General features: G+C 69.0%; 111 protein-coding genes and 1 pseudogene (1 of these 112 cut by a window edge). 58 read left to right on the plus strand and 54 right to left on the minus strand.

Going from position 1 to position 108,370, the window contains the following annotated elements; genetic code table 11:
- Both Q0Q47_RS06150 and Q0Q47_RS06155 read left to right on the plus strand, forming a co-directional pair.
- A pseudogene (locus Q0Q47_RS06150) lies at positions 1 to 287 on the plus strand (methyl-accepting chemotaxis protein); the annotation flags it as partial.
- 153 nt (positions 288 to 440) lie between these two features.
- On the plus strand, positions 441 to 905 hold the full coding sequence (locus Q0Q47_RS06155) for a chemotaxis protein CheW (RefSeq protein WP_293855991.1): 465 nt from the start codon (positions 441 to 443) through the stop codon (positions 903 to 905).
- A 15-nt stretch (positions 906 to 920) separates the two neighbouring features.
- Here Q0Q47_RS06155 and Q0Q47_RS06160 read toward each other — a convergent pair whose 3' ends face one another.
- A complete protein-coding gene (locus Q0Q47_RS06160) occupies positions 921 to 1,886 on the minus strand; it encodes a helix-turn-helix domain-containing protein (RefSeq protein WP_293855994.1) in 966 nt (321 codons plus the stop codon).
- Between Q0Q47_RS06160 and Q0Q47_RS06165 the strand changes: the two genes are divergently transcribed.
- Positions 1,873 to 2,220 (plus strand): hypothetical protein, encoded by a 348-nt coding sequence (locus tag Q0Q47_RS06165; RefSeq protein WP_293855997.1) that lies wholly within the window; start codon positions 1,873 to 1,875, stop codon positions 2,218 to 2,220. The genes Q0Q47_RS06160 and Q0Q47_RS06165 overlap by 14 nt on opposite strands.
- Positions 2,221 to 2,333: 113 nt before the next feature.
- Entirely contained in the window at positions 2,334 to 2,540 is a 207-nt protein-coding gene (locus Q0Q47_RS06170) for a hypothetical protein (protein ID WP_293856000.1), read from the plus strand.
- A 49-nt stretch (positions 2,541 to 2,589) separates the two neighbouring features.
- Here Q0Q47_RS06170 and Q0Q47_RS06175 read toward each other — a convergent pair whose 3' ends face one another.
- Genes Q0Q47_RS06175 through Q0Q47_RS06185 form a run of 3 tightly spaced genes read right to left on the minus strand, consistent with a single transcriptional unit; the run spans position 2,590 to position 4,869 of the window.
- A complete protein-coding gene (locus Q0Q47_RS06175; RefSeq protein WP_293856003.1) occupies positions 2,590 to 3,774 on the minus strand; it encodes a multidrug effflux MFS transporter in 1,185 nt (394 codons plus the stop codon).
- 10 nt (positions 3,775 to 3,784) lie between these two features.
- Positions 3,785 to 4,309 carry a chromate transporter gene (locus tag Q0Q47_RS06180; RefSeq protein ID WP_293856006.1) on the minus strand — a complete coding sequence of 175 codons (525 nt, stop codon included), beginning with the start codon at positions 4,307 to 4,309 and terminating at the stop codon, positions 3,785 to 3,787.
- The gene (locus Q0Q47_RS06185) at positions 4,306 to 4,869 is read right to left on the minus strand and encodes a chromate transporter (RefSeq protein ID WP_293856009.1); all 564 of its coding nucleotides are present in this window, start codon (positions 4,867 to 4,869) and stop codon (positions 4,306 to 4,308) included. Before Q0Q47_RS06185 ends, Q0Q47_RS06180 begins: the two co-directional genes overlap by 4 nt.
- A gap of 188 nt (positions 4,870 to 5,057) precedes the next feature.
- Between Q0Q47_RS06185 and Q0Q47_RS06190 the strand changes: the two genes are divergently transcribed.
- The 3 genes from Q0Q47_RS06190 to Q0Q47_RS06200 all read left to right on the plus strand — a co-directional run bounded on the left by Q0Q47_RS06190 (position 5,058) and on the right by Q0Q47_RS06200 (position 8,958).
- Positions 5,058 to 6,395: an MFS transporter gene (locus Q0Q47_RS06190; RefSeq protein WP_293856012.1), complete on the plus strand. Its 1,338-nt coding sequence runs from the start codon at positions 5,058 to 5,060 to the stop codon at positions 6,393 to 6,395.
- A gap of 101 nt (positions 6,396 to 6,496) precedes the next feature.
- Positions 6,497 to 8,134: a PEP-utilizing enzyme gene (locus tag Q0Q47_RS06195; RefSeq protein ID WP_293856015.1), complete on the plus strand. Its 1,638-nt coding sequence runs from the start codon at positions 6,497 to 6,499 to the stop codon at positions 8,132 to 8,134.
- Positions 8,134 to 8,958 (plus strand): PEP/pyruvate-binding domain-containing protein, encoded by an 825-nt coding sequence (locus Q0Q47_RS06200; RefSeq protein WP_293856018.1) that lies wholly within the window; start codon positions 8,134 to 8,136, stop codon positions 8,956 to 8,958. The genes Q0Q47_RS06195 and Q0Q47_RS06200 overlap by 1 nt, the downstream gene beginning before the upstream one ends.
- 24 nt (positions 8,959 to 8,982) lie before the next feature.
- On the opposite strand, the gene Q0Q47_RS06205 is transcribed toward Q0Q47_RS06200, so the two are convergent.
- The 7 genes from Q0Q47_RS06205 to Q0Q47_RS06235 form a co-directional block, all read right to left on the minus strand.
- Positions 8,983 to 9,750 (minus strand): ABC transporter ATP-binding protein, encoded by a 768-nt coding sequence (locus Q0Q47_RS06205; protein WP_293856021.1) that lies wholly within the window; start codon positions 9,748 to 9,750, stop codon positions 8,983 to 8,985.
- Between the two features lie 4 nt (positions 9,751 to 9,754).
- Positions 9,755 to 10,585, minus strand: a complete 831-nt coding sequence (locus Q0Q47_RS06210) for an ABC transporter ATP-binding protein (RefSeq protein ID WP_293856024.1) — start codon at positions 10,583 to 10,585, stop codon at positions 9,755 to 9,757.
- Positions 10,586 to 10,588: 3 nt separating this feature from the next.
- A complete protein-coding gene (locus tag Q0Q47_RS06215) occupies positions 10,589 to 11,485 on the minus strand; it encodes an ABC transporter permease (protein ID WP_293856027.1) in 897 nt (298 codons plus the stop codon).
- Positions 11,482 to 12,549, minus strand: a complete 1,068-nt coding sequence (locus tag Q0Q47_RS06220; protein WP_293856030.1) for an ABC transporter permease — start codon at positions 12,547 to 12,549, stop codon at positions 11,482 to 11,484. Before Q0Q47_RS06220 ends, Q0Q47_RS06215 begins: the two co-directional genes overlap by 4 nt.
- A gap of 3 nt (positions 12,550 to 12,552) precedes the next feature.
- Complete coding sequence (locus Q0Q47_RS06225) at positions 12,553 to 14,115, minus strand: ABC transporter substrate-binding protein (RefSeq protein ID WP_293856033.1); 1,563 nt, start codon at positions 14,113 to 14,115, stop codon at positions 12,553 to 12,555.
- A 129-nt stretch (positions 14,116 to 14,244) separates the two neighbouring features.
- Positions 14,245 to 15,240, minus strand: a complete 996-nt coding sequence (locus Q0Q47_RS06230; protein WP_293856036.1) for a hypothetical protein — start codon at positions 15,238 to 15,240, stop codon at positions 14,245 to 14,247.
- The gene (locus Q0Q47_RS06235) at positions 15,237 to 16,529 is read right to left on the minus strand and encodes a sensor histidine kinase KdpD (protein WP_293856038.1); all 1,293 of its coding nucleotides are present in this window, start codon (positions 16,527 to 16,529) and stop codon (positions 15,237 to 15,239) included. Before Q0Q47_RS06235 ends, Q0Q47_RS06230 begins: the two co-directional genes overlap by 4 nt.
- A 31-nt stretch (positions 16,530 to 16,560) precedes the next feature.
- Here Q0Q47_RS06235 and Q0Q47_RS06240 point away from each other — a divergent pair, with 31 nt between their 5' ends.
- Positions 16,561 to 17,835 carry an aminotransferase class I/II-fold pyridoxal phosphate-dependent enzyme gene (locus Q0Q47_RS06240; RefSeq protein WP_293856041.1) on the plus strand — a complete coding sequence of 425 codons (1,275 nt, stop codon included), beginning with the start codon at positions 16,561 to 16,563 and terminating at the stop codon, positions 17,833 to 17,835.
- Between the two features lie 79 nt (positions 17,836 to 17,914).
- Here Q0Q47_RS06240 and Q0Q47_RS06245 read toward each other — a convergent pair whose 3' ends face one another.
- From Q0Q47_RS06245 to Q0Q47_RS06260, 4 genes are read right to left on the minus strand one after another with little or no spacing between them, the layout of a single operon-like run.
- A complete protein-coding gene (locus tag Q0Q47_RS06245; protein ID WP_293856044.1) occupies positions 17,915 to 19,081 on the minus strand; it encodes an ABC transporter substrate-binding protein in 1,167 nt (388 codons plus the stop codon).
- Between the two features lie 54 nt (positions 19,082 to 19,135).
- The gene (locus tag Q0Q47_RS06250) at positions 19,136 to 19,453 is read right to left on the minus strand and encodes a YciI family protein (protein ID WP_293856047.1); all 318 of its coding nucleotides are present in this window, start codon (positions 19,451 to 19,453) and stop codon (positions 19,136 to 19,138) included.
- 1 nt (position 19,454) lies between these two features.
- Positions 19,455 to 20,321: a class III extradiol dioxygenase family protein gene (locus Q0Q47_RS06255; RefSeq protein ID WP_293856050.1), complete on the minus strand. Its 867-nt coding sequence runs from the start codon at positions 20,319 to 20,321 to the stop codon at positions 19,455 to 19,457.
- Complete coding sequence (locus tag Q0Q47_RS06260) at positions 20,321 to 21,355, minus strand: alpha/beta fold hydrolase (RefSeq protein WP_293856053.1); 1,035 nt, start codon at positions 21,353 to 21,355, stop codon at positions 20,321 to 20,323. Before Q0Q47_RS06260 ends, Q0Q47_RS06255 begins: the two co-directional genes overlap by 1 nt.
- A 215-nt stretch (positions 21,356 to 21,570) precedes the next feature.
- Between Q0Q47_RS06260 and Q0Q47_RS06265 the strand changes: the two genes are divergently transcribed.
- On the plus strand, positions 21,571 to 22,485 hold the full coding sequence (locus Q0Q47_RS06265) for a dihydrodipicolinate synthase family protein (protein WP_293856056.1): 915 nt from the start codon (positions 21,571 to 21,573) through the stop codon (positions 22,483 to 22,485).
- Positions 22,486 to 22,672: 187 nt separating this feature from the next.
- Here the strand turns inward: Q0Q47_RS06265 and Q0Q47_RS06270 are convergent, their stop codons facing one another.
- The 7 genes from Q0Q47_RS06270 to Q0Q47_RS06300 form a co-directional block, all read right to left on the minus strand.
- Positions 22,673 to 23,638: an ABC transporter ATP-binding protein gene (locus tag Q0Q47_RS06270; protein ID WP_293856059.1), complete on the minus strand. Its 966-nt coding sequence runs from the start codon at positions 23,636 to 23,638 to the stop codon at positions 22,673 to 22,675.
- Positions 23,635 to 24,645 carry an ABC transporter ATP-binding protein gene (locus Q0Q47_RS06275; RefSeq protein ID WP_293856062.1) on the minus strand — a complete coding sequence of 337 codons (1,011 nt, stop codon included), beginning with the start codon at positions 24,643 to 24,645 and terminating at the stop codon, positions 23,635 to 23,637. The genes Q0Q47_RS06270 and Q0Q47_RS06275 overlap by 4 nt, the downstream gene beginning before the upstream one ends.
- Positions 24,646 to 24,652: 7 nt before the next feature.
- Positions 24,653 to 25,576, minus strand: a complete 924-nt coding sequence (locus Q0Q47_RS06280) for a dihydrodipicolinate synthase family protein (RefSeq protein WP_293856065.1) — start codon at positions 25,574 to 25,576, stop codon at positions 24,653 to 24,655.
- A gap of 19 nt (positions 25,577 to 25,595) precedes the next feature.
- A complete protein-coding gene (locus Q0Q47_RS06285) occupies positions 25,596 to 26,483 on the minus strand; it encodes an ABC transporter permease (protein WP_293856068.1) in 888 nt (295 codons plus the stop codon).
- Positions 26,480 to 27,439 carry an ABC transporter permease gene (locus tag Q0Q47_RS06290; protein ID WP_293856071.1) on the minus strand — a complete coding sequence of 320 codons (960 nt, stop codon included), beginning with the start codon at positions 27,437 to 27,439 and terminating at the stop codon, positions 26,480 to 26,482. The genes Q0Q47_RS06285 and Q0Q47_RS06290 overlap by 4 nt, the downstream gene beginning before the upstream one ends.
- Before the next feature lie 173 nt (positions 27,440 to 27,612).
- The gene (locus Q0Q47_RS06295; protein ID WP_293856552.1) at positions 27,613 to 29,193 is read right to left on the minus strand and encodes an ABC transporter substrate-binding protein; all 1,581 of its coding nucleotides are present in this window, start codon (positions 29,191 to 29,193) and stop codon (positions 27,613 to 27,615) included.
- A 26-nt stretch (positions 29,194 to 29,219) separates the two neighbouring features.
- The gene (locus Q0Q47_RS06300; RefSeq protein WP_293856074.1) at positions 29,220 to 29,948 is read right to left on the minus strand and encodes a FadR/GntR family transcriptional regulator; all 729 of its coding nucleotides are present in this window, start codon (positions 29,946 to 29,948) and stop codon (positions 29,220 to 29,222) included.
- 132 nt (positions 29,949 to 30,080) lie between these two features.
- On the opposite strand from Q0Q47_RS06300, the gene Q0Q47_RS06305 reads away from it, so the two are divergent.
- The 8 genes from Q0Q47_RS06305 to Q0Q47_RS06340 all read left to right on the plus strand — a co-directional run bounded on the left by Q0Q47_RS06305 (position 30,081) and on the right by Q0Q47_RS06340 (position 36,706).
- Positions 30,081 to 31,013, plus strand: a complete 933-nt coding sequence (locus Q0Q47_RS06305; protein WP_293856077.1) for a Gfo/Idh/MocA family oxidoreductase — start codon at positions 30,081 to 30,083, stop codon at positions 31,011 to 31,013.
- On the plus strand, positions 31,010 to 32,005 hold the full coding sequence (locus Q0Q47_RS06310) for a Gfo/Idh/MocA family oxidoreductase (protein ID WP_293856080.1): 996 nt from the start codon (positions 31,010 to 31,012) through the stop codon (positions 32,003 to 32,005). The genes Q0Q47_RS06305 and Q0Q47_RS06310 overlap by 4 nt, the downstream gene beginning before the upstream one ends.
- Positions 32,006 to 32,113: 108 nt before the next feature.
- A complete protein-coding gene (locus tag Q0Q47_RS06315; protein WP_293856083.1) occupies positions 32,114 to 32,272 on the plus strand; it encodes a periplasmic nitrate reductase, NapE protein in 159 nt (52 codons plus the stop codon).
- Positions 32,273 to 32,279: 7 nt separating this feature from the next.
- Positions 32,280 to 32,597: a chaperone NapD gene (locus Q0Q47_RS06320; RefSeq protein ID WP_293856086.1), complete on the plus strand. Its 318-nt coding sequence runs from the start codon at positions 32,280 to 32,282 to the stop codon at positions 32,595 to 32,597.
- A gap of 9 nt (positions 32,598 to 32,606) precedes the next feature.
- Positions 32,607 to 35,135: a periplasmic nitrate reductase subunit alpha gene (napA, locus tag Q0Q47_RS06325; protein WP_293856089.1), complete on the plus strand. Its 2,529-nt coding sequence runs from the start codon at positions 32,607 to 32,609 to the stop codon at positions 35,133 to 35,135.
- Positions 35,132 to 35,593 (plus strand): nitrate reductase cytochrome c-type subunit, encoded by a 462-nt coding sequence (locus Q0Q47_RS06330; protein WP_293856092.1) that lies wholly within the window; start codon positions 35,132 to 35,134, stop codon positions 35,591 to 35,593. Before napA ends, Q0Q47_RS06330 begins: the two co-directional genes overlap by 4 nt.
- Position 35,594: 1 nt before the next feature.
- A complete protein-coding gene (locus tag Q0Q47_RS06335) occupies positions 35,595 to 36,209 on the plus strand; it encodes a NapC/NirT family cytochrome c (RefSeq protein WP_293856095.1) in 615 nt (204 codons plus the stop codon).
- Positions 36,200 to 36,706: a DUF4142 domain-containing protein gene (locus Q0Q47_RS06340; protein WP_293856098.1), complete on the plus strand. Its 507-nt coding sequence runs from the start codon at positions 36,200 to 36,202 to the stop codon at positions 36,704 to 36,706. Before Q0Q47_RS06335 ends, Q0Q47_RS06340 begins: the two co-directional genes overlap by 10 nt.
- Positions 36,707 to 36,733: 27 nt before the next feature.
- On the opposite strand, the gene Q0Q47_RS06345 is transcribed toward Q0Q47_RS06340, so the two are convergent.
- From Q0Q47_RS06345 to Q0Q47_RS06375, 7 genes are all read right to left on the minus strand, one after another.
- The gene (locus Q0Q47_RS06345; protein ID WP_293856101.1) at positions 36,734 to 37,930 is read right to left on the minus strand and encodes a mandelate racemase/muconate lactonizing enzyme family protein; all 1,197 of its coding nucleotides are present in this window, start codon (positions 37,928 to 37,930) and stop codon (positions 36,734 to 36,736) included.
- 165 nt (positions 37,931 to 38,095) lie between these two features.
- Positions 38,096 to 38,833, minus strand: a complete 738-nt coding sequence (locus Q0Q47_RS06350; protein WP_293856104.1) for a ribonuclease activity regulator RraA — start codon at positions 38,831 to 38,833, stop codon at positions 38,096 to 38,098.
- A 35-nt stretch (positions 38,834 to 38,868) separates the two neighbouring features.
- Entirely contained in the window at positions 38,869 to 39,966 is a 1,098-nt protein-coding gene (locus Q0Q47_RS06355; RefSeq protein WP_293856107.1) for an ABC transporter ATP-binding protein, read from the minus strand.
- A 42-nt stretch (positions 39,967 to 40,008) separates the two neighbouring features.
- On the minus strand, positions 40,009 to 40,914 hold the full coding sequence (locus Q0Q47_RS06360) for a carbohydrate ABC transporter permease (protein WP_293856110.1): 906 nt from the start codon (positions 40,912 to 40,914) through the stop codon (positions 40,009 to 40,011).
- Complete coding sequence (locus Q0Q47_RS06365; protein WP_293856555.1) at positions 40,911 to 41,855, minus strand: carbohydrate ABC transporter permease; 945 nt, start codon at positions 41,853 to 41,855, stop codon at positions 40,911 to 40,913. The genes Q0Q47_RS06360 and Q0Q47_RS06365 overlap by 4 nt, the downstream gene beginning before the upstream one ends.
- A 106-nt stretch (positions 41,856 to 41,961) precedes the next feature.
- The gene (locus Q0Q47_RS06370; RefSeq protein WP_293856113.1) at positions 41,962 to 43,470 is read right to left on the minus strand and encodes a sugar ABC transporter substrate-binding protein; all 1,509 of its coding nucleotides are present in this window, start codon (positions 43,468 to 43,470) and stop codon (positions 41,962 to 41,964) included.
- An 89-nt stretch (positions 43,471 to 43,559) separates the two neighbouring features.
- Positions 43,560 to 44,756 carry a mandelate racemase/muconate lactonizing enzyme family protein gene (locus tag Q0Q47_RS06375; RefSeq protein WP_293856115.1) on the minus strand — a complete coding sequence of 399 codons (1,197 nt, stop codon included), beginning with the start codon at positions 44,754 to 44,756 and terminating at the stop codon, positions 43,560 to 43,562.
- 189 nt (positions 44,757 to 44,945) lie between these two features.
- Between Q0Q47_RS06375 and Q0Q47_RS06380 the strand changes: the two genes are divergently transcribed.
- Positions 44,946 to 45,719 (plus strand): FadR/GntR family transcriptional regulator, encoded by a 774-nt coding sequence (locus Q0Q47_RS06380; RefSeq protein ID WP_293856118.1) that lies wholly within the window; start codon positions 44,946 to 44,948, stop codon positions 45,717 to 45,719.
- Positions 45,720 to 45,864: 145 nt separating this feature from the next.
- Here Q0Q47_RS06380 and Q0Q47_RS06385 read toward each other — a convergent pair whose 3' ends face one another.
- On the minus strand, positions 45,865 to 47,046 hold the full coding sequence (locus Q0Q47_RS06385) for a mandelate racemase/muconate lactonizing enzyme family protein (protein ID WP_293856121.1): 1,182 nt from the start codon (positions 47,044 to 47,046) through the stop codon (positions 45,865 to 45,867).
- Positions 47,047 to 47,383: 337 nt separating this feature from the next.
- On the opposite strand from Q0Q47_RS06385, the gene Q0Q47_RS06390 reads away from it, so the two are divergent.
- The 10 genes from Q0Q47_RS06390 (at position 47,384) to Q0Q47_RS06435 (ending at position 56,791) form a co-directional block, all read left to right on the plus strand.
- Positions 47,384 to 48,460, plus strand: coding sequence for an aromatic ring-hydroxylating dioxygenase subunit alpha (locus Q0Q47_RS06390; RefSeq protein ID WP_293856124.1), 1,077 nt, complete (start codon positions 47,384 to 47,386; stop codon positions 48,458 to 48,460).
- 4 nt (positions 48,461 to 48,464) lie between these two features.
- The gene (locus tag Q0Q47_RS06395) at positions 48,465 to 49,439 is read left to right on the plus strand and encodes a PDR/VanB family oxidoreductase (RefSeq protein WP_293856127.1); all 975 of its coding nucleotides are present in this window, start codon (positions 48,465 to 48,467) and stop codon (positions 49,437 to 49,439) included.
- Positions 49,439 to 50,203, plus strand: coding sequence for a GntR family transcriptional regulator (locus Q0Q47_RS06400; protein ID WP_293856130.1), 765 nt, complete (start codon positions 49,439 to 49,441; stop codon positions 50,201 to 50,203). Before Q0Q47_RS06395 ends, Q0Q47_RS06400 begins: the two co-directional genes overlap by 1 nt.
- Before the next feature lie 87 nt (positions 50,204 to 50,290).
- On the plus strand, positions 50,291 to 51,145 hold the full coding sequence (locus Q0Q47_RS06405; RefSeq protein ID WP_293856133.1) for a branched-chain amino acid ABC transporter permease: 855 nt from the start codon (positions 50,291 to 50,293) through the stop codon (positions 51,143 to 51,145).
- 7 nt (positions 51,146 to 51,152) lie between these two features.
- Entirely contained in the window at positions 51,153 to 52,193 is a 1,041-nt protein-coding gene (locus tag Q0Q47_RS06410; protein ID WP_293856136.1) for a branched-chain amino acid ABC transporter permease, read from the plus strand.
- A gap of 1 nt (position 52,194) precedes the next feature.
- Positions 52,195 to 52,947, plus strand: a complete 753-nt coding sequence (locus tag Q0Q47_RS06415; RefSeq protein WP_293856139.1) for an ABC transporter ATP-binding protein — start codon at positions 52,195 to 52,197, stop codon at positions 52,945 to 52,947.
- Positions 52,940 to 53,671, plus strand: coding sequence for an ABC transporter ATP-binding protein (locus tag Q0Q47_RS06420; protein WP_293856142.1), 732 nt, complete (start codon positions 52,940 to 52,942; stop codon positions 53,669 to 53,671). The genes Q0Q47_RS06415 and Q0Q47_RS06420 overlap by 8 nt, the downstream gene beginning before the upstream one ends.
- 22 nt (positions 53,672 to 53,693) lie before the next feature.
- A complete protein-coding gene (locus Q0Q47_RS06425; protein WP_293856145.1) occupies positions 53,694 to 54,794 on the plus strand; it encodes a 5-methyltetrahydropteroyltriglutamate--homocysteine S-methyltransferase in 1,101 nt (366 codons plus the stop codon).
- Between the two features lie 147 nt (positions 54,795 to 54,941).
- On the plus strand, positions 54,942 to 56,171 hold the full coding sequence (locus tag Q0Q47_RS06430) for a DUF262 domain-containing protein (RefSeq protein ID WP_293856148.1): 1,230 nt from the start codon (positions 54,942 to 54,944) through the stop codon (positions 56,169 to 56,171).
- Between the two features lie 65 nt (positions 56,172 to 56,236).
- Positions 56,237 to 56,791, plus strand: a complete 555-nt coding sequence (locus Q0Q47_RS06435; RefSeq protein ID WP_293856558.1) for a HEPN domain-containing protein — start codon at positions 56,237 to 56,239, stop codon at positions 56,789 to 56,791.
- 36 nt (positions 56,792 to 56,827) lie between these two features.
- Here Q0Q47_RS06435 and Q0Q47_RS06440 read toward each other — a convergent pair whose 3' ends face one another.
- From Q0Q47_RS06440 to Q0Q47_RS06455, 4 genes are all read right to left on the minus strand, one after another.
- Positions 56,828 to 58,111, minus strand: coding sequence for a cystathionine gamma-synthase family protein (locus Q0Q47_RS06440; protein WP_293856150.1), 1,284 nt, complete (start codon positions 58,109 to 58,111; stop codon positions 56,828 to 56,830).
- Between the two features lie 179 nt (positions 58,112 to 58,290).
- The gene (locus tag Q0Q47_RS06445) at positions 58,291 to 58,941 is read right to left on the minus strand and encodes an RraA family protein (RefSeq protein WP_293856153.1); all 651 of its coding nucleotides are present in this window, start codon (positions 58,939 to 58,941) and stop codon (positions 58,291 to 58,293) included.
- A gap of 11 nt (positions 58,942 to 58,952) precedes the next feature.
- Positions 58,953 to 60,164: a UxaA family hydrolase gene (locus Q0Q47_RS06450; protein WP_293856156.1), complete on the minus strand. Its 1,212-nt coding sequence runs from the start codon at positions 60,162 to 60,164 to the stop codon at positions 58,953 to 58,955.
- Positions 60,161 to 60,487: a UxaA family hydrolase gene (locus Q0Q47_RS06455; protein WP_293856159.1), complete on the minus strand. Its 327-nt coding sequence runs from the start codon at positions 60,485 to 60,487 to the stop codon at positions 60,161 to 60,163. Before Q0Q47_RS06455 ends, Q0Q47_RS06450 begins: the two co-directional genes overlap by 4 nt.
- A gap of 167 nt (positions 60,488 to 60,654) precedes the next feature.
- On the opposite strand from Q0Q47_RS06455, the gene modB reads away from it, so the two are divergent.
- On the plus strand, positions 60,655 to 61,341 hold the full coding sequence (gene modB, locus Q0Q47_RS06460; RefSeq protein WP_293856561.1) for a molybdate ABC transporter permease subunit: 687 nt from the start codon (positions 60,655 to 60,657) through the stop codon (positions 61,339 to 61,341).
- A complete protein-coding gene (gene modC / locus Q0Q47_RS06465; protein ID WP_293856162.1) occupies positions 61,338 to 62,447 on the plus strand; it encodes a molybdenum ABC transporter ATP-binding protein in 1,110 nt (369 codons plus the stop codon). The genes modB and modC overlap by 4 nt, the downstream gene beginning before the upstream one ends.
- Positions 62,448 to 62,558: 111 nt before the next feature.
- Here modC and Q0Q47_RS06470 read toward each other — a convergent pair whose 3' ends face one another.
- The gene (locus Q0Q47_RS06470) at positions 62,559 to 63,377 is read right to left on the minus strand and encodes an NAD(P)-dependent oxidoreductase (RefSeq protein ID WP_293856165.1); all 819 of its coding nucleotides are present in this window, start codon (positions 63,375 to 63,377) and stop codon (positions 62,559 to 62,561) included.
- A 176-nt stretch (positions 63,378 to 63,553) separates the two neighbouring features.
- Between Q0Q47_RS06470 and Q0Q47_RS06475 the strand changes: the two genes are divergently transcribed.
- The gene (locus tag Q0Q47_RS06475; protein ID WP_293856168.1) at positions 63,554 to 64,966 is read left to right on the plus strand and encodes an amidase; all 1,413 of its coding nucleotides are present in this window, start codon (positions 63,554 to 63,556) and stop codon (positions 64,964 to 64,966) included.
- Positions 64,967 to 65,150: 184 nt separating this feature from the next.
- Here Q0Q47_RS06475 and mmsB read toward each other — a convergent pair whose 3' ends face one another.
- From mmsB to chvE, 3 genes are all read right to left on the minus strand, one after another.
- Positions 65,151 to 66,371, minus strand: a complete 1,221-nt coding sequence (mmsB, locus tag Q0Q47_RS06480) for a multiple monosaccharide ABC transporter permease (protein ID WP_293856171.1) — start codon at positions 66,369 to 66,371, stop codon at positions 65,151 to 65,153.
- A gap of 1 nt (position 66,372) precedes the next feature.
- Entirely contained in the window at positions 66,373 to 67,902 is a 1,530-nt protein-coding gene (gene mmsA / locus Q0Q47_RS06485) for a multiple monosaccharide ABC transporter ATP-binding protein (RefSeq protein WP_293856174.1), read from the minus strand.
- Positions 67,903 to 68,065: 163 nt separating this feature from the next.
- Positions 68,066 to 69,133 (minus strand): multiple monosaccharide ABC transporter substrate-binding protein, encoded by a 1,068-nt coding sequence (gene chvE, locus Q0Q47_RS06490; RefSeq protein ID WP_293856177.1) that lies wholly within the window; start codon positions 69,131 to 69,133, stop codon positions 68,066 to 68,068.
- A gap of 225 nt (positions 69,134 to 69,358) precedes the next feature.
- Here chvE and Q0Q47_RS06495 point away from each other — a divergent pair, with 225 nt between their 5' ends.
- The gene (locus tag Q0Q47_RS06495) at positions 69,359 to 70,348 is read left to right on the plus strand and encodes a LysR family transcriptional regulator (RefSeq protein WP_293856180.1); all 990 of its coding nucleotides are present in this window, start codon (positions 69,359 to 69,361) and stop codon (positions 70,346 to 70,348) included.
- Positions 70,349 to 70,490: 142 nt separating this feature from the next.
- On the opposite strand, the gene Q0Q47_RS06500 is transcribed toward Q0Q47_RS06495, so the two are convergent.
- From Q0Q47_RS06500 to Q0Q47_RS06535, 8 genes are read right to left on the minus strand one after another with little or no spacing between them, the layout of a single operon-like run.
- The gene (locus Q0Q47_RS06500) at positions 70,491 to 72,800 is read right to left on the minus strand and encodes a penicillin acylase family protein (RefSeq protein WP_293856183.1); all 2,310 of its coding nucleotides are present in this window, start codon (positions 72,798 to 72,800) and stop codon (positions 70,491 to 70,493) included.
- 13 nt (positions 72,801 to 72,813) lie between these two features.
- Positions 72,814 to 73,788, minus strand: a complete 975-nt coding sequence (locus Q0Q47_RS06505) for an ABC transporter ATP-binding protein (protein WP_293856186.1) — start codon at positions 73,786 to 73,788, stop codon at positions 72,814 to 72,816.
- Positions 73,785 to 74,774 (minus strand): ABC transporter ATP-binding protein, encoded by a 990-nt coding sequence (locus Q0Q47_RS06510; protein WP_293856189.1) that lies wholly within the window; start codon positions 74,772 to 74,774, stop codon positions 73,785 to 73,787. Before Q0Q47_RS06510 ends, Q0Q47_RS06505 begins: the two co-directional genes overlap by 4 nt.
- On the minus strand, positions 74,774 to 75,589 hold the full coding sequence (locus Q0Q47_RS06515; RefSeq protein ID WP_293856192.1) for an SDR family NAD(P)-dependent oxidoreductase: 816 nt from the start codon (positions 75,587 to 75,589) through the stop codon (positions 74,774 to 74,776). The genes Q0Q47_RS06510 and Q0Q47_RS06515 overlap by 1 nt, the downstream gene beginning before the upstream one ends.
- A gap of 7 nt (positions 75,590 to 75,596) precedes the next feature.
- Positions 75,597 to 76,460 (minus strand): ABC transporter permease, encoded by an 864-nt coding sequence (locus Q0Q47_RS06520; protein WP_293856195.1) that lies wholly within the window; start codon positions 76,458 to 76,460, stop codon positions 75,597 to 75,599.
- Positions 76,457 to 77,380 carry an ABC transporter permease gene (locus Q0Q47_RS06525; protein WP_293856198.1) on the minus strand — a complete coding sequence of 308 codons (924 nt, stop codon included), beginning with the start codon at positions 77,378 to 77,380 and terminating at the stop codon, positions 76,457 to 76,459. The genes Q0Q47_RS06520 and Q0Q47_RS06525 overlap by 4 nt, the downstream gene beginning before the upstream one ends.
- Positions 77,381 to 77,412: 32 nt before the next feature.
- Positions 77,413 to 78,918, minus strand: coding sequence for an ABC transporter substrate-binding protein (locus tag Q0Q47_RS06530; RefSeq protein ID WP_293856201.1), 1,506 nt, complete (start codon positions 78,916 to 78,918; stop codon positions 77,413 to 77,415).
- Positions 78,919 to 78,929: 11 nt separating this feature from the next.
- The gene (locus Q0Q47_RS06535; RefSeq protein WP_293856204.1) at positions 78,930 to 79,850 is read right to left on the minus strand and encodes a polysaccharide deacetylase; all 921 of its coding nucleotides are present in this window, start codon (positions 79,848 to 79,850) and stop codon (positions 78,930 to 78,932) included.
- Between the two features lie 167 nt (positions 79,851 to 80,017).
- Between Q0Q47_RS06535 and Q0Q47_RS06540 the strand changes: the two genes are divergently transcribed.
- A complete protein-coding gene (locus tag Q0Q47_RS06540) occupies positions 80,018 to 80,914 on the plus strand; it encodes a LysR family transcriptional regulator (RefSeq protein ID WP_293856207.1) in 897 nt (298 codons plus the stop codon).
- 31 nt (positions 80,915 to 80,945) lie between these two features.
- On the opposite strand, the gene Q0Q47_RS06545 is transcribed toward Q0Q47_RS06540, so the two are convergent.
- Positions 80,946 to 81,335, minus strand: coding sequence for a response regulator (locus Q0Q47_RS06545; protein WP_293856210.1), 390 nt, complete (start codon positions 81,333 to 81,335; stop codon positions 80,946 to 80,948).
- A 391-nt stretch (positions 81,336 to 81,726) separates the two neighbouring features.
- Positions 81,727 to 82,224: a VOC family protein gene (locus Q0Q47_RS06550; protein WP_293856213.1), complete on the minus strand. Its 498-nt coding sequence runs from the start codon at positions 82,222 to 82,224 to the stop codon at positions 81,727 to 81,729.
- Between the two features lie 180 nt (positions 82,225 to 82,404).
- Here Q0Q47_RS06550 and nirK point away from each other — a divergent pair, with 180 nt between their 5' ends.
- The 4 genes from nirK to Q0Q47_RS06570 all read left to right on the plus strand — a co-directional run bounded on the left by nirK (position 82,405) and on the right by Q0Q47_RS06570 (position 86,574).
- The gene (nirK, locus tag Q0Q47_RS06555) at positions 82,405 to 83,535 is read left to right on the plus strand and encodes a copper-containing nitrite reductase (protein ID WP_293856216.1); all 1,131 of its coding nucleotides are present in this window, start codon (positions 82,405 to 82,407) and stop codon (positions 83,533 to 83,535) included.
- A gap of 52 nt (positions 83,536 to 83,587) precedes the next feature.
- Positions 83,588 to 84,574 (plus strand): SUMF1/EgtB/PvdO family nonheme iron enzyme, encoded by a 987-nt coding sequence (locus Q0Q47_RS06560; RefSeq protein ID WP_293856219.1) that lies wholly within the window; start codon positions 83,588 to 83,590, stop codon positions 84,572 to 84,574.
- A gap of 26 nt (positions 84,575 to 84,600) precedes the next feature.
- Positions 84,601 to 85,782 carry an NnrS family protein gene (locus tag Q0Q47_RS06565; RefSeq protein WP_293856223.1) on the plus strand — a complete coding sequence of 394 codons (1,182 nt, stop codon included), beginning with the start codon at positions 84,601 to 84,603 and terminating at the stop codon, positions 85,780 to 85,782.
- A 90-nt stretch (positions 85,783 to 85,872) separates the two neighbouring features.
- On the plus strand, positions 85,873 to 86,574 hold the full coding sequence (locus Q0Q47_RS06570) for a Crp/Fnr family transcriptional regulator (protein ID WP_293856226.1): 702 nt from the start codon (positions 85,873 to 85,875) through the stop codon (positions 86,572 to 86,574).
- 97 nt (positions 86,575 to 86,671) lie between these two features.
- Here the strand turns inward: Q0Q47_RS06570 and Q0Q47_RS06575 are convergent, their stop codons facing one another.
- Complete coding sequence (locus Q0Q47_RS06575) at positions 86,672 to 86,893, minus strand: DUF1858 domain-containing protein (protein ID WP_293856229.1); 222 nt, start codon at positions 86,891 to 86,893, stop codon at positions 86,672 to 86,674.
- Positions 86,894 to 87,016: 123 nt separating this feature from the next.
- On the opposite strand from Q0Q47_RS06575, the gene Q0Q47_RS06580 reads away from it, so the two are divergent.
- The 3 genes from Q0Q47_RS06580 to Q0Q47_RS06590 all read left to right on the plus strand — a co-directional run bounded on the left by Q0Q47_RS06580 (position 87,017) and on the right by Q0Q47_RS06590 (position 89,332).
- Positions 87,017 to 87,688, plus strand: coding sequence for an NnrU family protein (locus tag Q0Q47_RS06580; protein WP_293856232.1), 672 nt, complete (start codon positions 87,017 to 87,019; stop codon positions 87,686 to 87,688).
- Positions 87,689 to 87,792: 104 nt separating this feature from the next.
- Entirely contained in the window at positions 87,793 to 88,587 is a 795-nt protein-coding gene (locus Q0Q47_RS06585; protein WP_293856235.1) for an SDR family NAD(P)-dependent oxidoreductase, read from the plus strand.
- Positions 88,588 to 88,615: 28 nt separating this feature from the next.
- Positions 88,616 to 89,332, plus strand: a complete 717-nt coding sequence (locus Q0Q47_RS06590) for an NAD(P)H-dependent oxidoreductase (RefSeq protein ID WP_293856238.1) — start codon at positions 88,616 to 88,618, stop codon at positions 89,330 to 89,332.
- A gap of 31 nt (positions 89,333 to 89,363) precedes the next feature.
- Here the strand turns inward: Q0Q47_RS06590 and Q0Q47_RS06595 are convergent, their stop codons facing one another.
- Together Q0Q47_RS06595 and Q0Q47_RS06600 are read right to left on the minus strand one after the other, a co-directional pair.
- Entirely contained in the window at positions 89,364 to 90,566 is a 1,203-nt protein-coding gene (locus Q0Q47_RS06595) for an amidase (protein WP_293856241.1), read from the minus strand.
- Positions 90,567 to 90,633: 67 nt separating this feature from the next.
- Positions 90,634 to 92,229 carry a gamma-glutamyltransferase family protein gene (locus tag Q0Q47_RS06600; protein WP_293856244.1) on the minus strand — a complete coding sequence of 532 codons (1,596 nt, stop codon included), beginning with the start codon at positions 92,227 to 92,229 and terminating at the stop codon, positions 90,634 to 90,636.
- A 152-nt stretch (positions 92,230 to 92,381) separates the two neighbouring features.
- Between Q0Q47_RS06600 and Q0Q47_RS06605 the strand changes: the two genes are divergently transcribed.
- The 15 genes from Q0Q47_RS06605 (at position 92,382) to Q0Q47_RS06675 (ending at position 102,629) form a co-directional block, all read left to right on the plus strand.
- Positions 92,382 to 92,630 (plus strand): hypothetical protein, encoded by a 249-nt coding sequence (locus Q0Q47_RS06605; protein ID WP_293856247.1) that lies wholly within the window; start codon positions 92,382 to 92,384, stop codon positions 92,628 to 92,630.
- A 95-nt stretch (positions 92,631 to 92,725) separates the two neighbouring features.
- On the plus strand, positions 92,726 to 94,312 hold the full coding sequence (locus tag Q0Q47_RS06610; RefSeq protein ID WP_293856249.1) for a glucan biosynthesis protein: 1,587 nt from the start codon (positions 92,726 to 92,728) through the stop codon (positions 94,310 to 94,312).
- Positions 94,313 to 94,412: 100 nt separating this feature from the next.
- A complete protein-coding gene (locus Q0Q47_RS06615; RefSeq protein ID WP_293856252.1) occupies positions 94,413 to 94,595 on the plus strand; it encodes a hypothetical protein in 183 nt (60 codons plus the stop codon).
- On the plus strand, positions 94,595 to 95,335 hold the full coding sequence (gene aztA, locus Q0Q47_RS06620; RefSeq protein WP_293856255.1) for a zinc ABC transporter ATP-binding protein AztA: 741 nt from the start codon (positions 94,595 to 94,597) through the stop codon (positions 95,333 to 95,335). The genes Q0Q47_RS06615 and aztA overlap by 1 nt, the downstream gene beginning before the upstream one ends.
- Before the next feature lie 58 nt (positions 95,336 to 95,393).
- On the plus strand, positions 95,394 to 96,263 hold the full coding sequence (locus Q0Q47_RS06625; protein WP_293856258.1) for a metal ABC transporter permease: 870 nt from the start codon (positions 95,394 to 95,396) through the stop codon (positions 96,261 to 96,263).
- 1 nt (position 96,264) lies between these two features.
- The gene (locus Q0Q47_RS06630; RefSeq protein WP_293856261.1) at positions 96,265 to 97,200 is read left to right on the plus strand and encodes a metal ABC transporter substrate-binding protein; all 936 of its coding nucleotides are present in this window, start codon (positions 96,265 to 96,267) and stop codon (positions 97,198 to 97,200) included.
- Positions 97,201 to 97,253: 53 nt separating this feature from the next.
- On the plus strand, positions 97,254 to 98,270 hold the full coding sequence (locus Q0Q47_RS06635) for a GTP-binding protein (protein WP_293856264.1): 1,017 nt from the start codon (positions 97,254 to 97,256) through the stop codon (positions 98,268 to 98,270).
- Positions 98,271 to 98,303: 33 nt separating this feature from the next.
- Entirely contained in the window at positions 98,304 to 99,314 is a 1,011-nt protein-coding gene (locus Q0Q47_RS06640) for a WD40 repeat domain-containing protein (protein ID WP_293856267.1), read from the plus strand.
- 3 nt (positions 99,315 to 99,317) lie between these two features.
- Positions 99,318 to 99,599, plus strand: coding sequence for a hypothetical protein (locus tag Q0Q47_RS06645; RefSeq protein WP_293856270.1), 282 nt, complete (start codon positions 99,318 to 99,320; stop codon positions 99,597 to 99,599).
- Between the two features lie 2 nt (positions 99,600 to 99,601).
- A complete protein-coding gene (locus Q0Q47_RS06650) occupies positions 99,602 to 100,108 on the plus strand; it encodes a DUF2937 family protein (RefSeq protein ID WP_293856273.1) in 507 nt (168 codons plus the stop codon).
- 114 nt (positions 100,109 to 100,222) lie between these two features.
- Positions 100,223 to 100,354 carry a hypothetical protein gene (locus tag Q0Q47_RS06655; protein ID WP_293856276.1) on the plus strand — a complete coding sequence of 44 codons (132 nt, stop codon included), beginning with the start codon at positions 100,223 to 100,225 and terminating at the stop codon, positions 100,352 to 100,354.
- 72 nt (positions 100,355 to 100,426) lie between these two features.
- Positions 100,427 to 101,077, plus strand: a complete 651-nt coding sequence (gene nthA / locus Q0Q47_RS06660; protein ID WP_293856278.1) for a nitrile hydratase subunit alpha — start codon at positions 100,427 to 100,429, stop codon at positions 101,075 to 101,077.
- On the plus strand, positions 101,074 to 101,748 hold the full coding sequence (gene nthB / locus Q0Q47_RS06665; protein WP_293856281.1) for a nitrile hydratase subunit beta: 675 nt from the start codon (positions 101,074 to 101,076) through the stop codon (positions 101,746 to 101,748). Before nthA ends, nthB begins: the two co-directional genes overlap by 4 nt.
- Positions 101,748 to 102,122, plus strand: a complete 375-nt coding sequence (locus Q0Q47_RS06670) for a nitrile hydratase accessory protein (protein WP_293856286.1) — start codon at positions 101,748 to 101,750, stop codon at positions 102,120 to 102,122. Before nthB ends, Q0Q47_RS06670 begins: the two co-directional genes overlap by 1 nt.
- Positions 102,123 to 102,125: 3 nt before the next feature.
- Complete coding sequence (locus Q0Q47_RS06675) at positions 102,126 to 102,629, plus strand: GNAT family N-acetyltransferase (protein ID WP_293856289.1); 504 nt, start codon at positions 102,126 to 102,128, stop codon at positions 102,627 to 102,629.
- A 16-nt stretch (positions 102,630 to 102,645) separates the two neighbouring features.
- Here Q0Q47_RS06675 and Q0Q47_RS06680 read toward each other — a convergent pair whose 3' ends face one another.
- On the minus strand, positions 102,646 to 103,698 hold the full coding sequence (locus Q0Q47_RS06680) for a nickel/cobalt transporter (RefSeq protein ID WP_367278215.1): 1,053 nt from the start codon (positions 103,696 to 103,698) through the stop codon (positions 102,646 to 102,648).
- Positions 103,689 to 104,306: a DUF1007 family protein gene (locus Q0Q47_RS06685; protein ID WP_293856292.1), complete on the minus strand. Its 618-nt coding sequence runs from the start codon at positions 104,304 to 104,306 to the stop codon at positions 103,689 to 103,691. Before Q0Q47_RS06685 ends, Q0Q47_RS06680 begins: the two co-directional genes overlap by 10 nt.
- A gap of 278 nt (positions 104,307 to 104,584) precedes the next feature.
- On the opposite strand from Q0Q47_RS06685, the gene hemH reads away from it, so the two are divergent.
- From hemH to Q0Q47_RS06700, 3 genes are all read left to right on the plus strand, one after another.
- Positions 104,585 to 105,655, plus strand: coding sequence for a ferrochelatase (gene hemH / locus Q0Q47_RS06690; RefSeq protein WP_293856295.1), 1,071 nt, complete (start codon positions 104,585 to 104,587; stop codon positions 105,653 to 105,655).
- A 119-nt stretch (positions 105,656 to 105,774) separates the two neighbouring features.
- Positions 105,775 to 106,755 (plus strand): SPFH domain-containing protein, encoded by a 981-nt coding sequence (locus Q0Q47_RS06695; RefSeq protein ID WP_293856566.1) that lies wholly within the window; start codon positions 105,775 to 105,777, stop codon positions 106,753 to 106,755.
- Between the two features lie 11 nt (positions 106,756 to 106,766).
- Entirely contained in the window at positions 106,767 to 107,204 is a 438-nt protein-coding gene (locus tag Q0Q47_RS06700) for an NfeD family protein (protein ID WP_293856298.1), read from the plus strand.
- Between the two features lie 80 nt (positions 107,205 to 107,284).
- On the opposite strand, the gene Q0Q47_RS06705 is transcribed toward Q0Q47_RS06700, so the two are convergent.
- On the minus strand, positions 107,285 to 108,370 hold the 3' portion of the coding sequence (locus Q0Q47_RS06705) for a homospermidine synthase (protein ID WP_293856569.1). The gene runs 303 nt beyond the window's last position; only the last 1,086 of its 1,389 coding nucleotides appear in the window; the start codon falls outside the window, past its right edge; its stop codon occupies positions 107,285 to 107,287.

Here is a 108,370-nt window from a genome sequence, read left to right on the forward strand (position 1 = left end):
TGGACGAGATGACCCAGCAGAACGCGGCCCTGGCCGAGGAGAGCGCGGCTTCCGCCTCGTCGCTGTCGGACCAGATCACGCGCCTCAACGACCTCGTCGCGGCCTTCAAGGTCTCCGGAGCGGGCACGGGCACGTTCGGGACGCCCACGATCCCGCATGCGCTGCGCGAACGCGCCCAGCAGGCCTTCGCCGGGGCCAAGCCGCGTGCGGCGGCCAAGGCGCCTGCGAAGGCGGCTCCCGCCGCCGCCAAGGCTGCGTCCCGGACCGGCACCTGGGACGAGTTCTAGAGCGCAACGGCCTTTCGATCGAAACTGGGCACGATCCGGTAGGACTTTTGTGCGCACGCTGCGGAAGGCCGAAGGCCCGCCTTCCGCAGCAGGGTCCGCCTGGTCCCGCCGCGCGATGCGATCCCATCGGTCGGAGCCACACCGGAGACCACGATGAGCGCCGCTCTCAGGGACGACCTTTTCGCCGATCAGAATGCATGGGTGTCCCGCCAGGTCGTGACCTTCATGGTCGACAACCAGGTCTTCGCCACACCCATCGGGACCGTCCGGGAAATCCGGGGCTGGCAAGCCACCACCCCGCTGCCGAACGCCGAGCCGGGCGTGGTCGGCGTCCTGAACCTGCGCGGCGCGATCATTCCGATCTACGATCTGCGGCGTTGCCTCGGCCTGCAGCCGCATGACCGCCCGTCAACCTCGGTGACCATCGTCGTGGACACCGGTGAAAAGCTGGTCGGGATCCTGGCCGACAGCGTGTCGGACATCCTGGACGTGGCGCCGGAAGAGATGCGCGAGCCGCCGCTTCGTTCGTCGGGCGAAGGCTCGCCCCTGATCGTGAAGTTCATCGTCAAGGGCGAAACCGTCATCGCCCTCCTGGACCTCTCGGTCGTCGTTTCCTGACGCCGCGGCCGGCCGCTAGGCCGTGGCGCCGGTTCGGACGCCGGTGGCCGAGGGCCATCGCCCGTGGCGCGTCCGTTTTCGCAAATCCCGCGGCGCTTCTCCGAAGGTCTGCCTGAACAGGCTGGCGAAGCGGCCCATGTGCAGAAAGCCCCACGCCATGGCGATGTCGGCCAGCGGGATATCCGGGCTGTGCACGATGTCGTCCCGCGCGGCAGCCAGGCGGAAGCCGATCAGCGCCTGGACGGGCGTTCGGCCGCGATGCCGCTGAAAAGCGTATTGCAGGGACCGCACCGACACGCCGACATGCTCCGCCACCTCCGTGACCCCGATGGGCAGGTGGCAGTTGTGGCGCATGAAGTCTTCCGCCTCCCGCACGTAGCGCAAGGTCAGCAGCCCGTCGCGCTGGGTCAGTTGCTGGATCTGCGTCGTCCCGAGGGCGCCGATCGTGAGGTCGATGAAGCCGTCCCGGCAGCGGCGCATGGCGATGTCGCTCACGTCGAAGACGGGCGTGTGCTTCATCGACTCCACGATGATCGCGCCGAAATTGGCCATCGCCGATCCGAGGGCCGTGTTCCGGTCGACGGTCAGGGTCGCATCGCCGACGAGCTTCACGTTTCGCCCGGTGGCTCTGCCCAGATGCTGCTCGAGGGCCGGCGTTGAGATCATCAGGCTGATCTGCTGGCGCAGCGGTGACACGTTGAAGCGGCGAATGGCCCTGCCGCTCATGACGTGGATGGTGCTGTCCGCGCTCGTCACCACCTCGTCATGGGTCTCGATGTGCGTGGTGCCGGCCATCGGGATGAAGCACATCATCATGTCCGGCTCGGTCAGCATGTCGATCCTGAAGCCGGTCGACGTGGACTGCTGGCCGATCACGAAGTCCTGCCAGGCCAGGTAGTCGTACCGGGAGTCGAACAGGGCGCCGTCGTGAGCGGCCTGGACACGGACCGGCGCCGCGACCGCGCTGATGAGGTCCGACAACGCTTCCGGATCCTGTGAAATAAGGTGGTGGCGTCCGGTCAACCGCCTTGCAGTGGAAATACGCATCGTCTCTGGCAACCTGAACGTTGAAAAGGCGAAACATGCGGTCAAACGGCAAACGCCGCATATCCGCATTCAACAAGTTAAATTTATCCTAGATTGCGGTATGACAAGGTTCGGCAGCAAGATATTTTTCCGGTACAATTTCGCATTTGTGCTGGTTTTCGTGTTCGATCGATTTACGTCGAATAGTTTGAATATCTCAGGTCCGCGCTATTCCCCGGTGGACAATGCAGGCATGCATCACGCGGCCCGGTTGTTAAGCTGCTGGTGACAAGGCCATCATTCTGCGAACGGGATCACTGCTGCGTAACGATCCGGAGCGGATCGGCTTGCGGCGCGGTCATCCGCGCGGGATAGCGAAGGGAACGAACGGGAATTTTCTGCATGCTCAAGACTGCGTCAGCCCTGCTGGCCGCGGTGGCGATGGTGTGTGGTGTCAGCGCTCTGGCGCTCGGCCCCACCACCCGCGTCGGCCTCGTGCTCTTGGCGGGAGCTCTCTTTTTTGGATGGTTTTCCTTTGCCGCCCGGCCGCTGCGCCGGGAGATCGAAGACGCCGTTGCGGTGACCCTTCGGGAGCCGCTTCAGCGGTGAACATGTCCTGTCGGGGCCGGCTCGCTTTTGTGCCGGCCCCGACGCTCCATCACAGCTTGCGATAGGCGATCGCGGCCGCCGCCGCGCACGAGGCCATGCCGATGGCGGTCGCCAGCGGTGTTCCGTCGTGCATGAGCGGGACGATCACTCCGACGATCGCGCCGAACCCCAGGGAGCTCGCCGAGATCACCGACGAGGTGAGGCCGGCGATGTCGCCCATGGGTTCCAGGGCGAGCTGCACGGCATTGCCGCTGATGAGCCCGAACGACACCGTCGTCAGCACGACCAGGGTTAGGAAGACGGCGAGCGGCAGGTGCCCCGCCGCAGCCAGCAGCACGAGCAGCGCCGTGGTCGTGAAGCCCATGGCGAGGCCGAAGGTGAGCGGCCGCCTGGGATCGATGCCGCGCGCGTTCAGGCGCCCGTTCACGAAGCTGCCGGTCACGATGCCCGAGGCGGTGAGCGCGAAGGTCGCCCCGTACAAAGAGGGCGAGAGCCCGTAGACGCCCATCGCCACCAGGGGCGATCCGCTGACATAGGAGAACAGGCAGCCGAACATGAGCGTCTGCACCATGAGGAAGCGCCGGCTCTGGCGCGTGGTGAGCACCCGGGCGTAGTTGCGGGCGAGCTGGCGCGGCGACAGCGCATTCTGCGTGCCGGGCTTGAACGTCTCGACGTAGAACAGCGCCATCAGCAGGAAGGCGAGGGCCCCCGTGCCGGCCAGGAAGAGATAGCTGCTGCGCCAGGTTCCTGTGAGCAGGAGCAGGGTCGCGCCGATGGTGGGGGCCGTCAGCGGTGCCAGGAGCTGCATGACCGACACATAGGACTGCTTGGCGCGGGCCATGGGGCCGGTGAAGAGATCGCGGATGATCGCCGAGGCGACCGCGCGGCTCGCGCCCGCCCCCCAGCCCTGGATGAAGCGCCAGGCGACGAGCGTCTCGAAATCGCCCGCGAGCGCGCAGGCGACGCCGCCGATGGCGTAGATCGCCGTGGCGACGAGGATGATGGGGCGACGGCCGAACCGGTCGCTCAGGGGGCCGTAGACCAGCGGGGAGATGGCGAAGCCGGCCATGAAGGCGCTCAGCGTGAGCCCGATCTTGCCTTCCGGCACGCCGAGGCCAGCCGCGATCTGCGGCACGCCGGGCAGCGCGATGTCGGTGCCGAGTGCCGGGAGCCCGGCGAAGAGGGCGATCAGCGCGAGATAGCGGATGCTGTCCTGGGGCAGGGGCCTCGGCACGGGGCGGTCCTCAGAACGGCGACACGAGGCCGGCGACGGCACCGGCCGCGAGCAAGGCCAGTGGATGCAGCCGCGTGGCGAACGCGGCGACGCTCACGATCACGATGATCGCCACGTGCATCGCATCGGCGGCGGCGGCCTGGGACAGGATGAGCGCCGAGGCGGCCACGAGCCCGGCGGTGACGGGCAACAGTCCGGCCTGGATGATCGGCCGGAAGGGATGCGTCTTGAACCGCTCCCAGGCATGGACGCCGACGAGGGTGATGGCGGAGGAGGGGAGGAACAGGCCCCCGGCCGCGGCCAGGGCGCCCTTGAGACCCGCGACGTGCCAGCCGATGAGCGGACCGACCATCATGTTGGGGCCGGGGGCTGCCTGGGCCAGCGCGAACAGGGCGCCGAACTCCTGGGCCGTCAGCCAGCCTCTCTGGTCGACGAGCTGGCGCTGCATTTCCGGCAGGATGGTCGCCCCTCCTCCGAACGCCAGCACGGACAACTCGGCGAAGATCAGGAACACGACCCAGGTGGACACGGTCATCGGCGCATTCTCCAGGCCAGCGCGATGCTCACGGGGGCAATCACCAGCAGGGTCGGGAGCAGCGGCAGGCGCAGGATGGCGATGGCGCCGAAACACACGCCGGCGACCGCGATGGCCACCGGCTTGCCCTTGAGCGGAAGAGCGATCTTGGCGGCCGTCGCGACGATCAGGCCGGCGGCTGCCGAGGCGAGGCCCGCGAAGGCGTGCTGGACCGCCGGATCCTCGCCGTATCGCGCATAGACCGAGCCGAGCGCGATGGCGATGGCGGTCGGCGCGGCGATGAGCCCGATGAGGGCCGCAGCGGCCCCGGCCGGGCCGCGAAACCGCATGCCGATCGCGACGGCGACGTTGATCACGTTGCCGCCCGGCAGGAACTGGCACAGGCCGAGAAGGTCGCTGAACTCGGCGCCCGTCAACCATCTCCGCTTCTCGACGACCATGTGGCGGGCCATGGGCAGGACGCCGCCGAAGCCCGTGAGCCCCAGCATCAGGAAGCTCGTGAACAGCGAGGCCACGCCCGGGGCCTCGGGCGCAGGCTCTGTGGGGGACGCTGCGGTCATGGACGGCACTCGTGGCAGGTCTGCCGGGACTAGTGCATGGGGGCGTCCGCGACAAGACGGCGCGTCGCGATGCAGGGTCCAGCCGGGCGCGACACTGCGCAGCGTCGCCGCTTGACCGCTCCCGTGCCACGCCACACCCTGACGCCCCGCCCTCGTCCAGCCCTCGTCCCCTGCCGGTCCCGCTTCCCGTGAATCCCGTTCTTCTCGCCGCGCTGCTGCTGGCCAGTTCCCAGGCCCCGCTGGGCTCCACCCTGATCGCCGTGGCCCTGCCCAGCCTGTCGAGCAGCCTCGGCGCGGACGCCGTGCAGGCCTCCACCCTTCTGGTCGCCAGCTATCTCGTCGTGACCGTCCTGTTCCAGGGGCCGGGCGGCCGCCTCAGCGACGCGCTGGGCCATGCCCGTGCGCTGTGGATCGGCATGGGGCTGTTCGCCCTCGGTTCGCTGGGCGGCCTCGTCAGTCCCACGCTCTGGCTGCTCGCCCTGTCGCGCTCCGTGGCGGCGGTGGGAGGGGCGCTGGTCGTGCCTTCCACCATGGCGCTCATGCGCCTTGCCGTGCCGCCGGAGCGCCGCGGCCGCGTGTTCGGCACCTTCGGGGCCGTCATGGCGCTCGCCGCCGCCGTGGGGCCGGTCCTGGGCGGCGAGATCGTCAGCCTTTTCGGATGGCGCGCCGTGTTCCTGGCCAGCCTGCCCTTCCTCGCGCTCGCGGCGCTGCTCTTCCGGCTCTTTCCGCTGCCCCGGTCCACGCCCTCCGGCAGCGCCGTCGCGGGTCTCGACTGGATCGGGCTCGCCCTGCTCGCCGTCAGCTTGATCGCGCTCGTGGGCAGCGGCCGTTCCTCCGGCCCGCTGCGCTATCCGCTGCTCGCGGTCGGGCTCGTCGCCGGCGCGGTCTTCGTCCACCGCCAGTGGCGTACGGCCCGACCCGTCCTGGACGTGCGGCTCCTGTCCAACCCGGTCATGGCGGGCGCATCGGCCATCATGGGCCTCCAGAACTTCGCCATGTACGGGCTCATGTTCCAGCTGCCGCTGTTCTTCGAGCACCTGCGTGGCGTGCCGCCGCGCGAAGTCGGCTACGGCCTCTTCGCGATGATGATCGGCATGGTCGCGGCCTCGCCGATCGGAGGGCGCCTCACCGACAGGTTCGGTCCGCGGACGACCGGGCTGGCCGGTGCGGCCGTGATGGCCGTCGGATGCGTGGGGATGATCAACGTCGGCTGGTTCCAGGTGCCCCGCGACGCGATGCCCTGGCTGTTCCTCGCCGGTGCCGGACTGGGGCTCAGCTCGGCGCCAGCCCAGTCGAGCGCGATGGCCTCCATTCCCGGCGAGCGCGCCGGAATGGCCGCCGGCCTCAGCTCCACGATCCGTTACCTGGGCGGGATCTCCACCATCATCGTGCAGGCGATCGTCCTGGGCGGGGGAGACGCGACGGTCACCCTCGGCGAGCATCGGGCCATGATCGTCCTCTACGCGCTCTCGGTGCTGCTGTCGCTCGCCGCGGCGACGCTGCTGCCGCGCCGCAGCCAGGCCTGATTCCTCGTATTCACAGACATGTGTTGTGCGTTACCGCACATCCAAATGACACCCGCACGCTGTCATGAAACCGTCATGGAAATGAAACGGGAGGTTTCGTGATGGCTGGTGCGTCGACGACGGGTCTTGCTGACTTTGCTCCACCCGGCCCGGGGACGTGGCTCCTCGACGCGGTCCACATGCCGCGGCCGTTCACCCGGTTCCAGCAGGCGATCCATCCGCCCGCGCTCGACGCGGGCTTCCGCGAGACGATGGCCCGCTACGGCGTGCTCGTGGCGACCCTCGACTACAAGTTCATCAACGGGCTCGGCTACTTCCAGCCCGTCCCCGCGCCTCCCGAGGAAATCCCGGCCCGGATCGCGGCGGCGCAGGCCGCCGTCGAGAAGCGGATCTGGCGGGCCGACCTCGACCGCTGGCTCCACGAGGTGAAGCCGGCGTCGATCGTCAGCAGCATGGCGCTGCAGCGGATCGACCCCGCCGCGCTGGGCGACGCCGCGCTCCACGAGCACATCGGCGCCTGCATCGCCCACCTCTCGCGGATGGTGCGCCAGCATCACTCGTTCAACGGGGCGGCGATCCTGCCCGTGGGTGACTTCATCGCCTCCGTCGTGGAGTGGAGCGGCCAGCCCGCAGGTCAGTTCCTGAGCCTGCTGCGAGGCGCCGCTCCGGAATCGGCCGGGTCCTTCCCCGAGCTCGACTCGCTCGTCGAAGCTCTCCGGTCTTCCGCGTCCGGCCGCGAGATCCTGTTCTCGGGCGATGCCGGCGCGGCACTGTCCAGGCTTCGGGCCGCGCCCGGCGACGTCGGCGCGGCGGCGACCGCCTATCTGGACCTCGTCTCGTGGCGGCTGCTCGACAGCCTCGACGCGGGGGACCCGACGGCGATCGAGATGCCGGAGGTCCTGGCGAGCGGGATCCGGCGTGCCGTGGAGGACGGCGCCCCGGCCGCGGCCCATGCCGGCAAGGGCGAGGAGGCTCGGCTGCGCGACCTCATTCCCGATGGGCACAAGGCCGCCTATGACGACCTGCTGGCCGAGACGCGGATGCTGTCGCGCCTGCGCGACGAGCGCGGCCTCTACAGCGACGTGTGGGCCGCGGGTCTCGCGCGACGCGCGCTGCTCGAGGCGGGCCGCCGGCTCGTCGAGGCCGGCCGTCTGCACGAGCCGGCCCATCTCATCGAGGGCGATCCCGCCGAGATCGACGGCCTCATCCGCGGCCGTGGCGGTCCGGATGCGGACGAACTGGCGGAGCGCTGCGACGTCCGCATGTCCCTGCGCGCCACCGACGGCCCGCCCTTCCTGGGCGAACCGCCGCATCCTCCGCCCCCGCTGGACGGCCTGCCGCCGGCAACGGTGCGCATGATGCGGGCGCTCGGCACGGCCATCGACGCGATCTTCGCGCCCTCGCACGCCGCCAGCGAGGACGGCATCGTCCGCGGGACCGCCGCCAGCCCCGGGACCTACAAGGGCACGGCCCGGCTGATCGCAGGGCCGCACGAGTTCACGCGCATCCAGCGCGGCGACGTGCTGGTGACGGCCACCACGACGGAGGCGTTCAACATCGTGCTGCCGTTGCTCGGCGCCATGGTGACGGATGCGGGCGGACTGCTGTCGCACGCCGCCATCGTCAGCCGCGAATACGGCATCCCGGGCGTGGTCGGCTGCCTCGACGCGACGGCCCGCATCCCGGACGGCGCGACCGTGTCGGTCGACGGCACGACCGGAGAGGTTCGGGTGCTCTGATGGCGGTCGTCGCGCTGCGCGAGGCCGTGGACGTCAGCGTCTTCGGCGGCAAGGCCGTCCAGCTCGGCACCGCGCTGCGGGCCGACCTGCCGGTGCCCGACGGCCATGCGATCGCGGCTCCCGCGGTCGAGGCTATCGTGAGAGGGGACCGGTCGCTCGAGGACCGGTTCCTGCAGGTGGCCTGCGCCATGGACGGCCCGGTCGCGGTGCGATCCTCGGCCATCGGCGAGGATTCCGCCGAGGCGAGCTTTGCCGGCCAGCACGCGACGAAGCTCGCCGTCCGCGGTGCCGAGGCGGCACTCGCCGCGCTGCGCGAGGTGTGGGAATCGGGGCGCACCGAGTCCGCGCTCGCCTATCGCCGCCGCATCGGGGCCGGGGAGGAACCGCAGGTCGCGGTCGTGCTGCAGCGGCTGGTGCCCGCCGACGTCTCCGGCGTGCTCTTCACCTGCGATCCCGTCACGGGGGCCGATGAGATCGTCATCGAGGCGGGATGGGGCTTGGGCGAGGGCGTCGTGCAGGGGCTGGTCGTTCCCGATCGTTTCCGCATGTCCCTGGACGGTCAGGTCAAGGAACGCACGCCCGGCATGAAACCCACGGCCGTGCGCATGGCCGAGGACGGCGGCACGACGACCGAGACCCTGCCGGCGCCCCTCGCGCGGCGCCTCTGCCTTGGGTATCCCGAACTGCGCAAGCTCCACGCGCTCGCGATGCGGTGCGATGCGGTCTACGGCGCCGGCCCGCACGACATCGAGTGGGCGATCCAGGACGGCACGCTGTTCCTGCTGCAGCGCCGCCCGGTCACGCGGCGCGGTGGAGTGGGGTAGGGGCATAACCGTGCCGACGCTCTCCTAGCCCGGCCGGTCTTCCCCGTAGGCGTCGCTCGCCTGCAGGAGCTTCGCCGTATAGGGGTGCCGCGCGATGCCGGCCGCGAGGTCGTCGGTGGCGATCTCCTCCACCAGGACGCCACCGGCCATCACGGCCGAGCGGGCGCACATGTGGGCGATGACTCCGAGGTCGTGGCTGACCAGCAGGAAGGTGAGCCCGCGCCGGTCGCGCAGGTCGCTGAGCAGGTTCAGGATTTCGGCCTGCACGGAGACGTCGAGGGCCGAGGTCGGCTCGTCGAGGAGAAGGATCTCCGGGTCGAGCATCAGGGCGCGGGCGATGGCCACGCGCTGGCGCTGGCCGCCGGAGAGCTGGTGCGGATAGCGCCAGCGGTGGACGGCGCCGAGCCCCACGGCCTCCAGTGCCCTGGTGGCCCGCGCCTCGCCGTCGGCCAGACGGTGGATGCGGGCGGGCTCCATGAGCTGCGACCAGATGGTCTGGCGCGGGTGCAGCGAGCCGTAGGGATCCTGGAACACCATCTGGCAGCGCCGGCAGAAGGCGGCGTCGCGCGTCGTGCCGAGGGGCACGCCGCCGAGGTGCACGGTCCCGGCGGAGATCGGCGCGAGCCCCGCGATGGCGCGCAGGATGGTGGACTTGCCCGAGCCGGACTCGCCGACGAGCCCGAAGGTTTCGCCGGGCTGCACCGAAAAGCTCACATCGTCCACGGCGCGGCGGGCATCGGCGTCCTCGCCGTAGCGCACCACCAGTCCCTCGACCTCGATCAGCGCGGCCATGGGCTCACCAGTTCGGATCGCGCTGCATCGTGGGCAGGCGCGGGCGGCGGGCGTGGATGCGCGGCAGCGCCTCCAGCAGGCCGCGGGTGTAGGGATGCGTCGCCTGGCCGAGATCGCCGGCGGCGAGTTCCTCGACGACGCGGCCGCGATACATGATCAGCACCCGGTCGCAGAACCTGCGGACGAGGTTGAGGTCGTGGCTGATGAAGATGAGGCCGAGACCGCGCGTGGCGACGAGGTCGTCGAGCAGGGCCAGGATCTCGAGGCGCACGGTAACATCGAGGGCCGAGGTGGGCTCGTCGGCGATGAGGGCCTGCGGCTCGGCGACGAGCATCATGGCGATCATGATGCGCTGGCCCATGCCGCCCGACATCTCGTGCGGGTACATCCCGAAGACGCGCTCGGGATCGCGGATCTGCACGGTGCGCAGCATGGCGATGGCCCGCTCGCGCGCCGTCGCGGCGCTCGCCTTCACGTGCAGGCGATAGGCCTCGGCGATCTGCTCGCCCACGGTGACGACCGGGTTCAGCGAGTATTTCGGATCCTGCATGATGAAGCCGATGCCGCGACCGCGGATCTCCTCCATGCGGCGCTCGGAGGCTTTCTGCAGGTCTTCGCCGGCGAAGGCGATGCGGCTCGCCGACAGGCGCGCGCCGGCCGGCAGGAGCCGCATGATCGAGCGCCCGGTGAGGCTCTTGCCCGAACCCGACTCGCCGACGATGCCGAGCTTCTCGCGGCCGAGGTCGAAGGAGATGCCGCGCACCACCTCGATCGGTCCCGACGCGCCGCCGAAGGCGACGCGCAGGTCCTTCACGCTGATGAGGGGCTCGGCCATCGCTCAGCCCTGCCGCGGGTCGAGGGCGTCGCGCAGCGCGTCGCCGACGAGGTTGAAGGCGAGGCTGACGACGAGGATCGCGACGCCCGGGAAGGTGACGACCCACCAGCTGTCCAGCATGAAGCGGCGGCCGGTCGAGACCATGGCGCCCCATTCCGGTGTCGGCGGCTGGGCGCCGAGGCCGAGGAAGCCGAGGCCCGCGGCGGTGAGGATGATGCTCGCCATGTTGAGCGTCACGCGCACCACGACCGAGGGCAGGCACAGCGGCGTGACGTGGCGCAGCACGATCCGGGCGGGCGAGGCGCCCAGCAGGCGCACCGCGGCGATGTAGTCGCTGTTGCGCAGGCTCAGCGTCTCGGCCCGCGCCAGGCGCGCGATGGGCGGCCACTGGGTGAGCGCGATGGCGAGGATGGCGTTCTCCAGGCTGGGGCCCAGCGCCGCGACGAAGGCGAGCGCCAGGATGAGGCTGGGGAAGGCGAGGAAGAGATCGGTGACGCGCATGAGCACCGCGTCCGCCCAGCCGCCGGCGTAGCCAGCCACGCAGCCGACCGCGAGCCCGATGGGGGCCACGACGATGCTGACGATGGCGATGATCGACAGCGTGATGCGGCTGCCCCAGACGAGCCGGCTCCAGATGTCCCGGCCGAGTTCGTCGGTGCCGAGCCAGTGGGCGGCGGACGGCGCCATCAGGCGCGCGGCGAGATTCTGGTCGTTCGGCGGATGCGTCGCGATCCAGGGCGCGAAAAGCGCCGTGCCCACGAGCAGGAGGACGACCGCGAGCCCGATGAGCCCGAGCGGGTTGGAGGCGAAGCGGCGCCAGGCCCGCCAGGCGTTCTGCGCCACGGCCTGGCCGCGCGTGGCCGCGACGTCGTCATTGAGCCAGGCGGCGAGCGCGCTCATCGCGTCCTCGGGTCGAGCAGGCGGTAGAGCATGTCCGAGAGCAGGTTCAGGCCGATGAACAGGCAGCCGATGATGAGGGTGCAGGCGACGACGACGTTCATGTCGCCGATGACCAGCGCGCTGGTGAGGTATTGCCCGAACCCCGGCCAGCCGAACACCGTCTCGGTGAGGACCGCGCCCTCCAGGAGGCCGCCATAGGACAGCGCGACGATGGTGACGACCTGCACGCGGATGTTCTTGAAGGCGTGGCCCCAGATCACGCGGCTGCGCGGCGCGCCCTTGGCGCGGGCCGCGACCACGTATTCCTGCGACAGCTGCTCCAGCATGAAGCTGCGGGTCATGCGGCTGATGTAAGCGATCGAGGAATAGGCCAGCACGGAGGCCGGCAGCACGATGTGGCGGAAGGCGCTCCAGAACACGTCCATGTCGCCGGCCAGAAGCGAGTCGACCAGGAGCAGCCCCGTCACGTTGGGCACCATGTCGACGTAGAACAGCTCGACGCGGCCCGAGCCGCCCACCCAGTCGAGCTTGGCGTAGAAGATGATGAGCCCGACCATGCCGAGCCAGAAGATCGGCGTCGAATGACCCATCAGCGACAGGATGCGCACGACGTGGTCGGCGAGACGGCCGCGGTTCACCGCCGCGAAGACGCCGAGCGGCACTCCGATGCCTGCCCCCAGCACGATGGTGACCGTGGCGAGCTCGATGGTGGCGGGCAGCACGCGGCCGATGTCCTCGACCACGGGACGGCCGGTCAGCAGCGTCTTGCCGAAATTGCCGTGGGCCAGCTGGGTGAGGAAGATCCAGAACTGCTCGAGGATCGGCTTGTCGAGGCCGAGCTCGGCCTTCACCTTCATGTAGGTGGCGTTGTCGGCGTCGGCGCCGACGACCGCGAGGACGGGATCGACCGGCAGCAGCCGGCCGATGACGAAGGTCAGCAGCACGAGCAGGAACAGCGTGACCAGCGCGCTGCCGACCGTGCCAGCGCCCCGGCGCAGGCGGCGCCAGGGCAGCAGGGTCGGCGAAGGGGCGCGGGCGGTCCCGGCAGGGGCGTCGACGGCCATGCCTCAGTCGGTCTTGTCCACGACGTCCCAGCGCACCATCCAGGTGGCGTCGCCGACGTAGTTCTGGACGCGCTTCAGCTTGGCGTAGGGATCGACGCGCTGCGACACCGGGATGACGGAGGGCACCGCCTCCTCGCTCTTCTTGACCACCTCGGCATAGAGCTTGGCGCGCTTGGCCTCGTCGGTGATCGAGGCGGCCTCGTCCATGAGCTTGGTCACCTCCGGCACGTACCAGCTGCTGCGCCAGGCGAGCAGGTTGGAGAGCTTGGCGGCGTCCGTGTTGTCGGGGTTGTAGACGTGCGTGCGCAGCCAGCCGTCGGGGTCCGCCTGCACCGCGGACGAGGACCGGCCGAGGCCCGACTCGAACTGCCGGTTGCGCATCGGCCCGTAGGTCTGGTCGCCGTTGCCGGCGCGGATGTCGAGCTGGATGCCGGCCTTGGCGAGGCTCGCCTGGATGGCGGTCGAGATCTCGGCGTAGGGCGGCGAGGACAGCGTCAGGAAGGTCTTCTTGAAGCCGTTCGGGTAGCCCGCGGCGGCGAGGCCCGCCTTGCACTTGTCGAGGTTGTACTCGTTGCCGACGCCCTCGACATAGCCGGGGATGCCCTTGGGGATGTAGCTCACGGCGGGCAGGCCGTAGTTCTGCATCAGGTTCTTGTTGACGCCGTCATAGTCGATGCAATAGCGGATCGCCTTGCGCACCTCCGGCTTGGCGAAGTCCGGGTCCTTCAGGCTCATGATGACGAAGTAGTAGCCCGCGCCCGGGATCTTATCGATCGCGATGTTCGGGTTCGAGGCCAGCCCGTCGATGTCGGCCGAGGAGAGCTGGATGCCGACGTCGAGGTCGCCCTTCTCCAGCTGCAGGCGCTGCGTCTGCGACTCGGGCAGATGGCGCACGACGACGCGCTTCATCTTCGCCGCGCCGTGCCAGTAACCGTCGAAGCGGTCCATCAGCACGATGTCATTGGGGTTCCAGCGCACCAGCGAGAAGGGACCCGATCCGGCCGAGTTCGACGCGAGCCAGCCGCGACCCATGTCGCCGTCCTTCTCGTTCTTGAGGACGGTCTCCTTGTCGAGCACCGCGCCGACGGCGCGCGCGATCGTGTAGAGCTTCAGCTTCGGCGCGATCGGCATGGCCGGGTCCATGACGAAGGTGTCGGTGCCCTCCGCCCGGAACTTCTCGTCGACGTTCTTGGCCGTGTAGCCCCACTCGGTGAAATAGGCGGCGCCCAGGAGACCGAGCTTCACGGCACGGCGGAACGACCACACCACGTCCTCGATGGTGACCGCGCGGCCGGAATGGAACTTCGCACCCTGCTTCAGCTTGAACTTGATGGTCCCGTCGGGAAGCTCCTCCCAGGAGGTCGCGAGCCACGGCAGGATCTTGGCCGGGTCCTTCGGGTCGGTGCTGATCAGCGTGTCGTAGACGTTGGCCAGGATGTGGTGGGACTCGTAGGAGTTCATGTTGTGGGGATCGAGGCTCGTGAGGTTGGCCATGTTCATGCCAACGATGAGCTGATCCTTGGGGGTCTTGGCCTGGACCGGTGTCCAGACCAGGGCTGCCGCCATCGCCGCGCCTGCCGACGCGGCAAGCCAACCATGTCCTCGTCTCGCCATTCCAGACGTCCTCCGCTTCGTTTGTCGCTTTGACTTGTACGATAAGCGGACGAATGGTCGCTGGCAATGTGGGCGGGCTCGCTAGGTCAGGAACGAGCGCACGAGCCCCCTGTAGCTGCTCCAGGAGCCCTGTGGGACGAGGCCGGCCGAAGGGACGAGGTCAGGAGCGATGAGGGCCCACACGAGCGATCCGTGTCGGTTCGCAGGGAAGACGAAGCGCGCCAGGTCGATCTCGTCGCGCTCGATCTGCTGGATGGCGTCGGCGAGATTCCAGACCAGCATCCGTCCTTCCGCGAGCCCCAGTCGCTCCGGCTCGAGGGTCCCGACGTCCGTGAGGATCTGCGCCGAGCGGATCTGCTCGTCCGCGTCGTCGACGAGCAGGAAGCGATAGTCTCCCTGGTCGTTGATGAGCAGGAACCCCGGCGCCGCAGCATCGAAGTAGTGCTCGCAGAACGGGAATATCCGCGAGATCTGGCCCAACAGAGACCAGAGATCGTGACGCTCGAACAGGCCGCGGCTGGCGGGCTTCAGGATGGCTTCGAAGCGGGCCGTGCGCTCGAGCGCCTGAGACGTGCCCAGGTCCTCGATCATGCGGGCGAGCTTCGCGATCACGTCGGGGTCGTTCTTTTCGACGTAGCGGTCGATCGTCCCGTCGTTGAAGGCGGCCACGGCTTCGCCGTCGTTCATGCGCCCGCTCAGAAGGATCGTCTTGACGCCCATCGCGCGGGCCTGGGCGCAGAAGGTCGTGCCCGGCATCGCCGGCATGACCTGGTCGACGATCGCGACCGTCACCATGGCGAAGCGCGACGCCGTCCGGACGAACCGCTCCAGCGGATCCCTGCGAAGCGCCACGGCTTCCGCGATGCCGGCATCCTCGGTCGTTCCGACGGCCACGGGGCCACTGCCGACGGCTTCGGCCACCGTATGCAGATGGCGCAGCGCGGGCCCGGGCGCGGTGAACGCCACGACCGCGCTCGGCTCCAGCGCTTCCGCCAGCGAGCGGACAAACGTCTCGTCGTCGTCGAGGAGGAGGACGGTGCCCGGCAGGTTCCAGGCGGCGCGGGCGGTCACGCTCATGCCGACACCCTCGGCGGCGGCAGGGTGATCGTGAACTCCGCGAGGGCGCCCGGGCGCGACCGGCAGGCGATGTTGCCCCCGAAGGCCCGCGCCACGCGCCGGCAGAACAGCAGGCCGAGGCCCGCCCCGCCCGACGTCTGGCTGGCGAACTCGGTGAACAGCCGTCCCGCCATCCGGGGATCGATGCCGCCGCCGGAGTCGCGCACGACGATCTGGTTCGCCTGGCCATCGTTGACGAGCCTGATCTCGACCGTGCCGCGCTGGACGGCTGAAACGGACGTCAGGGCGTTCTTGACGAGGTTCATGAGCGCGTGCACCAGGAGCACGTCGTCCCCCCAGTAGTGGAAGTCGCTCTCGACGTCGGCCGTGACGAGCGCCCGTTCCTTCGGCGAGAAGGGATAGCGCGCCAGCGCTTCCTCGACGGCCGCACGGGCGGAGTGCCTGTCGAACCGGCCCGGATCGATGCGCTCGCTGGTCACATTGCGCAGCAGCGTGTCGATCACGTGGGTCGCCTTGAGGAGATGATGATCGATCCGCGCGAAGACCTGCCGGAGATCCTGCTCGGCTTGTCCAAGGCCGACAATTCGACGGCTGGCTGTGGCGACGTCGAGCCGCGTGCCCAGCAGGGGCGTGCGCAACTCATGCGCGATGCAACTGGCCAGCGCGACCGAGCGCACGCGGTTGCTCGCGATGGTTCGGGTCTCGGCCGTCCGGAACAGCAGTCCTCCCGCCACGGCGAACGCCATCACAGGCACGGACGAGACCCATTCATGGGCCTGTGCGCCCTGGGCCGGATCGAAGGCGTGCAGGCCGAAGGCGGCCGAGACGCCGACGACCAGCATGACGAGATAGTTTCGCAGCTCGCAAATCCACGCGAGGTAAAGCAATGCACAAACGCAGGATTGTATCCACACTGGCGCTGCGCCGTTTTGCAGCATCATGTAGAAGAAGAAGAATGGCAAATTGAAAACGATGCAAACATACGTCACATAATAGAAGAATTCACTTCGTTCTTGTCTCTTTTCCAGAAAAAGACACGTGGCCACGAGTGCTGCGCACATGATGCGCAGGGGTGCGGATTCGTATGATTGCGGAAATACATCCGACCATATGAAATAATAGGCGAGGTGGCCAAATATGGCGAATACGCCAATGGTTCTCAATTTGGTGATCGTGTCGTCTATACTTTCCTTGAATTGCAGCCAGAACGCAAATTTCTGTGCATTCCAAAGATGACGGGGCGCGCCGCTCCAGTTTTCCGCGGCTAGTATCGAGGTCGTAGGAAGCATTTTGGCTTCTGATCTACCGAGGAACATTGCCATGACCAATCAATTGCAAAAAAAGGCTTTGTCTTATGACCTTGCGCCAACGCCGCAGGATCCCGCCCACATCCGCGCGCTGACCGACGAAAAAGTCGACCTCCACACCAACACACATTGGGGTCGCGACGCCATCACAAATCGCACGAGCCGCGGCTGGAGGGTCATCCTGAACACGAACGACTATCTCGGCCTGGCCCGCCATCCCCGCGTCGCGATTGCCAAGGCTGCCGCGTTGCTGGAGACGGGACACGGCGAAGCGGTCTCGCGAGTGTTCATCCAGGATCGCGACGACGCCCATCGCACCTTCGAACGGCGTTTCGCGGCGCTGATCGGGGCACAGGACGCGGTGCTCGTGATGTCGGGATACAATGCGAACACGAGCATCGTGCAGGTGTTCGCCCGGCCAGGCTCACCGGTCTACCTCGACATGCGGGCCCATGCTTCCCTGTGGGAGGGTGTGCTGTGCGCCCGGGCGAGGGCCATACCCTTTCGCCACAACGACCCGGCCGATCTGCGGCGCAAGATCGCCCTCGGCGGCCCGGGCCTCGTGATCGTCGATTCCCTGTACAGCACCGACGGGAGCGTCTGCCCGCTGATCGAGATCGTGGAGCAATGCGAAAGGGGGGGCTGTGCCATCGTCGTCGACGAGACTCATGCCTTCGGATGCCATGGTCACGAGGGCGGGGGTATGGTGTCCGCGCTCGGCCTGACGGACCGCGTGCACTTCCGCACGATCGGCCTCTCCAAGGCCGTGGCCGCCCGTGGTGGAATCGTCGCGGGCTCCGCGCGGAACATGGAGCTGTTTCGCTATGAAGCGAGGCCGCTGATCTTCTCGACCACCGTTCTGGGATACGAGATCGCCGGCTTCAACGCGGTGCTCGACCTGGTGCGGGACGAGCCCTGGCGGGCCGCGCGGCTCCACCGCAACCACGCCCGCATGAAGGAAGACCTTCAGGCCTGTGGGTTCGACGTCGCGGCGAGCGAAAGCCAGATCCTCGCCATCGTGACCGGTGCCCCCGACAACACGATCGCGTTCAGACGGCATCTCGATGCCCGGGGCATTCGCGCCGCGGTGTTCGGCCCACCCGCGACGCCACCGCAAGGATGCCTGCTGCGGATGTCGCTCAGCGCCATGCTGACGGATGACGACATCGCTGCCACGGTCGAAGCCTGTCGCGATGCCCTGTCGGCCCTCGACATGCGGGGCTGGCCGTGCGTTCGCCAGCAGGATGGCGCGGCGTCGGGGCGGCGCCTGCGTGGGGCTGCGTCCTGACGCAGCCTCGTAAAACGCGTTCGGCCTGTGACCGGTTCGCCAACCCGTCACAGGCCGAAGTTTCGAGTCAATCGTACGATCAGCGGCCGGCCTTCGCCGGATCCTTCATCGCCTCGCTCTTGTCGAACTCGATGTTGTAGAGTTCGCCGTTCACGCGCTCGACCTTGCGGATGTAGACGTTCTGCACGAACTCGCGGGTGGCGGGGTCGATGGAGACCGGACCGCGCGGGCTCGTCCAGGAGAGGCCCTTCATGGCGTTGACGAGGGCTTCCCCACCCTGGCCGTTGGTCTTCTTCAGGCCCTCGTAGATGGCGGTCATGCCATCATAGCCGCCGACCGCCATGAAGTTGGGGCGCATGTTGTTGTTGGCCTTCTTGAAGGCCTCGACGAACGCCTTGTTCTCGGGGCTGTCGTGGGCCGCCGAGTAATGGTGCGAGGAAATCACGCCCAGCGCCACGTCGCCGACCGAGTTGATGAGGTCGTCGTCCGTGACGCTGCCTTCGGCGATCAGCTTCACGCCCGACTTGTCGAGGCCGCGCTCGACGAACTGCTTCATGAACTGGGAGCCGACGCCGGACGGCACGAAGGCGAGGAGGACGTCGGGCTTCGCGTCCGCGACCTTCTGCAGGAAGGGCGAGAAGTCCGGGTTGGCGAGGGGCACGCGCATGTTCTCGACCGTGCCGCCAGCCTTGGTGAAGGTCTCGGTGAAGGCCTTCTCGACGTCGATGCCCGGGCCATAGTCGGAGACGATGGTCATCGCCTTCTTGAAGTTCTGCTTCACGGCCCAGTTGGCGAGCGGCACCGTCGCCTGGAACGAGGTGAAGCTCGTGCGCACGATGAAGGGCGACTGGTCGGTGATGATCGAGGTCGCGGCGGCCATGACCACCTGCGGCGTCTTCGACTGGGTGGCGAGCGGCGCGCTGGCGAGCGCCAGCGGGGTCAGGCCGAAGCCGGCGATGACGCCGACGCGGTCGTTGACGATGAGCTCCTGCGCGATGCGCTTGGAGACGTCCGGCACGCCGGTGTCGTCCTTGACGATGAGCTGGATCTTCTTGCCGGCGACGGTGTCGCCGTTCTGCGCCATGTAGAGCTTGGCCGCGGCCTCGATCTGCCGGCCGGTCGAGGCGAAGGGCCCCGTGAGCGGCAGGATGAGGCCGATCTTGAACGCCTCCTGCGCGGAGGCGCCGGTGATGCTGCCCGCCACCATGGCGGCGCCGGCGAGGCCGATGAAGGTCCTGCGAAGCATGTGTCTTTCTCCTCCCAAGGGCCATTCGGCCCGATTGAACGAATGCGCCCGCTATCAGCGGGTCAGCGGATCGATGCGTTGCGCCTGGAAGCGCGCGGCGATGGGCGTGATCTCGATGGCCTCCACGAGGCCGGCCTTGGCGAACGGGTCGGCCTCGGCGAAGGCCTGCACGGCGGCGCGGTCCGGCGCGTCCATGACGCCGAAATTGCCGACCGGCGTCTCGCCGTCCTCCAGCGTCAGCGCGCCGCCCGTGAGCACCCGCGCGACACCGCCGCCGCCGGTGGCCACGTGCTCGCGGTGCGCGTCGCGGTGGCGGGCGCGGAGCTCTTCCATGCCGGCCCGGTGGCGGCAGACCATCAGCCAGTACGCCATGTCAGGCCGCCGCCCGGCCGGTTGCGCCGGCCTCGTTCTCGAGCACGATCATGCCCGCCCCGGTCATGGAGGCGGGCACGAAGTAGTGCGTGTGCAGGACCTTCACGGCCTCATCCATGCAACCGCGCATGACGAGCCACATCATCAGCTCGGCGCCTTCGCTGCCGAAGAGCTCGACGTAGCGCTCGCGCGATAGGCTGGCGAGCTTGCCGGGGTCGGCCGCGATGTCGCGCAGGAAGGCGCGGTCGGCTTCCGGATTGACGAAGCCGGCGCGCGCGCCCTGCAGCTGGTGCGAGAGGCCGCCGGTGCCGACGACGACGAAGCGCTCGTCGCTGTCGTAGCTCTCGATCGCCTTGCGCAGCACCTGGCCCAGCTCCCAGCAGCGGGAGGGCAGCGGGATCGGGTACTGGATGACGTTGACGAAGATCGGGACGACCTTCACCGGCCAGGCCGCGGGGCGGCCCCAGAACAGCTCCATCGGCACCTGGATGCCGTGGTCGACGTCGATCTCCTGGCAGATCATCGGGTCGAAGCGGTTCTCGACCAGGGTGTCGACGAGATGCCACGAGAAATCGACCGCGCCCTGGAAGGGCGGGATGGGGCGCGGGCCCCAGCCTTCGTCGACGGGTTTGTACTCCTCGGCGCAGCCCACCGCGAAGGTCGGCACGCGGTCGAGGAAGAACGAGTTGCCGTGGTCGTTGAAGATGACGACGGCGACGTCGGGCTTTGCCTCTTTCACCCAGTCCTGGCCCGGGATGTAGCCGTCGAAGAACGGCTTCCAGTCCGGCGTGTCGCGCAGGCCCTTGTCGAGGGCGGCGGCGATGGAGGGGACGTGCGACGTCCCGAGGCCTCCGATGAGCTTCGCCATTACTTCTTCCCCAAGCGGTCGCGCAGGAATGCGTCGTGGGCCATGCCGGCCTGGTGCGCGCCGATCTCGGTGATGCGCACCGGGTCGACGGCCGAGATCTTCAGGATGAAGAACAGGTTGCCGCCGAGCCGCACCATCTCGCGCCAGTCGCGGGACATGACGGCCTTCTTCTCGTCGGCGGTCAGGCTGAAGCGGTCGAGATAGGCTTCCTCGTCGGCCTTGAAGGCCTCCCGGTTCTCCGGCTTCGACAGGCCCATCGCCATCTTGTTGATGCGGTAGCCGCGGCGCTGGCGCTCGCGGTCGAACAGCGGCGTGTCGGGAATGCGGTCGGCGGTCATGGGGCTCTCCATGTCGAGCCAAGCGAGGAGGGCCGCGGTCACCTGGTCCGGCTGCTCGACCGGCGACATGTGGCCGCTGTCCTCGATGATGACGAGCCGCGCGCCGGGGATCGCCGCGGCGATCTCCTCGTGCTGGGCGAGCGGGCTCCAGCGATCCTGGCGTCCGACGGCGACGAGGGTGGGGCAGGCGATCGCAGACAGGTGCTCGCGGGCGTTGGGCCGCCCGAGCAGCGCCCTGATCTGGCGGTCGTGCTGGTCCGCGGTGGCACGCTTCACCATCTCCCGCAGCGGCTCCATGAGCGCGGCGTCGCCCGTGCGGGCCTCGTGCACCATGGGCGGCAGCCAGCGGTCGGCCAGGGCCGCCATGCCCTCGCGCCGGGCGAGGTCGACGAGGACCTGCCGGGTGGCCTCCTCGCCGTCGCGCCTGGGGTGGGCGCCGGTGTCGAGGAGCGCCAGCCGCTCGATACGCTCGGGGGCGAGGCGAACCATCTCCAACGCGACGCGGGCGCCCATCGAGTGTCCCACGACGGCGAGCGGTCCCTGCGCCAGTGCCAGCGTGTCGCGGGCCATGGCGGTGATCGAATCCTGCGTCGAAAGGTCGGCCACGACGACGGGGGCGCGCTGCGACAGGGCCGCCACCTGGCTCGTCCAGATGCTGGCGTCGCACAACAGGCCCGGAATCAGGACGATCGTCACCGTGGTTTCCACCCTCTTGGGCCTCGGGCGGCGCGTTTCGCCACCGAAGCCTGCTCTATGTGGGGCGGCTCACTCGTGAAGCAAATGGTTTGTTTTTCCGAATTGATGAACAGGATTCAGGCGAGCGACGGCGCGACCCCTTTCGTTTGCCAAGCGGCGGCGCCTGTCGGACAAAGGGCGCAGCCGCGACGAGACGGCATCGGGACGGACGATCCATGCGATTGAAGGGCAACTGGGCGACGCTGCTGCTCCCCATCCAGGCCGACGAAGCCATCGACTTCGCCGCGCTCGCCGAGGAGATCGACATCCTGGCTTCGGCCCGGGTCGACGGCATCTATTCCAACGGTACGGCCGGCGAGTTCCACAACCAGACCGAGGACGAGTATCGCCGCATCCAGGACCTCCTGGCCTCGCGCTGCGCCCAGGCGGGGACCCCCTTCGTCATCGGCGCCTGCCACTCCGATCCGCAGGTGTCGCGCCAGCGCGTCCGCGACGCGACGGCGCTGAAGCCCGCCGGCATCCAGGTGATCCTGCCGGACTGGTGGCCGCTCACCAATGCCGAGGCAGCCGACTTCCTCGCCATGATGGCGGAAGCCGCCGGCGGCGTGCCGCTGATCCTGTACAACCCGCCTCATGCGAAGCGCGTGTTGGCCCCCGCCGACATCGCCGCGGTCACCGCGGGCGTGCCGACGGTCACCGGCGTGAAGCTCGGGGACGGCGATGCCGCGTGGTACGCGCAGGCACGCCAGCATCTCTCCCACCTCAGCCTGTTCGTGCCGGGGCACCACCTCGCTACCGGCATGAAGGAGGGCGTCGCCTCGGGAGCATTCTCCAACGTCGCCTGCCTCAGCCCCTCGGGCGCCCAGCGCTGGACCGACCTCCTGCGGCGCGATCCCGACGCCGGCATGGATCTGGAACGCCGGCTCTGCGCCTTCATGGACGAGCACATCGTGCCGTTCCGGCGGGACCACGGCCACGCCAACGCGGCACTCGACAAGCTGCTGGCGGCGATCGGTGGCTGGGGGCCGGTGGGGACGCGGTTGCGGCGGCCTTACCGGTGGATCGCGATGGCCGAGGCGGAGAGGCTCCGGCCGGTGGCCCGGGCCATGCTGCCGGAGCTGTTCGTCTAGCTCGGACATCGCCCTGGGACTTGGTTGGCGTTAGCCGCGATCTTCCAGCCTCGTCATGCCCGGGCTTGGCCCGGGCACCCACGACTTCGGGATGGCCCCTGCAAAGTCGTGGATGGCCGGGCCAGGCCCGGCCAGGACGGCTGAGAGGGAGCGGCAAGACCGATTGCCACTGCTTACAGATTGTTGCTCAAAGCTTCAGGCACGCCGCCTGGTGGTCCGTCCCCACGCCCTGTAGCGCCGGCACCGTCCCGGCGCACTCCGCCGTCGCAATCGGACACCGCGTCCGGAACACGCATCCCGACGGCGGTGAGAGCGGGCTCGGGATGTCGCCCTTGAGCACGGTGCGCTGGCGCTTCTCGCCGGGCACCGTGGAGGGCACGGCGGAGAGCAGGGCCTGGGTGTAGGGGTGGCGGGGGGCGGTGTAGACCGCTTCGCTCGGGCCTGCCTCCATGACGCGGCCGAGATAGAGCACGACCACCGTGTCGGCGAGGAACTCGATGACCGAGAGGTCGTGCGAGATGAGCAGCATCGTCTGGCCGGTCCGCGCCTGCAGGTCGCGCAGCAGGTTGACGATCTGGGCCTGGATGGAGACGTCGAGCGCCGACACGGGCTCGTCGGCGACGATGAACTCGGGCTCCAGCGTCAGGGCGCGGGCGATGCCGATGCGCTGGCGCTGGCCGCCGGAGAACTCGTGCGGATAGCGGGCCAGCGCCTCGCGCGGCAGCTCGACCGCGTCGAGCGCCATTGCGGCGCGGTCCAGCCGCTCGGCGCGGGTGCCGACGCCCTGGATGTCGAGGCCCTCGGAGAGGATGTCGCCCACCGTCATGCGCTGCGACAGGCTCGCATAGGGGTCCTGGAAAATGTACTGCATGCGCTTGCGCCAGGGACGCAACGCGGAGGCCGACAGGCCGGCGATGTCGGTGCCGTCGTAGACGACCTTGCCGCCGGTGGGGTCGATGAGCCGCAGGATCGTGCGGCCGACCGTGGTCTTGCCGGACCCGGACTCGCCGACGAGGCCGACCACCTGGCCGCGCCGGATGGTGAACGTCACATCGTCGACCGCGCGCACCACCTTGCTGCCGCCGAACAGGCCGCCACCGCCGAAATGCTTGGTGAGGCCGCGGACCTCGACGAGGGGCGAGGGGGCGCTCATGCTGCGGCGTCCCAGCGGTGGCAGCGCACCGAACGCGCCGGCGAGGGGACAGTCGGGCCCGGCGCCTCGGTGCGGCACCGGTCCACGGCGAGCGGGCAGCGGCCGGCGAAGGCGCAGCCGGTGGGCAACGCCATGAGGCTCGGAACCTGGCCGGGGATGGCCGCGAGCTTCTGGCCGGCGCGGCGCAGCCGAAGCGCCTCGCCGGGGCGCGGCACGGAGGCGAGGAGGCCGCGCGTGTAGGGATGGCGCGGCGCGGTGAACACCTCCGCCACCGGGCCTTCCTCGACGATGCGGCCCGCATACATGATGGCCACGCGGTGGGCCATGTCGGCGACGACGCCCAGATTGTGGGTGACGAACAGGATGCCCATGCGAAGGCTCTCCTGCAGGCCCGTCATCAGCTCGACGATCTGCGCCTGGACGGTGACGTCGAGCGCGGTCGTCGGCTCGTCGGCGATGAGCAGGCCGGGCCGGCAGACGAGCGCCATCGCGATCATGGCGCGCTGGCGCATGCCGCCGGAGAGTTCGTGCGGGTAGGAGGCGAGCCGCCGGGCGGGATCGGGAATGCCGACCGAGTCGAGCATGGCGATGGCGCGCTCGCGCGCCTCGGCGCGGGTGGCGAGGCCGTGCACCAGCAAGGGCTCGGTGATCTGGTCGCCGATGGTGAGCACGGGGTTGAGGCTCGTCATGGGCTCCTGGAACACCATGCCGATGCGCGAGCCCCGGATGGTGCGCAGCGCCTCGGGGTCGAGCCGCGCCAGGTCGATCGCGCCGCCCTCGCCATGCAGCCGCACGCTGCCCGCGGCGATGCGGGCGACGCGCGGCAGGAGGCCCAGCACGGACAGCGCCGTGACCGACTTGCCCGAGCCGGACTCGCCCACGAGCGCCACCGTCTCGCCCGCGCCGATGGCGAGGTCGATGCCGTTGACCGGCGCGATCTCGGTCCCGCGCACCGTGAAGACGGTGCGCAGGCCCTCGATCTCGAGCAGGGGCGGGCGGCCGCTCATGGGCGCGTCAGACCAGTCCGACGCGCTTCAGAACGGCCTCGACGCCACGCGCTTCCTCGTCGTTGAGCGTGCGCTGCGGGCGGGCCATGACGTTCGTCTCGATGATGCCGAGCCGCTTCATCGCGGTCTTGAAGCCGCCGACGCCGGTGGAGCCGGCGCTGGTGCGCGCGGCGCCGCAGCGGATGATCTCGAAGAGGTCGCAGAGGCGCTTCTGCTCCTTGGCCGCCGTGGCCCAGTCGCCCTTGCGGGCGGCGTCGTAGAGGCGGACATAGCCGTGCGGGTCGACGTTGCCGAGGCCCGGCACGACGCCGTGCGCGCCGCCGAGCAGGACGCCATCCACGGTGAGCTCGGCGCCGGTCATCAGGAAGATCTCCGGGCGGTCGGCGAGATCGGAGACGAGGTAGCGGAAGTTGCCCTCGTCGCCGCTCGAATCCTTCACGCCGACGATGGCGCCCTCGCGCGCCAGCGTGTTGATGCTGGAGCGGTCGAGCTTGATGTGCACGCAGACGGGGATGTCGTAGGCGACGACCGGCAGCTCCGAGCCGTCCTTGACGTAGCGGAAGTGGTCGACCGTCTCGGCCTGGTTGGTGCGGGTGTAGAAGGGCGCGGTCACGACGACGGCGTCGGCGCCGGCCGCCTTGGCCGCCTTGCAGTGGCCGATCACGCGGTCGGTGGTCGGGTCGATGACGCCGGCGAGCAGCGGCACGCGGCCGTTGTTGACCTTGGCGGCATGGTCGAGGATCGCCCGGCGGGTCGCCTCGTCGTGGAAGATCACCTCGCTGGTCGAGCCCAGCACGAAGAGGCCGTGCACGCCGCCGGCGATGAGGTGCTCGAGCACGCGGGTGAAGGACGGATAGTCGACCTTGTGGTCGGACGTCAGCGGCGTGACGACCGGCGGTACGACACCATGGAAGTTCTTGGGGAGCGGCATGGGCAGGGTCCTGTCTTTGTCAGCCGATGTCTGAACGGGGATCGAAGGCGTCGCGCAGGCCGTCGCCGACGAAATTGGTGGCCATGACGGTGACGACGAGCGCGGCGCCCGGCGTCAGCCATTGCCAGGGGAACTGCTCGAGCACGAGCACGCTGCGGGCGCCGTTGAGCATGTTGCCCCAGCTCGCGTCCGGCGGTGGCACGCCGAGGCCGAGGAAGGAGAGGCCGGCTTCCAGGAGCACGGCGTTGGCGATCTGGAGCGTGGCGTAGACGACGAGCACGTCGAGCGTGTTGGGAAGGCCGTGGCGCAGCACGAGGTGCCAGGTGCCGGCACCCATGTTGCGGGCCGCGAGCACGAAGTCGCGCTCGCGCAACTCCAGCAGGCGGGCCCGGGCGAGGCGGGCGAGGATCGGCCAGGAGAGGAGCGCGATGACGAGGATCGTCGGGCCGATGCCGGGGCCCGTGATCGAAGCCAGCACCAGCAGCAGCACGATCGGCGGCAGCGTCATGGCGAGGTCGACGATGCGCATGATCACGGCGTCGACGAGCTTGCCGCCGAAGGCGGCGAGCGCGCCCATCAGGAAGCCGATGACGAGGGAAATCGACACCGCGCCGATCGCCACGGAGAGCGAGATTCGCCCGCCTTCGAGAAGCCGCGCGAAAACGTCGCGGCCGACGCCGTCGGTGCCGAGCCAGTGCTTGGCGCTGGGCGGCTTGTTGAGGGCGAGGAGATCGATGGCGTTGGGCGAGAGCCCCAGCAGGGTTGGCCCCAGCAGGATGGTGCCGACGAGGACCGCCAGCACGACGAATCCGGCCACGGCCGGCCTGTTGCCCAGGAAGCGACCGAGCGCGCGCCCGGTGGGCGTTTCGCGGAAGGCCGGGGCCCGGCTGTGCAGCGCCACGCTCATGCGATCTTGATCCTGGGATCGACGACCGCGTAGGCGAGGTCGGTGAGGATGTTGGCCGCCAGCACGCAGGCGCCGACGACGAGCGTCGAGGCCATGATCACCGGATAGTCGCGGTTCTCGACGGCGTTGATGAGCATGAGGCCCATGCCCGGCCAGTTGAACACGCTCTCGATGAAGATCGCGCCGCCGACGGCCGCGCCGAGCGTCGAGCCGATGAGGGTCACGACGGGCAGCAGCGCGTTGCGCACGGCGTGCTTCACGATCACCCAGCGCTCGCGCACGCCCTTGGAGCGGGCGGTGCGGACGTAATCCTGGTTCAGCACCTCGATCAGCGAGGCGCGCATGTAGCGCATGATCAGCGCCGCGTGGCCGATGGACAGGAGAAGCGCGGGCAGCGCGAGGTGGCGCAAGAGGTCGCCCGTGGTCGGCGCGAGCCCGGGCGTGCGCATGCCGCCGGAGGGCGCCCAGCCGAGGTTGACCGAGAACACGAAGAGCCCGACGAGCGCGGTCAGGAAGGCCGGACTGGAGATGCCGACGAAGGCCGGCAGCGACAGGCCGACATCGATCACGCGGCCGCGGTTCACACCCGCGAGAATTCCCGCGGATACACCGATGACGATGGCCACCAGCAGGCCCGAGCCCATCAGCAGCAGTGTCGGTCCGACGCGCTCCGCGATCAGGCGCGCCACGGGCTCGTGGTTGCGCTGCAGGGAGTAGCCGAGGTCGCCGGCCAGCACCTGCTTCATCCAGGCGAGGTACTGGACCGGGATCGGCTGGTCGAGGCCGAGGCGCGCGCGCGTGGCGGCGAGTTCGGCCGGCGACATCGGCGCCGACGGGTCGATATAGGCATCCACCGGATCGCCGGGGGCGAGCCGCAGCAGTGCGAACACGAGCATGCTCAGCGCGACGAGCATCACGCAGCCCATGCCGATGCGGCGGAGGATGTAGAGGCCCATGGGTGTGTTCGGGAGCCCGTTGGGATCAGGTGGCCATCTCTCCACCCGTCCTGCCCGGGCTTGGCCCGGGCATCCACGACTTGGCCGGGGCAGGGTGGCGTGTCCCCGCCGAAGTCGTGGGTGGCCGGGCCAAGCCCGGCCATGACGGTGAAAAGGGGGGAGCGGAACTCAGATCAGGGCGTCACCGACCAGTTCTGGGCCTTCTGGTCGTAGGGGCCGCCGGCGGGGGCCGGGAGCCAGACGAGGTCCTTGGCCTTGGTCGAGACGACGCCGTAGCGCTTGGCCACCCACATCGTGCCCCACGGGACCGACTTGTTCATCGCCTTGCAGACGTCCTGGTAGCGGGACGCGAGCTTGTTGTCGTCGGTCTCGGCGAGCGCCGCGTCGAGGGCCGACGTCACGCCGGCATCGCGCACGCGGGCGACGTTGCCGCCGGCCGGCGGGATCTGCTTCTCGTTGATGGCGACGTTGATGCCCGACGGGTCGGGGCCGATCTGGATGCCGGCATAGACGACCGGGTACTGCGTCCAGTCCGGCGTCGCCGCGTAGACGGTGCCGTTGTAGGTGGCGACGTCGACGGCCTTCGGCACGATGTTGATGCCGACCTGGGCGAGCATGGCCTGCATGGCGGCCATGATGTTCACCTGCTGAGGCGCCGTGTAGTAGCTGAGCAGCGTGATCGGCTTGGCGCCGTTGATCTGGTCCCAGCCGGCTTCCTTCAGGAGCGCCTTGGCCTTGTCGGGGCTGTAGGCGTAGGGCTCGATGCCCGAGGGCACCAGATGGTCGGCCACGTAGCCGCAGTTGGCGGGCTTGGCGGCGCCGCCGAAGAGGCTGGCGATGATCGCGTTGCGGTCGATGGCGTACAGCACCGCCTTGCGCACGCGCTCGTCCTTCCACAGCGGGGCGTCGCCGTTGAAGCCGAGATAGTTCACGACGTAGCTGTCGCCCTCGACGACGCGGAAGGCATTGTTGCCGGCGAAGGTCTTGGCGTCGTCCGCCTCGACGTAGCTCACCTGGATCTCGCCGGACTTCAGGGCGGCCGCCGCGGTGGCGGTGGTCTTGAAGTAGCGGTTCACCAGTCCGTCCACCTTCGGCTTGCCGCCGCGGTAGTCGGCGTTGGCGGCGAGCTCGACATACTGGTCGGTCTCGTACTTCACCCACTTGAACGGGCCGGTGCCGACCGGGGTCTTCGACCACCACTCGTGCTTGGCGAGCGCGTCGACCGGGATGGCCGAGAGCTGGTGGGCGGGCAGCATCATCAGCTTGGTGAGCGTGTCCATCAGGCCGGCGTTGGGCGCCGAGAGCTTGATGACGGCGGTCTGCGCGTCGGGCGTCTCGACGTCTTTCACGGCGTTCAGGCGGGCGCCGAACACCGAGCCGGACTTCGCGTCCTTGGCGAGGCCGAGGGTGAACTTCACGTCGGCGGAGGTGAAGGGCTTGCCGTCATGCCACTTGGCGTCGGCGGCCAGCTTGAAGGTGTAGGTCAGCTTGTCCGGGCTCACCTGCCAGGAGGTGGCGAGTGCCGGCGCGATCTTCTCGAGCTTCGCGTCGTAGACGATCAGCGGCTCGTAGTAGGTCGACAGCCAGGTGAAGCCGGCGCTCGCCGACATCGGGTTGAAGTTGCCCTGGAAGCCGCCCGGGCCGACGTCGAAGCCGCCGGAGATGACGGTCTTGGTCTGAGCGAAGGTCGGTGCGGCGGCGAGGCTCGCCAGCGCCGTGCCGAGCGCGAGGGCGAGGAGACGAGTGCGATGCAGTCCAGCCATGAGTGCTTCCCCCTGTGTCACGTTCTGTCGGCCTCAGCGGCCCTTGCGTTGGCGATGACGGCGGATATGCCGTGGTAGTGCCGGGCGAGGCGCAGGCGCGCCTCGTCCACATCCTTGCGGGCCACGGCCTCCACGATCGCGTCGTGGTCGCGCCAGGTCTGCATGGGGTCTGGGTTGTCGGTGTTGAAGAAGTCCGCGGCGCGGTCGAAGGCGCGCCAGAAGACGTCGATCAGCCGGATCAGCATCCGGTTGTCGAGGCCGCGGAACAGCACCGCGTGGAAGGCGCGGTCCTCGTCGGCGAAGCTTTCGCCCTGCTCGGCGCGCCGGCGCATGGCCAGCGTGATGCCGCGCAGTTCCATGAGATCCTGCGCGGGCATGCGCTCGATGGCCTGGCCGATCATCGCCGTCTCCAGCGTGCGCCGGATCTCGATGATCTCCTCGATGTCGCGCAGCGACCGCCCGAGCCCATAGGGCAGGTTGTCGATCAGCGCATCGAGGGAGAAGGCGCGGACGAAGACGCCAATGCCGCGGCGCGTCTCAAGCATGCCGAGCGACTCCAGCGCCTTGATCGCCTCGCGCACGGAGTTGCGGCCGACGCCGAGGCTGCGGGCGAGGTCGGATTCGGCCGGGAGCGGATCGCCGGCCTTGAGCGTGTTGTCGGCGATGAACTGCTTCAGGCTCTCCTGCACGCTGACGTGCAGCAGGGGCGGGCGGGGCAGCGGCTTGAGGGCACGGGACGGTGTCACGGCCTTGGCGTCCTCCTCGCGGCCCGAGGCGTGTCCCGGGCCCTCGCTGCGCGTATCGGCAGCTTGTCAGACGACGGTATCGACTTGTAGGATATCCGTCAACGGGGCCGCTGACCCCGGCGGGAGGACACGATGCCTTCGATCGTCTTCATCGGCCTCGCCCACTGGCACGTCGGGATGCATCTCGCCGGCGCGCGGCGGGCAGGCCTCGACGTGCTCGGGGGATGGGATCCCGATCCGGCCAGGGCCGCCTCGCACGGCGTGCCGGGCTTCCCCAGCCTCGAGGCTGCCCTGCAGGCCGGGGCGACGCTCGCCTGTGTCACCGGGACGCCTCTCGAAATGCCAGAGCGCCTGACCCGGACCGCCCAGGCCGGCGTTCCCGCCCTCGTCGAGAAACCCATCGCTCCGACCGGGGCGGCGCTGCGGCAGCTCGCCGAAGAGCTGGCGGCCACGGGCGCCTGGGTCGCCGTGGCGCTCCCCCACCATGCCGGCCCTCTCTCGACCGTCGATTGCGGCGACGTGCGCCATCTCTCCGTGCGCCTGGTGAACGGCCGCCCCGCCCGGTATCGGGACTGGGGCGTGCCCTGGGTGCTCGATCCGGCCGTGGGCGGAGGCGGCGCCCTGCGCAATCTGGGTGTGCACGGCCTGGATCTCGCCCGGCTGCTGCTGGGTCCGCAGGTCCGCGTGACCGGGGCCAGCCTGCGGCGCTGGCACGGCGAGGCGGTGGAGGACCACGCCGTCGTTCACCTCGCCGCGCCGGGCGGAGCCACGGCGACGGTGGAAGCGGGCTACCTGCATCCCGACGACGGAGGCAGTGACTTCGAGGCACGCCTCATGGGCACGGGCGCGGTGGCCGTCGACACCGGCCATGCCCTCGTCGTGCACGCCTCGTCCGGAGCGATCGAGCATCGACCGGTGACGCCGCAGCCCTCGCGCTACGACGACCTGATGGCCGACGTCGCGCGGCGGGCCGCGGGAGGGCATCCGCCGGCGGCCTCGCTCCTCGACCTCGCCGGCGCCATGGACCTGATCGACGACGCGTACCGGAAGGCGGACACGGCATGAGCAGCATCGGGGTCGGACTGATCGGCGCGGGATCCTTCGGCGCCCAGCACGCGATGGCGCTGGCCCTGGCCGGCGGCTTCCATCTGGTGGGGGCCTGTCGCGAGAGCCCGCAGGGCCTGGAGGACTTCATCGCCCGCCATGGAGGGCGCGCCTACAGCGGCACGGCGGACCTCCTCGCCGATCCGGCGGTCGATGCGGTCGTCATCGCCACGCCGCACGACCGGCACGAGGAGGCGGCGGTCGCCGCGGCGCGGGCCGGCAAGGCGATCCTCCTGGAGAAGCCGCTGGCCCCGACGCTGGAGGCCTGCGACCGCATTGCCGCGGCGGCGAAGGCCGCCTCCGTGCCGCTGATGATCGGACACGTGCAGCGCTTCGCGGCGCCCCTGGTTGCGGCCAAGGCCGCACTCGACGCCGGTCGCCTGGGCGCGGTGCGCTTCGGCATGTCGGCGATGGTCAAGCTCTGGATGGAGGCCAACCGCCAGCCCTGGCACATGCGCAACGCGAGCGGCGGCGGCATGCTCATGACGGCGGGCATCCACGCGCTGGACCGGCTCCTGTGGCTGGTGGGCTCGCCGGTGCACAGCGTCACTGCGGTGGCGCAGGCCGCCTTCCACGACCAGGAATCGGACGATTCCGCCCTGCTCCTGCTGCGCTTCGCCAGCGGCGCGGCGGCGACCGTGGCGAGCATCGCCTACCGGGACGGAGCACCCTTCGGCGGCACCGAGCTCGTCTGCGAGAACGGCGTGATGCTCATCGATCCGGGTGGTGCGGTGAGGATCGGCAAAGGCGCGGCCTGGACCGCGCTGGACGTGCCGGAATCGTCCAACACCATGTTCGACGCGCTGGTGTCGGAGTGGCGGGCCTTCGGCCGGCTGATCCGCGAGGGCGGTCCCAACCCGGTGGACGCGGCGTCCGCGCGCGCGACCATCGCCTGCATCCTGGCCGCGCTGGAGTCGTCCAAACTGTGCCGAGAGGTGGTGCTGGCTCCCTAGCCCGCAGGATCGCCGCTGGATGCAGTTCCACGCATCCGTCGTCGCTGCTCAAATGTGATGGAACCCCCGCGCCGGGCCCGCGTTGCCGGCGAAGGGGAGGCGCAGGTCATGAACGCAGAGCCACGGTCTGCGGCGACACGCGAACGCCTGATGTTCGTCGTGCTCGCCGTCGTCATCTGGCCCTTCATCGCCATCGGCGTGGTTGCCGGCTGGGGCTTCCTGGTCTGGATGTACTATTCCCTCAGCGGCCCGCCGGGACCGGTGTGAGGCCGGCATGCCAGGCGACGTTCCGACCCGCCGCGACCTGATCACCGGCCGCCTTGCCCAGGCGCCGTCCGACACTCCCGAACTTCACGTGTCGAGCCTGCTCGTCCACGCCCGTCCGGCGGACGTGGATGCGATCTCCGCCGCGCTGCAGGCCATGGCGGGCGTCGAGATCCACGGGTCCTCCGCAGGCAAGATCGTCGTGACGCTGGAGACGGCGTCCGAGCACGAGGTCGTGCAGCGCCTGGGAGCGATCTCCGAGCTTCCGGGCGTGCTCTCGGCCACCCTCGTCTACCACCATTTCGAGCCCGACCGCGACGCTGGCTAGGAGGCCGCCATGGACCTGTCCCGCCGTTCGTTCCTCAAGGCCCAGGCGGCTGCCGCGGCCGCCTCGGTCGCCGGTGTCGACCTGCCGGCGCAGGCCCAGAATCTCTCGGCGGGCGACGCCATCCAGCTCAAGTGGTCGAAGGCGCCGTGTCGCTTCTGCGGCACCGGCTGCGGCGTGATGGTGGGCGTGAAGGACGGTCGTGTGGTCGCGACCCATGGCGACATGCAGGCGGAGGTCAATCGCGGCCTCAACTGCGTGAAGGGCTATTTCCTCTCCAAGATCATGTACGGGGCCGACCGGCTCACCACGCCGCTGATGCGGGTGCGCGACGGGCGCTTCGACAAGTCCGCGGACCTGCAGCCCGTGACATGGGACGCGGCCTTCGACGAGATGGCGCGGCAGTGGAAGCGCGTGCTGAAGGACAAGGGTCCGAAGGCCGTCGGCATGTTCGGCTCGGGTCAGTGGACGATCTTCGAGGGCTACGCCGCGACCAAGCTGATGCGGGCGGGCTTCCGCTCCAACAACCTCGATCCGAACGCCCGCCACTGCATGGCCTCGGCGGCCGTCGCCTTCATCCGCACCTTCGGCATGGACGAGCCGATGGGCTGCTACGACGACTTCGACAACGCCGACGCCTTCGTGCTCTGGGGCTCGAACATGGCGGAGATGCACCCGATCCTTTGGACCCGGATCATCGACCGCAGGCTCAGCCACGCGAAGGCGCGCATCGCGACGCTCTCCACCTACGAGCACCGCACCACGGACCTCTCCGACGACGCCCTGATCTTCAAGCCGGGGACCGATCTCGCGATCCTCAACTTCATCGCCAACCACATCATCCGCACCGGGGCGGTGAACCGCGCCTTCGTCGACGCCCACGTGAACTTCAGGATGGCCAACACCGACATCGGCTACGGGCTCAGGCCCGAGCACGTGCTGGAGCAACGCGCCTCGCACGCGGCGGAAGCGGCGGCCTCGCAGCCGTCGAACTTCGACGCTTATGCGCGCATGGTCGCCGACTACACGGTGGAGAAGGCCGCGGCCCTGAGCGGCGTGCCGCAGGAGCGGCTCATGGCGCTGGCCCGCATGTATGCCGATCCGGGCACGCGGGTGATGTCGCTGTGGACCATGGGGTTCAACCAGCACGTCCGCGGCGTCTGGGCCAACCACCTCGTCTACAACCTGCATCTTCTCACGGGCAAGATCTCGGAGCCGGGCAACGGGCCGTTCTCGCTCACCGGCCAGCCCTCCGCCTGCGGCACGGCCCGCGAGGTCGGCACCTTCGCTCATCGGCTGCCGGCCGACATGCAGGTCAACAATCCCGAGCACCGGCACCATGCCGAGGAGATCTGGAAACTGCCGGCCGGGCTGCTCAACGGCGAGATCGGCTACCACGCCGTGCAGCAGGACCGCATGCTGAAGGACGGCAAGCTCAACGCCTACTGGATCCTATGCAACAACAACCTCCAGACGGCGCCGAACACAACGCAGGAGACCTATCCCGGCTACCGCAACCCGGCGAATTTCGTGGTCTGCTCCGACCCCTATCCGACGGTCACCGCGCTCGCCGCCGACGTGGTGCTGCCGACCGCGATGTGGGTCGAGAAGGAGGGCGCCTACGGCAATGCCGAACGGCGCACGCACATGTGGCGCCAGCTCGTGTCGGCGCCCGGCCAGGCGCGCTCCGATCTCTGGCAGCTGATGGAATTCTCCAAGCGCTTCACGACGGAGGAGGTCTGGCCCGAAGACGTTCTGGCGGCCAACCCGGCCTACAAAGGCAAGACCCTGTTCGACGTGCTGTGGCGCAATGGGAGCGTCGATGCGTTCCCGGTCTCGCAGACCGCGGCCGACTACGACAACGCCGAGTCGAAGGCCTTCGGCTTCTACGTCCAGAAGGGGCTGTTCGAGGAGTATGCGAGCTTCGGGCGCGGCCACGGCCACGACCTCGCGCCCTTCGACCGCTACCACGAGGTCCGTGGACTGCGCTGGCCCGTCGTCGACGGCAAGGAGACGCGCTGGCGCTACCGCGAGGGCCACGACCCCTATGTGGAGAAGGGCAGCGGCTGGCAGTTCTACGGCAACGGCGACAAGCGGGCGATCGTCATGGCCGCGCCCTACGAGCCGCCCGCCGAGCCTCCGGACCAGGACTTCGACCTCTGGCTCGTGACGGGGCGCGTGCTCGAGCACTGGCATTCCGGCTCCATGACCATGCGCGTGCCCGAGCTCTACCGGGCCTTCACCGGCGCGGTCATGTTCATGCACCCCGACGACGCGCAGAAGCGGGGTCTCAGGCGCGGGCAGGAGGTGCGCATCGTGTCGCGGCGCGGCGAGATCCGGTCGCGGCTCGAGACCCGCGGCCGCAACAAGATGCCGCCGGGACTCGTCTTCGTGCCGTTCTTCGACGCGAGTCAGTTGATCAACAAGGTGACGCTCGACGCGACCGATCCGATCTCCAAGCAGACCGATTTCAAGAAGTGCGCGGTCAAGGTGATCGGCGTCGCCACGGCCCAGGGTGGTCCCGCGGGGAACGAGCCATGACGGCCCTCGCGCGCTGCTTGTCGCTCGCCACCGTCGCGACGCTCCTGGCCGGCGCGCTCGCCGCGCAGGAAGCGCCGCGCCTTACCGGGCCGACGCCCTTCACGCGGGAGACGCCGGCGCCGCCCATGCAGCGCCAACTCACCGACGACGTGCGCCGCAAGCGCAACTACCCCGACCAGCCGCCGCTGATCCCGCATGCGATCGAGGGCTATGCGCTCGACCTCAACGCCAACAAGTGCCTGAGCTGCCATGCCCGCAAGTTCACCGAGCAGTCACAGGCGCCGATGATCAGCGTGACCCACTACCAGGACCGCGACGGCAACACGCTCGGCGGCGTCTCGCCGCGCCGCTACTCCTGCCTGTCCTGCCACGTGCCCCAGACGGGTGCCGCACCGCTCGTGCCCAACACGTTCACGGACATGGATGCGCTGGTCGAGCGCGAACCGCGGGGGCGCTGAGATGGCCGCCATCGCACGGGCGTGGGGCTGGTTCTGGAGCAATCCCTGGGTGCGCACGGCGACGCGGCCGCCGGTGACGCTGTCGCTCGCCTTCCTGACGCTCGGCGGCTTCCTGGCGGGGGTGATCTTCTGGGGCGGGTTCAACACGGCGCTGGAAGCCACCAACACCGAGAAGTTCTGCACCTCCTGCCACGAGATGCAGGCCAACGTGTTCGAGGAGCTCAAGGGCACGATCCACTTCTCGAACCGCTCCGGCGTGCGCGCCACCTGCCCGGACTGTCACGTGCCGCACCAGTGGACCAACAAGATCGCGCGCAAGATGCAGGCGTCCAAGGAGGTCTGGGGGCACATCTTCGGGTCGATCGACACGCGCGAGAAATTCCTCGCGCTGCGGCGGACGCTCGCCGAGCACGAGTGGGCGCGCATGAAGGCCAATGACAGCCTCGAATGCCGGAACTGCCACAGTGCCCAGTCCATGGATCTCTCCAAGCAGAACCCGCGCGCCGCGGCCGCCCACGAGCGCTTCCTGTTCAGCGGCGAGAAGACCTGCATCGACTGCCACAAGGGCATCGCTCACCGGCTGCCCAACATGCAGGGAGTGCCCGGATGGCAGTGATGGACAGGCGCGCGGTGCTGGGTCTCGCCGCAGCGTGCGTCGTCGCCGCTCCGGCGGACGGCCAGGACCAGCCGACCCTGCGCTTCGTCGAAGCGGCCTATGCGTCGGCCCTCTTCCAGGCACAGATCTCCAACACGGCTGCCTCCCGGGACGTCCGGCCCGAGGTGAAGCGGCTGGCCGAACGCGTCGCAGCGCTCAAGGACGGCCAGATCGCCGAACTCGCCGGGCTCGCTCGCGCGGCGGGGATCGAGGTGCGCGACACGCTCGACCTAGAGCTGCGGACCATCGCCGAGAACCTGGAGCCGCTCGATTTCCTGGCCATGTCGCGGCGGTATGTGGAGGTCGAGACGCAGGCCCTGGACCGTGAGATCGCCGCCTATCGGGAGGCTGCCGCGGGCGGGGCGGTCGCGATCCGCGACTACGCCAGAGGCATGCTGCCGCGGCTCGAGGAGCTCGCGACGGCGGCCCGGTCGACATGGAACGCGGTGAAGCCGTGAGGGGCTGCTCGAAGGACGCAGGGTCGTTCAGAGCTTCGTCACGCGCACCACCGCGTCGGGCCGCTTGGTCACCTCGGGCAGCAGCTCGAGCCCCAGGCCCGGCCCCATCGGGACCGTGACCTCTCCGTTCGCCACGATGGGCAGGGCGGTCACGAGTTCCTTGTACCAGCCCGTGTAGAAGGCGCGGACGGCCTCCTGGATGAGGGCATTGCGGGCGTGCAGGGAGAAGTGGCACGACGCCATGTAGACCACCGGCCCCGTGCAGTCATGCGGCGCGACCGGCACGTGCCAGGCCTCCGCCATGCCGGCGATCTTGCGGGCCTCGGAGAGGCCGCCGCACCAGCTGAGATCGAGCATCACGACGCCCGCGGCGCCCGTCTCCAGGTACTCGCGGAAGGCATGGGTGTAGGCGAGTGTCTCCGAGGCGCAGACCCAGGCCTTGGAGTGCTTGGCGTAGTCGGCGAGGTCGCGCACGCTGTCGAGGCGGAAGGGATCCTCGTGCCAGTAGGTGTCGAACTCGGCGAGGCGCTCGGCGATGCGCTTGGCCATGGGCACGCTCCACAGCGAGTGGAACTCGACCATGATGTCCATCTTGTCGCCGACGGCCTTGCGGATCTTGCGGAACGGCTCCAGCGCCGTGTTCATCTCCTGCGCGGTGATGTCCATGCCGTTCGTGCGTTCGGCCGCGATGTCGAACGGCCAGATCTTCATGCCCGTGACGCCCTGCTCGAGCAGCGAGTGGGCGAGCTCGTCGGCACGGTACAGGAAGCCCTCGAGGTCCTCGTAGGGACCCTCCGTCTCGCCCACGTGCCAATTCTCGCTGGTCTGGGCCCGACCGTCGCGGACGTAGAGATAGCCGGCACAGGTGTTGTAGACGCGGATCCGGTCGCGTGACTTGCCGCCCAGCGCCTCGCAGACCGGCCGGCCGATGGCCTTGCCGAAGATGTCCCACAGCGCGAGGTCGATCGCCGAGTTGCCGCGCGTCTCGACGCCCGTGCCGCGCCAGCCGAGATAGTTGGCGAGCGAGCGGTTGCGCGTCTCGATCTGGATCGGGTCGGTGCCCAGCACCTTCGGCGCCACCCGGTCATGCAGGTAGGCCTCGACCGCGGTGGGCTCGAAGAAGGTCTCTCCGAGCCCCACGAGGCCCTCGTCCGTGTGCAGGCGGACCCAGATGAGGTTCGCGAATTCCTTGACGCGGATGGTCTCGAGGGCGGTGATCTTCATGGCTGCACCGGGCGTTGGTCTCTCCCCAGGCCGCGATCCATCCGCTCGTCCTGGCCGGGCCTGGCCCGGCCATCCACGACTTTGCTGGGGCCATCCTGAAGTCGTGGGTGCCCGGGCCAGGCCCGGGCATGACGGGCGGAGAGGTGGAGCGTCAGCTCCGGGTCTTCACCGTCCCTTGGCCTTCTTCCACGCCTCGTACTCGCCGCGCGCGTCGTCGTGCAGCGGGTAGTAGCGGCGGAGATCGCCGCCCTGGGAGAGCATCTCGCGGGAGAAGTCCTCCCACTCGTGATGCTTGTTGGCCTCGTCGATCGCTCGCTCGGCGAGCGTCACCGGCACGACCACCGCGCCGTCGTCGTCGGCCACGATGATGTCGCCCGGCATGACCGTGACGCCGCCCACCGCGATGGGCTCGTTGACGGCGAAGGGCATCAGCTCGACCTGGGTGTGGAAGTTCGGCGTCACGCCGCGGATCCACAGCGCGAGGTCGAGGTCCTTTGCGTTGGGCCAGTCGCGGATGCAGCCGTCGATGACGAGGCCCGCGCCGCCGCGGCCCTTGAAGTAGGTGAGCATCATCTCGCCGAACACGCCGGCGCGCATGTCGGCGCGGGCGTCGACCACGACCATGTCGCCGGGCTTCACGTGGTAGAGCACGTGGCGGTGGAGCTGCTTCTCGGGATCGAGGTATTCGCCGTCGCCGTAAAGGTCCTCGCGCTTGGGCATGAACTTCAGCGTCAGGGCCGGGCCCGCCGCGACCTTGCCCTTGTTCCAGGCCACCGGGCCGGTGATGTGCACGTTGCGGATGCCCATCCGGTTCAGCGTGCCGGTGAGGGTGGCGGCGCCGATGGCGCGCAGGCGGTCGACGACGTCCTGCGGCGGACGCTTGATGTCCTGGGTCTGGATCATGGGTCTTGTCCTTGTCTTGCCGGATGGCGCCGGGATCAGGCTGCGGGCAGGGCCCAGCCGGTCTCGCCGTCGAAGAGGTGGAGCTTGTCCTGGTCGAAGTGGATCTGGACGGGGTCGTTGGGGGAAAGCTTCACGTGCGGGGGCACGCTGACGACGATGGTGTCGTCGCCGAGCCGCACGTGGACGAAGGTGACGTCTCCGGTCGGCTCGACCGTGTAGACCACGCCGGGCACGCTGCCGACGCTGCCGTCCGTGGTCAGGCGGATGGTGCTGTGGCGGGCGCCGACGGTGACCTTGCGCGAGCCCGATCCCTGGGCCTTGCGGGCATTGGCGGGTGAAAGCGCGAACTTCCATCCGGCCTTGCCCTGCACCACGACCGTGCCGCCCTCGGTGGCGACCTCGGCAGGGATGAGGTTCATCGCCGGGCTGCCGACGAAGCCGGCCACGAAGGTGTTCACGGGCGTCTCGAACACCACCTCCGGGCTGTCGTACTGCTGCAGCAGGCCACCGTTCATCACCGCCATCTTGTCGGCCATGGTCACGGCCTCGAGCTGGTCGTGGGTGACGTAGATCACGGTGGCGTTGAGGTCGGTGTGGAAGCGCTTCAGCTCCGAGCGCATCTGCACGCGCAGCTTGGCGTCGAGGTTCGACAGCGGCTCGTCCATCAGGAAGACCTTCGGGTCGCGCACCAGCGCGCGGCCCAGCGCCACGCGCTGCTGCTGGCCACCGGAGAGCTCGCGCGGGCGGCGTTCGAGAAGGTGCCCGATGTCGAGGACGCGCGCAGCCTCCTGGATCTTGCGGTCGATGTCGGCCTTCGGCGTACCGCGCATCTGCAGCGGGAAGGCGAGGTTCTTGTAGACGGTCTTGTTGGGGTAGAGCGCGTAGTTCTGGAACACCATGGCGATGTCCCGGTCCTTCGGGTCGAGGTCGTTGACCTGCCGGTCGCCGATGTGGATCTCGCCCGAGGTGATCTCGATGAGCCCCGCCACGAGGTTCAGCGTGGTCGTCTTGCCGCAGCCCGACGGGCCGACCAGGGCGACGAACTCGCCGTCCTCCACGGTGAGCGAGACGTTGTCCACGGCCGTGTACTTGCCGTAGGTCTTCACCACGTCCCGCAACCTGACCTGTGCCATCCGATTTTCGTCCCTACGCTGAATGGTCCGCTGCCGAACGCGTCACGACTTGACCGCGCCCTCGGTGAGCGCCTTCACGAAATACTTCTGCAGGATCAGGAACATCACCACGACGGGGACGCTCATGATGAAGGAGGCCGCCATCAGGCCCGGCCAGTTCGTCGCGTATTCCGCGAAGAAGCGCTGGAGGCCGACCGGCAGCGTGAGGCGCGACTTGTCGTTGATGAAGGTGAGCGCGTAGACGTACTCGTTCCAGGCCATGATGAACGAGTAGATCGCGGTGGCGATGATCCCCGGCGAGGACAGCGGCATCACGATGTAGATGAACGCCTGGAAGCGCGTCGCCCCGTCGATGCGGGCCGCCTGCTCAAGCTGAACCGGGATGTTGTCGTAGAAGCCCTTGAGCAGCCAGATCGACAGCGGCAGGCCGAAGGTGAGGTAGGTCAGGATGAGGGAGAACTGGGTGTTCACCAGTCCCATCCAGCGCATCATGATGAAGAGCGGCATCAGGAAGACGACCGCCGGGAACATGTTGCGCAGCAGGACCGAGTAGAAGAGCAGGTTGCGCCCCGGGAAGCGGAAGCGCGAGAAGGCGTAGGCCGCGGGCACGGCGACGACGACGCCCAGCACCGTGGTGGCGAAGGACACCCAGATGCTGTTGAACATGTAGCGCAGGAAGTCGCGCCCCACCTCGCTCGTCGGCAGCAGCAGGCGGCGGTACTCGTCGAGCGTCGGGCTGCGCGGGAACCACTCCGGCGGATACTGGACGGCGGCGAACTGCGACTTGATGGAAGTGATGAACATCCACACCATCGGAAGCGCGGCGAAGATGATCAGCACCGTGAGGAACACGTTCCCCGCGATGCGCCACGGGTCGCGCTTGCGCTTGCGGACGCCTTCCGACACCCAGCCGCGGCCGGACGAGGGGCTGGGGGCTTCTCCGCTCATCCGTGGCTCCTGTCGTCGCCGCGGGTCAGGGCCCGCACATAGAAGTAGCCCATGCCCATCATGATGACGAACAGGATCACCGAATAGGCCGAGGCCAGGCCGAAGCGGATGCGGCCGAAGGCGATCTGGTAAATGTGCGTGATCCAGATCTCGGACGCGCCGGCCGGACCGCCGCCGGTCATGATGTAGGGGATCGTGAAGCTGTTGAGGTTGGTGACCAGCAGCAGCAGCACGGTGACGAGCGTCACGCCCTTCACGTGCGGCACGGTGACGTGCCAGAAGCGCTGCCAGGCGTTGGCGCCGTCCACCTGCGCGGCGCGCAGCAACTGCTCGGGCACGGTCTGCAGACCGGCCAGCATCATGATCATCGCGAAGGGGAATTCCTTCCACACGTTCACGGCGATCAGCGACGGCATCACGATGTCGACGTTGTCGAGGAAGTTGATCGGCCGCTCGGTGATGCCGAGCGCCACGCTGATCGCGCCGACCACGCCGAAGTCGGAGTGGAAGATCCACCGCCAGATATAGGCCGCGGCCACCGCGCTGATGACGTAGGGCACGAGCAGCGTGCCGCGCAGCAGGCCTCGTCCCCTGAACTCGTGGTTGAGGGCCAGCGCCGCCGCGAACCCGATGACGAAGGCCAGGAAGGTGGACCACAGCGTCCACACCCAGGTGTTCCAGGTCGCCTCGTGCACGCTCTCGGCCGTGATCACCCGCCAGTAGTTGTCGAGGCCGACATAGATCTTGTCCTCGAGGGCGAGGTTCGGCGGCGTGTTGAAGAACGACAGATAGACCGTGTAGTAGACCGGGTAGGCGATGACGAGCAGCATCACGCCGATCGACGGCAGCACGTACAGATAGTCGTGCCGGTGCTTCCAGATCCGCTGAAGGATGTTGAGCTTGCGGGGGCGCACGGCCCCGGCCGAAGCCGGTTTCCGGATCGTGGTCGTCGGGGTTGCGAGCGTCACGGCGGGCCTCCGGCGGGGCGGGAAGGCCGGCGGAGGCGATCCGCCGGCCCTGTTCTCGTGAAGCGAGGCTCGAACGGGCTCAGAGCTCGTTCATGAGTTCCTTGATCTGCTTCGCCGCGGTGTCCGCGGCCGCCGCCACCGTCATCTTCTGCGTCAGCACGTTCTGCAGCATGTTCGGGACGATGATGTTCATGATCTCGGTGGCCTGTGGCACCACCGGGAACGGGATGCCGTTCGGCAGCATCGAGGTCGTCACGTCCAGGAACTTGATCGTCTCCAGACGCTCCTTCATCCACTTGGTCTTGAAGCCGCGCAGGTTGCCCGGGTTCGAGCTCACCCATGCCATCTTGGTCGACCACTCGGGGCCCGTCGCGAAGGCGATGATCGCCTTGGCGGCGTTCACGTCGAGGCCGCCATCGACGAGGTCGGGGCGGAAGACGTGGGCATTCGAGCCGCCGAACACGACGGCGCGGCGCGCGGCGCCCTTCGGGATCAGGCCGTAGCGCATGTTGGCCACGACCTCGTCGGCGACCTTCTTGTCCTCGCCCGTCGCCTTCTTGGCGCGGTCGAGCATGACGGCGTATTCCGACGGGTGGGCGATCATCATGCCGAGGTTGCCGGCGATGAACGGATCCTGGTTCTCGTTCTGCGTGTTGGTCAGTGCCGAGGTCGGGACCGACTTGTCACGGACGTACATGTCGTAGGAGGCCTGGAGGGCCTTCTTCGACGCGTCGTTGTTGACGAAGATCGACTTGTAGGTCGGGTTCTCCTCGGCCTCGTCGAGCGCGCCGCCGCCGAAGGCCCAGAGCTGGGGCATGAAGCGGAAGGGCGTGTTGCCGGCGTTGACGCGGGCCACCATGCCGTAGCCGTTCTTGCCGGTCTTGTCCTTGATGGCCTTGGAGTAGGCGACGAGGTCGTCCCAGGTCGCGGGCGGGGATTCCGGATCGAGGCCGGCCGCCTTGAACAGCGCCGCGTTCCAGATGAGCGCCATGGTCTCGTTGTTGGTGGGCACGCCGTAGGTCTTGCCCTTCCAGGTCACGGACTTCATGGCGCCCGGCCAGAACTCGTCCTTCGAGTAGCCGACCGACTCGGGGCCGAACTCCATGAGCTGGCCCTTGGCGGCGAACTCGACGCCGGCCAGGATCGGCAGGCGCACGACCATCGGCGCGGCCTTGCCGATCGCCGAGGTGCGCAGCTTGTCGATCATCTCGTTGTAGTTGAGGTTCAGCGCAGTGACCTGGATGTTCGGGTACATCGCCTTGAAGGCGTCCCAGAACTGCTTGTCGAGGTCGTGCTCGATCTGCGGCGAGGCCTGCGTCGGGCCGAAATACCAGTAGGTCAGGCGGCCCTTGTAGTCCTTGGGCACGACCTTGTAGCACTCGGCCGCCGTGTCGTAGGTCTCGGTGCCGGCGATGCTCTTGATGTAGGCGGCGGTCCACTTGGCGGGATCGACGCCGGTCTTGCTGGCCTGCGCCAGCGCCGTGCTGGAAAGACCCGCGGCGGCGACGCCCGCGCCTGCGGTGTAGGCCATGAACTGGCGACGGCCGAGCGGCCGCGACAGGATTCCATCGTCCTTGGACTTGCTCATGACGTTCCTCCGGTCATTGTTTCGCTTCGAGGCGAATTCAGTGTCACGCGCAGCGGGGCGGCGGGCCCGGGGGACCGCCGCCGGTCTTCTCAGTCGAAGAAGGCCTTGTCCTCCTCGGACAGGTAGCGTTTGGCCCGCTCGGGGTTGATCTCCACGCCCATGCCGGGCGCGTCCCACACCTCGATCATGCCGTTCTTGACGAGCGGGTTGGGCAGCCCGTCGACGATGTCGAACCACCAGGCGGGATCGCCGGTCGGCAGCTCGAACGCGATGTAGTTGGACGGCATGGTGGCCGACACCTGCACCAGGGCGGCGAGGCCGAGCAGCCCGTTGCCGGTGCCGTGCGGGGCCATCAGGATGCCGTGCAGGTCGGCGTATTCGGCGATCCACTTGATCTCGGCGAGGCCGCCGACGTCGCACGGGTCGGGTCCCACCACGCGGACGGCCTGGCGCTCGATGAGGTCCTTGAAGTTCTGGCGCAGGTAGATCTGCTCGCCGGTGTGGATCGGCGTGGTGGTGGAGGCCGTGAGGTCGCGGTAGACGTCGGCGTTGACATACGGGACGTAGTCGCCCGTCAGCATGTCTTCCAGCCACATCAGGTTGTGCTTCTCGACCGCGCGGGCGAAGCGGATGGCGTCCTGCAGCACCCAGCCCGGGCCGCAGTCGAGCGCGAGCCCGATGTCGGGTCCGAGCGCCTCCTTCATGGCGGCCACGCAATCGAGCGTGTAGGCCATGCCGCGCTCGGTCATAAGGCCGCGGTCCAGCGCGCCGTGGAACGGGCTCGGCGAGACCTCGCCGTAGAAGTAGTTCGGGAACTCCCGCTTCATCGGGCTGTGGAAGGAGATGCCCTGCTTCACGATGGTGAAGCCCTCGGGCAACGCCGCCATGCGCTTCATCTCGGCCGCATAGTCTTCCGGCGTGTAGCCCTTCATGGGCACGCGCAGGGCGCCGTTGTAGACGCGCACCCGGTCGCGGACCTTGCCGCCGAGCAGCTTGTGGACGGGCAGGCCCGCCGCCTTGCCGGCGACGTCCCACAGCGCCATCTCGATGGCGGACACCGCGCTGCCGTAGGGCTTGAAGGCGCCGCGCTGGCGGATCTTGAGCATCACGCGCTCGACGAGCGTCGGATCCTCGCCGAGGAGCGCATCGCGGAACTGCAGGACGAAGGGCTTGAGGTACGGCTTGTACTGCTCGACCTCGCCGTAGCCGCTGATGCCCTCGTCCGTGACGATGCGCACGATCGGATTCTTGCCGATCACGGCGCACTTCACGTCCACGATCTTCATGGCCGTTTCTCCCGATGTGTATGCGGACCTTTTGCGGTCCTTGCCCAATCCGAGGGCACGTTTGACGTGCGTTCCTCAACACCGGGTGACGTAGGATTAGGTCTGATGTATGAGGGTGTCAACAACAGGCGCCGCATGTGTCCGCGGTGAACCTGACACGATCATCGGGCCTCGCCAGCGATGTCGCAATTGTCCCAGGGAGCCGTGCGCGAGATCGTGAGCCGGATCGGCTCCGACATCGCCGCCGGCCGGCTCGAGCAGGGCAGCATCCTCCCCAAGGAAGCCGACCTCGCCGCCCTCTACGGCGTCGGCCGCAGCACGCTGCGCGAGGCCGTGAAGGTGCTCTCGGCCAAGGGCATGATCCGCACCGTCCGCCGCTTCGGCTCGCAGGTCTGCCCGTCGGAGGACTGGAACTTCCTCGATCCGGACGTGCTGGGCTGGTTCACCGACGTGCCGGAGAACGTGCCGGGCCTGGTGCTGTCGATCATCGAGCTGCGCAGCAGCATCGAGCCGGTCGCCGCCGCGCTCGCGGCGCGCCGGGCCAAGCCCGAGGAGGCGGCCGAGATCCTGCGCAACGCCGAGGCCCTGATGGCGACCCTTCCGGGCACGCCGTTCGAGGTGGACGTCGCCTTCCATCTCGGCGTGCTGAAGGCCACCCACAACGTGCTCTTCCGCGGGCTCGCCAACTCGTACGAGATCCTGTTGCGGGCGCAGTTCAAGGCCTGCTGGCCGGTGCTGTGGGAGGACACGCGCTACCACCCGGACGAGAAGCACGTCCACCTCGCCCGGGCCATCATCGCCCGCGACGCCACCCGCGCCACCCGCATCGCCAACGACATGATGCGCGCCATGCGCCACAACACGATGATGATGGCGCGGAAACTCGGCGTGCAGACGGGGCCGATCCCGCGCGGGCCTGCGCCGGCGCGGCTGATGCTGGCGGTGGGCGGGAAGGCGGGATAACTCCCTCCGTTACCCTCCACCTCTATGCGTCATGGCCGGGCTTGGCCCGGCCACCCACGACTTGAGGGCGGCCCCGGCAAAGTCGTGGATGCCCGGGCCAGGCCCGGGCAGGACGGACCGAGGGGGTGCAGGACCGACAGGCCCTTCACCAGTTCGTATGCGAGCCGTCGTGGCGCGAGAGCATCGGCGGGTTCCAGTGCCGGAACGCGTCGCGCTTCAGGACCTCCTCGTTGATCTCGATGCCGATGCCCGGCGCGTGGGAGATCGGGAAGAAGGTGCCCTCCAGCTTCGGCGCGGTCAGGAAGATCTCCTTCTCGATCGGCGAAGCGGGGCGGAAGCGCGACTGGTTGTATTCGAGCCAGGCGAAGTTCGGCACCACGGCGGCGAAGTGGATCGAGGCCGCCGTGCAGACCGGGCCGAGCGGATTGTGGGGGAAGAGATCGACATAGTGCGTCTCGCACCAGCCCGCGACCTTCAGCGCCTCGGTGAAGCCGCCGATGTTGCAGACGTCGAGGCGCATGTACTGGGTCAGCCCACGCTCCACGAAGGGCTGCGCCTGCCACTTCGAGGAGAACTCCTCGCCGATGGCGAACGGCACGTCGACGCATTTGCGCAGCGTCTCGTAGGCCTCGGGGCTCTCGTCGCGGATCGGCTCCTCGAGGAAGTCGAGCGTGCCGCGGGGCATGCGCTGGCAGAAGGTGATGGTCTCGGCCACCGACATGCGGTGATGCAGGTCGACGCCGATGGTGACGCCGCGCCCCAGCGCCTCGCGCGCCGCGATCAGGCAGTCGGCGGTGGCGACGAGCGACTGGCGCGGTTCGAAGAGCGTCTCTCCCTCGTCGCGCATCAGCGGGTTGACGCGGCCGAAGCGCACCACGTCGAAGCCGTCGGCGACATAGGCCTTGGCCTGCTCGACGGCGGTCTTCGTGTCGATGGCGTTGGTTGTGGCGAGGCTGGGGATCTTGTCGCGCACCCGCCCGCCCATCAGCTCGTAGGCCGGCAGGCCTAGGGCCTTGCCCTTGAGATCGTAGAGGGCGATGTCGATGGCCGACTGCGCGGCCGTGAGCACGCGACCGCCCTCGAAATACTGGCTGCGGTAGAGCTTCTGCCAGATGTGGGCGATGCGGAACGGATCCTCGCCGATCAGGAGCTCGCGGTAGTGGTCGATGGCGCCGGCGACCGCCAGCTCGCGGCCGCTCAGGCCCGCCTCGCCCCAGCCGAAGGTGCCATCGTCGGCGGTGATCTTCACCAGCATCTGGTTGCGGTGGCCGATCCACACCGGGAAGGATTCCACGGCCCTGATCTTGAGGCCCGACTTCTCGCCCATCGTTTCCTCCGTGGCCGGTCTCGCGCCGGCACATGCATGCGCCGGCATGCTGGCACGGGTGCATGGGGAGAGCGCAAGGGGGAAATCGTCAGGGCGCCTCCTCTCCACCGTCATGGCCGGGCTTGTCCCGGCCACCCACGACTTCGGCCAGGCGCTGCAAAGTCGTGGGTCCCCGGGCCAAGCCCGGGGATGACGCCCGAGAGGGAGAATGAATACAGTGGTCGGCCCCGGGAGCCATTCTCTCCCCCCAAACACCAATCAAACTAAAAAATTCAGCAGTGTCGCTCTTGCCGGTGCGCCGCATCTGTATACATCCTGTCGCCAAAGGGAGGATGCCATGACCCAGCCGAAGCCGTTCCCGCTGAACGCCTGGTACGCCGCGGCGTGGTCCCACGAGATCGTGCATGAGCTCGCGGCCCGCACCATCTGCGGCAAGGACGTCGTGCTGTACCGCAAGTCCGACGGCGCGGTCGCCGCGCTCGACGACGCCTGCTGGCATCGCCTGCTGCCACTGTCCATGGGGCGCCTGCAGGGCGACCATGTGGTGTGCGGCTACCATGGGCTCGTCTTCAACGATGCCGGGCGCTGCACCTACATGCCGGCGCAGAAGACGATCAACCCATCCGCCTGCGTGAAGGCCTATCCCATCGCCGAGAAGCACCGCCTCGTCTGGATCTGGCCGGGCGATCCGGCGCTCGCCGATCCCGCGCTCATTCCGGATTTCCACTGGAACGACGGCACCGAGTGGGTGGGCGAGGGCGGCTGCTTCTACAAACTCAAGTGTGACTACCGCCTCGTGATCGACAACCTGATGGACCTGACGCACGAGACCTACGTGCATGCGGGCAGCATCGGCGACGAGGCCATCACCAGCGCGCCCTTCGAGGTGACGCACACCGACCGCACCGCCACCGTGACGCGCTGGATGATCGACATCGAGCCGCCGCCGTTCTGGAAGAAGCAGCTCGGCCGCGAGGGCCATGTCGACCGCTGGCAGATCATCTATTTCCAGGCGCCGTCCGTCGTGGTCGGCGACGTGGGCGTGGCGTTGACCGGCACGGGCGCGCCCCAGGGCGATCGCTCGCAGGGCGTCAACGGCGCGTTCCTGGCGGCCATCACGCCGGAGACCGAGACCTCCTGCCACTACTTCTGGAACTTCGTCCGCACGTTCCGCAAGGACGACCACGAGCTGACGGCCGCGATCACCAAGGCGCACGTCAACGACGGCCACGGCGTCTACGATCAGGACCACGCCGTGCTGGAAGCCCAGCAGGTCGCCATCGACCGCAACCCGCGCCTGCCGTTCTACAATCTCAACATCGATGCCGGGGCGCTGTGGGCGCGCCGGCTCATCGACGGCATGATCGAGCGGGAGTCCGGCGCGCCGGCCCCGGTCAGCCGGGCCGCGGAGTAGCGCCGTGGCCGCCAGGATCGAGTGGCGCCAGGCCACGCTGCGGGCGACGACGGATCTCGCGCCGGACATCCGGATGTTCGAGATCATGCCGGAAGGCGACTTCGTGGTGCCGGCACCCGGCAGCCACCTCAACGTCACCGTGCACATCGATGGCCGCGCCGACGCCCGCTCCTACTCGACGGTCGGCCCCTGCGACGACGGTGCCTGGCGCATCGCCGTAAAGCGCCTGCCGGAGAGCCGGGGCGGCTCGGCCTACATGTTCACGCTGAAGGCCGGCGCGCGCATGACCGTGTCGACGCCCGGCAACCACTTCCCGCTGGCGACCGGCCGACCGCAATACCTGCTGATCGCCGGGGGCATCGGCATCACTCCCATCTACTCCATGGTGCTGGCGCTCGCGAAGGCCGGCGCCGACTACCGCGTGCTCTACGCCGTGCGCCGCCCCGAGGACCTGGCGCTGGCCGACCGGCTCGCGGCCGTCGCCGGCGACCGGCTGCAGACCTTCGTCGACGGGCTCGGGCAGTCGATCGACATCGCGGCCGAGATCGACGCCCTCTCGCCGCAGGGGGAACTCTATCTCTGCGGCCCCATCGGGCTGATGGAGGCGGTGAAGCGGGCCTGGGCGGCGGCCGGCAGGCCGGTGGCGCAGCTGCGCTTCGAGACCTTCGGGGCCAGCGGGCGCTTCGCCACCGTGCCGTTCACCGTCGAGATCCCGCGGCTCGGCAAGACCATCGAGGTGCCGGCCAACCGCAGCCTCCTAGAGGCGCTGGAAGGCGCCGGCGTCGCCATGATCCACGACTGCCGGCGCGGCGAGTGCGGGCTCTGCGCGCTGCCCATCCTGGAGGCCGACGGCATCGTCGACCACCGCGACGTGTTCTTCAGCGACGAGGAGAAGGCCGACAACGCCAAGCTCTGCACCTGCGTGTCGCGGCTCGCGGGCGGTACGCTCACCCTCGACACCGCGGATAGGGCAGCCTGATGTCGATTGCCGAACTCCGCCGCGGCGACAAGACGATGTCGCAGACGCTCAAGGCGCAGCTCGCCCTGCGCGAGCTCGTGCTCAGCGGAGCGCTGGCGCCGGGCGAACGCGTCTCCGAGCTGCAGATGGTCGACCGGCTCGGCGTTTCGAGGACGCCGCTGCGCACGGCCCTGGTGCGGCTCGAGGAGGAGGGTTTGCTCGAGGCCATTCCATCGGGCGGCTTCGCCGTACGGGACTTCAGCGAGCGCGAGGTCTACGAGGCGATCGAGATCCGGGGAACGCTCGAAGGGCTCGCGGCGCGGCTGGCCGCCGAGCGTGGCGTGAGCCGGAGCGGGCTGGAGCGCGCCACCCATTGCCTTGATGCGATCGACAGGGTCCTGGACGGAGATGGCGAGGCCATCGACCTGTCCAGCTATGTCTCGCTCAACGCCCTGTTCCACGACATCATCGTCGATCTCGCAGGCAACGAAGCCCTCGCGCGACAGATCACCCGCAGCAACGCACTCCCCTTCGCGTCGCCCAGCGCCTTTCTCGAGGCTCAGGGTCGTTCTCGCGGGTCCCGCCTGATCCTGATCGTGGCACAGGATCAGCATCGTTGCGCCCTGGCCGCGATCGAACGGCGGGAAGGAGCGCGAGCCGAGGCGATCATGCGCGAGCACGCCCGTCTGGCTCATCGCAACCTGGAGCGTGCGCTGGCCGATCCCGACGTGATGGAGCTGGTGCCCGGCTCCTCCCTGATCCGGAGGCGCTTTGGCACCGGCTGAAATTGTGGGTATGAGAGCCGCGGGAGGATCGGAGACGGCCGAAGGCCACACTCCGGCGTCCCATCTTCACTCGGGCTGGAGGGGCCTGTGCTGACCATTCTCTTCGACGGCATCGCCTACGGCATGCTCCTGTTCGTGCTGGCCTGCGGGCTGGCCGTCACGCTGGGGCTGATGAACTTCGTCAACCTCGCCCATGGCGCCTTCGCCATGGCGGGCGGCTACGTGATGGCCGTGATGGTCAACCGGCTGGGCGTGCCGTTCCTGCTGACGCTGCCGTTCGCCTTTGCGGTGCCGGCCCTGATCGGCCTGGTCCTCGAACGCACGCTCTACCAGCGGCTCTACACCCGCAATCACCTCGACCAGGTGCTGTTCTCCATCGGCCTCGTGTTCATGGCGGTCGCCTCGGTCGACTACGTCATGGGCTCGCAGGAGCAGCTCGTGCAGCTGCCGTCCTGGCTGAAGGGCCGCACCGAGGTGCTCGGCATCCAGGTCGGTATCTACCGCAGCTTCATCATCGCGGTGTGCAGCGTCCTGGTGATCGTGCTGCAGCTCATCCTCACCCGCACGCGCTTCGGCAGCCGGCTGCGGGCCGCGGTGGACGATCCGCGCGTGGCGCGCGGGCTCGGCATCAACGTCAGCCTGATCTTCGCCACCACCTTCGCCTTCGGCTCCGGCCTGGCGGGCCTCGGCGGAGCGCTCGGCGCCGAGATCCTCGGTCTCGACCCGACCTTCCCGCTGAAGTTCATGATCTACTTCCTGATCGTGGTGACGGTCGGCGGCACGACGAGCATCACCGGCCCCTTCGTCGCCTCTCTGCTGCTCGGCGTCGCCGACGTGGCGGGCAAGTACTACGTGCCGAGCGCCGGCGCCTTCGTGATCTACACGCTGATGATCGTCATCCTGGTCCTGCGCCCGCAGGGCCTTTTCGCCCGTCCCCGGTGACCCTCCGATGGCAAGCCCCCCGCACGCCCTCTCGTCCGCGCAGGTCTCCGCCGCTCTCGGGCGGGCCGCGCGCTGGAACATCCCCGAGATCCTGTTCTGGCTTGTCGCCGTCGGCGCCTATTTCGCCCTGCCGACACGCCACCTGATCCTCAACGAGATCGCCATCCTGGGCCTCTTCGCCGTCTCGCTCGACCTGATCCTGGGCTATGCCGGCATCGTGTCGCTCGGCCATGCCGCCTTCTTCGGGCTCGGCGCCTACACCGCGGGCCTTCTGGCCAAGCACGGCTTCGGCGACCCGCTCCTGGGTCTCGCCGCGGCGGCCGCGATGGCGGCCGCGCTCGGGCTGGTGACCAGCTTCCTCGTGCTGCGCGGGGCCGACCTCACCAAGCTCATGGTGACCCTGGGCGTGGCCCTGGTGCTGGGCGAGGTCGCCAACCAGATGTCGTGGCTGACGGGCGGTGCCGACGGCCTGCAGGGCGTCAACATGAAGCCGGTGCTCGGCCTCTTCGAGTTCGACATCTTCGGCTCCGTCGCCTACGCCTACAGCCTGGCGGTGACCTTCGTGCTGGTGGTCGTGGCGCGGCGCATCGTGTCGTCGCCCTTCGGCCTGTCCCTGCGCTCCATCCGCGACAACCCGCTGAGGGCCCGGGCCATCGGCATTCCGGTCAACAGGCGGCTCGTGGCGGTCTACACGCTGTCGGCGGCCTATGCGGGCATCGCCGGGGCGCTGCTCGCCCAGACGACCCAGTTCGTCTCGCTGGAGGTGCTGGCCTTCCACCGCTCGGCCGACGTGCTCCTGGTGCTCACCATCGGCGGGGTCGGCTACCTCTACGGTGGGCTCATCGGGGCGGTGGTCTTCAAGGTGCTGCAGGATTTCCTGTCCGCCATCACGCCCCAGTACTGGCAGTTCTGGATCGGCGTGATCCTGGTGGTGATGGTGCTCGCCGGGCGCGAGCGCATGACCGAGAAGGCGCGCGATCTCGTCCGCAGGGTGACCGGCCGGGGCCGGCCGACCTCCGGCGCCGCGCCGGCGGCGGGAGGGCACTGACATGGCGGCCGTCCTCGAGACCACCAGCCTCGTGCGCCGCTTCGGCGGCCTCGTCGCCACCGACAACGTCACCTTCTCGCTGGAGAAGGGGGCGCGCCATGCCCTGATCGGCCCCAACGGCGCCGGCAAGACGACCTTCATCAACCTGCTGACGGGCGTGCTGCAGCCCACGTCCGGGCGCATCGTGCTCGAAGGCCAGGACATCACCGGGCTCAAGCCGGAGGACCGCGTGCGGCGCGGGCTCGCCCGCACCTTCCAGATCAACCAGCTATTCGGCGGCATGACGCCGATGGAGACGTTGGCGCTGGCCGTCTCCGAGCGCAACGGAGGCGGACGGGACTGGTGGCGGCCGCTCGGCCGCGCCAGCGGCATGGCCGAGGAGATCGGCGAACTCGCCACGCGCTTCCGCCTCACCGACGTGCTGGAGGAGAAGACCGTCAACCTCGCCTACGGCAAGCAGCGCCTGCTCGAGCTCGCGGTGGCCTTCGCCTGCAAGCCGCGCGTGCTGCTCCTCGACGAGCCCGCGGCGGGCGTGCCCGAGGCCGAGCGCCAGGAACTGCTGGATACCGTCGCCTCCCTGCCGCGCGACGTCTCGGTTCTGCTCATCGAGCACGACATGGACCTTGTGTTCAGCTTCGCCGACCGCATCTCGGTGCTCGTCAACGGCGCCCTCTTCACGGAGGGCACGGTGCAGGAGGTCTCGACCGATCCGAAGGTCCGCGCCGTCTATCTCGGGGAGAGCGTCGATGACTGACCTTCTCACGCTGTACCGGGTCTCGGCCGGCTATGGCGAGGCCGTCGTCATCAACGGCATCGACCTGCGGCTCGAGCAGGGCAAGTCGCTCGCCGTGCTGGGGCGCAACGGCACCGGCAAGACGACGCTGATCAACACGATCATCGGCGTGACGCGCCACCGCGGCGGCACCGTGTCGCTCGCGGGCAAGGACATCACGTCGCTGCGGCCCGACCTCAGGGCCTCGGGCGGGATCGGCTGGGTGCCGCAGGAGCGCAACATCTTCAAGTCGCTGACGGTCGAGGAGAACCTCACGGCGGTCTCGCGCCCGGGGGCCTGGACGGTGGAGCGCGTCTACGGCCTGTTCCCGCGGCTCAAGGAGCGGCGGGCCAACATGGGCAACCAGCTCTCCGGCGGCGAGCAGCAGATGCTGGCGGTGGCCCGGGCACTGGTGCTCAATCCGCGCCTCATGCTCCTCGACGAGCCGACCGAGGGCCTTGCCCCGATCATCATCGAGGAACTGCTGGCCGCCCTGAAGCGCATCATCCGCAACGAGGGGCTGTCGGCCATCATCGTCGAGCAGCACGCGCAGAAGATCCTCGGCGTCACCGACGACGCCATCATCCTCGACCGCGGCAGCATCGTGCACGCCGCCACGAGCCGCTCGCTGATCGAGGATCCGACCCCGCTCGAGCAGCATCTCGGCGTCGCCGACCGCAAGAAGTCCGGCCGGTCCGCCCACTGAACCTGGAAAGGGAGAAAACCCCATGAACCGCTCCACCCCTCCGTTCCGCGCCGACATGGTCGGCAGCCTGCTGCGCACCGCTCCGCTCAAGGACGCGCGCGAAAAGTTCAAGGCCGGCGAGATCGACGCCGCCGCGCTGAAGGCGGTGGAGGACGCGGAAATCGTCAAGATCATCCGCAAGCAGGAGGAGATCGGCCTCAACGGCATCACCGACGGCGAGTTCCGTCGCGCCTACTGGCACTTCGACTTCCTCGAGCAGCTCGACGGCGTCACCTCGATCGACGGTGACAGCGGCATGAACTTCAAGGGCGGCGTCGGCGTGCCGAAGGCCCTGCGCATCACGGGCAAGGTCGGCTATTCCGGCCACCCGATGGTCGACCACTTCCGCTTCGTGAAGGCCAACACCTCGCGCACCGCCAAGATGACGATCCCGGGCCCGAGCATGCTGCACTACCGCGGCGGGCGGAAGATGATGAACGTCGGCGTCTACCCGGACATGGACGGCTTCTACAGCGACGTCGGCAACGCCTACGCCAAGGCCGTGGCCGACTTCTACGCCGCCGGCTGCCGCTACCTGCAGCTCGACGACATCTCCTTCGCCTATCTGTGCGATCCCGAGCAGCGCCAGATGCTGAAGGACCGCGGCGACGATCCGGAGAAGCAGCCCGACATCTACGCCGGCATGGTGCGCACGGCGCTGGCGAACAAGCCCGCCGACCTCGCCATCACCATGCACCTGTGCCGCGGCAACTTCCGCTCCACGTTCATCGCGTCGGGCGGCTACGAGCCGGTGGCCGAGGTGCTGTTCAACGCCATGCCGGTCGACGGCTATTTCATGGAGTGGGACACCGACCGTGCCGGCGGCTTCGAGCCCCTGCGCTTCCTGCCCAAGGGCAAGCACGTGGTGCTGGGCCTCGTCACCTCCAAGACCGGCACGCTGGAAAAGAAGGACGACATCCGCCGGCGCATCGACGAGGCGACCAAGTACGTCTCCCTCGACCAGCTCTGCCTCTCCCCCCAGTGCGGCTTCGCCTCCACCCAGGAGGGCAACACGCTGGCCGAGGAAGAGCAGTGGGCCAAGCTGCGGATGATCGTGGAACTGGCCGAGGAAGTGTGGGGCTGAGGGGTGGAATATCGGCGCACCAGTGTCCAGCCGCCGCCCGCATTCCAACCCTCTTCCGCCGCTGCACGACAAAAGATAAGTTAGCATGAGCTTTGACCGACCGCGCAGCATTCAAACTGGAGGCTGCCGGTCGGTGGCCTGAAAAACATGCGGCATGAACTTCTTCGAAGGCACCCAATGATAAGTCGAAGCAAGTCTATCGCTCCCGGTTATATTACACCGGAAGATTTTCAGGAAGATGAGAACGATTTTCACATCTCCCTGGGCGCTCTGCCGATTCTTTATAGTACTGACTGGACCTCTGGTACTGCTGTCGATCAGATCTCCCGAAATGTTATTGATTTGGATCCTCGATTTCAGAGGAGAGATGCGTGGTCACCTGCTGACAAAAGTAAATTCATTGAGAGTCTTGCTCTTCATATCCCAATTCCGCAGATAATTCTGGCAGAGCATCCGCATCAGAAGAGGCGCTATATCGTTATTGATGGCAAGCAAAGGCTCCTAACGCTTGTACAGTTTCTCTCTGACTCCAGTTCCGGGGCCTCTTACAAGCGGCTTCGACTTGTAGGCCTTAAAGAGAGAGAAGATTTGAATGGAAAATACTTTTCGGACATTCGCAATACGGACGACGGCGCGGCTATCGAGAACGCCGTCATTCGGACCGTTATAATCAATGGCGTGCGGGATGAAGACTTCCTGTATGAGGTGTTTTTGAGGTTAAATACGCTTGGAAAGAGCCTGTCACCTCAGGAATTGAGGCAGGCGCTAGCGCCAGGACAGTTTACAAATTTTTTAGACGATAGGGCTGTCGAAAGTGATGCTATCAGGCACGCGTTGAATCTCCGTGGCCCAGATCGACGGATGCGCGACAACGAGCTTTTGCTAAGATTTTTTGCATTTAAATTGCACCTTGACGAGTACGATGGGAACTTTAAAAGATTTCTTGACAATGCGACAAAGCTTGGCAATCAGCATTGGTCTTCTGACAAAATCATATACTTCGATGCCGCAGACAATCTTGATCGAGCGATCGAGCTGACGTTCAAGTTGTTTGGGCGGCGTGCGTTTCAGTCGTTTGAGCGCTCAAAATATACGGGGCGGTTTAATCGTGCTGTCTTTGACATTATGGCGTATTTTTTTTCCGAACCCGAGATTGGGTTAGCGGCTAGCCAGAATCCAAGTGGTGTTGTTGCAGCATTTGAGAATCTTTGTCAGAGCGATGCAGAGTTCAGATCGTTCCTCTCCGTGAATACGAAGGAGGCCTACAATGTATATATCAGATTCTCGAAGTGGCGATCTGCATTAGCGGCCGCTTTAGCTATGGATATTCCGGCAATTGGGTTTAACAGTAAGTCAGGGCGTATTGTGATTGATTAAGGTCCACTATGCCCAATACCCAAGAATACACAGCTCTAACTGTCGAGATTGGCAATTTGGGCACGATGCTGCCGAAATATGACCAGTACGGGAAGTACACGGTTCTTTCCGTTAGAAAGATGATCGGGTATAGGCTACTGTGCCATGCAGCTTTGGAAACTTATTTTGAGACTATAAGTAAAAAGATAATCGATGGTAGTTACTCTAGATATAAATCTTCTGGTCATATCAACGAATATCTGTTTTCTACGTGTATGCGATTTTCGAGATTAGGCGGGATGAAAGATAATGAATTTTTGCAAAAGCAAAAGGGGAAAATTGAAATGATCGTAAAGGAAGCCGTGGATTGGCAGTCCAACAACGTAAACAAAAATAATGGTATAAAGAAAGAAAACATAGAAGATTTATTTATATGCTATGGTTCATCGATTGTGTTTGTTTATGCTCCAGCAATTCAGAGGCTGGATTCTTATGGATCCATAAGGGGCTTGTATGCACATGTGTCTCCAGCGCAAACACAGATACCCGATCCTAAGGACGAAAAGAAACAGATTTCAGACATTCTTCTTGATTTAAAGACCCCTGATATCTCTATCGGAAAAATAATTTCCGGAATCTAGACGTCAGAATGATTGTTGGCTTCCATAAACTACACTTCACACCCCCTCGAACGCCTGCGCGAGGTCCGACACCAGGTCCTCCACGTTCTCGATCCCGATCGAGATCCTGATCAGCGCGTCGGTGAGCCCGATCTCCTCGCGTAGCGCCCGCGGCACGCCGGAGTGCGTCATCGCCGCCGGGTGGGAGACCAGCGTCTCCGTGCCGCCGAGGCTCACCGCGAGCTTCATCACCTGCAACCCGTCCAGCAGCGCGAAGGCCTCCTTCTCGCCGCCTTTCACGTCGAAGGCGAAGGTCGATCCCGGCTCCGTGCACTGGCGGTCGAAGACGGGCTTGCGGGGGTCGTCGGCGGCGAGCGCGCCGAGATAGTGCACCTTCGCCACCTTGGGGTGCCTGGCCAGCCAGTCGGCGACGATGCGGGCGTTGTCGTTGGCGCGGCTCATGCGGATGTCGAGCGTCTCCAGCGAGCGCATCAGCATCCAGCAGGAGTTCGGGTCGAGCTGCGTACCGAGCGCCGAGCGCCAGCCTTTGACCTGCCGCACCAGGGCGTCGGAGCCCGAGATCGATCCGCCGACGAGGTCGCTGTGGCCGCCCACATACTTGGTGAGGGAGAGCAGCGTCAGGTCGGCGCCGTGCAGCAGCGGCTTCTGGAATTTGGGGCCGAGCAGGGTGTTGTCCACCACCACTGGCGGGCGGTGACCCTGTCTGGCGGCGAGCTCGTCGGCAATCGCCTTGCAGGCTGCGAGGTCGACGAGGCCGTTGGTGGGGTTGGCGGGCGTCTCCACCAGGATCATGGCCACGCGGCCCTTGGCGGCGGCCCCGTGGGCGGTCTTGCGCATGGCGGCGGGGTCGAGGCCGTCGGTGAAGCCGAAGGCGGTGACGCCGAGCTGCGCCATCTGGTTGGTGAGCAGTGTCTCGGTGCCGCCATAGAGCGGACGCGAATGGATGACGGTGTCGCCCGGGCGCAGGAAGGCGAAGCAGGTGGTGGCGATCGCGGCCATGCCGCTGGCGAAGACGGCGCAGCGCTCCGCCTCGTCCCAGATGGCGAGCCGGTCCTCCAGGATCTCCATGTTGGGGTGGTTGAAGCGCGAATAGACGAGCCCCGCCTTCTCCCCCGGCCTCAGCTGGCGGCGGCCGGCGGTGAGGTCGAAGAACTCCTTGCCCTGCTGCGCATTGGCGAAGACGAAGGTCGAGGTGAGGAACACCGGCGGCTTCAGCGAGCCTTCCGACATGGCCGGCGAATAGCCGTAGCCCATCATCAGCGTCTCGGGGTGCAGGCGCCGGTTGGCGATGCGGTCCTTGTGGTAGCTGTCGTCGGCCATGGTCGTGGCTCCGGTGGCGATGCGGGAACAACAGTCTAGGACGATCCGGGTTCGAACGGTGGAGCCCGGAGGATGGTCCACGCCGTCATGGCTGCCCGTGTCGAGCCCGGCCGGCCGGGAGGTCGGCGCAAGGCGTGACCGCAGGTGTGGCTGCCCCGTTCGGCGGGCCGGAACCTGTCTCAGAACTTCCCGAAGCGCTTGTAGGCTTCCTGGGGGTCGACACCGGCGAGGATCGCGGTGCGGACCTTGTTCTCCGTGGCGATGGCGGTCTCGGCGGCCGTCACGATCTCCTCGGCACGCCCTGCCGGCACGCGCACCATGCCGTCGCGGTCGCCCAGCAGGTAGTCGCCCGGCGCGATCACCACGTCGCCGATCTTGATGTCGATCTCGATGGCGCGGGGCAGCCAGTGGCCGACGATGTCGCGCGGGGTGTGGCCGCGCGACCAGGTGTTGAACTCCATGGCGAGCAGGAAATTCGTGTCGCGCACGAAGCCGTCGGCAACGCAGCCGAGCACGCCCTTGTTCTTCAGCGTCTCGGCCGAGAGCTCGCCCATGTGGGCGACGACCCGGTCGTTGGGCTGCGACACCCAGATGTGGCCGGGCTTCGCCTTGGAGAGGAGCCCCGTCCAGGCCAACAGCGTCTCGTGCGCCTCGGCGCCGGGATCGACCTTTCCGTCGATGGTGAAGGCCGGCCCCGCCAGCACCCGGTCGGGGAAGTTCGAGCTGAGTTCGGGAGGCAGCGTGAAGTCGCGCAGGCCCATGGCGCGCATGACGTCGTGCACGACGCCGGTGTAGCAGGCGGCAAGGCGCGGGGTGATCGGGTCGGTCATCGCGAAGGTCCTCAGGCGGCGGGCAGGCAGGCCGGGCCGATCGGCTCGAAGCTCTTGTAGACGAGGGCGAATTCCTGGTGGCCGAGCTCCTCGGAGCGCGTGCGGGCGCCGCGGCCGAGCGACACCACGAGGTCGCGGATCTCGCGCCCGACCTCGTCGAGCCCGGCGCTGCCCTCCAGGATGCGGCCGGCGTCGACGTCCATGTCGTCGCTCATGCGCCGATAGGTCTCCGGGTTGGCGCAGATCTTCACGACCGGCGAGATCGCCGAGCCGACGACGGAGCCCCGCCCGGTGACGAACAGCACGACGTGGCTGCCGCAGGCGATGAGTTCAGCGATCTCCGCGGTGTCGTTGATGTTGGGGAAGCCGAAGCGCACCTCGCCGTCGGGCACGACGTCGAGCAGGTAGAGGCCGCCGCGCGGCGGGCGGTCGGCCGGCTTCAGGAGCCCGCTGATCGGCGAGGCGCCGGACTTGGCGTAGGCGCCCATCGACTTCTCCTCGATGGTGGAGAGCCCGCCGTCGGCGTTGCCGGCCGCGAAGGAACCGTAGCCGAGCGTCGCGTAGTAGCGCGCCGCCTTGGCCACGCTCTCCTCCAGCACCGCGCCGAGCTCGGGCGTGATGGCCCGCGCCGCCATGATGTGCTCGCAGCCGATGAGCTCGCCCGTCTCCTCGAAGATGCAGGCCGCCCCGTCCCTCACGAGCAGGTCGAAGGCCCGGCCGGCCGCGGGGTTGCCGGTGATGCCGGACGTCCCGTCGGAACCGCCGCACACCGTGCCGACCACGAGTTCGTCCACGCCCATCGGCACCCGCGGCGCCGCCTCCAGGGCGAGCAGCTGCGCGTCGATCCAGGCGCGGCCCTGGGCGATCGACGTGCGCGTCCCGCCGGTCGCCTGGATGACGATCGTCTCCACGGGCCGTCCGCTCTCGCGGACCGCATGGGCGAGCCCGTATTTGTCGAAGCTCTCGCAGCCCAGCGACAGCAGCAGCACGGCGCCCACATTCGGGTGCGTGCACAGCGCCTGCATCATGCGCTGCGCGTAACCGTTGGGGTAGCAGCCGGGGAAGCCGATGAGGTGCACGTCGCGGTCGCGGTAGGGCCAGGCGATCTCGCGCGCGACGTGATGGGCGCACTCGACGAGGTAGGCGACGACGAGCGTGTTGCGGATGCCCTTGCGGCCGTCCTGGCGCAGGATGCCCTGCATGGGAGCGGGGGACGCGGTCATGCGTGGTCTCCGTGACGGGCGCGGGCCTCGTCCAGCGTGTGGGTGCGCGTGTAGGCGCTTTCCATGTTGTGCACGTGCACGTGCTCGCCGACCCCGATGGCGCTGGTCGCCCGCCCGATCGGCGCGCCGTATTTCAGGATCGTCTCGCCGACGCCGATGGCCCGCACGGCGAGCTTGTGGCCGAGGCCGATGTCGGCGGTGGGCGTGACGGTCGCGCCCGGCACGGCGACGGCCGTTCCGGCTTCGATGCGGCGGCGCACCACCGCGACGTTGTCGCGCGGATCGAGCACGAGGAGGCGGGGATCGAGCGTGTCCTGCGGCATGGCCAGGTCTTCAAGCTTGTGCAAGTGCTTCGGGCTTGCGGATGCGCGGGCAGACTAGCACGCCGCGTTGCCGCCCGCGCCAGCCTGTTCTATTCCTCCGGCATGGGCTCTGCCGACCGCTCCTCATGCCGCATGGCACGCTCCACCCGTCGCAGGGTGGCGCGCTGATGCAGGGCTTCGCCGCAGAGATCGCCGGGCCCATCTGGCTGACGCTGAAGCTCGCCGCCGTCACCACCGTGCTGCTGCTCGTCATCGGCACGCCGCTCGCCTGGTGGCTCGCCCGCTCGCAGGCCTGGTGGAAGGAGGCGGTGGCGACCGTCGTCGCCCTGCCGCTCGTGCTGCCGCCCACCGTGCTCGGCTTCTACATGCTCGTCCTGCTCGGCCCGAACGGGCCGGGCGGCTGGTTGGCCGGCCTGTGGGGCGCGCGCACGCTGGCCTTCACTTTCGAGGGGCTCGTGATCGGCTCGGTGTTCTACTCGATGCCCTTCGTCGTGCAGCCCATCCGCAATGCTTTCGCCGCCTTCGGCACCCGGCCGCTGGAGGTCGCCGCCACGCTGCGTGCCTCGCCGCTCGACACGTTCTGGACCGTGGCCCTGCCGCTGGCGCGCCCGGGTCTCTTCACCGGCGCGGTGCTGGGCTTCGCCCACACCGTCGGCGAGTTCGGTGTGGTGCTGATGATCGGCGGCAACCTGCCGGGCACCACCAAGGTGCTCTCCGTGGCAATCTTCGACTACGTCGAGACAGGCCGCTGGACGGAGGCCCACATCGTCGCCGGCGGCATGCTGGTCTTCGCCTTCGCGGTCATTCTCGTCATGACCGTCGTCGAGAAGCGCCTGGCAAGGACCGGCGCATGACGGGGGCGAGCGGCATCGCGGCCCGGTTCCAGGGCGACGTCGGCGGCTTCCACCTCGACGTCGACTTCGAGGCCCCCGCGTCCGGCGTCACCGCGCTCTTCGGCGCGTCGGGCAGCGGCAAGACGACGGTGCTGCGCTGCATCGCCGGGCTCCAGCGGCTGGACGGCCGTTTCTCGCTCGGCGGCGAGGTCTGGCAGGACGAGACCACCTTCCGCCCCACCCACACCAGGCCCATCGGCTACGTCTTCCAGGAGGCGAGCCTCTTCCCGCACCTTTCCGTGCGCGACAACCTGATGTTCGGGCGACGGCGGGCGGCCATCGCCCCCGGACGGCCCGAGATCCGCTTCGACGAGGTCGTGTCCCTGCTGGGCATCGCGCCTCTGCTCGACAGGGCCACCACGGCGCTGTCGGGTGGCGAGCGTCAGCGCGTCGCCATCGGGCGGGCACTGCTGTCGCAGCCCGCGCTTCTGCTCATGGACGAGCCGCTGTCGGCGCTCGACCGGCCGACCAAGGACGAGATCCTGCCCTTCCTGGAGGGCCTGCATGGCGCGCTGTCACTGCCGGTGCTCTATGTCAGCCACGACATGGCGGAGGTGGAGCGCCTGGCCGACCGTGTCGTCCTGCTGGAGCGCGGCCGGGTGCTGGGAGCCGGTCCGCTCGCCGCCGTCCAGGCCGACCCGGCCCTTCCACTGGTTCGCCGGCGCGACGCCGCCGCCACTCTCGATGCCGTCGCAGGCGAGCATGACGCTCTCTACGGGCTGCTGACGCTGCACGTGGACGGTGGGCGCCTCGTCGTGCCGGCGCCGGCCGCCGCGGCCGGCGAGCACCGCCGCATCCGCATCGAGGCGGGCGACGTGAGCCTCGCACGGGAGGCGCCGAAGGCGAGTTCCATCACCAACATCCTGCCCGCCCGCATCCTCGAGCGGCTCGAGGGGGACAAGGGCCAGGTGATCGTCGTGCTGGGGCTCGGCGAGGACGGGACGGGCGCGCGCCTGCTGGCTCGCCTGACGCTGTGGTCATGGGACCACCTGGAACTGGCCGTGGGCCAGGCCGTGCTCGCCCAGGTGAAGGGCGTGGCGCTGGTGCCGGGGCGCGCAGAGGCTTAGCGCATCGGCAATGCAGTGGCGCTTTCCAAGCCGGGCTGCTCTCCCTCAGCCGTCCTGGCCGGGCTTGGCCCGGGCAAGACGCTGAGAGATTGAGAACAGTCCCCGTCGGCCTCACATCCGCGTCGTGTTCAGCCAGGCGTCCGCGCTCTCGATCAGTTCGCGCGTGCGCTGGGTGGCCCGGGCGCCGACCTCCTGCTCGGGGGTGATCGAGGCCTTGGCGCCGTCGCGCGGCGCGTAGCCGATGACGCGCTTCGTCGTCTCGATGTCCCACCGCATGCCGGGATTGTCGGACATCAGGTTCAGCACGGCGAAGCGCACGTCGGCGGGCGCGGTGACGGCCTTCTCGAAGGCGTCGCAAAGGTCGCGGTTGGACAGCCACATCTCCTGGCCCCAGTCGCTCCAGCCCATGTGCTGCCCGGGCTGGTTGTCGCCGCGCTGCAGGTAGCCGATGCGGAACGAGATCGAGGAGATGCCCCAGCGCTCGGCGAAGCTGCGACCGATGCGCTCGGCCACGAGCTTCGACATGCCGTAGGCATTGACGGGATAGGGCTCGCGGTCGGTGGGCAGCGCGCCGCCGTGGAAGCGGTGGCCGGCCATGGTCCAGTTGGAGCTGGCGAAGATCACCCGCTTCGCGCCTTGGCGGGCCGCCGCCTCGTAGACGTTGAGGGGCAGATCGAGATTGAGGCGCTGGATCGAGGCCCAGTCCGCCGCCGGGCTCGGCTGGCCCGCCAGCAGGATCACCGCGTCGGCGCCGTCGCACAGCGACACCCAGCGCTCGTCCCAGACCGACAGGTCGGCCTCCACGATCGCCGGGTCGCCGCCGTTGTGCACGTCCGTCAGGCGCAGGGTCCAGCCGAGGCTCTCGAAATGATGGCGCAGCTTGACGCCGATGTTGCCGGTGGCCCCGGTGATGACGACGGTCTTCGACATGGACGTTCCTCGCGAGCGGTTTCGTTGGCACCGTGGCGGACGGTGCGTCGGGCATGCTAGCCCGTCCGGGGGGCGATGCCACCCATGCGGATGGGACGGCAGGACTGCGTACCCGGCAACGTGACAAGGCGCCGCCGGATCGGCGAAAGTGTCCGGCGACACGGGGAGGACCGGACATGGCGCGCGAGCTCATCGACAACACGGCGTGCGAGGTCGTCGAAAGGCTTCGCAGCGGGGCGATTTCGCCGCTCGACTGCCTCGACGCGCTGGAGGCCCGCATCGCGGCGGTCGACGGCGCCGTGAACGCGTTGCCCACCCTGTGCCTCGACCGCGCTCGCGACCATGCGCGCCGGCTCATGGACAAGCCGCCCTCCGCGCGCGGCGTGCTCGCCGGCCTGCCCGTGCCCATCAAGGACCTCACCGAGGTCGCGGGCGTGCGCACCACCTATGGCTCGCCGATCTACGCCGACTTCGTGCCTTCCGCCTCCGACATCCTGGTCGAGACGCTCGAGAGCGAGGGCGGGGTCATCTATGCCAAGTCGAACACGCCCGAGTTCGGCGCCGGCGCCAACACCTTCAACGAGGTGTTCGGCGCGACCCGCAATCCGTGGAACACGGCGCTGTCGTGCGCCGGCTCGTCGGGTGGTGCGGCGGTCTCGCTGGCGACGGGCATGGCCTGGGTGGCGCACGGCTCCGACATGGGGGGCAGCCTGCGCAACCCGGCGAGCTTCTGCGGTGTCGTGGGCCTGCGCCCGAGCCCCGGCCGCGTGGCGACCGATCCGGGCGCCAAGATCGACCGCCTGCTCGGCGTGGAGGGCCCCATGGCCCGCAACGTCGAGGACTGCGCGCTTCTCCTCGACGCGATGACCGGCGAGAGCCCGGCCGACCCCATTTCGCTGCCGCGCTCGCAGAGCTTTCTCGCCGCCGCGCGCTCTGGCTGGAAGCCGGCCCGCGTCGCCTTCTCGGCCGACCTCGGCATCACGCCGGTCGACCCGGAGGTGGCCGCCATCTGCCGCGCCGCGGCCTACCGCTTCGCCGAGCTCGGCGCCGTCGTCGAGGACGCCCATCCCGACCTGTCGGAGGCGCACGACACCTTCCAGGTGCTGCGCGCCATGAGCTTCGCCTCGGGCCACGCGGAGAACCTGCGCAAGCACCGCGACAAGCTGAAGCCCGAGATCGTCTGGAACATCGAGCGCGGGCTCGAATACACCATGGCCGACGTGGTGCGCGCCGAGAACCAGCGCTCCGCCATGCTCAAGCGCATGAACGGCTTCTTCGACCGCTACGACCTGCTGCTCTGCCCGGCCACCATCACGGCCGCCTTCCCCGTCGAACAGCGCTATCTCGCCGAATGCGCCGGCCACCGCTTCGACAACTATGTGGAGTGGCTGGCCATCGTCTACGCCATCACGCTGACCACGGCGCCCGCCTTGTCGCTGCCCTGCGGCTTCACCAAGGACGGTCGTCCGGTGGGCCTGCAGATCGTCGCCCGCCCGCGGGGCGAGGGACGCCTTCTTGCCGGCGCCAGGGCGCTGGAGGAGGTGCTGGGCGCGGCGATCAGGACGCCGATCGATCCACGCACGCCCTGATCAGCGGAGCGCCAGGCTCATCTCCAGCCTGCCGCCCACCTTTCAGCCGTCCTGGCCGGGCTTGGCCCGGCCATCCACGACTCCGGCCCGGCGCTGCAAAGTCGTGGGTGCCCGGGCCAAGCCCGGGCATGATGCGCGGAGGGGTGGTCGCTTTACGGGAGCGACACGAGCGTGGGCTGGCGCCTCACGCCTTATTCTTGTTGTACACGTCGATGAAGACGGCCAGGAACAGCACCAGGCCCTTGATGATGAACTGCCAGTCGATGCCGATGCCCATCATCGACATGCCGTTGTTCATCACGCCCATGATGAAGGCGCCGATGACCGCGCCGAGCACCGTGCCGACGCCGCCCGAGGCCGAGGCGCCGCCGATGAAGCAGGCGGCGATGACGTCGAGCTCGAAGCCGTCGCCGGACTTCGGCGTCGCCCAGCCCAGCCGCGTGGCGAACATCATGCCGGCGAGCGCCGAGAGGACGCCCATGTTGACGAAGGCGAGGAACACGAGCCGGTCGGTGTTGATGCCGGAGAGCCGCGCCGCCTTCTCGTTGCCGCCGAGCGCGTAGATCCGCCGGCCCACCGTCGTGCGGGTGGTGACGAAGGAGTAGAGCGCGATCAGGAGCCCCATGATGATGAGGACGTTGGGCAGGCCGCGGTAGCTCGAGAACAGGTAGGTCAGGTAGACGAGCATGCCGACGATGGCGAGGTTCTTCACCAGGAAGAGCACGAAGGGCTCGCTGTCCATGCCCTGCGACACCGCCTTGGCCCGCGCCCGGAACGCCGAGAACAGCATGAAGGCGGCCACCGCCGCGCCGATGACGAGCGAGGTCGGCGACAGCATGTTGTCGGCCATGAAGGGGTCGGCGATCTTGGCCAGCGGCTCGGGGAAGAAGCCGGTGAGAAGCGTGGCGAGCTCGGGCGGGAAGGGCCCGACATTGCGCCCGCCGAGCACGTAGAGCGTGAGCCCGCGAAAGACGAGCATGCCGGCGAGCGTGACGATGAAGGATGGGATCTTCAGGTAGGCGACGGCGCCGCCCTGGACCGCTCCCACCGCCCCGCCCAGGATCAGCGTCGCGAGGACCGCGAGGTACCAGGGCATGTTGTAGTCGACCATCAGGATGGCCGAGACGGCGCCGAGGAAGCCGCACAGCCAGCCGACCGACAGGTCGATGTGCCCGGACACGATGATCATCAGCATGCCCAGCGCCATGACGACGATGTAGCCGCGCTGCTGGACGATGTTGGTCAGGTTGTCGGGCTGGAACAGGCGGCCTTCCGTCTGGAACTGAAAGAACACCATGATCACGATGAGCGAGATCAACATGCCGTATTCGCGCATGTTGTGCTTGATCGCGTTCAGAAAGGCGCTGCCCTCGCCGCTTCCCGCGGTCATCGACTGCATCGACATGTCAGGCTTCCTCCCGCCGCATGATGGCGGCCATGATCTTTTCCTGCGTCGCTTCGGCGGCGGGGAATTCGCCCACGAAACGGCCTTCGTTCATCACATAGATCCGGTCGCAGATGCCGAGAAGCTCCGGCATCTCGGACGAGATCACGATCACGCCACGGCCGCTGTCGGCGAGCTGGTGGACGATGGTGTAGATCTCGTACTTCGCGCCCACGTCGATGCCGCGCGTCGGCTCGTCGAGGATCAGGATCTTCGGGTCGGCGTTGAGCCACTTGGACAGCACGACCTTCTGCTGGTTGCCGCCCGACAGGTTCACGGTGAGCTGCGCGACGCCGGACGAGCGGATGTTGAGCCGCTCGCGGAATTTCCTGGCGACGGTGACCTCCTCGTAGGGGTCGATCACGCCGTTGGTCGACACCTTCTCGAGGTCGGCGAGCGGCACGTTGAAGCGGATGTCCTCGTTGAGGATCAGCCCCAGATGCTTGCGGTCCTCGGTGACGTAGGCGATGCCGTTGTCGATGGCGCGGGGGATCGACGAGACGTCGATGGGCCGGCCCTCCAGGCGCACCTCGCCCGAGATCTTCTGGCCGTAGGCCCTGCCGAACACGGACATGGCGAACTCGGTGCGCCCGGCCCCCATGAGCCCGGCGATGCCGACCACCTCGCCGCGCCTGACGTGCAGGTTCACGTTCTTCACGACCTGCCGATCGGGGTGCACCTCGTGGTGGACGACCCAGTCCTTCACCTCGAACATCGTCTCGCCGATCGAGGGCGTGCGCTTGGGGTAGCGGTCGCTCATCTCGCGGCCGACCATGCCCTTGATGATGCGGCCCTCGTCGATGGCCGTTCCCTTGGCCTCGAGCGTCTCGACGGTCGTGCCGTCGCGCAAGATGGTGATCTGGTCGGCGATGCGCGAGATCTCGTTCAGCTTGTGGCTGATCATGATCGCCGTGATGCCCTGCTTCTTCAGCTCGAGCAGCAGTTCCAGCAACGCCTGGCTGTCGCGCTCGTTGAGGCTCGCGGTCGGCTCGTCGAGGATGAGGAGCTTCACCTCCTTGGCGAGCGCCTTGGCGATCTCCACGAGCTGCTGCTTGCCGACGCCGATGTTGGTGATGAGCGTGGCGGGGCTCTCCTTCAGCCCCACCTTCTGCATCAGGGCCTTGGCGCGCCGGTTGGTCTCGTACCAGTCGATCACGCCCTTCTCGGCGATCTCGTTGCCCAGGAACAGGTTCTCGGCGATCGAGAGCTGCGGCGCGAGCGCCAGCTCCTGGTGGATGATGATGATGCCGAGCTTCTCGCTGTCGCGGATGCCGGAGAACTGGCGGACCTGCCCCTCGAAGACGACGTCGCCCTCGTAGGATCCGGCCGGGTAGACCCCCGAGAGGATCTTCATCAGGGTGGACTTGCCGGCGCCGTTCTCGCCGCAGATCGCGTGGATCTCGCCGCGGCGCACGGTCAGGTTGACGTTCTGCAGGGCCTTGACGCCGGGGAAGGTCTTGGTGATCCCCCGCATCTCCAGGAGTGCGTCCATGCCGGGCTCCACGCACCTGCGGCCCGCTGGGCGCGGGCTTCGTCAGGCCATCAGTTTCGACAGAAAAACGCCGCAGGCAAGCCCACGGCGAGAGGATGCGTCACTGCCGACGCACCGGCCGGCATCACCCCCGGACGACGTGGTCCGGGGGTGACGGCCGCAATCACTTCAGCTTGTCTTCCGTGTAGTAGCCGGACCCGACCAGGATCTCCTTCCAGTTGGAAGCGTCCACCGACACGGGCTTCAGGAGGTACGACGGAACGACCTTCTTGCCGTTGTCGTAGGTCTTGGTGTCGTTGACTTCCGGCTGCTTGCCGGAGAGCACGGCGTCGACCATGTTCGCGGTCACCTTGGCGAGCTCGCGGGTGTCCTTGAAGATCGTCGAGTACTGCTCGCCCTTGATGATCGACTTCACGGACGGGACTTCGGCGTCCTGGCCGGAGACGAACGGCAGCGGCTGGTCCTTGGTGCCGTAGCCGACCGCCTTGAGCGACGAGATGATGCCCATCGACAGGCCGTCATAGGGCGACAGCACGGCGTTGACCTTGGCGTCCTTGCCGTAGAAGCCCGACAGGATCGTGTCCATGCGGGCCTGCGCCACGGCGCCGTCCCAGCGCAGCGTCGCCACCTTGTCGAAGGCGGTCTGCTTGGAGCGCACGACGAGCTTGCCCGAGTCGATGTAGGGCTTCAGCACGGACATGGCGCCGTTGAAGAAGAAGCCGGCGTTGTTGTCGTCGGGCGAGCCGGCGAAGAGCTCGATGTTGAAGGGGCCCTTGCCGTCCTTCAGGCCGAGCGCCTTCTCCAGCGTCTGGGCCTGCAGCACGCCGACCTGGAAGTTGTCGAAGGTGGCGTAGTAGTCGACGTTCTCCGAGCCGCGGATCAGGCGGTCGTAGGCGATGACCTTGATGCCCTTGTCCTTGGCCTTCTGCAGCGCGGCCGTGAGCGTCGTACCGTCGATGGCGGCGATCACGAGAACCTTCACGTTCTTGGTGATCATGCCCTCGATCTGGGCGAGCTGGTTCGGGATGTCGTCCTCGGCGTACTGGAGATCGGTGCCGTAGCCCTTCTCCTTGAACACCTTCACCATGTTGTCGCCGTCGGCGATCCAGCGGGCCGACGACTTCGTCGGCATGGCGATGCCGACCGTGCCCTTCGACTGCGCCATGGCGCCGGTCGTCAGGCTGGCAATGCCGAGCGCGAGCGCGGCCAAAGCGGTTGTGAAGCCTTTCACGTGCAATTCCTCCAGCGTTTCCTCGGCGGGACGCATGAGCCCGCCTTGCGGCAATTCATATCCGAACCGGCGCGTGCCGTCCCGGAGCCTGTGGCGAATGTGGGCGCCTGCTCGGGCTCGACATTCTGCTGGCGACGTTTGATGGAAAAGGCATAACAGTCAAATCGGATTTGGCCCTTGAGGCATGTCTTTTTCGACATGTTTCCGTTCTCCGGGAGTGCGCCGATGTTCACCCAGCGAAAGGCCCCCGACACGGTCACGCCCCAGGTGAAGGACGCCGCGCACCTGCGCGGCGCCATGAACCGCCTGAAGCTCAGGCACCTGCGGTTCCTGGTCGCACTCGACACGCATCGCAAGCTCCATCGGGCGGCGGACGAGATCGCCATCTCCCAGCCGGCGGCCTCCAAGATGCTGGGCGAGATCGAGCAGGCGGTCGGCATCACGCTGTTCGACAGGCTGCCGCGCGGCATCGAGCCCACCGCCTATGGGGAGGTGCTCGTGCGGCGCGCCCGCGCGATGCTGGCGGAGTTCTCGCGCGCCAGCGGCGAGATCGCGGCGATCCAGAGCGGGGCAGGGGGGAGCGTGGCCATCGGCACGGTGATGGCGCCCGCCGTCGGGGCCGTGCACGAGGCCCTCGACGAGATCCGGCGGACGCGCCCGGCGCTGCAGGTCTCGGTCGTGGTGGCGATGAGCGACGTGCTGGTGAACGACCTCATGGAATCCCGCCTCGACTTCGTGCTGGCGCGCATTCCGCCGGGCGTCGACGGCGACGATCTCGCCTACCGGGAATGCGAGGCCGAGGCCTGCTGCCTGCTCGTGCGCAAGGGCCACCCGCTCGCCGCCATGGCGGAGGTGACGCCCGCCGATCTCGTCGGCCGCGACTGGGTGCTGCAACCCTCGGGATCGCTCCTGCGGCGCAAGCTCGACGCGATGATGCATCGCCATGGCCTGCCGCTGCCGGACCGCATCCTCGACACCTCGTCCGAACTCATCACGCTCGCCACGGTGTCGCGGACGGACGCCATCGCGGCCGTCGCCATGGCCGTGGCTGAACTGCTGCAGTCGCTAGGGGGCCCCTTCGAGATCCTGCGCCTCAGCGAGCCGCTGACGGTGGAGCCGTTCGGCTTGGTGCGCCTGCGCAGCCGCGCTCTCTCCCCGGCCGCGGAACTGGTCTACGAGGCCATCGAGCGGCGGTATGGAGGGCTCGTTCGATAAAGCCTCCATCTCTCCGTCGTCCTGGCCGGGCTTGGCCCGGCCATCCACGACTTTGCCGGGGCCGCTCGGAAGTCGTGGGTGCCCGGGCCAAGCCCGGGCATGACGCGCGGAGGGAGGGAGCTTCGCGCGAGGGCTTTCAGGTTTAGCCCGGCACCACCGTGATCACCCGTTCCGCCACCGCGTCCACGGCCGCCTTCGCGTACAGCATCGGCACGTAGTCGCCCGCCGCCCAGCGCCCGGTGAGGTCCCGGTAGTGCGCCGTCCGCGGGTCGCCGGACTGGCCCGGCGCGTTGATGCAGACGCTCTTGTCCCAGTCGCCCACGTCCATGACGAGGCGCACGGAGGCGCCGGCGATGACGCGGAAGTCCGAGACGCGGTAGCCGGCATGCATCGGCGTGGCCGCGCTGCCGCCCATCGGCTGCGGCCCGGCGTCGAGATCCTTGGCGCCGAGCGGCGACAGGGCGTGCTCGAAATAGCCGTGGTGCAGGGCCCCCCACCGCCACGATGCCGGATCCTCGCCAAGGCGCGCCTGCGCATCGGCCCAGGCCGCCGCGAGCGTCGTGCGCAGCAGGCCGTCCCTGTCGGGCAGACGGGTCGCGTCCTCGATCATCGGCACGAGCGTCTCGATGTCGCCGGGCAGCAGCAGCGGGCGCACGGCCGGGTCGGGACAGGCGAGCGCCAGCAGCGCCGGCTTCAGGTGCTTGGTCCACCACAGCTCGAACAGGGCAGCCTGCGCGGAGCCCGCTTCGAGGCGCCCGTTCCAGCCGGCGAGGAAGGCGGCGGCGGGACCGAGGTCGAGACCGGACATGGCGTCCAGGATGCGGCGCGCCGGCATGGACGACACGTCGGTCTGCAGCGACCGCGAATGGCCGAGGTCGTGCGACGGCGCCGCACGCAGGGCCTCATGGATGCGGGTCGCCCGCGAGCGGTCCGCCCACTCGTGACCCAGCCGCTTGGCCTCGTGGTCCCAACCCGCCGGCAAGTTCATCTCGTTGGCGGTGGCGACGAAGCCCTCGGCCGGGTCGACCTTCTCGGGCATCAGGGCGGGATCGAGGAAGCCCTGCCACTCGTAACGGCCGTCACCGGCCACCGGAAGCAGGCCGTTCCAGTTGGGGCGCACCGGCGCGAAGCCCGCCGGGATCCAGGCGATCGTCCCGGACACGTCGGCATAGACGTGGTTGGTCGAGGGCGCGCCCCAGCCGCGGATCGCGGTGCGGAAGGCGTCAAGACTGGTGGACCGCATCGAATCCAGGCTCGTGAGGTAGGCGGCCGACCCTGGCGACCACCACACCGAGCGCAGCGCATAGGCGAGCTTGCGGGCGGGGTCCTCGTGGATGACCGGGCCGTGGCGCGTGAACTTCAAGGCGAGCCGCTGGTCGGGATGGCCCTTCACCGCGAAGGTCTCCTCGACGACCGTCATGGGCTCGATGCCATCGCCGTAGCGATAGGCGTCGCCCTGGGTCTCGTAGACGTAGATGTCCTCCTGGTCGGCCCCGAAGATCGTGATGCCGAAGGCGGCCGTACCGTTGTGGCCGAGCGAGATGCCCGGCACGCAGGGCTCGCCCGCACCCATGAGGTCGAGCCCGGGCGCGGTGAGATGCACGATGTAGCGCAGCGACGGGATGGCGTGGGAGCGATGCGGGTCGCTCGCCAGGATCGGCCGGCCTGTCGCGGTGCGGGAGCCATGGACGGCCCAGTTGTTGGAGCCCTGGAACTCGATGTCGCGGATGACGTCGCCGAGTTCCGTCACCTTGGTCCAGGCGAAGACCTCGGCCAGGGTCGCCGACAGGCGCTCCGGCAGGAAGGTGACAGGCGCGGTCGCGAGCTTGAACACGTCGAGCACGGCCGGGGTGATGACGGAGAGGTCGACGCCGTCGGCCTGCACCGGCTCCACGGCGGGCTCCAGCGCCTTGCGGACCCGGTCTGCCTCCACACCGGCGCGCGTGGTAACCACCGCCCGCAGGATCTCGGAGAGCGCGTTGCGCGTCAGGCCGTGGCTGCGGATGCGGACCACGTCCTCCGGCGCCCAGCGCGCAGGCCGCGTCCCCATGATCCCGAACTCCGGCGGCAGGCGGCCGGGTTCGCGCTCGGTCAGCGCCATGTAGGCGTTGATGCCCGCGACGAAGGCGCGGCACACGACCTCCGCCTGCGGCCCGTAGCTGGCCCACTCGGCGGCCATGTCGCCCCGGTACAGGAACAGCCGCGAGGCGCGGTCCTGGGCGAGATAGCCGGGCCCGAAGTCGGCGGCGAGCAGCCCGAGGCCGCGCTTGCGCCACAGGTCGATCTGCCAGAGCCGGTCGCGCGCGGCGTTGAAGCCCTGCAGGAAGAAGAGGTCGGCCTCGCTGCCGGCCCGGATGTGCGGGATGCCCCACGGATCGACCACGATCTCGCCCGGCGCCGCGAGGCCCGGGACGGCGATGGTTTCGCGGGCGGGCTCGGTTGTCTCGGTCATGGCGTCGATCCGGTCAGGCGTGGTGGCAGGCGACGAGGGCGCCGTCGTCGCGCGGCGTCAGCGCCGGGCGCTCCTGCGCGCACAGCGCGGTGGCGCGCGGGCAGCGCGTGTGGAAGGCGCAGCCCGTCGGCACCCGCGAGGGGCTCGGCAGGTCGCCCTGCAGCACGATGCGCTGGCGGGTCCGCTGGCGCACGGGATCGGGCTCCGGCACCGCCGACATCAGCGCCAGCGTGTAGGGATGCTTGGGTGCGCCGAACAGCGTGTCGCGCGGGGCGACCTCGACCAGGCGACCGAGATACATCACCGCGACGCGGTCGCAGATGTGCCGCACGACGGCGAGGTCGTGCGACACGAAGAGATAGGCGACGCCCATGCGGCGCTGCAGGTCGACCAGCAGGTTCAGGATCTGCGCGCGCACCGACACGTCGAGCGCCGAGACCGGTTCGTCGCAGACGACCAGCGCCGGCTCCAGCCCCAGCGCCCGGGCGATGACCACGCGCTGCCGCTGCCCGCCCGAGAACTGGTGCGGATAGCGCGCCGCATGCTCCGGCCTCAGCCCCACCGATGTGAGGAGCGTCGCGACGCGCTCGCGCAGCGCGGCCCCCGAGGCGATGCCGCGCACGCGCAGCGGCTCGCCGACGCTCTCGCCGATCGTCATGCGCGGGTTCAGCGACAGGGCCGGGTCCTGGAAGATCATCTGCACGTTGCGGCGGATCGCCCGCAGCGCATCCGGATCGGCGCCCACGACCTCCTGGCCGGCCACCTTGATGCTGCCGCGGGTCGGCTTCACCAGCCCGACGACGGCGTTGGACAGCGTCGACTTGCCGCAGCCGGACTCGCCCACGAGCCCGAGCGTCTCGCCGGGCGCGATCGCCAGAGTGACGCCGTCCACGGCCCGCACCGGCGGGCCCTTCGGCGCCAGCAACCCGCCGCGGGCGGCGAAGTGCACGGCGACGTCGTCGACGGCGAGGACCGGATCCGTGCTCATGCCGCCGCCCCGCTCAGGAGCGTGCTCGCCTCGGCGCTGCGCCAGCACGCCGCAAGGCGTCCGGGTGCGACCTCGTTCAGCGGCGGCGTCTCGGCCGTGCAGCGGGCCACCGCCAGCGGGCACCGGCCGGCGAAGCGGCAGCCGCTGCCAAAGGCTTCCGGCGCCGGGACGCTGCCCTCGATCGTCGCGAGCACCGCCTTGGGCACCACGTCGAGGCGCGGCACGCTGGCGAGCAGCATGGCCGTGTAGGGATGGCGAGGCGCCGCGAACAGGTCGGTCACCGGGGCGACCTCGACGATGCGGCCGGCATACATGACGGCGACGCGGTCGGCGATGTCGGCCACCACGCCCATGTCGTGGGTGATGATCAGGACGCCGGCTCCGCGCTCGGCCACGAGCCGGCGCATGAGGTCGAGGATCTGCGCCTGAATGGTCACGTCGAGCGCCGTGGTCGGCTCGTCGGCGACGAGCAGCGACGGACCGCAGATCAGCGCGATGGCGATCATGATGCGCTGGCACATGCCGCCGGAGAGCTCGAAGGGATATTGGTCGAGCCGCTTCTCCGCGTCGGGGATGCCGACGGCGTCGAGCATGTCGCGGGCCGCGCGGCGCGCCTGCGCGGCGCCGCCGGCATTGTGCGCGCGCCAGGCTTCCATCACCTGCGAGCCCACCGTCGTCAGCGGGTCGAGGGAGGCGGTGGGCTCCTGGAAGATGATCGACAGCGCCTGCCCGCGCAGGCGCCGCATGGCACGGTCCGGCAGCGCCGCGAGATCGGTGCCGTCGAGGAGCACGCGTCCGCCCGCGAGGCGAGCGGCAGGCGGCAGCAGGCGCAGCAGGGCGAGAGCGGTCAGCGACTTGCCGCAGCCTGACTCGCCGACGAGCGCCAGCACCTCGCCCTTGCGCATGGCGAAGGACACGCCGTCCACCACCGGCGCTCCGCCGATGGTGACGCCGAGATCCTCGACCCTGAGCAGCGCGTCGGTCATCAGCCGGTCCGCTTCGCCTCGTCGAGCGCGCCGACGAGCTGGCCCGGCTCGTAGGTCCCGATCGAGTTGCCGCCGTCGACCGACAGCACCGTGCCGGTGATGAAGCTCGCCGCGTCCGAGCAGAGATAGAGGATCGCGCCCGGCGCATCGTCCGGGCCGCTGGTGCGGCCGAGCGGAATGCGCTGCTTCATCTTCTCCACGTACTCGTCGGAGAGCGGGCTCACGTCGCTGCCCGGCGCGAAGCCGGGCTCGACCACGTTGACGCGGATCTTGTAGGGCGCAAGCTCGAGCGCCAGTCCCTTGGTCAGGCGCTCCACCGCCGTCTTCGACGTGCAGTAGGGCACCGAGCCGTTGCGCATCTGGCGCGCCGCGCCGGAGGAGATGGTGACGATGGCGCCCTGCCGCTTCTCGGCGATCATCAGCTTGGCGAGTTCGCGCGTGACCAGGAACGGCGCGCGCAGGTTGATGTCGAAGATCCGGTCCCACTCCGCCACGGGCAGGTCGAGCAGCCCGGCATGCGGATAGATGCCGGCATTGTTGACGAGAAAGTCCGCGGCGCCCCAGGCCTTCTTCACCGTCGCGGCGAGGTCGACGATGGAGGCCTCGCTGGTGAGCTCGGTCGCGTGCGTCAGCGTACGCGCCGGATCGAGGCCGATGTCGCGGGCGATGGCGTCGAGCTTGTCGCCGCGGTTGTCGGAAAGGCAGACGCTGGCGCCCTCGCGGGCGAAGGCGGCGGCGATCCAGCGGCCGAAGACGCCGGCGGCGCCGGTGACGACGACGGACTTGCCTGCGAAGCGGGGAGCGGGTGCGGTCATGACATCCTCAGCGCGTGCGGGAACGGGGATCGAGACGGTCGCGCAGCCAGTCGCCGAGCACGTTGACGGACAGCACGAGGAGGAACAGGCAGGCGCCCGGGAACAGCGTGATCCACCAGGCGCGCTCCACGTATTGCCGGCCGGCGCTCATGATGGAGCCCCAGCTCGGCTGCGGCGGCTGGATGCCGAGGCCCAGGAACGAGAGCCCGGCCTCGAACAGGATCATCAAACCGAATTCGGCGGTCGCCACCACGGTCAGCGGGCCGGCGATGTTGGGCAGCACGTGGCGGAACAGGATGCGCAACGTGCCGGCTCCACCGAGTTCGGCGGCCTTGATGTAGGGCAGCGAGGCGACCTGCAGGGTCTGCGCGTAGGCGACGCGCGTGTAGCGCGGCCAGCGGGTCAGCCCCAGCACGAGAATGAGCTTGCCGAAGCCCGGCCCGAGCACCGCCACCGTCAGCACCGCAAGCAGGATCGCGGGGATCGACAGCATGATGTCGACGAAGCGCATGATCGCGATCTCGACCCAGCCGCGCTTCCACGCCGCCAGCATGCCGAGCAGCGTGCCGACGGTGAGGGAGACGGTGACCGAGAGCAGCGCCACGAGCAGCGAGGCCCGCGCGCCCCAGACGATGCGCGACAGGAGATCGCGTCCGAGCTCGTCCGTGCCGAGCCAGTAGGTCATGGTGCTGGTGGTGTGCCCCGGCGGGCGCAGGCGGGCGATCAGAGTTTGGCGGGCGGGATCGGCCGGCGAGATCCATGGCGCCAGCAAGGCCACGACCGCGATCGCCGCGAGGATCAGCGCGACCACGATCACCGTGACTGGCGCACGCCGCCACAGCCCCGTCCTCCCCTGCATCGCGGCGCTCATGCGGGCGTCAGCCGGATGCGCGGGTCGAGCCAGGCATAGGCGACGTCGGCGAGCAGGCTCATCCCGACATAGACCGCCGAGACGAACAGCACGACGACCTGCACCACGACGAAGTCGCGCGACTGGATCGACTGGATGGCGAGCTGGCCGATCCCCGGCCAGGCGAAGACGGTCTCGACGATGACGGCGCCGGCGAGCAGATTGCCGATCTCCAGCGCCGCGATGGTGACGACGGGGACGGCGGCGTTGCGCAGCACGTGGCGCACCACGACCGCGCCCTGCGACAGGCCGCGGGCCCGGGCGGCGCGCACGTAGTCCTGCGAGAGTTCGTCGACCACCGCGATGCGGGCCATGCGCGCGAAGGTCGCCATGGAGAGCGCGCCGAGCGCGAAGGCGGGCAGGATCAGCGCCGACCAGGTGCCCGAGCCGGACGTGGGCAGCCAGCCCAGGATCACGCCGAAGACGAGGATCAGGAGGATGCCGGACAGGAAGGTCGGCATGCTCTGGCCGGTGAGCACCACGGCCGCCAGCAGCCGCTCCACAGCGGTGCCGCGCCACACCGCCATGGCCACGCCGGCGGGCAGGCCGAGCAGCAGGGCGAAGGCCAGCGCGCCCAGGGCGAGTTCCAGCGTGTAGGGCAACCGGCTCATGAGGATCGCCATGGCGGGCTGGCGCTGCACGACCGAGTTGCCGAAATCGAGGCGCAGCACGTCGGCGAGATAGGCCGCGTACTGCACCAGGATGGGGCGGTCGAAGCCGAGTTCGTGGCGCAGGGCCTCGATGTGCTCCCGGGTCGCCCCTTCGGGCACCAGCAGCAGGGTCGGGTCGCCGGCGAGCCGCATGATGACGAAGACGATCGTCATCACGCCGAACACGGCGACCGCGGCCTGCACCAGCCGCCAGAACGCGTAGCGAAGCATCGCGGGCCCCGGTCAGGACCGAAGGGGGCCGGTCACTGGCCCCACTTCATGTCCATGATGAAGAACGCCTCGTTGGGGGTCGGCGTCCACTTCAGCTCCTTGCGGGCGCCGTAGATGGCGTAGTCCTGGTAGATGCCGACGCCGGGCACGTCCTCGCGCAGGATCTCGAAGGCCTTGCGGTAGAGGTCGAGCCGCCCCTTTTCGTCGAGGATGGCGCGGGCCTTGTCCACGGCCTCGTCGAATCCGGGGTTCGAGTACTTCGCCCAGATGCTGCCGGTGCGGAACAGCGGGAAGATCACGCCGTCGGCATCCTGGCAGGCGCAGGACCAGCGGCCGAAGGAGAGGCTGCCCGCCTCGTCCGGACGACCCTGCCGGCGACGCAGGAAGGTCGGGTGGTCGAGGGCGACGATGTCGACCTTGAGGCCCGTTTCCTGCACCATCTGCTGCAGCGCCTCGACGACGCGCCGGTCATAGGCGGGCGAGGTGAGGAAGGTGAGCTGGGCGCCGACCGCGTTGGCTTCCTTCACCAGCGCCTTCGCCTTGGCGAGATCGAACTCGTAGCCCTTCACGTCCGGCACGAAGCCGAAATTGGCGGGCGTCAGCACGATGTTCACCGGGTCGCCGTAGCCGGCGAGCAGCGCGTCGATCAGCGACTTGCGGTCGATCGAGTAGGCGATGGCCTTGCGCACGCGGGGATCGGCGGTGGGGCCGGCCTGCGCGTTGATGAACATGTAGCCGATGCGCTCGGTCGCGCCGGCGAGCACCTGCAACGCCGGCTCCTTCTTGAGCGCGGTCGCCTCGTCCGGGCCGAGCTGGCGGGCGATGTCGGCCTTGCCGCTGCGCAGGTCCGCGACGCGCGTCGCGACGTCCGGCACCACGCGGAAGGTCACCGTCTTGAACGGGGGCTTGCCGCCCCAGTACTTGTCGTTGGCCTCCAGCACGGACTGAACGCCCTTCTGCCACGAGGCGAGGCGGTAGGGTCCGCTGCCCACGGGCGCGAGGTTGAAGACCTGGTCGCCGACCTTCTCGACCACGGCCTTGGGCACGATGGAGAGCTTCACGAGCTGCGCCATCAGGGCCGGGTAGGGCGTCTTGGTCTTCATGACGACCTTGGAGCCCTGGGCCTCCGCCGACACGATCTGGTCGAACTGCGAGAGCTGCGGGCTCTTGAAGGTCGGATTGATGATGCGCGCGATCGAGAAGGCGACGTCGGACGCCGTCAGCGGCGAGCCGTCGTGGAAGGTCACGCCCTCGCGGATGTCGAATTCGATCGTCGTGTCGTTGGCGTAGCGCCACGCGGTGGCGATCTGCGGCACGATCTTGCCGCTGACGTCACGCGTGACCAGGTTGTCGAAGATGTTGCGGTAAACCGTGTAGCTGTCCGTGTCCCACTGGACGTGCGGATCGAGCGTCGCGGCGTCGTTGGGCAGGTCGACGGTGAGCGCGTCCTTGCCCTGCGCGGCCGCGGGGCCGACGAGAAGGGGCGCGGTGACGAGACCCGCGGCGAGCAGGATCCCGGCGAAGGCGTGCTTCAGCATGGCAATTCTCCTCAGGAACGCGACGCGGCGGTCTTCAGGCCGGCCGCTTCGGCGCAATGGCGGGCAATGTCGGCATGCGTGGCGAACCACACGTCGCCCTTCGCCTTGGCGAGGCGGATGACCTCCTCCAGGATGAAGATTCGCGAGCGATGGCCGCTGTGGTGGGGATGCATGGTGAGCAGGAACAGCCCCTTCTCGCGATAGGCCGCCTCGAACTCGTGCATGAAGATCGAGAGCACCGCGTCGGGGCTCGTGTAGGGCCGCAGCGACGAGGCACGGTCCATATTGAAGTAGACCGCGTCGTCGCGGATCCACTCGACCGGCAGCTCCACGACGCCGGTCTCCTGGCCCTCCTCGAGCAGTTCGTAGGGCTCGTCGTCGCCCATCAGCGATGAATCGTAGAGGAGCCCCATCTCGCGCACGATGCGCAGCGTGTGGGGGCTGAAGTCCCAGGAGGCGGTGCGCATGCCGACGGGGCGCACGCCGGACAGTTTCTCCAGCACGTCGGCCGCCCGGTAGGTCAGGTCGCGCTCGGCATCGTAGCCCAGCGGTCCGTTGAGCTCATGGATCCAGCTGTGGATCGCCAGCTCATGGCCCTCCGCGATCACGCGTCGCGGCTCGTCGGGGTGCAGCATGGCGGCGACCGCCGGCATGAAGAACGAGGCGGGCACCCCGTGGCGGGCCAGGCAGTCCAGGATGCGCGGCGAGCCGCGCCGGCCGCCGTACTGGCCCTGGCTGATCTTGCCCAGTGACTTGCCGCCGTTGCGCAGCTCGATGGTCTCGTGGTCGCTGTCGAAGGACAGCGCCACGGCGCAGCGCGCCCCACCCGGCCAGGACGCCGGGGCCAGGCTGCGGCCTGCGCGCACCTTGTCGACGATCCCGCGCCAGGTGTGGTCCGGCCACTGCCAGGGTTCGAGAGGCTTGTCACTCATGGCTTTTCTGATCCTGCCGGGAAATTTGTCCGGACGTTGAGGCTATCGCCCGCGTGGCATTGTGCAAGGGCACACGACGCAGATGTGATATCGATTTGGAAGGGAGACTGTCGCTTCGCGGGTAACGCTCCGCCGACGTGCACCCCGGCCGGAGGACGCCGAACCGCATGAGAGTGGATTTCCTGGGGCTCGAGGCCTTCCTGTCCATCGCCGACCGGGGCAGCTTCCACCGCGCCGCCGCCCATCTGAACCTGTCGCAGACGGCGCTCAGCCATCGCATTCGCAAGCTCGAGGACGATCTCGGCCTGAAGCTGCTGGCCCGCACCACCCGCCAGGTCTCGCTCACGCCCGCCGGGCAGGAGCTGCTGCCCAAGGCCCGGCAGATCATGGAGGACATCCAGTCCTCGTTCGCGGCGCTGCGCCAGCAGGGCAAGGCCCGGCAGGAGCGCCTCGCCATCGGCTGCCTGCCCACCATCGCCATTCACTATTTGCCGCAGGTTCTGCAGGAGTTCGGCCAGGCCTGGCCCGACCTCACCGTCGAGGTCTACGACAACTCCGCCACCGAGATCGCCGAGCACGTGCAGGCCGGTCGCGCCGAGTTCGGTCTCACCATCGTCTCGGCCAACCGCTGGGACCTGGAGATCACGCCGCTCCTGAAGGAGCCCTTCATTCTCGTCTGCCCGCTCGACCATCCCTTCGCCGGACGCGAGGCGATCAACTGGTCCGAGCTCGAGGGCATTCCCCTCGTGCGGGTGAGCGCCCAGACCGGCAACCGGATCCTCATCGACGACGCGCTCGGCAGCCGGCGCGAGCACATGCGCTGGCGCTACGAGTGCCAGCACGTGGCCACCGCCGTCAGCATGGTCCATGCCGGCCTCGGCCTCACCGTCGTCCCGCGGCTGGCCATCGATCCGGCCGGGCAGGCGACCGTGGCGACGGTGGCGCTGCGCAATCCGGGGATCTCGCGCACCATCGGCATCATCCAGAAGCACGGCCTGCCGCTGTCGCCGGCCGCGTCGGCATTGCTCGAGATCATCCGGCGGAAGATGAAAGGGGAGGGGTGAGCAGGCCGGAGCGCGCGACGCGTTTCGCGTCCTACTCCGCCATCCGTGCCAGCATGCGCGAGAGCTCGTGCACGTCGTAGGGCTTGCTCCAGCACGGCACCGTGGCGAAGGGCCCGGCGGGGAGCTGCCCGCCGGAATAGCCGGTCTGGAACACGAACGGGATGCCGCGGCGCCGCAGTTCCTCGGCTGCGGGGAAGACCATCTCGCCGGACAGATTGATGTCGAGGACGGCGAGGTCGGGCGGGGTCCTGGCGATCATCGCCAGCGCATCCGAGAGATCGCCGACGGGGCCCAGAACGCTTCCACCCAGGAGCTGGACGGCCTGGGCGATGTCCTCGGCGATGAAGAATTCGTCCTCGACGATGAGAACGCGGCGGTCCTTCAGGTCATCCGGTCTGCTGTCAGAGCCTGTCCGGTCCATGGTCCACCGCCTTTCGCATGGGCATGCCGGGACCGGAGGTGAACCCGGCCCCTGCCAACCTCGAACAAGGCCTATCCCCCAAGCAGATCCGGCACGCCGCGCCCGAGGGGCGACCTGTCGAAGCCGTTGGACATGCGCAGGAGTTTCCCGCGGTTCCCCACGTCTCTCCCGCCAGTCGAAGCCGACGGTCGGCGTCGGGGGCTCGGCCATGCGCCGTGGCCGGGCGGCCACCGTTGCGCGTGAGTCGGCCAAGATGGCGGGCATTCGTGGCCAGTTCGTGGAGCGCGGGGGGCGGCTCACGCCGCCATCGTCTGCCGGCGCACCGCGCCGGCCCCCTCATGGTCGGTTCGCGAAGGGCGCGGCGACCGGAATTTCGGTCGCAACGCTTGCGCTAGGCGGCGCCGTCGAAGGCCGCCTTCATCTTCGGATAGTCGAGCTTCACCATCGTCATCATCGCGGCATAGGCCCTTGCGTTCGCGGCCGCGTCGGGGCTCGACAGGAGATCCATGCAACCCTTGGGGACGACCTGCCAGGTGTGCCCCCAGCGGTCGTTCAGCCACCCGCAAGCCACCGGCTTTCCGCCGGCTTCCACGAAGGCGTCCCAGACCCGGTCGACCTCGGCCTGGTCGTCGCAGGTGAGGAACAGCGACACCTTGTTGGACGAAGGCACGTCGGTGCCGCCGTTGAGCCCGATGTAGTGCTGGCCGGCCACGGTGAATTCCACCACGAGGACGTCCCCGGCCTTGCCGCCCGGATAGTCGCCCGGCGATCGCGTGACCTTGTCGATCCGGGAGCCGGGCAGGAGCGCGGTGTAGAACCGCGCGGCCTCCTCGGCGTCGCGGCCAAACCACAGGCAATGCGAGATCCGGGACCGTTGTGTCTCCGTCATGGACGTTCTCCCCGTTGTGACGCCCCCAGGACGAACAGGACCCGGCCGCTCCGACATCCGCAACGGAAAAATCCTGATCTTCCTCCAATCGAATTCTTGTTTGTCGCGGGACAACGAAGAAAGGGGGCCGAGGGAGCACGTTGGCACCGTCAGATCAAACGAAGCCCCACGGAGCACATCATGTTCACCCGCCGCGCCCTCATGGCCGCCGCCGCGGTCACCGCCATCGTCGCAGGAATGCCCGCGAAGGCCGACGACATCTCCAAGCTTCCCCGCGAGCATGTCGAGCTGGTGGCGCCGCCCTTCATCCACGCCCACGAGCAGGCGACGAAGGCCGGTCCGAAGGTCATCGAGTTCAAGATGACCATCCAGGAAAAGGAACTGGTCATCGACAACGAGGGCACCAAGATCCACGCCATGACCTTCGACGGCTCGGTCCCGGGCCCGATGATGGTGGTGCACCAGGACGACTACGTGGAGCTCACGCTGGTCAATCCCGAGACCAACACGATGGCCCACAACATCGACTTCCATTCCGCCACGGGCGGCCTGGGCGGCGGTGAACTCACCCTTGTCAATCCCGGCGAGCAGGTGGTCCTGCGCTGGAAGGCGACCCGGGCCGGCGTGTTCGTCTACCACTGCGCGCCTGGCGGCCCGATGATCCCCTGGCACGTCGTGTCGGGCATGAACGGCGCCGTGATGGTGCTGCCCCGCGACGGCCTGAAGGACGAGACCGGCAAGCAGATCAAGTACGACAAGGCCGTCTACATCGGCGAGCAGGACTTCTACGTTCCGCGCGACGAGAAGGGCAAGTTCAAGAGCTACGAGAGCGCCGGCGAAGCCTATCCCGACACGCTCGAGGTGATGCGCAAGCTCACGCCGACCCATGTCGTCTTCAACGGCAAGGTCGGCTCGCTCACCGGCAAGAACGCCCTGACGTCCAAGGTCGGCGAGCGCGTGCTGATCGTGCACAGCCAGGCCAACCGCGACAGCCGTCCCCACCTCATCGGCGGCCACGGCGACTATGTCTGGGAAGCCGGCAAGTTCGCCAATCCGCCGGAGAAGGACCTCGAGACCTGGTTCATCCGCGGCGGCTCGGCCGGAGCGGCGCTCTACACCTTCCGTGAGCCCGGCGTGTACGCCTACGTCACCCACAACCTCATCGAGGCGGTGGAACTGGGCGCCACGGCCCACTTCAAGGTCGAGGGGACCTGGAACGACGACCTGATGAAGCAGGTCAGCCCTCCCGGCCCGATCGGCGGCGGTGCCCGCACCGGTGCTCTCGAAGCCCCGGCCCAGCACAAGCACTGACCCGAACGCTCGCCGGGCGACAGCCCGGCGCGCGGGGGTGCGTGACCACCCGGTGGATTCGCTCACGCACCCCCACCCCATGCAGGCCAGCGCGCCGTCCTGCCCGCGGGGCGGGGACGGTGCCCTGGCCAAGCGCACCACGTCCCGGCAGGAGGTCCTCGTGTTCCTCGCGCTCCATGGCAAGCTCGCAGCCAAGCTGATCTTCGCGGCCACCGCGCCGCTCGTGCTCGCCGCGACCGGACCCGACTGGCGCGAGGCGCCCGATCGGGTCCCCGTCGTCCACGTCGCGGCGGGCAGCTTCGACTACCGGATCGCGGGAGCCTTCGACCGCGAGGGCCGTCCCGTCGACGCGCCGGTCCGGCGCTTCGCGGTGGGCCGTGGCCTCGCCGTGATGAAGACGCAGGTCACCGTGGCCGACTACGACCGCTGCGTGGCCTTCGGGGGATGCGCGCAGCGCACCGCCAAGACGGGCCAGCGGCCGGACGCACCCGCCGTCGGCGTGAGCTGGCAGGATGCCTCCGCCTATGCCCGCTGGTATGCCAAGGCCACCGGCAAGGCCTGGCGCCTGCCGACCGACGCCGAATGGGCTTATGTCGCGGGCAGCCGCTTCGCCGACGATGCCGTGACCAGCGACGACGGCAGCGGGTCCTTCGCCCGGCGGTGGCTCGCGAAATACGACGAGGAATCCGGGCGAACCGCCGTGGAGAAGGCGCCGCGCCCGGTGGGCGGGTTCGGTGAGAACGAGCGCGGTGTCGCGGACCTGGCCGGCAACGTCTGGGAATGGACCGACACCTGCTACCTGCGCCAGGGCCTCGACGCAGAGGGCGAACCGACCGGCGCGCGCACCGTGAACTGTGGCGTTCGCGTCGTCGAGGGGGCCCACCGGGCCTATGTCACCGACTTCATCCGCGACGCCCGCGCCGGCGGCTGCGCCGTGGGCATTCCACCCGCCAATCTCGGCTTCCGGCTCGTGCGCGACGAGCCGAGCCGCACGCGCCGCGCGCTCGGCCGCCTGCAGTCCTGGCTCGCGCGGGCCTGACGTCCACCATCGCCACGAGGCACGCCATGTCCCCCATCCCCCGCCTGCGGTCCTTCGAAGGACCGGACATCCTGTCCTACGGTTTTCGGCCCTTCTTTCTGCTCGGCTCGCTGTTCGCCGCCGCTGCCGTCATGGCCTGGCTTCCCGCCTATTTCGGCGAGATCTCGATCCCGACCGCCTTCGCGCCGCGCGACTGGCACGTGCACGAGATGCTCTATGGCTTCGTGCCGGCGGTGGTCACCGGCTTCCTGCTCACCGCGATCCCGAACTGGACCGGCCGCCTGCCGCTGCAGGGCGCGCCGCTCGCCGTCCTCGTCACGGCCTGGGTCTTCGGTCGCATCGCCGTGTGGACCTCGGGCACGACCGGCTGGGCCGTCGCCATGGTGGCCGATCTCGCCTTCCTGGTGCTGGTGGGCGCGGCCGCGGCCCGTGAGGTGATCGCCGGCAAGAACTGGCGCAATCTGCGGGTCGTGGGACTGGTCGGGGTGCTTGCCATCGGCAACGCCGTCTTCCACGTCGAGGCGCATGCGACCGGCTCGGCCAGCTACGGCACCCGCATCGGCATCGCCTGCGTCGTGATGCTGATCACGCTCATCGGCGGCCGCATCGTGCCGAGCTTCACGCGCAACTGGCTGGCGCGTGAGAAGCCCGGCCGCCTGCCCGCGCCGTTCGGCACCATGGACGTCACCACCATGATCGGCTCGGCCCTGGCGCTCGCCGCCTGGGTGGCCTTTCCGGACGAGGCCCTGACCGGGGTGCTCCTGTGTGGCGCCGGCCTGCTCCAGGTCGTCCGTCTCGCCCGCTGGGCGGGATACCGCACCGCCGCCGACCGCCTCGTGCTGGTCCTTCACGTCGGCTATGCCTTCCTGCCCGCAGGCTTCGTGCTGGCCGGCCTCTCGGCTGCCGGGATCGTGCCGGTATCGGCCGGCATCCACGCGTGGACCGTCGGCGGGGTCGGGCTCATGACCATGGCCGTGATGTCGCGGGCCAGCCTCGGCCATACCGGCCGGGCCCTGCGGGCGACGCCCGCCGTTCAGGCGGTGTACGGCCTCATCGCGGCGGCGGCGCTGGCGAGGGTGTGCGCGGCGCTGCACCCCAACGCGGCCTTCATCCTGCTCCACGTCGCGGCGTTTGCCTGGGCTGGTGCCTTCGTCGTCTTCGCCGTCAGCTACTGGCGCGTGTTCACGGGGCCACGGCTGGGGCGGTGAGGAGACCGTTCGGATCGCGCGGCAGGAATGTCCATGCATCCGGACGATGCCGAATGGCGGGAGACCCCGTCATCGTTCAAGAGTTGACGGATGAAAGCATCCCCCGCTCTCGATCGTGCCGTGATCGCCGGACTGCCGGTATTTTCCGGCCTCGCATCCGATGAACTCGACGGCGTTCTCGCCGACGCGCGCTCCGTCCGCTACGCCAAGGGCGCGGCCGTGTTCGAGCAGGGCGGGGAGGCGGCATCCTTTTTCCTGCTGCTGCACGGCCATCTGCAGGTCGTGAAGGTGACGCCGGCGGGCCAGCAGGTCGTCGTGCGCTACGTCGTGCCGGGCGATCTCTTCGGCATCGCGGTCCAGATGGGCCGCAGCACCTATCCCGCCACCGCCACCGCCGTCGTCGACAGCGTCTGCCTCGTGTGGCCCGCCTCGGCCTGGCCGACGCTGGTGACCCGTGTCCCGGCGCTCGCCGGCCGCGTGCTCCAGACCATGGGGGCGCGGCTCGACGAGGCGCACACGCGCGTGGTGGAGATGTCGACGCAGGAGGTGGAGCGCCGCGTGGCCCACGCCCTGCTGCGGCTCGTGAAGCAGGCCGGCCGTCCGGTGGAGACCGGCCTGCGCATCGATTTTCCGATCACCCGGCAGGACGTGGCCGAGATGACCGGCACGACGCTGCACACGGTCAGCCGGATCCTCAGTGCCTGGGAAGAGCAGGGGCTGGTGGAAGGTGGCCGGCAGAAGATCGTCGTGTGCGATCCCCACCGCCTCGTCGCCCTCGCCGAACGCGCCTAGGGACTGCAGCGTTTCCAGAAAAACGCAACAGTCCCTGAACGCGGGGCGGTCGATGCCTCCTGCGAAAATCCGGGTCTCCACCCGCTTGGCGTATGCCCTAGGCGAGGGCCGGCACGACGTCCGCGGCGATGGCCTCGTGCAGGGCCTCCAGGAAGGCCGTCTCGTCCGCATGATGCTCGCGGCAGGCCTGCCTCACGCTGTGAAAGCACGCGATCGGGCAGCCCACGCACAGGAAGCGGAATTTCAGGAAGACGCGGATGGTCGCCGGCCAGCGGCGCATGACGTCGTCGACCAGGAGATCGGGGGTGATCGCGGACATGGGTCAACTCCTTCGGATGATCCCATGCTACGGCGCCCGTCGTCGGGGTCTTTGTCCCTTCGCAAGCAAGCCGACGATTGGGCCTTTCCCGCCGCGGCACCACGGCGCCATGGTTGACCGGTCATGACGGAATTCCTCCTCGCCCTCGCCGCCTTCGTTCTCGCCCATCTCGTTCCGGCCATGCCGGGCGTCCGGCCCAGGCTCGTGGCGCTGGCCGGGCGCCCGGCCTACATCGCCGTGTACTCGGTCCTGTCGCTGGTCTTGCTCGCCTGGCTCGTGGTGGCGGCACGGCGGGCCGACGACCTCTGGCTGTGGCAGCCGGCCGGATGGCAGTGGCTCGTGGCCGCCCTCCTGATGCCCGTGTCGCTCGTGCTGCTCGTGGCCGGGCTGGCCGAGCCCAACCCCCTGTCGGTCAGCCTCCGCCGGTCCGACGGCGAGACGCTGCCCGCCTCGGCGGTGCTGACCCGTCACCCGGTGCTCTGGGGCTTTCTCCTGTGGGCGCTGGCCCACGTGCCCGCCAACGGCCGGCTCGTGCCGGTGATCCTGTTCGGCACGATGGCCGCCCTGGCGGCGCTCGGCATGCCCATGCTCGACCGCAAGGCGCAGCGGCGTCTCGGCGACGAGACCTGGCGCCGGCTCGCCGGCCAGCCGGTGCCCCTGTCGCGGACGCGCCTGGCGCACCTGGCGGGCGCTGCGGTCCTCGCGATCGCCCTCTACGCGTGGATGCTGGCGCAGGGGCACGCCCTGCTGATCGGCCCCGATCCCCTGGGTGGCCTGCGCGCCTTCTATGGCTGAGGCTCCAGCCAGGCTGACATTCCGGGCAGGCTGACGTTCCAGGTGCATCCGCGCGGCTCCCTCGCTACAACGGCGCCGCGAAAGCCACCCGGAGTTCCCCTGCCATGACCGAGACGTCCTCCTCCGCCCGCGTTGCCCTCGTCACGGGTGCGGCCCGCGGCATAGGCCTCGCCACCGCGCGCCGCTTCCTGGCCGACGGCTGGTGCGTCGCGATCCTCGACATCGACGGCGAGGGCCTGGCCGGGGCAGAGCGGCAGCTCGCCCGACCCGACGCGGTGCTGGCGCTCGTCTGCGACGTGTCCGACGCCGCGGGGGTTCAGGAGGCGGTGCGCCGCACGACGGAGCGCTTCGGCAGGCTCGACGCGCTGGTCAACAACGCCGGCACGGCCGTCTTCAAGCCGATCCTGGACACGACGCCGGAGGAATGGAACCGCGTGCTGGCGGTCAACCTGACCGGGCCCTTCCTGTGCAGCCAGGCCGCCGTCCCCGCGATGGCGGAGACCGGAGGCGGCGCGATCGTCAACATCACCTCGATCTCGGGTCTGCGCGCCTCGACGCTGCGGGTCGCCTACGGCACCAGCAAGGCGGGTCTCACCCATCTCACCAAGCAGCAGGCGGCCGAACTCGCCAGCTACGGGGTGCGCGTGAACGCGGTGGCGCCGGGACCGGTCGATACGGCGATGGCCAAGCTCGTGCATTCGCCGGCAATCCGCGCCGACTACCACGACGCCATCCCGCTCAACCGCTACGGCCTGGAGGAGGAGATCGCCGAGGCGGTGTTCTTCCTGTGCAGCGACAAGGCGAGCTACATCACGGGCCAGACGCTCGCCGTGGACGGCGGCTTCGACGCCACCGGCATCGGACTGCCCACCCTTCGCAAGGACGGCCGCAACCGCTAGCCTCACCGTCCCATCGCAGGAGGCTTCCGTGCACGCGCTCATCGTCCATGCCCATCCCGAGCCCACCTCCTTCAACGCGGGCCTCCGGGACGCCGCCGCGGCTCGCCTGAGGGCGGAGGGCCACGGCGTCACGGTCAGCGATCTCTTCGCCGAGGGCTTCAATCCGGTGCCGGGGCGCCACGACTTCACGACCTGCGCCGATGCCGAGCGGTTCCACTATCAGGCCGAGCAGGCGCATGCGGCTGCGCATGGCGGCTTCTCGCCGGAACTCGTTCGCGAGCAGGAGCGGGTCCGCGCGGCCGACCTGCTGATCCTGCAGTTTCCGCTGTGGTGGGGCGCGGCGCCCGGCATCATGAAAGGCTGGTTCGAGCGCGTGCTCGCCTATGGCTTTGCCTATGTGGACGGCCGCCGCTTCGACACGGGCCTCCTGAAGGGCCGCTCCGCCCTGGTCTGCGTGACCACCGGCGGCACCCGCGAGCGCTTCTCGGACACGGGCGTGTACGGCGAGATCGACAAGGTGCTCTGGCCCGTGACGCGAACCACGCTGGAATACATGGGTCTCGACGTGGCCGAACCCTATGTCTGCTATGCCGCGCCGAGGGTGGACGCGCAGGCCCGGGCCGCGATGCTCGCCGGGTGGGCCGACCGGGTCAGTGAGGCGGCCGCCCGGCAGGCGGCACGAGGGCGCGTGGAGATGGACGCGCCGCTCGCGGACGGCGGGCGGACCTGGACGTCGGCTTCGTGAGCGGTTGAGGTTTGCTGAGTCCTACCGCCGCTCAGGCGATCCTCACCGCTATCGCATCGGCCACCCGTACGGCGAGCCGCACCAGCGACAGATCCGAGCCGGGCGGCCCGATCAGCGAGAGGCCGAAGGGGGCTCCGTCCTCGAAGCCGGCCGGGATGCTGATCTGCGGGCAGCCGGACAGGCCGCCGAGGCAGAGCAGGCGCAGCGCCTGGGCGCGGTCGGCCTCGAGGTCCTCCTCGGTCGCGGCCAGGAGCGGGGCGGCGCCTGGCATCGTCGGCTGGATCACGACGCCGTCCTGGCCCAGAAGGTCGAGGAAATGGCTGCGGAAGGCGGCGCGGACGGCTCGCGCCTCGGCCACCTCGGCTTCGGGCAGGTCGCGGGCATAGGCGAGGCGGTCGGCGATCGCGGGGGCGATGCCGGGACGCCAGCGCGTGACGAAATCCCCGTGCGACACCCACGACTCCGCGCCCTGGATGCGGCGGAAGGCCCAATAGAGCGCGTCGAAGTCGGGATGGGCGACCTGCACGTCCTGCAGCGGCGCCAGCATGCGGTCGATGCGGTCCGCGATCGCCTCGAGCGCCCGTCGCGGTTCGGGACGGGCGAGCGCGAACGAATCCTCGGCCCGCAGCAGCCGCGGCGAAGCCGGCAGCGGCGAGGGATCGGGGCCGAAGATGGCCTCGGCCACGCGCAGGAAGGTCCTCGCGTCGCGGCAGAACCAGCCGGGCGTGTCGAGCGTCTCGGCGAGCGGCATGGTGAGGTCGAGAGCCAGGCGCCCGTGGGTCGGGCGGATGCCGAAGATGCCGCAATAGCTCGCCGGGCCGCGCACCGATCCGCCGGTGTCGGATCCAAGCCCGATGTCGCACAACCGGGCGGCGGTCGCCGCGGCCGAGCCCGAGGAGGATCCGCCCGGCACGCGGTCGGGGGCCGCCGGATTGATGGGGGTGCCGAAATGCGTGTTGATGCCGTTCAGCGAGTAGGCGAGCTCGACCGTGTGGGTCTTGCCGACGAAGGTGGCGCCCGCATCCAGGAAGCGCTGCACGATCGGCGCGGTGACAGGCTTGATGCCCGAAAGCGCCAGCTTCGTGGGCTGCCCGCAGCCGGTCGGATAGCCGGCGACGTCGAAGATGTCCTTGATGGCGACGGTGAGGCCGGCGAGCGGGCCGGACGGCGCGCTGGGGACCGGAACGTCGGGGTAGGGCACGAAGGCGTGGACGTCGTCGTCGGCTTGGCGCATGGCAGTGTCCGGATCCGCAAGGTCAGGTCCGCACCTTGGCCCGCCCGGTCGGCCCGGGCAAGCCGTCTCACAGGCCCTCGGACCCGCCGTCGGAGCGCGGGTCGTGGGCTGCGGCGACGGAGCCGTCGCGCGGGGCGCGCACCAGCATGCCGGCATGGCCAAAGCCGTCGTCGTATCCCGCATCGACGACCACGACGGCATGACCGGCGCGCTCCATGGCCCGGATTAGGTCGGGATCGGCGCGGTTCTCGAACTTCAGCGCCGTCGCGCTGTCGCCCCAGGTCTTGCCGAGCAGCCAGCGGGGGGCGTCGATGGCTTCCGCGATGCCCATGCCGAAGCGGGCATGCCGGGTGAAGATGGCCGCCTGGAACTGCGGCTGCCCGTCGCCGCCCATGCTGCCGTAGGACATGACGCGGCCGTCGTCGAAGGCGGCCAGGGCCGGGTTGAGCGTGTGGAAGGGCTTGCGGCCGGGGATGAGCGGGTTGCGCGCCTTCGCGTCCAGCGAGAAGGACACGCCCCGGTTCTGCCAGTGGATGCCGGTGCGCGGCAGGACGCAGCCTGACCCGTACTCCCAGTAGATCGACTGGATGTAGGACACCGCCACGCCCTTCGCGTCGATGGCGCCCATCCAGATGGTGTCGCCCTCGCCCCAGGCGAGGGGAAACTGGGCCGCGCGGCTCATCGAGACGGCCTGCGCCTCGCGGTCGAGACGCTGCGGATCCAGGAACGACGCCATGTCGTGGTCGAGTTCGGCCGGATCAGTGATCACGGCATCGCGGACGCGGAAGGCGCGCTTCGTCGCTTCGACGAGCCCGTGCACGTGCTCGAAGCTCTCGCCGTCGCGCACGCCCAGGCGCTCGAAGATCCCGAGGATCATGAGCGAGGCGAGGCCCTGGGTGGGCGGGGGGAAATTGTAGACCGTGGCGCCGGGCAGGCCCAGCGAGAGCGGCTTCACGGTGCGCGCGCTGAAGGCCTCGAGATCGGCGCGCGTCACCGGCGCGCCGATGCGGGCGAGGTCGGCCGCGATCTCGCGCCCGACGTCGCCGCGATAGAAGTCGTCGAGCCCGGCGGCGGCGAGATGGTCGAGCGTGGCCGCCAGAGCCGGCATCTTGCGGATGCTGCCGGCCTTGGGGCGCCCGCCCTCCTCCATGAAGGTCTCGGCGAAGCCCGGCGCCTGGCGCAGCGCCTCCTCCGCGAAGGGCACCGTCCGGCCTTCCGAGGGCGAGACGGCGTAGCCGTTGCGGGCATGGCCGATGGCGTCTCCGAGGAGCTCGGAAAGGGGCATCTTCCCCCCCAGCGCGGCGGCCAGCGCCTTGGCCACCGTCCAGCCGCCGATGGCGCCCGCCACCGTCACGGCCGCGTCGGGGCCGCGCGGCGGGATGGTCTCGTAGCCCTTGTCCCGGTAGCGGCGGATGGTCGCGTCGCGGCCGGCCGGGCCGCAGGCTTCGATCGCATGCACCTTGCCGCCAGGCTCGCGGACCAGCCAGAAGCCGTCCCCGCCGATGGCGTTCATGTGCGGGTAGACCACCGCGATGGTGGCGGCCATGGCGATCATGGCCTCGACGGCGTTGCCGCCCTCGGCCAGAACGGCTTGTCCGGCGCGGGCCGCGTGACGGTTCGGCGCGGCGACGGCTGCTCTCGGGAAGACGGGGGTGTCGGACATGGCGGCCTCGGATGGGTGAGCTCCCCCAGTAGTGCAAGGATCGTGCGAAGGGCAACCCGGGTCGCGATCCCCCGCTCAGTCGGGGGCTTGCCTTGCATCCGCCATCCGTAACGGCTAGTCCAAGGGCGACCCTCACGGGAATGGAGTGACGCGTGGCCGCCAAGGGGACGATCAACACCCGCAACCTGCTGACCATCGTCAGCGTGGCAATCCTGGTCGGCACCGAGATCATCGGGGTCGCCCTGGCCGCGGGCTGGGCCATCGCCGGCCTGCTGCAGCTCGGCGACAGCTTCGGCCGGACCGTCGAGTACAGCCTGATGGCCATCTTCGTCGCTGCCGGCGCCTATGCGCTCTATCGGTTCATGCGCCGCGCGGTGCTGGTCGAACCCATCCGCGACTGACCGGATGATCCCGGGCGGCCGCGATGCGGGCGCACAAGGATCACATTTCGCCACGACAGTTGCGAAATCCGTCCTCCCGCCCAATATGCGCCCCCATGAGCCTTGACCGTCGTACGCTTCTCCAGCTCGCCGCCGCCGTCGGCGCCTATTCCTCGCTTCCCGCCGCGGCCCAGAGTGCCGGCGACGGGGAGGCACCGCCCCTGCGCTTCGGGCCGGCGGAGCCGTTCAGCTACGCCGCGCTGAAGGCGCTGGCGAAGGAGCACGCGGCCAAGCCCTACGTGGCGCCGGCGCGGCCCAACCCCGACATCGTCAAGCAGATCGACTACGACGCCCACGGCAAGCTGCGTTTCAAGCTCGACTCGGCCCTGTGGGGCGAGGGCGGCAGCATGTTCCCGGTGAGCTTTCAGCACGTGGGGATGTATTTCCCCAAGACCGTGCGGATGCACATCATCGAGAAGGGCGTCTCGAAGGAGATCCTGTACGATCCGCGGCTGTTCATGGGCGGTCCCGACCACGTCGCCCGCAAACTGCAGCCGGAGCCCTCCGCCTTCGCCGGCTTCTGGGTGCACGAGCCGCGCACCTCCCCGACCTGGAAGAAGGCCGAGCCGTGGGCGACCTTCCTGGGCGCCTCCTACTTCCGTGCCGTCGGCGAACTCGGCCAGGTCGGTCTTTCGGCGCGTGGCGTCGCGCTCGGGCCGGGCACGTCCAATCCGGAGGAGTTCCCGGATTTCACCAGCTTCTGGTTCGAGCCGGCCGAGTCGCTCGACGCGCCGATGATCGTCAACGCGCTGCTCGAGGGCCCGAGCCTGGCGGGTGCCTATCGCTTCGCCCTGCGCCGCACGAAGGGCGTGGTGATGGACATCGAGGCGGCGCTGTTCATCCGCAAGCCGGTCGACCGGCTCGGCATCGCGCCCCTGACGTCGATGTACTGGTTCTCCGAGACCGTGAAGGGTCACGGCGTGGACTGGCGCCCGGAGGTGCACGATTCCGATGGCCTGGCCATGTGGACGGGCACCGGGGAACGCATCTGGCGGCCCCTGAACAATCCCGAGCGGATCATGGTGTCGAGCTTCATCGATTCCAATCCGCGCGGCTTCGGCCTGTGCCAGCGCGACCGCAACTTCGAGAACTATCAGGACGGCGTGCGCTACCAGCTCCGTCCCACCGCCTGGGTCGAGCCCCTGGGCGATTGGGGCAAGGGCGCCATCCAGCTCACCGAGATCCCGACGGACGACGAGATCCACGACAACATCGTCGCCATGTGGGTTCCCGTCGAGCCGACGGCGGCCGGGCAGGCGGTGGACCTGAAGTACCGGCTGCACTGGCTGGCCGACGAGCCCTATCCCTCGCCGCTGGCCCGCGTGGTCGCCACGCGCCTCGGCAATGGCGGGCAGCCCGGCCAGCCGCGTCCCCGGGGCGTGCGCAAGTTCATGATCGAGTTCAAGGGCGACGTGCTCTCGCGCCTCGCCTTCGGCGTGAAGCCGGAGCCCGTGCTGTGGGCGTCGCGCGGGTCGTTCTCCTACGTCTACACCGAGGCCGTGCCCAACGACGTTCCGGGACACTGGCGCGCCCAGTTCGACCTCACCGTCGACGGCAAGGATCCGGTCGAGATGCGCATGTTCCTGCGCAATGGCGACCAGGTGCTCAGCGAGACCTGGCTCTACCAGTACCACCCGTTCTGAGCCGGTTACGTTTATGTTATGTTGTAACGTTGCGCTTGCCCCGGTGGGTGTAACGTTATAACGTTTGTCCTGCGGGGCCCTTCCGACCGCAGGACGTTCCATGGCGCACGCCGATCACCATCATCACGCCCACGATCATGCCCACCGCCATGGGCAGGATCACCTGGTGCGGGCCGCCGTGCCGGACTTTTCCCTGCTGCGGGCCTCGGCGATGCAGCGGCTGATGGTTGTCGGCGTGCCGATCCTCGGCCTTTGGTCCCTCGTCTGGTGGGCGATGCGCTGATGCCCGACGCTGCCATCCGTTTCGACGACCTGACGCTGGGCTATGACCGTCACCCGGCGCTCCATCACCTCAGCGGCGTCGTGCGCCGCGGCAGCCTCACGGCGGTCGTGGGCCCGAACGGGGCCGGCAAGTCGACCCTGATGAAGGGGATCGCCGGCGCCCTGTCGCCGCTGTCGGGCCGCTGCGAGGTGCCCGGCGGGCGCGAGAGCGTGGCCTACCTGCCCCAGGCGGCCGATCTCGACCGCAGCTTTCCCATTTCCGTCTTCGACCTGGTCTCCATGGGCCTGATGCGGCGCCGTGGCCTGTTCGGCGGCCTGTCCCGCGCCGACCGGGACGACGTCGGCGAGGCACTATCCGCGGTCGGCCTCACCGGCTTCGAGCGCCGGCCCATCGGCACCCTGTCGGGCGGCCAGATGCAGCGCGCGCTCTTTGCACGGCTGCTGCTGCAGGACGCCCAGGTGATCCTGCTCGACGAGCCACTCACCGCCATCGACTCCAAGACCGCCGCCGACCTGCTCGCCCTCGTGCAGCGTTGGCACGCGGAGGCGCGCACCGTGGTCGCCGTCCTGCACGACCTCGACACGGTGCGCACCCATTTCCCCGAGACGCTGCTGGTCGCCCGCGAGCCGGTCGCCTGGGGCGCTACCGGCGAAGTCCTGACCCCAGAAAACCTCCTTCGGGCCCGTCGCATGAGCGAAGCCCAGGATCCTTACGCCAGGGCGTGCGCCCGGGCCGCCTGACGCCACAACGACCGAACCTCCTCATCCCCCGGCTCCCACGGACCGGGCAGGCAGAGCCATGCTGTACGACACCCTGATCGCCCCGTTCGCCGAGTTCGAGTTCATGCGTCGCGCCCTGGCCGGCAGCGTCGCCCTGTCGCTCGGCGCCGGGCCGATCGGCGTGTTCCTGATGCTGCGGCGGATGAGCCTCGTGGGCGATGCCATGGCCCATGCGATCCTCCCCGGCGCCGCCATCGGCTACCTCGTGGCAGGGCTTTCGCTCGGCTGGATGACGATCGGCGGGCTCGCGGCCGGCATGGCCGTCGCGCTCCTCGCCGGCCTCGTCACGCGGGCCACCCCGCTGCGCGAGGATGCCTCGCTGGCCGCGTTCTACCTGATTTCCCTGGCGCTCGGCGTCACCCTCGTGTCGCTACGCGGCTCCAACCTCGACCTGCTGCACGTGCTCTTCGGCAGCGTTCTGGGCCTCGACGACGCGACCCTGCTGCTCGTCGCCGGCATCAGCACGGCCACCCTGGTCGCGCTGGCCGTCATCTATCGGCCGCTCGTCCTCGAATGCGTGGACCCGGGCTTCCTGCGCTCCGTCAGCGGGGCCGGCGGGCCGACCCACATCGTGTTCCTGCTCCTCGTGGTCCTGAACCTCGTCGGTGGGTTCCACGCGCTGGGCACGCTGCTGGCCGTCGGACTGATGATGCTCCCCGCCATCTCGGCCCGCTTCTGGACGAAGGACATCACCGGCCTCGTCGTCGTGGCGACGGGCATCGGCATCGTGTCCGGGCTCGTAGGGCTGCTGATCTCCTTCCATGGCGGGCTCGCTGCGGGTCCCACCGTGATCCTCGTCGCCGGGGCGGCCTATGTCCTTTCGGTCCTCGCCGGACCGGAGGGTGGACTGCTCTCCCAAGTTCTCCCCCGCCGCCACCTGGAGGCCTGACATGCTCATCTCCCGCCGCACCGCCCTGCTCGGAACGCTGGCTGCCGCCGCGCTCGCGTCCGGACCGGGCTTCGCCCAGACGGCCACGCCCCTTCCCGTGGTCGCCAGCTTCTCGATCCTGGCCGATCTCGTGCGCGAGGTCGGTGGCGACCGCGTCAGCGTGAAGGCCCTGGTGGGCCCCAACGGCGACGCCCACGTCTACCAGCCGACGCCCGCCGACGCGCAGTCGCTGGCCGCCGCCCGCCTCGTCGTCATCAACGGCCTCGGTCTCGAGGGCTGGATGACGCGCCTGGTGAAGGCGACCGGCGGCAAGGCTCCGACCGTGACCGCCACCAAGGGCGTGCCGACGATCGAGGCCGAGGACGAGCACGATCACGACCACGGCGCGAAGAAGCCCGGCGCGGCGCCCTCCGCCGACCCCCACGCCTGGCAAAGCATCGCCAACGCGAAGATCTACGTCGCCAACATCCGCGACGGGCTGATCCAGGCCGATCCCGCCGGGGCCGCCGACTACACGGCGCGCGCCACCACCTACCTGGCGCGCCTCGACGCGCTGGAGGGCGAGGTGAAGGCGGCCGTCGCGCGCATTCCCGCCGACCGGCGCAAGATCATCACGACCCACGACGCCTTCGGCTATTTCGGCCGCGCCTACGGTATGGCCTTCATCAGCCCGCAGGGCGTCTCCACCGAGACCGAGGCCTCGGCCAAGGACGTGGCGCGCATCATTCGTCAGATCCGGGCGGAGAAGATTCCGGCCGTGTTTCTCGAGAACGTGTCGGATCCGCGCCTGATGGACCGCATTGCCAAGGAAACCGGCGCACGCATCGGCGGCCGGCTCTATTCCGATGCCCTCTCGGCGCAGGACGGCCCTGCGGGGACTTACATCGACATGATGCGCTCCAATATAAGGGAACTCGGGGCGGCGCTCTCGAGCTGACGGCCCTTCGGGGGCGCCGTCGCGGCGCCCCCCATCAGGATGGACAAGACGATATGACCGACAAGATCCCCGTGACCGTGCTCACCGGCTATCTCGGCGCCGGCAAGACCACGCTCCTGAACCGCATCCTCACCGAGGATCACGGGAAGAAATTCGCCGTCATCGTCAACGAGTTCGGCGAGATCGGCATCGACAACGACCTCGTGGTCGGCGCCGACGAGGAAGTGTTCGAGATGAACAACGGGTGCATCTGCTGCACCGTGCGTGGCGACCTGATCCGCATCATCGAGGGCCTGATGAAGCGGCGCGGCAAGTTCGACGCCATCATCGTGGAGACGACGGGGCTCGCCGATCCGGCGCCCGTGGCCCAGACCTTCTTCGTCGACCAGGACGTGTCCGACAAGGCGCGGCTCGACGCGGTCGTGACGGTGGCCGACGCCAAGTGGCTGTCGGCCCGGCTGAAGGATGCCCCGGAGGCCAAGAACCAGATCGCCTTCGCCGACGTGATCATCGTCAACAAGACCGATCTCGTCACGCCGGAGGAACTCGCCGAGGTCGAGGGGCGCATCCGCGCGATCAACCCCTACGCGGTCCTGCACCGCACGCAGCGGGCCGCGGTGCCGCTGGAGGCCGTGCTCGGCCGCAACGCCTTCGACCTCGAGCGCATCCTGGAGATCGAGCCGGCCTTCCTCGAGACCGACGCCGATCACCACCATCACGACCACGACCACGACCATGGCCACCACCACCATGGCAGCCTCGGCCACTATCACGACGAGCACATGCAGTCGGTGTCGGTGCGGCTCGGCGAGGTGGATCCCGAGAAGTTCATGCCGTGGATCAACGACCTCACCCAGCGCGAGGGGCCGAACATCCTGCGCTGCAAGGGCATCATGGCCTTCACCAACGAGCCGAAGCGGTTCGTCTTCCAGGGCGTGCACATGATCCTGGATGGGGACTTGCAGCAGGACTGGAAGCCGGGCGAGAAGCGTGAGTCGAGGCTCGTGTTCATCGGGCGCGACCTCGACGTGGAGGCCATTCGCAAGGGCGCGCTGGCCTGCGCGGCCTGACCTTCGCTTCGACACGCCCCGGAAAGTGCATTCATGTCCGTCCAGGCTCCGCTCACCTCGCTGACGCAACAGGTCGTTCCCGTTCACGCGGGTGACCACGTCATCGCCACGGGCTTCGCCAAGGACACCGCCCTGTTCGCGCTGGCGGACGGAACCGTGGTCGCGGCCGACGGCGGCGAGACCCGCCGCATCGCGGCCCACCCCGGCGCCGGTCTCCTGGTGGCCACGCTCGATGGAGCGTCGCTGGTCACGGGTGGGGACGATGGCCGGGTGGTTCGCACCGGCGCCGACGGAGGGACCGAGGAGATCGGCAACGCCGGCGGCCGCTGGATCGACGCCGTGGCGGCCGCGCCGGGCGGCGCCGTCGCCTGGTCGAGCGGGCGCAAGGTCACCGCCCGCGACGAGAAGGGGCGCCTGCGCCACTGGGATGCGCCCTCGACCCCGCAGGGCCTGTGCTTCGCGCCCAAGGGCTACCGCCTGGCGGTGAGCCACTACAACGGCGTGAGTCTCTGGTTTCCCAACACGGACGCGTCGCCCGAGCTGCTGCCTTGGAAGGGCTCCCACCTGGACGTCACCTGGTCGGCCGATGGCCGCTTCGTGGTCAGCTCCATGCAGGAGAACACCCTGCACGGCTGGCGGCTGCCGGAGAAAGCCGACATGCGCATGTCGGGATATCCCTCCAAAACGCGCTCCTTCGCCTGGTCGCATGACGGCAACTGGCTCGCGACGTCGGGTGCCGATGCCGCGATCGTCTGGCCGTTCGCCTCGAAGGAAGGGCCCATGGGCAAGGCGCCGCGCGAGTGCGGCATCCGGCCCGCCAAGGTCACGCGCGTGGCGTTCCATCCCGCCTCGCTGGTGCTGGCCGTGGGCTACGACGACGGCTTCATCCTGCTGTGCCGCCTGACCGACGCCGCCGAGCTGTTGGTGCGCAAGGCCGAGAAGGACGAAGGCCAGGTGACGGCTTTCGCCTGGGACCGCAAGGGCCGGCGGCTCGCCTTCGGCACCGAGGGCGGGGCAGCGGGCGTCCTGACCCTCCCGGGCTGAGCCATGGCGCTGCAGGGCCTCTTCTCCCGGTTTCGCCGCGAGGCTCCCGACAGGGAGACGATCGACCGGGTCAAGGGCTGGGCCCGCGCCGCGCTCGGCCTCGGCGAGGACGACACGGTGACGGTCAACGAGATTGCCTGCACGGACCCGGCCTGCCCCGGCATCGAGACCGTGATCCTCGTCATGCGGGCCGGCGAGCCGACCCAGGCCTTCAAGTCCAGGGGCAGCCTCGTCGTGCAGACGCGCCCGGCGATCGAACGCGCGCTCGCCGGCGGACCGGCCTGACCGTGCCCGTCCATCGCACCCTGGGGTTGGCGACGGGCTTGCTTGGGGCCGTTCTGGGATCGCAGCTGCCGGAATTCGCCCAGCAGTACCGACAGCGACTGGGCGGCGCGCTCGACGAGCTGCGCCCGGTGGTCGAGCGGTTCGACACCGAGGCGCGCAACGAGGGCCTCGACCGGCCCGCGGCCCTGCGCCGGCTGTCGGACAATGCCGACGCGCTGGCGCGGCGGCGGGGCGAGGCCGTCGCCGACAGCGCCCGGCGCATGGCGCGGCTGGAGGACCAGCAGCGCCGGATGGGCGAGGCTGGGCCCTTCGGCCGTGTCGCCACGCTGCTGGCCGACCCCGATCCCACGCTGTGGGGCGGCACCATGCGGACCTTCGAGCCCGCCATGCCGGTGACCGCGGAGGGGCTCGTCGCCGCGGTCCTGGGCTTCCTGCTCGGCCGCGGCATGGTCCGATGGCCGGCGGCAGGCCTGGGCCGCCTGCGCCGCCGCGGAAGCCGGGTCGCCTGAGGGGCGGCCGGCCGCAACAGCAACTTCAAGTTTACCTATTCCTTTTGCGCGACTTTCACGGGTGGCGTGCGATGTCCCGGGGGCAGGATCCGGAGGATCCCGGGAGAAGTCGTCATGAAGTCGCTCAGCGTCACGACCGCCATTCGCCGCGTCGAGGCTTTTCGTCTGATCGACGTGTTGATCATCGCCGGCCTGACGGCCCTGGTGGTGATCCAGCTCGCCAACGTCGCGTCGAACATCGCCTGACCTTGGCGCCTGCGCCGCGGGATGGTTGAATGAGGGGAGGGCCGCTTCGCCGGCCGCCGCCTCGGATCAGCCATGGGCCACACCCACCACGACGACCACCACCACGATCACGATCATGACCACGACCACTCCGAGCTTTCGGAGACGGCGCTGCGCGTGCGTGCGCTCGAGTCGATCCTGACCGAGAAGGGTCTGGTCGATCCCGCCGCGCTCGACCTCATCGTCGAGACCTACGAGACGCGCGTCGGCCCGCGCAACGGGGCCCGGGTCGTCGCCAGGGCCTGGAGCGATCCGGCCTATCTGGAGCGGTTGCGCCGCGATGCCACGGCCGCGATCGCGGAGCTCGGCTACACCGGTCGCCAGGGCGAGCACATCGTGGCGGTCGAGAACACGGCGGACGAGCACAACCTCGTCGTTTGCACCTTGTGCTCCTGCTATCCCTGGTCCGTGCTGGGCCTCCCGCCGGTCTGGTACAAGTCGCCGCCCTACCGGTCTCGCGCGGTGATCGATCCGCGCGGGGTCCTGGCCGAGTTCGGCCTGACGCTGGCGTCCGACACGCGGATCCGGGTCTGGGATTCGACCGCGGAGGTCCGCTACCTCGTCATCCCGCGCCGCCCCTCCGGCACGCAGGGATGGAGCGAGGAGCAGCTCGCCGACCTGGTGACGCGCGACAGCATGATCGGGACGGGGCTCGCCCGCGACCCGGCGGAGGCCGCGGCATGAACGGCGCCCAGGACCTCGGCGGCATGATGGGCTTCGGTCCCGTCGCGCCAGAGAAGGACGAACCCCTGTTCCACGCACCGTGGGAGAAGCAGGCGCTCGCGGTGACGCTGGCCTGCGGGTCCTTGGGCGCGTGGACGATCGACGAGAGCCGCCACGCGCGCGAGACCATTCCGCCGGCCCGCTACCTGTCCCTCAGCTACTACGAGATCTGGACCGAGGCCCTGCTGAAGCTGCTGGCGCGCCACGGCCTCGTGAGCGACGCCGAGATGCGCGCGGGCCATGCGCTGGCCCCTGCGCCGGCCACCCGCCGGCCCGTGCCCAATGCCGAGGCCATGGCCGCGATCCTGGCGCGTGGCGGGCCCTGCGACAGGCCGGCGGAGGCGCCGGCGCGCTTCGCCGTGGGAGACAGGGTGCGGACCCTCAACATCCATCCGACCGGCCATACGCGCCTGCCGCGCTACGCGCGCGGCAAGGTGGGGACGATCGAGCGCGTCCACGGAGCCCATGTTTTCCCGGACACCAACGCGCATGGCGCCGGCGAGCGCCCGCAGTGGCTCTATACGGTCGTGTTCGCCGGCGACGAGCTGTGGGGACGCGAGGCGGACCCGACCCTGAGCGTCTCGGCCGACTGCTGGGAGCCATATCTGGAGCCCGTTGCGGAGGCGGCGTGATGGACAGCCGCACGCGCGCCCTCGCCGAAGTCGCCTCGATCCCGCGCGACGAAGGCGGCCCCGTGTTCCGCGAGCCATGGGAGGCACAGGCCTTCGCGCTGGCGGTGGCGCTGCACGAGCGGGGCCTCTTCACCTGGAGCGAGTGGGCCGAGACCCTGGGCGCCGAGATCGCCCGGGCCGGGCCGGGCGCCCCCGCCGCGGACTACTACCACCATTGGCTGGCCGCGCTCGAGACGCTCGTGGTGGCCCGCGGAGCCGCCACGCGCGAGACCCTGGCGGAGCGCCGCGAGGCCTGGGACCGGGCGGCCCACGCCACGCCGCACGGCGAGCCCATCCTGCTGTGCAACGATCCGCTCCACGGGACCGGGCGATAGGTCATGGAGCACGTCGCCTGGCGGGCCATGACCGAAGCCGACCTCGACGGCGTGCTGGGCGTGGCCGAGGTGGTGCATCCCGGCTATCCGGAGCGGCGGGACGTCTTCGCGGAGCGCCTGCGCCTGTTCGCCCTGGGCTGCCACGTCCTCGCCGACGGCGGCGCCGTGCTGGGCTACGTCGTCAGCCACCCCTGGCGGGCCGGGCAGCCGGTGCCGCTCGACACGCTGCTCGGCGAACTCCCGGCGGTGGAGGAGACCCGCTATCTCCACGACATCGCCTTGCTGCCGGAGACGCGCGGCGCCGGCCATGCGGCACGCGGGGTCGGGCGCGTGGTGCGGGACGCCTATCGGGCGGGGGTTCCCTCGATGTCGATCGTGGCCCTGCCAGGCACGCAGCGCTTCTGGGAAGGACAGGGATTCGAGGGGCGCCCGGACACCTTGCCCGCGTCGCGGCTCGATGCCTATGGCGCGGGAGCGCTCTGGATGGTCCGGGACCTGACGCTGTAGCCGGGAAGCGGCCGCCTTACCCGCCCATCGTCGTCAGGCCCGAGAGCAGGGCGACGCCGAACACCAGCACGACCGCCGCCGCCAGGGTCTCCAGGGCCGGTCCGGCCACGCCGCCGTCCGACCCGCTCGCCGACGCGAGCCGCAGGGCCGCCTGCTTGAAGAACACCGAAAGCGCTGCCAGCCCCCCCGTCAGCAGGGCCGTGCCGACCGCCATGGCGAAGGTCGCGGCGATCCCGGTGGCGAAGACGCCCTGCGACAGGGCGAAGACGAGGACGATGATGGCGCCGGTGCAGGGGCGCATGCCGGCTGCGAGGACCGCGCCGATGGCGCTGCGCCAGGGAGCCCTGGCCACGTCCGGCGCCGGCATGTGCAGGTGGCCGCAGCCTGGCCCGCAGGCCTCTCCCGGCGCGTGGGCATGGACCGGGCCGGCCAGCGCCGGCCACAGGGTCGCGGCGAGCCGGCGCGCCTTCATCCACAGGAGATAGGCGCCCACCAGGACCACGGCGGCGAAGCTCGCTGTTTCCACGGCGGCGGTGACGCGCGTCATGGTGATGGCCGTGACCCGCAGCGCCACGCTCAGGGTGCCCACCAGCGCGATCGCCACCAGGGCCTGAATCGCCGCGGCCGCGCAGGCCAGCAGGATGCCGCGCCCGAGCGCGCGTTCGTTGGCGACGATCCAGGCCGAGATCACCGCCTTGCCGTGACCCGGGCCGGCGGCATGGAAGACGCCGTAGAGGAAGCTGAGGCCGATGAGCAGGGCCGCGCCGCCGGAGCCTTCGGTGCTGGCGCGAACGGCAGCGGTGAGGCGCCGGTAGAAGTCGGCCTGCACCGCCAGGATCCACCCTGTGAGGCCTGTCGCGGCCCCACCGCCCTCCCGCAGCCCGACCCCGAACGGGTTGCGGGGCGGCGGGGGCGCGATGACCGGGCCGACGAGGAGCGACAGGAGCGCCCCGGCGGCCGCCACGACGGCCAGTGCCGCGACCGCGACGAGTAGCGTCCGGCCGGCCAGGGACAGCCGGGTGCCGCGCCGTGCGCCGGCCGCGAGGGGGGCCCCGTCGCTCACGGACACGCGACGATGACCTTGGACGCGAACTGGAGGCCCATGTTCGCGTTGGCGAAATAGTCCTCGCTCAGCTTCGACATGGCCATGTCCGGCTTCTTCGGGCGCGTGATCTGGATCGCGCACCCGGCCCCTCCGCCCGTCAGCGTCACCGGCTGGTCGATCTCCGCGTAGGAGAAGTCGACGAAGAACGTCGGGTCGTTGACGTCGAGGATCAAGGTGCGCTTCGCGCTGGCCGGCGTCGCCAGCGGCAGCAGGTAATGCAGGGTCAGGACCTTGCCGTCGTGCTCGAGCCATTCCTCGGACGGCTTGCCGAAGTCCGCGCGCTTTCCGTCCAGCTTCAGCACCGTGAAGAAGCCGCTTTCGGCGAGGGCGTCGGTGTTCACCTGGGCGAGCTCGGCGAGCTCCTCGCGCGAGTAGATGCCGTCCTTGTTGGTGTCGAGACCCTGGATGGCGAAGCTCGAATAGCCCTCGTCGAAGGTCCAGTGCTGCCGGATCGCCTTCACCTTCCCGGACGGCTCGAAGAGCAGCTCGGCCTTCACGGTCACCCAGACATGCGGGTGGGCCTGCGCTGCATGGGGCGCGGCCATGAGGAAGGCCGCGATCAGGGCCGGCATCCACGCTCGCGTCGTCCAACCCATGCCGTGCGCCCCGTCTCGTCCGAATCGACTGCAGCCCACCATGCCCGCCCGCTGCGGCGAAAGCGCGGCCGACGAATATGTAAGCCGAAACAGGCTCAGGCCAAGCCCGCATGGCCGGCCGGCTCTTGGCACAGCCTGCGCTACGGCGCGCCGGTGCACCCGCGGTTCATCATCACGAAAAAGCACCGCACTGCAGCAATCTGGACGTTCGGCGCTTGCGACCTAGGTTATACGTGGTCCAAAGAGGAACGATGATGACAATGATGCCCCGATCCGTGACCGAACAGTCGGCGACGAGCCATCTGCCGTCCGGTCACCCGTCCGTCCAGTTCGGCAAGGTCGGGGTGCTGCTGCTCAACCTCGGGACGCCCGACGCGACCGACTACTGGTCCATGCGGCGCTATCTCAAGGAGTTCCTGTCGGACCGTCGCGTCATCGAGACGCCGCGCCTGATCTGGTGGCCGATCCTCAACCTGATCATCCTGTCCGTGCGGCCCGGCCCGAAGGGCAAGGACTACGACCAGATCTGGAACAAGGAAAAGAACGAGGGTCCGCTGAAGACGATCACGCGGTCCCAGGCCGAGCAGCTGGCCGACAGGATCCGGGACCGCGATCCGCGCATCGTGGTCGACTGGGCCATGCGCTACGGCAACCCGTCCACGCCGGACCGCATCAAGTGGCTGCAGCAGCAGGGCTGCGACCGCATCCTGCTCGTGCCGCTCTATCCGCAGTCCTGCGCGGCGACCTCGGCGACGGCCTGCGACAAGGCCTTCGAGACGCTGATGACCATGCGCTGGCAGCCGTCCGTGCGCGTCGCGGCGCCCTGGTTCGACGATCCCGTCTACATCGATCGCCTGGCGCGGACGGTGCGGACGAAGCTCGCGGAGATCGACTTCGAGCCCGACATGCTGGTGGCCAGCTACCACGGCGTGCCCGAGGAATACCTGACCAAGGGCGATCCCTATCACTGCCAGTGCATGAAGACGTCGCGGCTGCTGCGCGAGGCGCTCGGCTGGGACAAGGACCGCTTCATGACCTGCTTCCAGTCGCGCTTCGGGCCGGCCGAATGGCTCAAGCCCTACCTGATCGACACCATGGGCGAACTGCCCAAGAAGGGCGTCAAGAAGGTGATGGTGATCGCGCCGGGCTTTTCCGCCGATTGCCTGGAGACGCTCGAGGAGATCGAGGGCGAGAACTGCGAGCATTTCATGCATCACGGTGGCGAGAAGTTCGCCTACGTGCCCTGCCTGAACGACTCGTCCGAGGGCATGGACGTCATCGCCGCGGTGGTCGAGCGCGAGCTGTCGGGCTGGGCGCGGCTTTAAATTTTTCGTTCAGCGTTTCCGGTCAATTGCGCCTTGTCGCGGCAAGGCCTGCTTGCGGCCAGGCTCCGGGCGCACGACATTGACCCCAGGATTTACCCCTGGGGGCCGTGATGCTGCCGATTTCAGGCTTTGCGATATTCGCGATCGTTCTCGTCCTCTTCGTCATCGCCACGCTGATCGCCGGCGTGAAGACGGTGCCGCAAGGCTACAATTACACGGTCGAGCGCTTCGGGCGGTATGCCCGCACGCTCAATCCCGGCCTCGGCCTGATCATCCCGTACGTCGAGACGGTCGGGAACAAGGTCAACATCATGGAGCAGGTGCTCGACGTCCCCAGCCAGGAGGTCATCACCCGCGACAACGCCACCGTCACGGTGGACGGCGTGGCCATGTTCACGGTGCTGGACGCCGCGCACGCGTCCTATGAAGTGGCCAACCTGCAGCAGGCCATCCTGACGCTGACCATGACCAACATCCGCACGGTCATGGGCTCGATGGACCTCGACCAGCTGCTGTCGCATCGCGACGAGATCAACGACCGCCTGCTGCGCGTCGTCGACGCGGCGGCGGCGCCCTGGGGCGTGAAGATCAACCGCATCGAGATCAAGGACATCGTCCCGCCGAAGGACCTGATCGACTCCATGGCGCGCCAGATGAAGGCGGAGCGCGAGAAGCGTGCCGCGGTGCTGGAGGCGGAAGGCCAGCGGCAGGCCGAGATCCTGCGGGCCGAGGGCCACAAGGCCGCGCAGATCCTGGAAGCCGAGGGACGGCGCGAGGCCGCCTTCCGCGACGCCGAGGCGCGCGAGCGCGCGGCCGAGGCCGAGGCCAAGGCGACGCAGATGGTGAGCGAGGCCATCGCCCGCGGCGACATGGGCGCCATCAACTATTTCGTGGCCCAGCAATATGTGAAGGCGCTGACCGCTCTCGCCAGCGCGCCGAACCAGAAGGTGCTGATGATGCCGGTGGAGACCGGCGCCTTCATCGGCTCCATCGGGGGCATCGCCGAGATCGCCAAGCAGGCCTTCTCCGAGCAGGCCGGAGCGTCCGGTAATGCCGCGCGACGCGGCGGCGCCGTGCCGCCGGCCGGCTCGGCCGGCTGAGGACGCCCTTCATGACGTCGCTCCTGGACCTCGGCCCCTGGGGCTGGATCGTGGCCGGCATGGTGCTGATGGCGCTCGAGCTCCTGGCGCCGGGTGCCTTCATGCTGTGGCTGGGGCTTGCCGCGCTCGTGACCGGCGGGCTCCTGTTCGCCATGCCGATGGCGTGGGAGCCGACGCTCCTCGTGTTCGCGGGGCTGGCCGTGGTCTTCGTGCTGGTGGGGCGGCGCCTGTCCGTCCGCGCCAAGAAGACCGGCGAGGTGGCCCTGAACGACCGCGCGGCCCGGATCGTCGGGCGCACCTTCGTCCTCGAGACGCCGATCGAGGAAGGGCGCGGCCGCATCCGCGTCGACGACACGATCTGGCGCGTGGAAGGCCCCGACCTGCCGGCGGGTGCCCAGGTCGAGGTCGTCGGGACGCAGGGAACCCTGCTGAAGATCAGGCCGGCTTGAACGGCAAGCTCACTCCCTCCGCGCGTCCTGCCCGGGCCAAGCCCGGCCAGGACGGTTGAGGGTTTGCCCCTTGCTGGCGATCAGCGCACCAGCACGTTCCGGAACTGCCAGGGATCGCTGGTGTCGATGTCCTCGGCGAACAGGCCCGGGCGACCGTTCAGGGGCGTCCAGTTGGTGTACTCGCCGATCACCGGGCCCAGATAGGGCCGCTGGACCTCGAGGCAGCGGCGGAAGTCCAGGTCGTCCGCCTCGACGATGCCGGCGTTCGGGTTCTCCAGCGCCCAGACCATGCCGGCGAGCACGGCCGAGGTGACCTGCAGGCCGGTGGCGTTCTGGTAGGGGGCCAGCATGCGGGTCTCCTCGATGGAGAGCTGCGAGCCGAACCAGTAGGCGTTCTTGGCGTGGCCGTAGAGGAGCACGCCCAGTTCGTCGATGCCGTCGACGATCTCGTTCTCGTCGAGGATGTGCCAGTCCGGCTGGCGCTCGCCCGCCTGCCCGAACATCTCGTGCAGGGACAGAACGGCGTCGTCGCAGGGGTGGTAGGCGTAGTGGCAGGTCGGCCGGTAGACCGCCTGGCCCGCGGCGTCGCGCACCGTCAGGTAGTCGGCGATCGAAATGGATTCGTTGTGCGTGACGAGGAAGCCGTACTGGGCGCGCGCGGTCGGCGTCCAGGAGCGGACGCGCGTGTTGGCGCCCGGCTGCAGCAGGTAGATCGCCGAGCCGCAGCCCGTGGCGTGCGTGCGGCCGTTCTCCGGCATCCAACGCTCGTGGGTGCCCCAGCCGAGCTCGGCCGGCTGCAGGCCCTCGGAGACGAAGCCCTCGACGGACCAGGTGTTGACGAAGACCTTGCGGGGCTTGGGCGACTTGGCCCGCTGGGTGTCGCGCTCGGCGACGTGGATGCCCTTCACGCCGAGGGTCTGGGCGAGGCGGGCCCACTCCTCGCGGTTGGTCGGATCGGCGCCGGCGACGCCGAGGTCGGACTTCAGGTTGAGCAGCGCCTGCTTCACGAACCAGGACACCGTGCCGGGGTTCGCGCCGCAGCACGACACCGCCGTCGGGCCACCGGGGTTGCGGCGGCGCGCCTCGAGCACCGTCTCACGCAAGGCATAGTTGGAGCGCGCCTCCGGGCCCTTCGCCTTGTCGAAATAGAATCCGACCCAGGGCTC

The organism is uncultured Alsobacter sp., assembly GCF_945952055.1.
In the GTDB taxonomy this organism is placed as follows: Bacteria; Pseudomonadota; Alphaproteobacteria; order Rhizobiales; family Beijerinckiaceae; genus Alsobacter.

Excerpts from the sequence above, each read along its gene's own strand:
- aztA (WP_293856255.1), top strand. The coding sequence starts at position 94,595 with ATGCCCGACGCTGCCATCCGTTTCGACGACCTGACGCTGGGCTATGAC.
- Q0Q47_RS06330 (WP_293856092.1), top strand. The coding sequence starts at position 35,132 with ATGACGGCCCTCGCGCGCTGCTTGTCGCTCGCCACCGTCGCGACGCTC.
- Q0Q47_RS06430 (WP_293856148.1), top strand. The coding sequence starts at position 54,942 with ATGCGGCATGAACTTCTTCGAAGGCACCCAATGATAAGTCGAAGCAAG.
- Q0Q47_RS06570 (WP_293856226.1), top strand. The coding sequence starts at position 85,873 with ATGAAAGCATCCCCCGCTCTCGATCGTGCCGTGATCGCCGGACTGCCG.
- Q0Q47_RS06545 (WP_293856210.1), bottom strand. The coding sequence starts at position 81,335 with ATGGACCGGACAGGCTCTGACAGCAGACCGGATGACCTGAAGGACCGC.
- Q0Q47_RS06400 (WP_293856130.1), top strand. The coding sequence starts at position 49,439 with ATGTCGATTGCCGAACTCCGCCGCGGCGACAAGACGATGTCGCAGACG.
- Q0Q47_RS06530 (WP_293856201.1), bottom strand. The coding sequence starts at position 78,918 with ATGCTGAAGCACGCCTTCGCCGGGATCCTGCTCGCCGCGGGTCTCGTC.
- nthA (WP_293856278.1), top strand. The coding sequence starts at position 100,427 with ATGGGCCACACCCACCACGACGACCACCACCACGATCACGATCATGAC.
- Q0Q47_RS06505 (WP_293856186.1), bottom strand. The coding sequence starts at position 73,788 with ATGAGCACGGATCCGGTCCTCGCCGTCGACGACGTCGCCGTGCACTTC.
- Q0Q47_RS06580 (WP_293856232.1), top strand. The coding sequence starts at position 87,017 with ATGACGGAATTCCTCCTCGCCCTCGCCGCCTTCGTTCTCGCCCATCTC.
- Q0Q47_RS06275 (WP_293856062.1), bottom strand. The coding sequence starts at position 24,645 with ATGAGCGGCCGCCCGCCCCTGCTCGAGATCGAGGGCCTGCGCACCGTC.
- Q0Q47_RS06675 (WP_293856289.1), top strand. The coding sequence starts at position 102,126 with ATGGAGCACGTCGCCTGGCGGGCCATGACCGAAGCCGACCTCGACGGC.
- Q0Q47_RS06475 (WP_293856168.1), top strand. The coding sequence starts at position 63,554 with ATGGCGCGCGAGCTCATCGACAACACGGCGTGCGAGGTCGTCGAAAGG.
- Q0Q47_RS06315 (WP_293856083.1), top strand. The coding sequence starts at position 32,114 with ATGAACGCAGAGCCACGGTCTGCGGCGACACGCGAACGCCTGATGTTC.
- Q0Q47_RS06410 (WP_293856136.1), top strand. The coding sequence starts at position 51,153 with ATGGCAAGCCCCCCGCACGCCCTCTCGTCCGCGCAGGTCTCCGCCGCT.
- Q0Q47_RS06655 (WP_293856276.1), top strand. The coding sequence starts at position 100,223 with ATGAAGTCGCTCAGCGTCACGACCGCCATTCGCCGCGTCGAGGCTTTT.
- Q0Q47_RS06180 (WP_293856006.1), bottom strand. The coding sequence starts at position 4,309 with ATGACCGTGTCCACCTGGGTCGTGTTCCTGATCTTCGCCGAGTTGTCC.
- Q0Q47_RS06355 (WP_293856107.1), bottom strand. The coding sequence starts at position 39,966 with ATGGCACAGGTCAGGTTGCGGGACGTGGTGAAGACCTACGGCAAGTAC.
- Q0Q47_RS06565 (WP_293856223.1), top strand. The coding sequence starts at position 84,601 with ATGTCCCCCATCCCCCGCCTGCGGTCCTTCGAAGGACCGGACATCCTG.
- nirK (WP_293856216.1), top strand. The coding sequence starts at position 82,405 with ATGTTCACCCGCCGCGCCCTCATGGCCGCCGCCGCGGTCACCGCCATC.
- Q0Q47_RS06230 (WP_293856036.1), bottom strand. The coding sequence starts at position 15,240 with ATGAGCGTGACCGCCCGCGCCGCCTGGAACCTGCCGGGCACCGTCCTC.
- Q0Q47_RS06625 (WP_293856258.1), top strand. The coding sequence starts at position 95,394 with ATGCTGTACGACACCCTGATCGCCCCGTTCGCCGAGTTCGAGTTCATG.
- Q0Q47_RS06550 (WP_293856213.1), bottom strand. The coding sequence starts at position 82,224 with ATGACGGAGACACAACGGTCCCGGATCTCGCATTGCCTGTGGTTTGGC.
- Q0Q47_RS06615 (WP_293856252.1), top strand. The coding sequence starts at position 94,413 with ATGGCGCACGCCGATCACCATCATCACGCCCACGATCATGCCCACCGC.
- Q0Q47_RS06165 (WP_293855997.1), top strand. The coding sequence starts at position 1,873 with ATGAGGTCCGACAACGCTTCCGGATCCTGTGAAATAAGGTGGTGGCGT.
- Q0Q47_RS06360 (WP_293856110.1), bottom strand. The coding sequence starts at position 40,914 with ATGAGCGGAGAAGCCCCCAGCCCCTCGTCCGGCCGCGGCTGGGTGTCG.
- Q0Q47_RS06600 (WP_293856244.1), bottom strand. The coding sequence starts at position 92,229 with ATGTCCGACACCCCCGTCTTCCCGAGAGCAGCCGTCGCCGCGCCGAAC.
- Q0Q47_RS06170 (WP_293856000.1), top strand. The coding sequence starts at position 2,334 with ATGCTCAAGACTGCGTCAGCCCTGCTGGCCGCGGTGGCGATGGTGTGT.
- Q0Q47_RS06495 (WP_293856180.1), top strand. The coding sequence starts at position 69,359 with ATGTTCACCCAGCGAAAGGCCCCCGACACGGTCACGCCCCAGGTGAAG.
- Q0Q47_RS06210 (WP_293856024.1), bottom strand. The coding sequence starts at position 10,585 with ATGGCCGAGCCCCTCATCAGCGTGAAGGACCTGCGCGTCGCCTTCGGC.
- Q0Q47_RS06525 (WP_293856198.1), bottom strand. The coding sequence starts at position 77,380 with ATGCTTCGCTACGCGTTCTGGCGGCTGGTGCAGGCCGCGGTCGCCGTG.
- Q0Q47_RS06345 (WP_293856101.1), bottom strand. The coding sequence starts at position 37,930 with ATGAAGATCACCGCCCTCGAGACCATCCGCGTCAAGGAATTCGCGAAC.
- mmsB (WP_293856171.1), bottom strand. The coding sequence starts at position 66,371 with ATGTCGATGCAGTCGATGACCGCGGGAAGCGGCGAGGGCAGCGCCTTT.
- Q0Q47_RS06630 (WP_293856261.1), top strand. The coding sequence starts at position 96,265 with ATGCTCATCTCCCGCCGCACCGCCCTGCTCGGAACGCTGGCTGCCGCC.
- Q0Q47_RS06390 (WP_293856124.1), top strand. The coding sequence starts at position 47,384 with ATGACCCAGCCGAAGCCGTTCCCGCTGAACGCCTGGTACGCCGCGGCG.
- Q0Q47_RS06450 (WP_293856156.1), bottom strand. The coding sequence starts at position 60,164 with ATGACCGCGTCCCCCGCTCCCATGCAGGGCATCCTGCGCCAGGACGGC.
- hemH (WP_293856295.1), top strand. The coding sequence starts at position 104,585 with ATGACAATGATGCCCCGATCCGTGACCGAACAGTCGGCGACGAGCCAT.
- Q0Q47_RS06425 (WP_293856145.1), top strand. The coding sequence starts at position 53,694 with ATGAACCGCTCCACCCCTCCGTTCCGCGCCGACATGGTCGGCAGCCTG.
- Q0Q47_RS06350 (WP_293856104.1), bottom strand. The coding sequence starts at position 38,833 with ATGATCCAGACCCAGGACATCAAGCGTCCGCCGCAGGACGTCGTCGAC.
- Q0Q47_RS06265 (WP_293856056.1), top strand. The coding sequence starts at position 21,571 with ATGCGATTGAAGGGCAACTGGGCGACGCTGCTGCTCCCCATCCAGGCC.
- Q0Q47_RS06225 (WP_293856033.1), bottom strand. The coding sequence starts at position 14,115 with ATGGCGGCAGCCCTGGTCTGGACACCGGTCCAGGCCAAGACCCCCAAG.
- Q0Q47_RS06155 (WP_293855991.1), top strand. The coding sequence starts at position 441 with ATGAGCGCCGCTCTCAGGGACGACCTTTTCGCCGATCAGAATGCATGG.
- Q0Q47_RS06435 (WP_293856558.1), top strand. The coding sequence starts at position 56,237 with ATGCTGCCGAAATATGACCAGTACGGGAAGTACACGGTTCTTTCCGTT.
- Q0Q47_RS06195 (WP_293856015.1), top strand. The coding sequence starts at position 6,497 with ATGGCTGGTGCGTCGACGACGGGTCTTGCTGACTTTGCTCCACCCGGC.
- Q0Q47_RS06385 (WP_293856121.1), bottom strand. The coding sequence starts at position 47,046 with ATGGGCGAGAAGTCGGGCCTCAAGATCAGGGCCGTGGAATCCTTCCCG.
- modB (WP_293856561.1), top strand. The coding sequence starts at position 60,655 with ATGCAGGGCTTCGCCGCAGAGATCGCCGGGCCCATCTGGCTGACGCTG.
- Q0Q47_RS06220 (WP_293856030.1), bottom strand. The coding sequence starts at position 12,549 with ATGGCCGTCGACGCCCCTGCCGGGACCGCCCGCGCCCCTTCGCCGACC.
- Q0Q47_RS06240 (WP_293856041.1), top strand. The coding sequence starts at position 16,561 with ATGACCAATCAATTGCAAAAAAAGGCTTTGTCTTATGACCTTGCGCCA.
- Q0Q47_RS06305 (WP_293856077.1), top strand. The coding sequence starts at position 30,081 with ATGCCTTCGATCGTCTTCATCGGCCTCGCCCACTGGCACGTCGGGATG.
- Q0Q47_RS06500 (WP_293856183.1), bottom strand. The coding sequence starts at position 72,800 with ATGACCGAGACAACCGAGCCCGCCCGCGAAACCATCGCCGTCCCGGGC.
- Q0Q47_RS06515 (WP_293856192.1), bottom strand. The coding sequence starts at position 75,589 with ATGACCGCACCCGCTCCCCGCTTCGCAGGCAAGTCCGTCGTCGTCACC.
- Q0Q47_RS06200 (WP_293856018.1), top strand. The coding sequence starts at position 8,134 with ATGGCGGTCGTCGCGCTGCGCGAGGCCGTGGACGTCAGCGTCTTCGGC.
- Q0Q47_RS06250 (WP_293856047.1), bottom strand. The coding sequence starts at position 19,453 with ATGGCGTACTGGCTGATGGTCTGCCGCCACCGGGCCGGCATGGAAGAG.
- Q0Q47_RS06370 (WP_293856113.1), bottom strand. The coding sequence starts at position 43,470 with ATGAGCAAGTCCAAGGACGATGGAATCCTGTCGCGGCCGCTCGGCCGT.
- Q0Q47_RS06285 (WP_293856068.1), bottom strand. The coding sequence starts at position 26,483 with ATGAGCGTGGCGCTGCACAGCCGGGCCCCGGCCTTCCGCGAAACGCCC.
- Q0Q47_RS06685 (WP_293856292.1), bottom strand. The coding sequence starts at position 104,306 with ATGCCGGCCCTGATCGCGGCCTTCCTCATGGCCGCGCCCCATGCAGCG.
- Q0Q47_RS06185 (WP_293856009.1), bottom strand. The coding sequence starts at position 4,869 with ATGACCGCAGCGTCCCCCACAGAGCCTGCGCCCGAGGCCCCGGGCGTG.
- Q0Q47_RS06340 (WP_293856098.1), top strand. The coding sequence starts at position 36,200 with ATGGCAGTGATGGACAGGCGCGCGGTGCTGGGTCTCGCCGCAGCGTGC.
- Q0Q47_RS06575 (WP_293856229.1), bottom strand. The coding sequence starts at position 86,893 with ATGTCCGCGATCACCCCCGATCTCCTGGTCGACGACGTCATGCGCCGC.
- Q0Q47_RS06595 (WP_293856241.1), bottom strand. The coding sequence starts at position 90,566 with ATGCGCCAAGCCGACGACGACGTCCACGCCTTCGTGCCCTACCCCGAC.
- Q0Q47_RS06510 (WP_293856189.1), bottom strand. The coding sequence starts at position 74,774 with ATGACCGACGCGCTGCTCAGGGTCGAGGATCTCGGCGTCACCATCGGC.
- Q0Q47_RS06310 (WP_293856080.1), top strand. The coding sequence starts at position 31,010 with ATGAGCAGCATCGGGGTCGGACTGATCGGCGCGGGATCCTTCGGCGCC.
- modC (WP_293856162.1), top strand. The coding sequence starts at position 61,338 with ATGACGGGGGCGAGCGGCATCGCGGCCCGGTTCCAGGGCGACGTCGGC.
- Q0Q47_RS06270 (WP_293856059.1), bottom strand. The coding sequence starts at position 23,638 with ATGAGCGCCCCCTCGCCCCTCGTCGAGGTCCGCGGCCTCACCAAGCAT.
- nthB (WP_293856281.1), top strand. The coding sequence starts at position 101,074 with ATGAACGGCGCCCAGGACCTCGGCGGCATGATGGGCTTCGGTCCCGTC.
- Q0Q47_RS06700 (WP_293856298.1), top strand. The coding sequence starts at position 106,767 with ATGACGTCGCTCCTGGACCTCGGCCCCTGGGGCTGGATCGTGGCCGGC.
- Q0Q47_RS06320 (WP_293856086.1), top strand. The coding sequence starts at position 32,280 with ATGCCAGGCGACGTTCCGACCCGCCGCGACCTGATCACCGGCCGCCTT.
- Q0Q47_RS06520 (WP_293856195.1), bottom strand. The coding sequence starts at position 76,460 with ATGAGCGCCGCGATGCAGGGGAGGACGGGGCTGTGGCGGCGTGCGCCA.
- Q0Q47_RS06255 (WP_293856050.1), bottom strand. The coding sequence starts at position 20,321 with ATGGCGAAGCTCATCGGAGGCCTCGGGACGTCGCACGTCCCCTCCATC.
- mmsA (WP_293856174.1), bottom strand. The coding sequence starts at position 67,902 with ATGGACGCACTCCTGGAGATGCGGGGGATCACCAAGACCTTCCCCGGC.
- Q0Q47_RS06205 (WP_293856021.1), bottom strand. The coding sequence starts at position 9,750 with ATGGCCGCGCTGATCGAGGTCGAGGGACTGGTGGTGCGCTACGGCGAG.
- Q0Q47_RS06670 (WP_293856286.1), top strand. The coding sequence starts at position 101,748 with ATGGACAGCCGCACGCGCGCCCTCGCCGAAGTCGCCTCGATCCCGCGC.
- napA (WP_293856089.1), top strand. The coding sequence starts at position 32,607 with ATGGACCTGTCCCGCCGTTCGTTCCTCAAGGCCCAGGCGGCTGCCGCG.
- Q0Q47_RS06235 (WP_293856038.1), bottom strand. The coding sequence starts at position 16,529 with ATGCTTCCTACGACCTCGATACTAGCCGCGGAAAACTGGAGCGGCGCG.
- Q0Q47_RS06645 (WP_293856270.1), top strand. The coding sequence starts at position 99,318 with ATGGCGCTGCAGGGCCTCTTCTCCCGGTTTCGCCGCGAGGCTCCCGAC.
- Q0Q47_RS06540 (WP_293856207.1), top strand. The coding sequence starts at position 80,018 with ATGAGAGTGGATTTCCTGGGGCTCGAGGCCTTCCTGTCCATCGCCGAC.
- Q0Q47_RS06640 (WP_293856267.1), top strand. The coding sequence starts at position 98,304 with ATGTCCGTCCAGGCTCCGCTCACCTCGCTGACGCAACAGGTCGTTCCC.
- Q0Q47_RS06585 (WP_293856235.1), top strand. The coding sequence starts at position 87,793 with ATGACCGAGACGTCCTCCTCCGCCCGCGTTGCCCTCGTCACGGGTGCG.
- Q0Q47_RS06455 (WP_293856159.1), bottom strand. The coding sequence starts at position 60,487 with ATGCCGCAGGACACGCTCGATCCCCGCCTCCTCGTGCTCGATCCGCGC.
- Q0Q47_RS06470 (WP_293856165.1), bottom strand. The coding sequence starts at position 63,377 with ATGTCGAAGACCGTCGTCATCACCGGGGCCACCGGCAACATCGGCGTC.
- Q0Q47_RS06635 (WP_293856264.1), top strand. The coding sequence starts at position 97,254 with ATGACCGACAAGATCCCCGTGACCGTGCTCACCGGCTATCTCGGCGCC.
- Q0Q47_RS06535 (WP_293856204.1), bottom strand. The coding sequence starts at position 79,850 with ATGAGTGACAAGCCTCTCGAACCCTGGCAGTGGCCGGACCACACCTGG.
- Q0Q47_RS06215 (WP_293856027.1), bottom strand. The coding sequence starts at position 11,485 with ATGAGCGCGCTCGCCGCCTGGCTCAATGACGACGTCGCGGCCACGCGC.
- Q0Q47_RS06440 (WP_293856150.1), bottom strand. The coding sequence starts at position 58,111 with ATGGCCGACGACAGCTACCACAAGGACCGCATCGCCAACCGGCGCCTG.
- Q0Q47_RS06290 (WP_293856071.1), bottom strand. The coding sequence starts at position 27,439 with ATGGGCCTCTACATCCTCCGCCGCATCGGCATGGGCTGCGTGATGCTC.
- Q0Q47_RS06375 (WP_293856115.1), bottom strand. The coding sequence starts at position 44,756 with ATGAAGATCGTGGACGTGAAGTGCGCCGTGATCGGCAAGAATCCGATC.
- Q0Q47_RS06245 (WP_293856044.1), bottom strand. The coding sequence starts at position 19,081 with ATGCTTCGCAGGACCTTCATCGGCCTCGCCGGCGCCGCCATGGTGGCG.
- Q0Q47_RS06335 (WP_293856095.1), top strand. The coding sequence starts at position 35,595 with ATGGCCGCCATCGCACGGGCGTGGGGCTGGTTCTGGAGCAATCCCTGG.
- Q0Q47_RS06420 (WP_293856142.1), top strand. The coding sequence starts at position 52,940 with ATGACTGACCTTCTCACGCTGTACCGGGTCTCGGCCGGCTATGGCGAG.
- Q0Q47_RS06445 (WP_293856153.1), bottom strand. The coding sequence starts at position 58,941 with ATGACCGACCCGATCACCCCGCGCCTTGCCGCCTGCTACACCGGCGTC.
- Q0Q47_RS06610 (WP_293856249.1), top strand. The coding sequence starts at position 92,726 with ATGAGCCTTGACCGTCGTACGCTTCTCCAGCTCGCCGCCGCCGTCGGC.
- Q0Q47_RS06415 (WP_293856139.1), top strand. The coding sequence starts at position 52,195 with ATGGCGGCCGTCCTCGAGACCACCAGCCTCGTGCGCCGCTTCGGCGGC.
- Q0Q47_RS06280 (WP_293856065.1), bottom strand. The coding sequence starts at position 25,576 with ATGCCGCTCCCCAAGAACTTCCATGGTGTCGTACCGCCGGTCGTCACG.